Source organism: Micromonospora echinospora (assembly GCF_014203425.1).
Taxonomy (GTDB): Bacteria; Actinomycetota; Actinomycetes; order Mycobacteriales; family Micromonosporaceae; genus Micromonospora; species Micromonospora echinospora_A.
Map to the genome: position 1 here is coordinate 5772914 of NZ_JACHJC010000001.1, position 115343 is coordinate 5888256.

Below are 115343 nucleotides of genomic sequence, written 5' to 3' on the forward strand. Positions count from 1 at the left end.
CGCTCCACCGGCCAGCCGGAGCGCAGCAGCCCGGAGAGCATCAGCTCACCGATCTTGCCGGCGCCGATCACCGCGACCGTGTGCACCTCGCGTGCCATCAGCCGTACCCCTTCCCGGGTCGCGTGGGCGTGGCGTGGCGGGCCGGATCACCGGCCCGCCACGCCGTACGCCGTCGGTCAGCTGCCGAAGAAGACCTCGGCCTCGGCGTACCGCTCCAGCGGCACGGTCTTCAGCTCGCGGGTGGCGTCGGCCAGCGGGACGCGGACGATGTCCGTGCTCTGCATCGCGACCATCTTGCCCCAGTCGCCCTCGTGCACCGCGTCGATGGCCTGCAGGCCGAGCCGGGTGGCGAGCACCCGGTCGAACGCGGTCGGGGTGCCGCCGCGCTGGATGTGGCCGAGCACCACGGTGCGGGCCTCCTTGCCGGTCTTGGCCTCCAGCTGCTCGGCGAGCCACTGGCCGATGCCGCCCAGGCGGACGTGGCCGAACGCGTCCAGCTCCTGGTTGTGCAGCACCATCTGGCCGTCCAGCGGCTGGGCGCCCTCGGCGACCACGACGATCGGGGCGTACTGGTGCTGGAAGCGCTTCTCGACGTAGCCGGCGACCTGCTCGACGTCGAACTGCCGCTCCGGCAGCAGGATCACGTTGGCGCCGCCGGCGAGGCCGGCGTGCAGCGCGATCCAGCCGGCGTGCCGGCCCATGACCTCGACCACGAGCGTGCGGTGGTGGCTCTCCGCGGTGGTGTGCAGCCGGTCGATCGCCTCCATCGCGATGTTCACGGCGGTGTCGAAGCCGAACGTGTAGTCGGTGGCACCCAGGTCGTTGTCGATCGTCTTGGGCACGCCGATGACGTGGACGCCCAGCTCGTGCAGCTTCGTGGCGACGCCGAGGGTGTCCTCGCCGCCGATCGCGATCAGCGCGTCCACGCCCTGGGCGGCGAGGTTCTCCTTGATCCGCTCCACGCCGTTCTCGATCTTGAACGGGTTGGTGCGGGACGAGCCGAGGATGGTGCCGCCGCGGGGCAGGATGCCGCGCACCTCGGGGATACCCAGGGGCTTGGTCAGGCCCTCGAGCGGGCCCTTCCAGCCGTCCCGGAAGCCCACGAACTCGTGACCGTAGGTGGCGACGCCCTTGCGGACCACCGCCCGAATCACCGCGTTGAGACCTGGGCAGTCGCCGCCGCCGGTGAGCACGCCGATACGCATGATCTGCTCATCCTCCTGGAGCATCAGGTGAAGCCCGGATAAGCCCCAGGATATGTGTCAGATCAGACCATCGGCGCCGTTGCCGGCCCGGGGCGGGCCGTCACTGCGCACTGTAGTCGCCACAGGTGTACGCCGACACCGCGCCCCGGGCCGTTCCGGACGACGGACGGCCCTACCCGTCAGTAGCTGACCTCGCGGTTCTCCCCCGCCTTCGGCGGCTTGCCGGTCACCGCCGCCTTGGCGAAGCCGAGCAGGTTGACCACGGTGCTGCCGGGCGAGTCCCAGTACTCCGCCGAACCGGCGTGCACCTTGATCAACCTGATCCCCGGCGTCTCCAGGCCGTCCGGGAACCACACCTTGAGCAGCGGGTTCCACAACTCCTTCGCCCGGCCGGCGTCCCACTCCTCGGTGGCGGTGCCGGCCACCGACACCCAGGCGTGGTGGCGTTGGTCGGAGAAACCGACGTTGACCTGGGGGTTGACCCGGATCTGCCGGATCTTGGCGGAGTCGGCGTACGCGAAGAACCACAGATCCCCGTCGAACTCCGCCTCCTGCAGCCCCATCGGCCGGCTGACCAGCCGCCCGTCCACGCCGGTGGTGGTGAGCAGGCAGATCCGGGCGTCCCGGATCAGCTCGGTGACCCGGCGGCGGGCGTCCGCTGCGGTGGTCGGCTCGTTGCTCATGGGCACTCCTGTCTCCGATCGGCGTGATGCCGCTGCGGTGCCCAGGGCGGAACCGGTCAAACCTCCCGCGCGATCATCGCCCGCCACCGCGCCAGGTTGTGCCTCGCGTCGACGAGCGCGTCGTGCCGGTCGGCCTCGGCGTCCGGCAGCCGGGGACGGCCCCTGTCGTCCCAGAGCTGGCGCAGCTCCTTGGTGAACCGGGGGATCTCCCGGGGCAGCGCCGGCATCGCACCCCAGAGCTGGGCCAGCACGACGTGGTCGTACGCGGCGTACCAGGCCCACAACTCCAGCTGCTCGCCCGGCCGGTCCCGCACCGGCTCCAGCAGGAAGTCGTACAGGTCGTCGCGGATGCGCTCACGCGAGCGCCAGGCCCGGTCGGCCGGCGAGGGGAGCTTGTCCAGCACGTTGCGCCGCACCCAGGGCACCGCCCGGGAGTCGTCGAACTCGGTGGAGACCGCGTAGAACTCGCGGCCGTACTCGTCGACGACGCCGATCGACACCAGGTCGACGATGCGGCCGTCCTCGATGAATTCGCAGTCGTAGAAATAGCGGTAAACCATCGCCCTCATCCTCGCCCATCACCGGCACGGGCCGGTCGCCGGGGCGTCCACCGAGGTCGGCGGCGGTGCCGACGGCGGCCGGGCATGGTCACGGAAGTGTTTCCGGGGGTGTACAGCACGCGACGAGAGCGTCATGATCTGATGTGTACCGCCGTCGGGCGCCAAACCGGTTGAGCTGCCTCGTACCGGGACTGACAGCTTCACCCGGTGTGCGAGTTGTGACTTCTGACCGGGGAGGGGTTGGGCCGTGGAGTCTCGCCTGCCGGAGCCAGGTGACGCGCTCACGGGCGTGGAGATGTTCGCCGGGCTGGAGCCGGAGGTGCGGCAGCGGGTCATCGCCGCGGCCGTACCGCGCACCTACCGCAAGGGCCAGCTGCTCTTCGTCGAGAACGACCCCGGCGAGTCGCTGATCGTGCTGCGCCGCGGCGCGGTGGCGGTGTTCCGCACCGCACCGACCGGCGAGCGCGCGGTGCTGTCGGTGATCCGACCCCCGGACGTGCTCGGCGAGGTGTCCCTGTTGGACGCCTCCACCCGCTCGGCGTCGGCCGAGGCGATCGAGGACTCCGCCGCGCTGGCGCTGTCCCGGCCCGCCTTCATGGAGCTGGTCCACTCCAACCCGCGCATCCTGGACGCGGTGATGCGCTCGCTCGGCCAGCTGATCCGGCGGCTCACCGAGCAGAACGCCGACCACGTCTTCCTCGACCTGCCGGGCCGGGTGGCCAAGACGCTGGTCCGGCTGGCCGGCGAGAGCCAGGCCCCGATGATCACGATCGAGCTGAACCAGAGCCAGCTCGCCGAGATGGCCGGCGGCTCGCGGCAGAGCGTCAACCAGGCCATCGGTTCCTTCGCCAGCCGAGGCTGGCTGCGTACCGAGGGACGCCGCATCGTGGTCACCGACGTGGCCGCGCTGCGACGGCGGGCCGGCATGAACGACCGCTGACGCACCGCCTCCGCATCGCGACGGCAGCGCCGGCCACCTCTCGGGGTGGCCGGCGCTGCCGTTCGCGTCCTCAGCGGGTCGGACCGATCCAGCCCGCGTTCGACGTGGCGGCGAAGCCCGGGCCCGCCCAGAAGGTGGGGCCGACCCATGCTCGCCACCATCGGCCTCGGTCCCACGCTGGTGGTCGACGCGGCCACGTTCGTCGTGTCCGCGCTGCTGATCCGTGGCGTACGAGGGCTGTCGGCGCCCGCCGCGCCGGCCGCCGCGCGCGAGCCGTTCCACCAGGTGCTCGGCGCCGGCATGCGCGTGGTCCGGCACAGCCGGGTGGTCCGGGCGGTCTCGGTCGGCTTCCTGGTGCTGGTGACGTTCGCGGCGCTGGACAACCTGGCGCTGGTGCCCCTCGGGCGCACCGCGCTGGCCGCCGACGAGGTGATGATCGGCCTGCTCGCCACCGCCTACGGTGTCGGCATGGTGCTCGGGCCGGTGCTGCTGACCCGGGCCGGCGGGCGTACCCGAATGCAGTTCGTGCTCTACGGCGCGGTGCTCGCGCTCGGCCTGGGGACGCTGGTCACCGGCGTGAGCCCGGTGATCGGTGTGGCGCTGCTCGGGCAGGCGCTGGCCGGAGCCGGCGCGGGCTGGCACCACGTCGCGGCCGACACGCTCATCCAGCAGCACGTGCCCGCCGAACGACTCGGCGTGGTCTTCGGGACCGTCTACATGTTCCCGTACGCGGCGGAAGTGCTCGCCTATCTCGCCGGGGCGTCCCTGCTCGGCCTGATCGGGCCCCGGTGGCTGCTCGTCGTCTCGGGCATCGGCATCCTGGCCACGCTGGCGCTCGTCGTACCGCTGCTCACCCGCGCGCTCGGCGAGCGCGCCAGGCGGCGGACGGAGGTGGCGGCGGTGGCCTGAGCCGCCCGGCAGGGTGGAGCCGGCGGTCGTCCCGCCGGCTCCACCGCCGCGTCAGTCGCTCTTGGTGTCGGCCGGGGGCGCGCTCGGACCCGGGCCGATCTTCGACGGGTCGGTCTTCTTCGGCGGGGTCGTCGTGGTGGTCGTGGTCTCGGTCGATCCGCTACCCGCGGGCTGCTCCACCATGCCTTTTTCCTCCAGTTCGGCGAGGGTTACGGCGTCCACGTCGACCGTGTCACCGACGGCCCACACCGTCCCCCGTGGATCGGTCCATGAGGCGGACAGCCGGACGTGCACGGCAATCTCCCTGTCGACGGGACTTCCTGCTAGGGGAGACTAGACCCGGCCGAACAGCCGTGACGTCCCGCCGACCCGTCGGGTAGCCGACTGCGACGGCCACGCGGGACACTGGGGACCTCACGCGTACGGAGCCGGACATCGACCTCACCTGTGGACAGTGCGCCCGGACCGCCGGGCCGGACGACCGTTTCTGCGGTGGGTGCGGCCGTCCGCTGGCGGCGGCCTGCCCATCCTGCGGCCACGCCAACGACGCCAGCGCCAACTTCTGCACCAACTGCGGCCAGCCGCTGCGCGACCACGCGGTCACGGTGCAGGAGGACCGCCGCCAGGTGAGCGTGCTCTTCATCGACATCGTCGACTTCACGACATACGCCGAACGGGCCGACCCGGAGCAGGCCCGCGGCCTGCAACAGGCCTACTTCGCCACGGTGCGCCGGCTGGTGCACCAGTACGGCGGCGTGGTGGAGAAGTACATCGGCGACGCCGTCATGGCGTTGTTCGGCGCGCCGGTGGCCACCGACAACGACGCGCTGCGCTGCGTACGCGCCGGACTGGAGCTGCAACGCAGCCTGGCCCGGCAGCCGGCCGGACCGCATCCGCCGCTCGGGTTCCGGGTCGGCATCGCCACCGGCGAGGCCCTTGTCGACCTGGCCGCGGCGCGCGACGGCGGCCAGGCGTTCGTCACCGGCGACGTGGTGAACACCGCCAGCCGGTTGCAGGGGCTCGCCCCGGTCGGCGGCGTGGTGGTCGACGAGAGCACCTGGGCGGCCACCCGGCGCGAGATGGAGTACGACGACCAGCCGCCGGTGACGTTGCGCGGCCGGTCCGCGGTGAGCCGGATCTGGCTGGCCGTACGGGCGCGGCCCCGGCGCGACGGGCAGACCGCCGAGCTGACCCCGATGGTCGACCGGGACCACGAGCGGGGCCTGCTGGTCAGCGCGTTGCACCGCACGCTGACCGAGCGCACCTCGCAGCTGCTCACCGTCTTCGGCCCGGCCGGGGTCGGCAAGAGCCGGCTGCTGCGTGAGCTGGCCCGGCACGCAGCCAGCCTGCCCGGCACCCGGGTCACCTGGCTGACCGGCCAGTGCCCGCCGTTCGGCGAGAACGTCACCTACGCCGCGCTGGCCGACATCGTCCGGAGCTGGACCGGGCTGACCGGCGCCGACGACCCGGCCACCATCCGGGACCGGCTGCGCGAGCGGCTGGGCCATCTCGCCGACCCGCACGCGGTACGGCTGGCCGAGGCGCTGGGCCCGCTCGTCGGTGTCTCCGGCGAACGGCTCACCTCGGCCGAGACCGAGGCGGCGTGGCGGCGCTTCCTGCTCGCCCTGGCCGCGACCGGTCCCACGGTGCTCGTCTTCGAGGACATGCACTGGGCCGACGAGGCGATGCTGTCCTTCGTCGAGCAGCTCGGCGCGGCGGCCCGCAACGTGCCGCTGCTCGTCGTCGCGACCGCCCGGCCGGAGCTGCGCGAGCAGCACCCGGCCTGGACCGGCACGATCAGCGGGGCGATGTCCATCTCGGTGCCGCCGATGCACGACGGCGACATCGACACGCTCTACTCACTGCTGCTCGGCCAGGCCACGCTGCCGCAGGACGCGCGGGCGCCGCTGATCGAGTTCGCCGACGGCAACCCGCTCTACGCCCAGGAGTACGCGCGGATGCTGCTCGACGGCGGGCTGGCCGAGCGGACCGCCGCGCTCGCGCTCGTCGACCCGGTCGGGGGCGCCGGGATGCCGCGTACCGTGCAGGCGGTCATCGCCAACCGGCTGGACCTGCTCGACCCGGCCGACCGCGCGGTGCTCCAGGCCGCCTCGGTGGTCGGCGTGCAGTTCTGGGCGGCGCCGGTGGCGCTGGCGCTCGGCCGTCCGACGGAGTGGGTCGAACGGGCGCTGCACCACCTCCAGCGCCGTGACCTCGTCTACGAGCTGCCCGTCTCGACGATGCCCGGCCAGGCGGAGTACCGGTTCCGGCACGTGCTGGTCCGCGACGTCTGCTATCAGCGGCTGCCCCGGGCCGAGCGGGTCGCCCGGCACCAGCGCACCGCCGACTGGCTGGAGCAGCTCGCCGACGGCCGGCAGCACGACCGGGCCGAGGTGCTGGCCAACCACAGGTGGGCGGCGCACGAGATCGCCCGTACGGTCGGCCTGGACCAGGCCCCGCACGCCGCCGCGACCCGGTCCGCGCTGCACCGGGCCGCACGCCGGGCGTACGACCTGCACGCGCTGGAGACCGCTGCCACGCTGGTGGACCGCGCGTTGAGCGTGGAGTGCGGTCCGGACCCGGCGCTCGAGCTGTTCCAGGCCGAGCTGGCGTTCTACCGGGACCGGGACGGCTTCCTCGACGGCGGCGGGACGGCGCTGCTCACCACGCTGGCCGGCCGGCTGGCCGACGCCGGTGACCGGCCCGGCGCGGCGAAGGCGTGGCGGCTGCTGGCCACGGCGGCCTTCGCCCGGGCCGACCGCTCGGAGCTGATGCGCTGCCTCGATCAGGCGATCGGGCTGCACGCCACGCTGCCGGACAGCGAGGACAAGGTCGGCGTGCTGCTGGAGCTGGCCCGGGCGCACATGCTCGACGCGGAGACCGAGCCGGCGTGCGTGGCCGCGCGCACCGCCGCCGAGCTGGCCGAGCGGCTGGGGCTGCGCGAGGCGCGGGCGAACGCGCGCATCACGCTCGCCGTGGTCCGCTACCAGGCCGGCGCCGAGGAGGCGTACGCCGAGCTGGCCGAGGCGACCGAGGAGTGCCGGGTGGAGCGGCTGACCAGCCGCCGCCGCGCGGTGCACAACCTGGCCTGGGTGCTGCAGGAGGAGGGCGACCTGGCCGGCTCGGCCCGGCTGATCGACGAGCAGCGCTCGCTGGACCTGGCCGGCGAGCACGCGCTGACGGTGAGCTTCAGCGACCAGTGGGCCCGGTCGTACTACAGCGGGGACTGGACGGCGGCGCTGCGGATGGCCGAGGGCTCGACGCGGCGCCCGACCGACGAGTGGGACCTGCACATCGTCGCCGTGTCCGGCTGGATCCGGGCGCTCGGCGACGACCCGGCCGGCCCGGACGGCGGCGAGGACCTGGTGGACCAGGCGCTCGTCGCGGCCCGGCGCAGCGGCTTTCAGCGCGTGCTGCGCTCCACGCTGGCGCACGCCGCGCTCTGCCGCGCCGTGCAGGGCCGCCGGGACGAGGCGGTGGCGCTGCTGACCGAGCTGGACGAGGACTGGCGCCAGACCCGGATGATCCCGTTCGCCGAGTGGGTGCCGGCGATCGGCCACGTCGCGGCGCTGCTCGGCGGCGACGCCGCGGTGCTGGTGCGCGACCTGCTGGCCCACGCGCCCCGGGTGACCCGCTGGGCGCGGGCGGCCGGGCGGTCGGCCGAGGCGGCGCTGGCCCGGGGCGACGGGGACGCCGCGCGGGCGGGCCGGCTGCTCACCAGCGCGGCCGAGGGGTACGCGGAGATGACCGACGTCACCGACCAGATGATCGCGTCCGCGCTGGCTGTCGTGCCGCTGACCGAGGCGGACCCACCGGCCGCGGCGGCGACTCTGGCCCGGGTACGCGCGTTCGCCGGCCGGCACGCCGCCACCGGGCTGCTGCGGGTCGCCGGGGCGGGCTGAGGGTCAGGCCGGGAGCGGCTGCCGTGCCGCGACGCCCTTGGCCTTCTGGGCGTACGTGTCGACGTACTCGCGGCCGGACAACTCCATCAGCTCGTACATGATCTCGTCGGTGACCGCCCGCTCGACGAACCGGTCGCCGGCCATCCCGGCGTAGCGGGAGAAGTCCAGCGGCGGCCCGAAGCGGATCCGCACCCGGCCCAGGTTGGGGATGATCTGGCCGGTCGGCTGGATGGCGTCGGAGTTGAGCATGGCCATCGGGACCACCGGGGCGCCGCTCTCCAGCGCCAGCCGCGCCACCCCGGTCTTGCCCCGGTAGAGCCGGCCGTCCGGCGACCGGGTGCCCTCGGGGTAGATGCCGGCGATGCCACCGGCCCGCAGCACCGAGAGCTGGGTGTCGAGGGCGGCCCGGGCGGCGCGGCCGCCGGAGCGGTCGACCGGGATGGTGCCGGAGCCGACGAAGAACATCCTGGTGAGCCAGCCCTTGAGGCCCCTACCCGTGAAGTATTCGGCTTTGGCGATGAATGTGACTTTTCGCTTGACGATCAGCGGGGTGAAGATCGAATCCGAGAAGGAGAGGTGATTGCTGGCGAGGATCACCGGCCCGGTCTCCGGCACGTGCTCCAGTCCCTCGACCTGCGGGCGGAAGATCAGCCTCAGCAGCGGGCCGAGGACGACGTACTTCAGCAGCCAGTACAGCACCGGCGTCCTTCCCGTTCGGTGGCGGCGGGCGGGTCGCCGCGTGGCCCCGGAGGCGCCGGCGGCGCCCGGAGGAGTCCGGGAAGAGGGTACGAACGACGAGCGGCACGCCACAACGCACTCCCGGAACCGGGCTCCGGCGTGTCACGATTCAGGGCACGGGCAGCGAACGGCGAAGGGGGTGTCCGGTGTCAGGGGGCGGGCCCCGTCGGGGACGACGGGACAACGGGCTCGACGCGGCCGAGTACGCGGTCGCGGGCGACGTCGATCCACGCGTCGGCGAGCACCTGCTCGACGTGCTCGCCGCCGGTGGCATCGCGGCCTACCTCCAGCCCTCGGCCGACCTGAACCCGGTGACCCGCACCACCACCGTCCCGGCCCGCCCGGTCGACCGGCTCTACGTCGACAGGTCGCACCTGACCACCGCCCGGGACTACCTCACCCAGCTCGCCGACGAGGACGGCGGCGACCAGCCGCGCGCCGACGAGCCGGACATCGAGGCCGAGTGGGCGAAGATCGTGGCCGGGTTCCACACCGCGCCGAGCGCCGGCACTCACCCCTGGCCCGCGGCCGAGGACGTGGACGACCCGCCCGCGCCGGGCGCCGCCGCCGGCAGCCGCGCCGAGGAGCCGGCCGGCCCGACCGCCACCGACGTGCGCCGGCTGCCGTACGCGGCCGACATCTCCGGCGTCTCGCTGAGCCGGGACCGGCACGACGAGCCCTCGCTGCTGGACGGCCTGGACACGTTCGGCAACAACCTGCCCGACGAGGCGTCGGACGAGGAGCACTACACCCCGCCCCCGCCGCCCCCGCTGCCCCGCTTCTCCAAGTACGCGGTGCTCGGCGTGGCCTGCATAGTGCTCGGCTTCCTGCTGTTCCTGTCCCCCACCGTGGTGTCGCTCGTCGACCCGTCGGTGGTCACGCTGCTCGGCTTCTCCGGCATTCTGGCCGGTTTCGTGATGCTGATCTGGCGGCTGCGCCCGGGCGACCGGGACGACCACGACCCGGACGACGGCGCGGTCGTCTGACGCCGCGCCGACCGGCTCCGCCCGGATGGCGGGACGCCGCTCGCCCTGGGCCGAGGCGAAACAAGCGTGTAACTTACAGTCAGTAGGAATAGGCCGAACGTCACGTCCCGCACCGGCTGTCCGGCTTGCGTATCTTCCGGGTCGCCGGTCCCCTGCTGAGCGGAATGCCCGATGCGACAGAGCCCTCTCGTGGTGGTGGCGAACCGCCTCCCCATCGACGACAGTGTGGCGCCCGACGGCGCCTTCGAGTGGCGCCGCAGCCCCGGCGGCCTGGTGAGCGCCCTGCACCCGCTGCTGCGGCAGACGCCAGCAACCTGGGTCGGCTGGGCCGGCGGCACCGGTCCCGCGCCCGCGCTGCCGGACGTGGACGGCGTCCGCATGCACAGCGTGCCGCTGAGCGCCGAGGACTTCCGCGACCACTACGAGGGCTTCGCCAACGCCACCCTCTGGCCGCTGTACCACGACGCCGTCGAGCAGCCGGAATACCACCGCCGGTGGTGGGAGGCGTACCAGCGGGTCAACCAGCGCTTCGCCGAGGCCGCAGCCGAGGTGGCCGAGCCGGGCGGCCTGGTCTGGGTGCAGGACTACCACCTCCAGCTGGTGCCCGGCCTGCTCCGCGACCTGCGCCCGGACCTGCGCATCGGCTTCTTCCTGCACGTGCCGTTCCCGCCGCCGGAGCTGTTCATGCAGTTGCCGCGCCGGGCCGAGCTGCTGCGCGGTATGCTCGGCGCCGACCTGATCGGCTTCCAGCGGGCCCAGGCCGCGCACAACTTCGCCCAGCTCGCCACCAAGGTGCTCGGCCTGCCCGCGACCGACCGGCGGATCGGCGTGGACGGCCGAGTGGTGCGCATCGGCGCCTTCCCGGTCGCCATCGACACCGCCGAGATGTCCGCGCTCGCGGCGCGCCCGGAGGTCGCCGAACGGGCCCGCCGGCTACGGCAGGACCTCGGCCAGCCGGAGCAGGTGATCCTCAGCGTCGACCGGATGGACTACACGAAGGGCATCGAGCAGCGCCTCAAGGCGTACCGCGAACTGCTCGCCAGCGGCGACATCAAGGTCCGCGACACCGTGCTGGTCCAGGTGGCGGTGCCCAGCCGCGACCGGGTGGCGCAGTACCAGATCCTGCGGGACCGGGTGGAGCACCAGGTCGGGCGGATCAACGGCGAGTTCGGCCGGGTCGGCGAGCCGGCGATCCACTACCTCTCCCAGCCGTTCGACCGGGCCGAGCTGGTCGCGCTCTACCGCGTCGCGGACGTGATGGCGGTGACGCCGCTGCGCGACGGGATGAACCTGGTGGCGAAGGAGTACGTGGCGGCCCGGGTCGACGGCACCGGCGCGCTGCTGCTCAGCGAGTTCGCCGGCGCCGCCTCCGAGCTGGAGCAGGCGTACCTGGTAAACCCGCACGACCTCGACGGCCTCAAGCAGGGGCTGCTGGCCGCGCTGCGCGCCGGCCCGGAGGACGTGGCGGCCCGGATGGGCGCCATGCGCGAACACCTGGCGCGCAACGACATCCACGCCTGGGCGGCGTCCTACCTGAGCGCGCTGGAGGAGAGCGGGTCGCTCGCCGGCCGCCGCGCCGCCACCCGCTGAGCCGGCGCCCCGGCGCTCACCCCGCCGTGGACTCCGGGTCCTTGTCCAGCCAGTCCAGGATCGCGTCGATCGGCTCCCGCCAGCGGGCGTCGAGCATCAGGTCGTGCCCCATGCCGGGGAAGAGCAGCGGCGCGGAGGCGTACCGCTGGGCGGCCCGGACCAGCGCGGACGCCGGCACCACCCGGTCGTCCGGGCTGCCGAGCACCAGCACCGGCGGCCGGCCCACCGCCGGCTCCGGACCCCGGCCGGTCAGCAGCTGCCACTGCGCCCGCCGACCGGCCCGGCCCAGCCGGGCCAGGTGCCGCCGGGCGTCGGCGTCGGGCAGCTCCCGGCTGAACAGCTGCCGCCGGTTGAGCCGCAGCCCGGCGCCGAAGACCGCCGGCACGGTCCCGGCCGGATTGCGCCGCAACGCCGTGCCGAACGTCGCCCAGCCGCCGAGCACCGGCGCCACCAGCACCGCCGCCCGCGCCGGATAGCGGGCCAGCGCGTGCGCCACGACCCGGGCGCCGGCGCCGTGCCCCACCAGCACCGCCTGCCGCGGCAGGCTCGCCGCCACCTGCGTCACGTCATGGGTGTACGAGCGCAGCGTCGCCTCCGGCGCCGGCTCGCTGCCGCCGTGCCCGCGCAGGCTCAGCGCGTACGCCGGGAAGCCGCGACCGGCGGCGTGCCCCAGCCAGTGCTCGGCGAACGCCCACGCGCCGTGGCCGAACCCGGGCACGAACAGCAGCGGCGGCTTCGCCTCCTCCCGCTCCGGCACCGCGGCGAGGACCTCGCGGCGGGCGGGCCGCTCCGGCCGGGCCCACTCCCAGGACCGGACCACCCGCATCCGCTCAGTCGTCACCGTGCCTGCCCTTCGTTCGCGACTGCGGGACTCCGCTGCGCTGCGTTCCTCGCCCTCACCGGGCCTGCCTTTCGTTCGCGACTGCGGGACTCCGCTGCGCTGCGTTCCTCGCCCTCACCGGGCCTGCCTTTCGTTCGCGACTGCGGGACTCCGCTGCGCTGCGTTCCTCGCCCTCACCGTGTGCCCTCCAGCTCGTGCAGCGCCCGCTGGAGCGCGCGCAGGTAGTCGGCGTGCCCGACCTCGAACCAGTGCCGGGTGCTGTCCTTGACCTTGGCCGAGTACCGCTCGCCGAGGCCCGCGCGGACCTTGCGGTCGAACGCGGCGGCCCGCTCCGGCCGGGTGGCGCGCAGCGTGAGCAGCCGGGCGAACAGCACGCTCTGCCAGTGCGAGATGGGGAAGATGCCGGAGTCCGGCTGCACCAGGCCGACCACGGCGAGCGTGGGATGCCCGGCGGTGAACGCGTTGAGCCACAGCCGGGGCCGCCCGGAGTCGTCCTCGTCGCCGAGCACCTGTCCCTTGAGGAACTCGAAGCGCGGCAGGTATCCGGTGGCGAAGACGACGAGCTCGGGGTCGATGCGCCGGCCGTCGGTCAGCTCCACCGCGCGGTCGTCGAACCGGGCCACGTCCGGCACCGGCGTGACCTCGCCGTGCCCGACGTAGTAGACGAGCTGGCTGTTGGCGATCGGGTGCGTCTCGTAGACGCGGTGGTCCGGCTTGGGCATGCCGAACCGGGTCAGGTCGCCGACGGTCAGCCGCAGCGTCCAGTGGTAGAGCCACTGCCGTACCCGCAGCGGCACCCGCAGCGCCAGCAGCGTGTCGTTCACCTGGTCGGCGGGGCGGCCGAGGACGTACTTCGGGGCGTACCAGTAGCCGCGCCGGGTGGAGTGCCAGCAGTGCGACGCCTGCTGGGCCGCCTCGACAGCGATGTCGCAGCCGGTGTTGCCCGCACCCACCACCAGCACCCGCTTGCCGCGCAACTGCGCCGGGTCCTTGTAGGACGAGGCGTGCATGACCTCGCCGCGGAACTGCTCCAGCCCTTCGTAGCGGGGCAGCTTCGGCGACCAGTTGTGCCCGTTGGCGAGCACCACCGCGGCGTACCGGGAGGTGCGCTCGGGACCGTAGCCGCCGGTGCTGCGCGTGGTGACGTCCCACCGGTCCCCCTCGACCGGCTCGACCCGTACCACCTCGGTGCCGAACCAGACGTGCTGGCGCAGGTCGAAGTGGTCGGCGTACCGCTCGAAGTAGGACAGGAGCTGGCTGTGGTGCGGGTAGTCCGGCCAGTCGTCAGGCATCGGGAAGTCGGGGAACTGGGTGAACGGCCGGGACGAGATCAGGTGCGTGCTGGCGTACACCGGACTGCGGTCGTGCCGCCAGTTCCAGGCGCCGCCGACGCCTGTCTCCCGCTCGTAGCAGTCCACGCCGAAGCCGGCCTCGCGGAGGTTCTTGACGGCGGTCAGGCCGCTGGCGCCGGCGCCGATGACGCAGACCGTGTCACCCCGGTCGGAGACCGGGCGTTCGGCACGGCTCGGTACGGCCGTCTGGTCCGGATCGGGGTGGCCGAGCTCGGTGGAGGAGGACACCGCGAAATCCTGCCGAGAATGCCAGCCGTTGTCCAGCCACCGATTTCCGGGGACGGTCAGGCGGTCGGCAGCAGCAGGTCGACCAGCACCGGGAAGTGGTCGCTGGCGCGGCGGGTCAGCGGCGTGTCCACCACGTCGTAGTCGACCACGGTGATCCGGGGGTCGACGAAGAGCGCGTCGATGCGGCGGCGCGGGTCGGCGCAGGAGAACGTGTGCCGGTCGGCCCGGTCGGCGGCCAGCGCCGCGTCGGTGAGCCCTTCGGCGACCGTCTGCCAGGCCGGCCCGTCCGGGCCCTCGTTGAGGTCCGCGCCGGCCACCACGGGCAGCGTGGACGCGGCCAGCTCCCGCTTGAACGCCGCCGCCTGCGCCGGCCGCTCGGCCGGGTCGGTGGACAGGTGCGAGCCGGCCAGCAGCAGGTCGACACCGCCGACCCGGCACCGCGCGTACGCGGCGCCGCGCATGTGCCGACCCGGCGTCAGCGGATACCGCTGGCAGCTGGTGTCGGTGACCCGCACCCGCAGGCTGGTCAGCAGCACGTTGCCCAGCGACGGCAGGCCACCGGCCGCCACCACCATGCCGAACGACTCGGCGAGCGCGGCGCACTTCTGCCGCCACCGGAACCGGCGCGGTCCCTCCTGGACGATCACCACGTCCGGGTCCGCGCCCCGGACCACCTCGGCCAGCGCGGCGGTGTCGTCCCGCTGTCCGTGGACGTTGTACGACACCACCCGCAGCGGCACACCCGAGTCCGTCATGTCAGATCCGCCGGGCCAGGTCGGCGGCGCCGATCACGCCGGCGGTGTTGCCGAGCTCGGCCGGGCGTACCTCGGCGACGGGCAGGCGGCTGCGCTGGGCCAGCGCCTCGGCGAACGACCGGCGGGTCGGGCCGAGCAGCAGGTCACCGGCGTCGATCACGCCGCCGCCCACCACGAGCACCTGCGGGTCGAGGATCTGCGCCATGTCGGCGAGGCTGGTGCCGAGCCAGCGGCCGACCTGGGCGAACGCCTCGGTGGAGACCGGGTCGCCGCCCTTGGCCGCGGCGGTCACCATCGGGCCGGTGATCAACTCGGCCTCGCCGTCGGCCAGCTCCAGCAGCGCTGCGGCCCGGTGCGGCTCCTGCCGGGCGGCGGCGCGGGCGAAGCGGACCAGGGCGCTGCCGCTGGCGTACTGCTCGATGCAGCCCAGCCGGCCGCAGCCGCACTGGTGGCCGTCCGGCACGGTGAGCATGTGCCCCAGCTCGGCGGCGATGCCGTTGGCGCCGCGGACCAGGTCGCCGCCGAGCACGATGCCGCCGCCGACGCCGGTGCCGATGGTGAACATGACCATCGAGTCGTCGGCGTCGCGGGCCGCGCCGTAGCGGAACTCCGCCCAGGCGGCCACGTTCCCGTCGTTCTCCACGATCACCGGCAGGCCGGTGGCGTCCCCGACGTACGTGCGCAGCGGCTCGTCCCGCCAGGCCAGGTTCGGGGCGAACAGCACGGTGGAGCGGGAGGCGTCGATCCAGCCGGCGGCGCCGATGCCGACCGCCTCGACGGCGTGACCGGCGGCCAGCTCGGTGACGACCTCGATGATGACGTCGCGGGTCTTGGCCACGTCGTCGGCGGGGGTGTCCCGTCGCGTCTGCACGAGTACCGCGCCGGCGTCGTCCACGACACCGCCGGCCACCTTCGTGCCACCGACGTCGACTCCGATGGTCAGCGTCACCGCTGCCACTCCCCTCTGCTGTGCTGCCCGGGAACCGGCCGAACCGGCCGTACGGTCCCGGGATGTCCGGTGGTCAGGCCCCGTCGCCTGGTGCGTCCGCGCCCACCTCGCCGGACGCCCGCGAGGCGGGCACCACGGGACGGCCGGCCGGTGGCCGGCTCGTCGCCGGTTCCTGCGGCCCGGCGGCGTCGGCGGCACCCGCATCGGCCGCGCCCTCCCCCCGGGTGGCGGCGGACCACACGTCCTGCTCGGGTGCCGGCTGAGAATCATGCCCGGTACGGGTCGCCTCGCGCCACACGTGGTCCCCCGATCCGCCCGGCGCGGCGCCGCCGGTGTCGGCCGGCTGCTCCGGCTCGGCCGGGGTGAACGCGCGGAGCATGCTGGCGACACCGGCCGCAAGGTCCCCGGCGCCGGTGGCGAGCCGCTCGGCGAACTCGGGACTCGGGTCACGCAACGCGGCGATACCGCGACAGACGGGGCAGACACAGCATTCCGGGGAGCCGGTGGCGAAACCGGCGGGGCCGGACGCCCGCGGACCGGAACCGGTGTCCGAGCCGGTGTGACCGAGGACACCGGAGAGGATCCCACCGAGCGGACCCCAGGGGCCGGAGCCCGGCGTGGCGGCGGCCAGCTTCGCGGTGGCCAGCAGTGTGGCGACGAGGCGCTCGGCCTCTTCCCGGGCCGAACCCGGATCAGTGGTGCCCATGGTTCGGCTCCTCCAGCGTGACTACCGGGACGACGGTCGGGTCTCCTGCGCCGCACCGGGTGCTTCTACCCGGCGCTTGAGCTGCTTCAACGCCGTATCCATGATCATTTTCTCGGCCTTGCGGCGGAACATGCCGAGCATCGCCACGGACAGCTCCACCTCCAGGGTGTAGGTCACCGTGGTCGTCCCGTCCGGGTTGCCCACCAGGTCGTACGACCCGCGCTGGGACCGCTGCATCTTCGACGGGGCGACCAGGTGCCACTCGATCCGGGAGATGTCCTCGGCGTACTCGTAGGCCAGCACGTACTCGTCGGCCAGCACGCCCGCGTCGAGCGTGAACCGGACCTGACTGGCGTAGCCGTCCTCGTACTCCTCGATCACCTCGGCCTCGCGGACCGCCTCGGTCCACTCGGGGTAACTGGGGAAGTCGCAGATGACGGCCGCCACCCGATCCGGTGACGCGCCGATGATGATCGACTGGGTGGAGGAGTCCGCCATGGGGGGAGGCTACCCGGCCGCGTCCCGGCCGGCGCCGCTCCACCCGCCGACGGCGTCCCACCAGCCGGTCAGGCAACCTCCCTGGCCGACCCCCCGGGGTGTGCGGGTAGGTTTCGACAGAGCTGACCAGGCCGGCCCCCGCCGGTAGAGCACGAGGGAGTGCAGGTGCGCGAGTTCTCCGTCCCGCCGATCGTCACCGTCGGCGACTCGGCCAACCTGACCGACCCGGTCTGGGAAAACGCCGAGGTCGCCCCGGACACCGTGCAGTTCGTCCGTCCCGGCGCGGGGACGGCGGCGCGCGAGGAGGTGACCTGCCGGCAGTTCCGCGACGAGGTGGTCGCGGTGGCCCGGGGCCTGATCGCGGCCGGCGTCTCCCCCGGCGACCGGGTCGGCCTGATGAGCCGCACCCGCTACGAGTGGACCCTGTTCGACTACGCGATCTGGGCCGCCGGCGCGGTCACCGTGCCGATCTACGAGACCTCCAGCGCCGAGCAGGCCGCCTGGATCCTCGGCGACTCCGGCGCCGTCGCCGTGGTGGTGGAGAGCACCGCGCACGCCACCCTGGTCGCCGGTGTCCGGGACCGGCTGCCCGAGCTGCGCGAGGTCTGGCAGATCGACCTGGGCGTGGTGGACGAGCTGGTCGCCGCCGGCGAGGCGGTGGACCCGGCCGAGGTCGACACGCGCCGCTCCATGCTCAAGGCCGGCGACGTCGCCACGATCATCTACACCAGCGGCACCACCGGCCGGCCGAAGGGCTGCGTGCTGACGCACCGCAACATCTACACCGACATCGCCAACGCGGTGCCGGTGCTGCCGAACCTGTTCCGCCCGGGCGCCTCGACGCTGCTGTTCCTGCCGCTCGCGCACGCCTTCGCCCGGCTCATCCAGGTCGGCGTGGTGCACGCCCGGGCCACCATGGCGCACTGCGCGGACACCACGAACCTGGTCGCCGAGCTGCAGGACTTCCGGCCCACGTTCGTGCTCTCCGTACCCCGGGTCTTCGAGAAGGTCTACAACGGCGCGCGGCAGAAGGCCGAGGCCGAGGGCAAGGGCAAGATCTTCGACCGGGCGGAGAAGGTCGCCATCGCCTGGAGCGAGGCGCAGGAGCTGCCGGGCGGTCCGGGCCTGGCGCTGCGCGCGCAGCACACCCTCTTCGACAAGCTGGTCTACCGCAAGCTGCGGGCGGCGATGGGCGGCCGGTGCCGCGACGCCATCTCCGGCGGCGCGCCGCTGGGCGCGCGGCTCGGGCACTTCTTCCGCGGCGTCGGGGTGACCATCTGCGAGGGGTACGGCCTGACCGAGACCTCCCCGGCCGCCGCCGCCAACCTGCCCACCGGCACCCGGATCGGCACCGTCGGCCGCCCCCTGCCCGGCGTCACCATCCGCATCGACGACGACGGCGAGGTCCTCATCGCCGGCGACATCGTCTTCCAGGGCTACTGGCACAACGAGGCGGCCACCGACGAGGCGATCAGCGCCGACGGCTGGTTCCGCACCGGCGACCTCGGGCACCTCGACGACGACGGCTACCTGAGCATCACCGGCCGCAAGAAGGAGATCATCGTGACCGCCGGCGGCAAGAACGTCGCCCCGGCGGTGCTGGAGGACCAGGTCCGGGCGCACCCGCTGATCAGCCAGTGCGTGGTGGTCGGCGACCGGCAGCCGTTCATCGCCGCGCTCGTCACCATCGACGAGGAGGCGCTGCCGAAGTGGCTGGCCGCGCAGGGCCGCCCGGAGACCACGAGCATCGCCGAGCTGCGCGAGGACGCGGCGCTGCGCGCCGAGGTGCAGGGCGCGATCGACCAGGCCAACCAGGCGGTCTCCAAGGCCGAGGCGATCAAGGTGTTCCGGATCCTGCCGCAGGACTTCACCGAGACCACAGGTGAGCTGACCCCGTCGCTGAAGGTCAAGCGGCAGGTCGTGCACAAGACGTACGCCTCGGAGATCGCCGAGATCTACCAACGCTGACTACGATCCGTCACGTGCCCGCCTCCACATCCGGCCAGCCGCAGACGCAGCCCCTCGCGGTCGCGGCCCGCGCGGTTCTCCTCGCGCTGGTCGCCGCCCTGACCCTGTTCGCCACCCGCGACGCCGCCCAGCTCTGGTGGATCGCCCTGCTGGGCGTCGCGGGGCTGCCCGCCGTGCTCGCCCCGCAGCACCGGCTGCTCACCTCGATCAGCCGGTTCGCCGAGGTGGTGGTGCTCGGGCTGGCCGCCAGCCAGGTCGCCGCCGACACCCATCTCACCGGTGTCACCGGCGGGGTGGGCGCCTCGGCGGTGCTGCCGTACCTCGCCGTGCCGGTCACCGTGACCGCGCTGAGCCGCCGCTTCCGCGAGGGCGCCGCGCTGCTCGTGGTGGCGGCGGCGACGCTCGTGGCCAGCGCCGCGTTCACCCAGGTCGACGGTGGCGCGCAGCTCGGTCAGGTCGGCTACCTGGCGGTCTGCGCCCAGTGGCTGATCCTGGCCGGTCTCGGCCTCTACACCGCCGGCACGCTCCAGCGCGTGATGCGGGTCCGCGGCGAGGGCAAACCCCAGCCGTACGCCGAGGCGACCCGGCTGCTCACCCAGCTGCGTACGGTCGCCCGGCAGCTGCCCGGCGCCACGCTGGACCCGGGCGGCATCTCCGAGCACCTGCTGGAGGAGCTGCGGGTGGTGGCGAAGACCGACCGGGGCGCGGTGCTCTCCGCCAGCGGCGGCGGCCGGCTGGTCGTGCTGGCCCAGATCGGCGCGGACCGGGTCGACTGGGAGACCACGCTCGACGCCGACTCGGCCATCGCCGACGCCTGGGCCAGCCAGCAGCCGACCGTCTCGTCCCGCTCGCAGGGCCGCTCCCGGCGCTCCGGGGAGGTCTCCGCGCTGATCGTGCCGCTGGTGGCCGGCGTGCGCACGGTCGGCCTGGTGGTGATCGAGGCGGACACCGCTGCCGCGTACCCGCCGCCTGTGGTGTCCCGGGTGACGGCGCTGACCGGCCCGGCGGCGCTGCGGCTGGAGGCGGCGCTGCTCTTCGACGAGGTGCGCTCGCTGGCGACGAACGAGGAGCGGCAGCGGCTGGCCCGGGAGATCCACGACGGGGTCGCCCAGGAGCTGGTCATGGTCGGGTACGGCATCGACAACGCCCTGGCCACCGTGCACGAGGACGCGGAGGAGACCGCCGACTCGCTGCGCACGCTGCGCCAGGAGGTGACCCGGGTGATCACCGAGCTGCGGCTGAGCCTGTTCGAGCTGCGCAGCGAGGTGGACCGGCACGGTGGCCTGGCCGCCGCCATCGCCGAGTACGCCCGTACCGTCGGCGCCTCCGGCGGCCTGCGGGTGCACCTGTCGCTCGACGAGTCCACCGCGCGGCTGCCGGCCGCGACCGAGGCCGAGTTGCTGCGCATCGCGCAGGAGGCGGTGACGAACGCCCGCAAGCACGCCGGCGCCTCGAACCTCTGGGTCACGTGCGAGGTGGATCCCCCGTACACCCGAATTGAAGTGTCGGATGACGGTCACGGCATCGGTGACCAGCGCCCGGACGGGCACTATGGCCTTGCGATCATGGCGGAGAGGGCGGAACGTATCCGAGGCCGGTTGGAGATCAGGCCACGTCAACCCAGTGGGACGACAGTGGCCGTGGTGCTCGGCTCGTCGCCCCGGCGCGATAAGGTGCGCGGCAGCGCCGCAGCAGCAGAAGGGGAGTAACCCGAGGATGACCAGCAGTCCGACACCGGCCACCCGTACCAAGGTTCTCCTAGTCGACGACCACGACCTCATCCGCAAGGGCCTGCGGCACGCCTTCGAGCGTGACCGCCAGTTCGAGGTCGTGGGCGAGGCCGCCACCGCCGCGGAGGGCGTGCGCCAGGCCGGCGCGCTCCAGCCCGACGTGGTGATCATGGACCTTCGCCTGCCCGACGGCAGCGGCCTGGAGGCCACCCGCGCCCTGCGCAAGTCCAGCGCGTCGATGGGCATCGTCGTGCTGACCATGTACGCCGGCGACGACCAGCTCTTCGGTGCCCTGGAGGCCGGCGCGAGCGCGTTCGTGCCGAAGACCGCGCCGGCCGACGAGGTGGTCGCCGCGGCCCGGCACGCCGCCTCCTCCCCCAGCGCGTTCACCGCCGCCGACCTGGCCGAGGCGATGAAGCGCCGGCTGGCGCCGTCCGGCCCGCAGCTGTCCCCCCGCGAGGGCCAGGTGCTGCGGCTGCTCGCCGACGGCATGAGCGTGGCCGGCATCGCCAAGCAGCTGTTCGTCAGCGAGTCGACCGCCAAGACCCACATCTCCAAGCTCTACGAGAAGCTGGGCGCGGCCAACCGGGCCCAGGCGCTGATGACCGCGCTGCGGCTGGGCCTGCTCGAGGCCCCGGACGCGCCCAAGTTCTGAGGCACACCGCCGGAAGAGGCCCCGTCCGCCACGGACGCGGGCCTCTTCGGCGTCACGGGTGCGGCTGACCGCGCACGGTGAACGGCCGGACGCATAGCGACGACGGTCTTTGCACCACGACGGCGGAGGGGCAGAATACGCGGGTGATCCGCGCGGCGGTGACGGCCGCGCGTCGTCGACACCCGAGGGGCAGGACATGCAGCGGCCGGACTGGGCACCCGAGACGATCGACATCGAACGCCCCAGCGTCGCCCGCATGTACGACTACTACCTCGGCGGCTCGCACAACTTCGCCGCCGACCGGGCCGCCGCCCGGGCGATGGTGGAGGCGGTGCCGGAGGCCCCGCTGATGGCCCAGGCCAACCGCGCGTTCCTGCGCCGGGCGGTGCAGTACCTCGCCGGGACCGGCGTCCGCCAGTTCCTGGACATCGGCTCCGGCATCCCCACCGTCGGCAACGTCCACGAGATCGCCCAGGGCATCGACCCGGAGTCGCGCGTCGTCTACGTCGACGTGGACCCGGTGGCGGTGGCACACAGCCAGGAGATCCTGGCCGGCAACGATCGCGCCACGGTGCTCCAGGAGGACCTGCGCAACCCGGAGGCGATCCTGGCCCACCCGGAGGTCACCCGGCTGCTGGACTTCACACAGCCGGTCGCGGTGATGGTCGTGGCGGTGCTGCACTTCATCCCGGACACCGACCGCCCCGAGGAGATCCTGCGGACGCTGCGCGCGGCGCTGGCGCCCGGCAGCCACCTGGTGCTCTCCCAGGCCAGCGAGGACGGCCGCGCGGGCACCGGCGAACGGGCCGAGGCGGAGCGGGTCTACCGGCGCACCGACAACCAGCTCTGGATCCGCAGCCGGGCCGAGCTGACCGCGCTCTTCGACGGCTTCGAGCTGGTCGACCCGGGCGTGGTGTGGGTGCCGCAGTGGCGGCCGGACTCCCCCGACCAGGCCGAGAACGCCGAGCGGGCGGTCTTCATGGGCGGCGTCGGGCGGCTCGGTGGGTGACGACGCGACCCGCTGCCGGCCCGGCGTGTTCGCCCGGGCCTGGGCGAAGGCCGTCTCCGGGACCAGCTACCTGCCGATGGCGCAGACGCAGCTGGAGGAGATGTTGCAGCGGCTCACCGAACGGCTGGCCCAGGCGCTGCGGGCCGAGCCGTTCGACATGCGGATCGGCCAGCAGGTCGGCGCGGAACTGGTGCAGGCGCACATCGCCTCCGCCGAAGGGCTGGGCCGCACCGTCGAGGTGATCCAGCTGCGCCTGGTCCGCGACCTCGACCTGGTCGTCGACGACGTCGAGGACCGGATGGCGCGGCTGCTCGCCACCGTCGCCACCGGCTACGCCCGCGCGCTGCGCGACCGCACGCTCGACGAGCAGGAGTCCATCCGCCGCGCCGCCATGATCGCCCGGGCGCACGCGGAACGGGCGCTGCGCGACAGCGAGGCCCGGTTCCGGCACCAGGCCACCCACGACCCGCTCACCGGCCTGCCCAACCGCACGCTGTTCACCGAGCGGCTGGCCGCCGCGATCACCCGGGGCGCCGACCGGGTCGGCGTCTGCTTCCTCGACCTGGACCGGTTCAAGATCGTCAACGACTCCCTCGGCCACCAGGTCGGCGACTCGTTGCTGGTGGCGGTGGCACAGCGGCTGCACGAGGCGCTCGGCGAGCATCTGGTGGCCCGGCTCGGTGGCGACGAGTTCGTGATCCTGATCGAGCGCACGACCGGCACCGACGACGCGGTGAAGGTCGCCGAGGCGGCGCTCGCAGCGGTTGGCGAGCCGGCGCTCGTCGACGGCCACGAGCTGACCGTCTCGGCGAGCATCGGCATCGTGGAACGCCCGGTCGCGGGCACCTCCCCGATGGAGCTGATGCGCGCGGCCGACAGCACGCTGCACTGGGCCAAGGCCGCGGGCGGGGCCCGCTGGTCGCTGTTCGACGCCGACCGCAACCGCCGCGACCTGGCCCGGTACGCGCTGTCCGCGGCGATCCCGGCCGCGCTGGACCGGGGCGAGTTCTACCTCGACTACCAGCCGCTGACGTCCCTGCGCGACGGGCGGGTGCTCGGCATGGAGGCGCTGGTGCGCTGGCGCCACCCCGAGCTGGGTGTGCTGCGGCCGGACAGCTTCATCCCGCTGGCCGAGGAGACCGGGCTGATCGTCCCGCTCGGCAGCTGGGTGCTGGCCGAGGCGTGCCGCGAGGCGGGCACCTGGCCGGCGGTCGACGGCGACGCGCCGTTCGTCAGCGTCAACCTCGCCGTACGCCAGTTGCACCGGGCCGACCTGGTGCCCGAGGTACGCGGCGTGCTCGGCCGCACCGGCCTGCCGCCGCGCCGGCTGCAACTGGAGATCACCGAGAGCACCATGATGAGCACCGTGGTCGAGCCGGTGCGGGCGCTGCGGGTGCTCGGCGACCTGGGCGTCCGGGTCGCCATCGACGACTTCGGCACCGGCTACTGCAACCTCGCGTACCTGCGGGACCTGCCGGTCGACGAGCTGAAGGTGGCCGGCGAGTTCGTCACCGGCCTGCGCGCGCCGGACAGCGGCACCGACGAGCGGATCCTCGCCTCGCTCGTCTCGCTGGCGCACGCGCTGGACCTGACCGTCACCGCCGAGGGCGTGGAGACGGCCGACCAGGCGGACCGGCTGCGCGCGATCGGCTGCGACGCCGGGCAGGGCTGGCACTTCGGCCGCCCCGGCCCGGCCGCGCCGCACCTGGGCCGGGTGCCCGTGCACGTCGAAGCCGTCTCCTGAGGCGGACCGGCCGCCGGGCCGGAGCCGCTGTCCGGGGCGGCGGTCAGCCGGCCAGCAGCGCGGCCATCCGCTGCGCCTGCGTCTCCCAGCGCCACTCCCGCTCCACCCAGGCCCGGCCGGCCGCGCCGAACTGCCGGGCCAGGTCCCGGTCGGCGAGCAGCGTGGCCACCCCGTCGGCGAGCTGGGCCACGTCCCGGCCGGAAACCACGAACCCGGTCTCGCCGTCGCGGACCGCATCCGGCGCGCCCCCGGAGTCGCCGGCCACCACCGGCAGCCCGGTGGCCCCCGCCTCCAGGTAGACGATCCCGAGTCCCTCCACGTCCAGGCCCCGGTTACGGGTGCGGCAGGGCATCGCGTAGACGTCACCGGCCGCGTAGTGGGCGGGCAGCGCGTCCGACGGCACGGAGCCGGTGAACACCACGTCGTGTTCCAGCCCGGTCTGCCGGGCCAGCTTCTCCAGCGTCGAGCGGTACGGCCCGCCGCCGACCACCAGCAGCGCGGCGCCGGGCACCCGGCGGCGGATCTCGGGCAGCGCGCGGATCAGCATGTCCTGGCCCTTGCGGGGCACCAGCCGCGACACGCACACCACCACCGGCCGGTCGGCCAGCCCGAGCCGCTTGCGGACCTCCTTGCCGTCGACGTCCGGGTGGTAGGTCTCCACGTCCACGCCGGGCGCGAGCCGGCGCAGCTCGGTCAGCCCGTCCAGCACGCGCGCCAGCCGCGTCCGGGTGTACTCGCCGAGGTAGGTGGTCACGTCCACGCCCCGGCCGATGCGGCGCAGCGCCGAGCGGGCGCCGGGCAGCGCCGCCCAACCGACCTCGTGCCCGTGGGTCAGCGCCACCGCCCGGCGGATCCCGGCCCGCCGCCGCAGGCCCGTCGCGAGCAGCCCCAGCGGGGCCGCCGCGCCGAACCAGACCGTGTCGCAGTCGTACGCGCGGGCCAGCCGCGCCGCCCGCCGGGCGATCAGCGGCGTGGGCAGCAGCACCCGGGTACGTTCCCGGACGACCTCGAACGGCTGGTCGGCGTCGAACTTCTCCGCCCCGCGCCAGCTCGACGCGTAGACCACCACCGAGCCGGGCGGCTGGCGTACCGCGAGGTTGTGCACGAACGACTGGATGCCGCCGGGGCGCGGCGGGAAGTCGTTGGTGATCAGCAAGGTGCGGCTCATCGGCCGGACTCCCTGGCGTAGGCGCGGGCGGCGGCCATCCGCTCCACGGTGGACGGGTGGGTAGCCGACCAGAGGTGCTCCCAGCGCGGCGGGTCGGGGTCGGCCAGGTTGACCCCGGCCAGCCGGCGCTGCATCGCCTCGAACGTCGCCGGGTCGCCGGTGAGCGCCAGCGCGTGGGCGTCGGCGCGGGCCTCGATCCGGCGGGAGACCAGCGCCTGCACCGGCGTGGTGAGCAGGCCGGCCACCGTGACCAGCGCGATCAGCAGCGGGAACGCCCGCGGCTGGGCGATCGAGTCGACGCCGGCGAGCCGCAGCAGTGGCGTCCAGGAGCCGATCAGGTAGAGCGACACCACCGCCGCGGCGGCGCCGAGCGCGCCGAGCAGCGTGCCGGTCCACACGTCCCGGTCCTTGGCGTGCCCCAGCTCGTGGGCCACCACGCTCGTCACCTCCGCCGGCTCCGCCTCGCGCAGCAGCGTGTCGTAGACCACCACCCGCCGCGTCGGCCCGAGCCCGGAGACGTACGCGTTCACCGCGCTGGTACGCCGGGACGCGTCGGCGACGAGCACGTCGCGCACCGGTACGCCGTCCCGGGCCGCCATCGCGGTCAGCTCGCTGCGCAGCGGGCCCGGCTCCATCGGGGTGAACCGGTTGAACACCGGCTCGACGAGCACCGGCAGCACGAACGACAGCACCACCACCAGGGCTGCCGCGCCGGCCGCGCCGAACGCCCACCACCAGCGCGGGGCCAGCCGGATCACTGTGTAGAAGCCGAGCAGCACCAGCGCGCCGATCACCGCGCTCACCGCGTACGACTTGAGCAGGTCGACCGCCCAGCCGCCCCAGCTCTGGGTGCTCAGCCCGTAGCGGACCAGCACTGTGCGCCGCCAGGCCGCGAAGGGCAGGGTGAGCAGGTCGGCGAGGAACATGACGGCCAGCCCGCCGAGCACGGCCTGCGCGATCCAGTGCCCGCCGAAGGGCCGGCCGGCCAGTTCGACCAGGCGCCCGCCCAGCGGGGTGAGGCCGAGCAGCAGTGCCACCACCAGCCCGACCGCCAGCGCCGACCAGGCCGCCGGGCGCAGCGCGCCGTGGAACGCGCGGCCCCGGGCCACCTGCTCGGCCGGTAGCTCCCGCAGCGCCGCGAGCTGGTCGGCTCGCGGCGCGGGCGGCCGGCTCCACGGCACCAGCAGCGCCACCGCCACGAGCAGCGCCACCGCCAGGCCGGCCAGGGTCAGCAGGGCCCACCCGCGCGGGGTCACCGCCGCACCTCGCCGTCGTGCCCGGTCCGCGTCATGCCGCCCCCTCCCACCGTGACCGCTCATCCTATTGCCCGGCCCGCGCTCGGACCGCCGTGCCCGACGACCGTCCCGACCGCGCGGCCCGGCATCTGCTCAGGCCCAGCGACCGGCATCCGCTCGGGCCCGGCGACCGGCATCTGCTCAGGCCCGGCGAAAGGCCGACAGCAGCCGGCAGGCGGGTCAGGCGATCCGGCGACGGCCGGTACGGCGGGGCGCCGGCGCCCGTCTCGCGGCCGGCGCCACGGCGGGCGCGGGTGGCAGCACCTCGACCTCGAACCCGGCCCGCGCGAACACCTCGATCGCCCGGTGCTCGGCCGGGCCCAGGTCGGCCGGGTCGGAGTCGAGCAGAGCGGTCACCAGGCAGCCGGAGCAGCCGGCGCCGCGGTTGCCGCAGGTGTCGCAGTCGATGAGCATCAACGCCTCCTGACGGGTCGCCGGTGGCGCTCGGAGAAGGGACCACCACCGTCGGTCACCACGACGCTAACGCCCGGGTATGACAGAACCGGACAACGAGGCAGCACCCGCCGCGAACCCCAACCAGTACGCCGAAGTGGCGCGATCAGCACGCGCCCGACCCCGCCACTCCCCCGATCTGGAGTCGATCAAGCAGGGCGGCGGTCAAGCGGGGACGGCTGTGCGGTCAGGAGCGGGCCAGGCGCCGCAGCAGCGAGTCGGCGCCCAGCGGGTACGCGCCGTGCCGGCGGACCCCGTCGGCGACCTCGCGGTCGGAGGAGACCACCACCACCGGCCGCCCGGCCGGCTCGGCGCGGACCAGCCGGCGGATCAGCTCGTCCGCGGTCTCGCCCTTGCGGGAGAACAGCACCCGCACGCCGCGCGGCGCGGGCGGCAGCCCGTGGATCCGCTCGGCGCCGTCGAAGACCACGGTGACCTCGTCCCCGGTCTGCGCGGCGATCCCGCCCAGCCCGGTGATCAGCCGCTTGCGCTGCTGCTCCAGCGACATCTCACCGAAGCCGCGCTTGGTGACGTTGTAGCCGTCCACCACCAGGTGTGCCCGGGGCAGCGCGAGGAGCTGGTCGAGGCGGGCCGGGTCGTCGGTGTCGCGGGCCCTGGTCGCCGGTCCGGCCGGCGCGGCGCCCGGCTGGTCGGCGAACGCGTCGGCGACGAAGTCGGCGGGCAGCTTGTCCACCGGGTCGAGCGCCAGCTCGCGGCGCAGCCCGACGGCCGCCTGGCCGATCGTCTCCAGCAGCAGCCACAGCCGGGCGTCGTCAACCGAGCGGGCCTCCTTGGCGCTGGCCCGGGCCACGCCGGCGGCGGCCTCCGCCTCGGCCAGCCGGGCCCGGGCGCGGCGCAGCTCGGCGTCCGCGTCGGCCGCCGCGCGGGCCGCCCGGCCCCGCTCGGTGGCGAGCAGTTCGGTGGCCTTGCGCTCGCGGCCCTGGGTCTCCCGCAGGGTACGGGCCAACTGGCGCGCCTCCTCGCGGAGCTGACCCAGCTCCTCCCGGACCCGGGCCAGCTCGTCGCGCAGCTTCTCCGCCTCCACCCGGGCCACCGCCCGGTCGTGCTCGGCACGGGCGGCCCGCTGCTCGGCCTCGCGGACCAGTTCGGCCACGACCGCACTGTCGGCCTCGGCGCGTACCGCCTCGCCGCTGGCCTCGATCAGTTCCCGCCAGCCGCGGGGCCGGGCCAGGTAGGCCAGGGCGGCCACCTCGACCGGGTCGGCGGCGGCCGGGGCGGTGCCCTCCACCACCGCCGCGCCGAGGTCGCCGGCGTCGGCCAGCACCCGGGCGGTGATCCGCTGCCGGAACAGCGGGTCGGCGGTGAGCTGGGCGGCGATCACGGGCGCGCCGAGGCGGGCGCGGCGGTTCGGGGCGAACTTGGCGACCCGCCGCAGTGGCACCGGCACCTCGTCGGCGGGCAGGCCGGGCAGCACGGCGGCGGTGAGCGTCACGATCCGCTGCCGGACCGGCTCGGGCAGGGTGGGCTCAGGCTCGACCGGGATCGGCGCGTCCTCACCGGCACCGGGCACACCGACCACCGGCTCCTCCGCGGAGGAGTGGTCGTCGTACGGCTCGGTGAGGGGCATGAGGCAAGTCTCCCACCCCGAACGGGCCCACCGCCCAGTGGTGAGCCGATCTCTCATCGTACCCCCGTGGTAACTCCTGGGACCGCAGTGACGCGAGTGTCGGACCGTGCCGCTAGCGTCCCGCGGGTGACACGAGCGGAGTACGTCCAGGAGTCGCTGGCCGGCCTGGACACTGCGGCGGGCAGCGCTGTGGACCCGGCGCTGCCGCTCTACGCGACCACCTTCGTGGTGGTCGACCTGGAGACCACGGGCGGCGCGCCCGACGGCGGCGGGATCACCGAGATCGGCGCGGTGAAGGTGCGCGGCGGCGAGGAGCTGGGCGTGCTCGCCACGCTGGTCAACCCGGGCGTGCCGATCCCGCCGTTCATCACCGTGCTGACCGGCATCACGCAGGCCATGCTGCTGCCCGCCCCGCCGGTCGAGCAGGTGCTGCCGAGTTTCCTGGAGTTCATCAGCGACGCCGTGCTGGTCGCCCACAACGCGCCGTACGACGTGGGGTTCCTCAAGGCCGCCTGCGCCAGGCACGGCTACCGCTGGCCCAACCCCCGGGTGCTGGACACGGCCGCGCTGGCCCGGCGGGTGCTCACCCGCGACGAGGTGCCCAACCGCAAGCTGGGCACGCTCGCCGCCTACTTCCGCACCGCGACCCAGCCCACCCACCGGGCGCTGGACGACGCCAAGGCCACCGTCGACGTGCTGCACGGGCTGATCGGCCGGCTCGGCGGGCACCGGGTCGACACCGTCGGCGAGGCCATCGAGTTCGCCCGCGCGGTCACCCCCACCCAGCGCCGCAAGCGGCACCTCGCCGACGGGCTGCCCAAGGTGCCGGGCGTCTACATCTTCCGGGCCGCCGACGACCGGCCGCTCTACGTCGGCACCTCCGGCGACGTCGCCACCCGGGTCCGCAGCTACTTCACCGCCGCGGAGAAGCGGGCCCGGATCTCCGAGATGCTCGCCGCCGCCGAGCGCGTGGAGGCGGTCGAGTGCGCCCACTCGCTGGAGGCGGAGGTCCGCGAGCTGCGGCTGATCGCGGCGCACGCGCCGCCGTACAACCGCCGGTCGAAGTATCCGGAGCGCCAGGTGTGGCTGAAACTCACCGACGAGGCGTACCCCCGGTTGTCGATCGTGCGCGACATCGCGCCGACCGACACGGCCTACCTGGGGCCGTTCCGGTCCCGGCAGGCGGCCGAGCTGGCCGCCGCCGGTTTCCACGACGCGGTGCCGCTGCGCCAGTGCACCCACCGGCTGTCCCGGCGCACGACCATGCCGGCCTGCGCGCTGGCCGAGCTGGGGCGCTGCCCGGCGCCCTGCGAGCACCGGATCACCCCCGAGGAGTACGACGACCGCGCGGCGACGCCGTTCCGCACCGCCACCCGCGACGACCCCGGTGTGGTGGTGGACGCGCTGCTCGACCGCATCGAGGTGCTGTCGGCCGCCCAGCGCTACGAGGAGGCGGCTGTGGTACGCGGCCGGCTCGTAGCGGTGCTGCGCGCGGCGGTCCGGATGCAGCGGCTGGCCGCGCTGACCGGCATCGCCGAGCTGGCCGCCGCCCGCCCGGCGGCCCGGGGCGGCTGGGAGCTGGCGCTGGTCCGGCACGGCCGGCTGGCGGGGGCCGGGGTGTCCCCGCCGGGTGTCCACCCGCGACCGACGATCGCCGCGATCCGGGCCACCGCCGAGACGGTGCTGCCCGGGCACGGGCCGGTGCCGTCCGCGACCGCCGAGGAGACCGAACGGATCCTGTCCTGGTTGGAGCGACCGGAGACCCGCCTGGTCGAGGCGACCTCCGGATGGGCCTCGCCGGTGGCCGGGGCGGGGCGTTTCCGTGACCTGCTGGCGAAGGCGGAGAGCGGCGGATCGCACAAAGTCTCGACCGAACGCTCATGACCAACTGACCGATCGGACTACCTCGACTCCCTTAGTCTGTTAAAGGAGTGCAGACCTGCCCGATTCGCGGGCTCTGCTCCCGGCCGCCGGTTTCCGGCGGCCGAGGGCCGGGGTGAGGAGGTGTCCCAGGTGGACGTCGACGCCGGACACGGCGCCGCCCTGGGTGGCGCGCTTCCAGCCCAGGGCGAACTACCGCTCACCCGCCGCCTGCGTTCCCTGCTCACCTGGCCGACCTCCGACGGCGACCCGGTCACCACACTGGTCCGCGCCCACCGGGGCATCCACGCGAGCGCCGACGCCTCGATGCTGCGTCGCGCCTACACGATCGCCGAGAACATGCACCGCGGTCAGTTCCGCAAGAGCGGTGAGCCGTACATCACCCACCCGCTGGCGGTGGCGCAGATCTGCGCCGACCTCGGCATGGACACCATCACGCTGGTCGCCGCGCTGCTGCACGACACGGTGGAGGACACCCGCTACACGCTCCAGGCGCTCCAGGAGGACTTCGGCCGCGAGGTCGCCCACCTGGTCGACGGGGTGACGAAGTTCGACAAGGCGTTCTACGGCAAGGCCGCCGAGGCGGAGACCGTCCGCAAGATGATCGTGGCGGCCGGCAAGGACGTCCGGGTGCTGGTGATCAAGCTGGCCGACCGGCTGCACAACATGCGCACGCTCGGGGTCCGCTCGGCCGCCTCCCGGGAGCGGATCGCCCGCAAGACCCAGGAGGTCCTGGTCCCGCTCTGCGACCGGCTCGGCATCCAGACGCTCAAACGCGAACTGGACGACGTGGTCCTGCTGCACCTGCGGCCGGAGGAGCACGCCCGGCTCGCCCGCTTCGTGCACGACCGGCCCGGCTGGGACGCCTACCTCGCCGACGTGGTGGCCCGCACCCGGGTGGCGCTGCGCCGCAACCGGGTGGACGCCGACGTCTCTCCCCGTCCCCGCCACCTCTACTCGATCTGGAAGGACACCGTCGCCGGCGGTCACGCGGCTCCGTACGACCTGCCGCGTATCGCGATCGTGGTGGACGGCCCGGCGACCGACTGTTACGCCGCGCTGGGGGCCGTGCACGGGCTCTGGCGGCCGGTGCCGGGCCGGTTCAAGGACTTCATCGCCTCCCCGAAGAACAACCTCTACCGTTCCCTGCACACGAGCGTCTGCGGCCCGCAGGACCGCACGGTCGAGGTGCTGATCCGCACCAACGAGATGCACCGCTCCGCTGAGTACGGCGTGGCCGCCCACTACCGCTTCCCCCGGGCCGCGGGCCGGGGGGTCGACCGGGCGGACGAGCTGGCCTGGCTGCGCCGGGTGCTCGACTGGGAGCAGGAGACCGTCGACCCGACCCAGTTCATGGAGTCGCTGCGCTGCGACCTGTCGGAGGCGCAGATCCAGGTCGTCGCCGACGGGCGGCAGGTGGTGCTGCCGGCCGGGGCCACCCCGGTCGACCTCGCGTACGAGCTGGGCACCGAGCGCGGTGACCACTGCCTGGCGGCCCGGATCAACGGCCGGCTCGCCCCGCTCTCCTCCGAACTGGAGGAGGGCGACGTGGTGGAGATCTACACCGAGCGCGACACGGAGAACGGCTGCGAGGCCGACGCGCCCCCGCGCGGGCCGCGCCGGGAGTGGCTGGGCTTCGTCAAGTCCCCGCACGCCCAGATGCAGATCAACCGCTGGTTCGCCGAGCACACCGAGCCGGGCATCTCGATCGCCGACAAGGTACGCCTCGGCCGGGCCTCCATCGGCTTGGCGCTGCGCAAGCACAGCCGGGGTCTGGCCAGCGACCTGCCGCTGCTGCGGCTGTCCGAGGAACTGGGCTACCCCGACCTGGAGACGCTGCTGGTGGCGGTCTTCGACCGCGTTGTCGAGCCGGACACCGTGGTCGAGCAGTTGATCGACCTGGTCGACCACCGGCAGTAGGCGAAGCCGGTTCGCCCGCGTCCGCTCCGGGGCCACTAGCCTGGACGACATGATCCCCCGCGCGCGTGCCACCGGACGGGCCATCGGCTACCAGATCTTCTACCGGCTTCCGGTCCCGCTGCGGCGGCGGCTGGTGCGGCTGGTGGTGCCGAAGTACGTCGTCGGCGCGGTCACGCTGGTCCGGGACGCGGAGGCCACCGGCGCGGGCCGGATCCTGCTGCTGCGCCAGCCGCCCGGCTACAGCTGGACGCTGCCCGCCGGGCTGCTGCAACGCGGCGAGGCCCCGGTGGTCGGCGCCGCCCGGGAGCTGTACGAGGAGTCCGGCGTCCGTCTGTCCCCGGACGCGCTGCGCCCGGCGGTGCCGAACGCGGTGGTGCACGCCAAGGGCTGGGTCGACGTGGTGTTCGAGGCGGAGGTGCCGGCGTCGCGCACCGAGCTGAAGGTGGACGGGGCCGAGGTCTTCGAGGCCGCCTTCCATCCGCTGGACGACCTGCCCCGGCTCAGTCGCGCCACCGCCAACCTGCTGGGCTACTACGGCATCGGCCCGCGCGCCGGCGAGGTCCCGCCGGTCGCGCCACCGGCCGCGTGAACACCCCGGTCCCCGGCGCGCCCGACCCGGCGTCCCGCGGCGCGGTGACGCCCGGCCCGGCGGCGGGCGGCCCGGCAGTGAACGGCCCGGTGGCGGGGGTCGAGGTGTGCGCGGTGGTGCTGGCCGCCGGCGAGGGCACCCGGCTGCGCCCGCTCACCGAGCGGGTGCCGAAGGCGCTCTGCCCGGTCGGCAACGTCCCGCTGCTGGACCGGGCGCTGGCCCGGCTGGCCGGGCTCGGCCTGACCGGTCCGGAACGGGTCGCGGTGAACGCCTGCTACCTGGGTGACCAGGTCGTCGCGCGGGTGGGCGACCGGGCCCACCTGTCGGTCGAGCCGGACGCCCCGCTGGGGACCGCCGGTGGTGTGGGCCGGCTGCGCGACTGGATCGCCGGCCGGGGCGTGCTGGTCGGCAACGCCGACGCGTACCTGGTCGATCCGCTGGCCCCGCCCGGGCCGGACATCGCCGCGCTGCTCGACGGCTGGGACGGGCACGGCGTACGCCTGCTCGGCCGGCCCGCCGACGACCCGGACGCCCTCGGGACCTTCGACGGCCACGAGTTCGTGGGTTTCTCGCTGCTGCCCTGGCGGCTGGTCCGCGACCTGCCGGCCACGTTCGGCGACCTGGTCCGGACGGTGTGGCGGCCGGCGGAGGCGGCCGGCGCGCTCACCGTGGTGCCCTACCGGGGCACGTTCTACGACACCGGCACCCCGGCCGACTACCTGGACGCCAACCTGCACGCCGCCGGCCCGGACGGGCTGGTGGACCCGTCCGCAGCCGTGACCGGCCGGGTCACGGCCTCGGTGGTGGGCGCGGGCGCGCGCGTGCACGGCGACGCCGACCGGTCCGTGGTGTGGCCGGGCGCGCGCGTCGCGGCCGGGGAACGCCTCCACCGGGTGATCCGGGCCGGGGACGACCTGACCGTCCCGGCGGCGCGCTGAGGGCCGCTGGCTCTAGCATGGGCCTCGTCGCCGACGAACGGAGAACCGTCCCGTGATCACCGCGATCGTGCTGATCGACTGCGCCACCGACTCCATCCCCGAGGTGGCCGAGACCCTGGCCAACCTGCCCGGCGTCAGCGAGGTCTACTCGGTGGCCGGGCACGTCGACCTGATCGCCATGGTCCGCGTCCGGGAGTTCGAGCAGATCGCGCAGGTCATCGCCGGCAGCATCTCGAAGGTGCCGGGCGTGCTGAACACGGAGTCGCACATCGCCTTCCGTGCCTACTCCCAGCACGACCTGGAGGAGGCGTTCGCGATCGGGCTCGCGAGCGCCGACTGACACGAGCCGGTGACCGGCCCGCCCTCGTGGGCGGGCCGGTCACCGTCGACCGTGCGGTACGTCAGCTCTGGCTGGGCACCGGGGTTTCCGTGGTGCCCGGAGCGGGCTCCTCGGTCACGGTGCCGCCCGGAGCCGGCGACTCGGTGCCACCCGGGGACGTGGTGCCGCCCGGGCTGGGCGTGCCGCTGGCACTGGTCTGCGGAACCGGGACACCCAGCGTCTGGGCCAGGGCCACCAGCGCGTCGTAGTGCGCCTGCAGGACCGGCAGCGCGTCCTGCGCGATCTGCACCACCGACTGCTCCGAGCCCTGCGAGATCTCGGTCTGGGTGGCCTGGATTGCCTGGACGTGGCCGGCGAGCTGCGCGGTCACCCAGGCCTTGTCGAACTCGGGCCCGTTGAGGTTGTTCAACTTGTCGAGGACCTTCTGCTGGTCGGCGGTCGGGTCGGCCGGCAGCTGCACGTTGAGCTGCTGGGCGGTCGACTGCACCGTCTGGTCCAGCTGGGTGTGGTCCGTGACGAACATCTTGCCCAGGTCCTTGACCTGCTGGTTCTGGCCCTTCTGCTCGGCCAGGTTACCGGCGGTGATCTCGAACAGGTTGACCTGGTGCACCGCCTGCAGGTACTGCGTGTCCTGCGTCGACGGCTGCGCCGCGGCCTGCGCCGCGGCGGCGGGCGCCAGCCCCACGACCACCAGCGCGGCCATCAGGCCCAGGCGTTTGATTCCCAGCATTCTTCCTCCCCCATGAGACGTCGGACCGCACGGATACCCGGCTGACCGGGGTTATTCCTGCGATTCCACCCGTCCGTGTCGGGGGCGGCGGGGACCGGTGCACCGCACGCCGGACGCCGGGCGGGCACAACCGGACGACAGGTGCGTAAACGGCAGTGGCGCCCGCCGGATGATCCGGCGGGCGCCACTGTCAGTCGTACCGGGAAGGTCAGCGACGGCTCTCGCCGCTGCCGATCTCCTCCCGCTCCGGCCGGTCCTCGACCGGCGGGTGCCCCGGCGAGACCGGCGCCTCGGCCGGCTTCTCGATCGGGTAGAAGAAGCCCCGGATCGCCGGGCCGAGGGCACCGAGCCGGTTCATCTTCTTCGGCACCACCCAGCCGACGTAGTCCAGCGCCGGCGGGTGACCGTCGTGTCCCTCGGCCGAGGTGAGCGGCTGGTGGACCTCGACGAACCGGCCGTCGGGCAGCCGCTTGATGATGCCGGTCTCCACGCCGTGGGCCAGCACCTCCCGGTCGTGCTGCTGCAGACCCAGGCAGATCCGGTACGTGACGTAGTACGCGATCGGCGGCAGGATCAGCAGGCCGATCCGGCCGGCCCAGGTCATCGCGTTCAGGCTGATGTGGAACTTGTCGGCGATGACGTCGTTGGCGCCGGAGAGCGTCAGCACGATGTAGAAGGCCAGCGCCATGGCGCCCACGGCGGTCCGGGCCGGAACGTCCCGGGGCCGCTGGAGCAGGTTGTGGTGCTTGTAGTCCTTGAGGCGGCGCGCCTCCAGGAACGGGTACATCGTCGACAGGCCCACCAGGATTCCGGGTAGGACCACAGTCGGCCAGAACAACGGTGGAATGACGTACCCGTTGCCGATCGGAATGTGGATCTCCCAGCCCGGCATGAGTCGGGTCGAGCCGTCGAGGAACATGACGTACCAGTCGGGCTGGCTGGCCGCCGAGACCACCCACGCCTCGTACGGGCCGAACAGCCAGATCGGGTTGATCTGGAACATGCCGCCCATCAGCGCGATCACGCCGAAGACGACCATGAAGAAGCCGCCCTGCTTGAGCGCGTAGCGCGGGAACATCCGCTCGCCGACCACGTTGTCGTTGGTCCGGCCGGGGCCGGGCCACTGGGTGTGCTTCTGCTTGAACACCAGGCCGAGGTGCACGCTGATCAGCGCGACCAGCAGGCCCGGGACGAGCAGCACGTGGGCGATGAAGAAGCGGCTGATGATGATCGTGCCGGGGAACTCCCCGCCGAAGATCGACGAGCTGACCCAGGAACCGATCACCGGGATCGACAGGATGATCGCGGAGGCGATCCGCAGACCGGTGCCGGACAGACCGTCGTCCGGCAGCGAGTAACCGGTGAAGCCGGCCAGGAAGCCGACCCAGAACAGCAGCGAACCGATGATCCAGTTGGTCTCACGCGGCTTGCGGAACGCGCCGGTGAAGAACACCCGCAGCATGTGCACCACGATCGCGGCCATGAACAGCAGCGCCGCCCAGTGGTGCATCTGCCGCATGATCAGGCCACCCCGGACATCGAACGAGATGTCCAGGCTGGAGGCGTACGCGGCCGACATCGGGGTACCCCGCAACGGCGCGTAGCTGCCGTTGTAGATGACCTCGGTCATCGTCGGCTCGAAGAAGAACGTCAGGAAGACGCCGGTCAGCAGCAGGACGATGAACGAGAAGAGCGCGATCTCGCCCAGCAGGAACGACCAGTGGTCGGGGAAGACCTTGTTCAGCAGCTTGCGCAGGGGCGTGGCCACCTGGAAGCGGTCGTCCACCGCCCGCGCGCTCTTGGCCGGCAGCGCGGCGGCATCAAACTTTCGGCGCTTCATGGCCGCTCCCAGAAGTCGGGACCGATGGTCTCGGTGTAGTCGGACTTCGCCACGAAGAAGCCCTCCTCGTCCACCTCGATCGGCAGCTGCGGCAGCGGCCGGTTCGCCGGGCCGAAGATCGGCTTGGCGTTGTCGGTGATGAGGAACTGGGACTGGTGGCAGGGGCAGAGCAGGCGGTTGGTCTGCTGCTCGTAGAGGCTGGCCGGGCAGCCGGCGTGCGTACAGATCTTGGAGTACGCGACGTAGTTGCCCCACATGTAGTCGCCGTGGCCCTTGCGCTCGTTCGCGGCGCGCGACTTCTGCGCGTCGTCCTCCCGCAGGTGGATGAGCAGGGTGGGCGAGTCGGCGTGCTTGTTGCTGACGCCGCCGTCGATGCCCGGGAACACGGTGAGCTGGCCACCGACGCTGACGTCGGCGGGGCGGATCGGACGGCCGTCCTCACGGATCAGCCGGATCTTCTTGCCGCCCTCGCCCGGCTGGAAGCCGGTGGTGAACATCTGGTTGTTCTTGTGCGGCTGCTCGATCAGGCCACCGATCAGCGGCGCGGCGGCCACCGCGCCCACCGGCGCCAGACCGGCGAGCAGCGAGATGCCGAGCAGCGGCCGGCGGCGTACGCCCATCTCGTCGGCCAGGTAGAGCATGGTCTCACCGGTGATCTTGCGACTCTCCGGGTTGTCGACCTGGTCGTGCCGGTCCTGGATCGACACCTCCTTGGGCAGCAGCTTCTTGCCCCAGGTCAGGATGCCGAAACCGATGCCGAGCAGCGCCAGGCCCAGCGTCACGCCGAGCAGCGGCGTGTAGAGCTTGTCGCCGCCGCGACCCGGCTCCCACTGCCACGGCCACCAGATGTAGACCACCAGGAAGGCGGTCGCGAAGACGCCGGTCAGCAGGAACATCAGGGCGACGGTACGGGTCAGCCGGCGCTCGGCCTTGCTGCCCGGGACCACCTGCGGCTCGTAGTGGACGATCTCGATGTCGTCCCGCCGGGCGCCCTCCTGAACGACCTCGAACCGGGAGAGCCGGGGGTCGTTCACGTCGAGCGGCTCCGGGCCCCGCTGGGCCTGGTGCTCGGTGTGGGTGCTCATGCCGTCACCTCGCTACGGGTGACGCCGGGGGTCGGCGCCACAGCACTGGAAGCATTGATCCGTCCGGTCACGACTTGCCCGCAATCCACAGGCTCGCGAAGACCAGCGCGACGATGCCGACCAGGAAGATCGCGACACCCTCGGTCGACGGGCCGTACCGGCCCAGGTTGAAACCGCCCGGGTCGCCGTCGTGCTTCAGCGTCTCCTGGATGTAGGCGATGATGTCCGCCTTCTCCTCGGGCGTGATCTGGTTGTCGCCGAACACCGGCATGTTCTGCGGGCCGCTCAGCATCGCGGCGTAGATCTGCCGGTCGCTGGCCGGCGCGAGGCTCGGCGCGTACTTGCCGGAGGACAGCGCGCCGCCGCCACCGCCGAAGGCGTGGCACTGCGAGCAGTTGATCCGGAACAGCTCGCCACCGGTGGCCAGGTTGGCGCCCTCACGCAGGTCGCCGTTGGGCACCTCCGGACCGCCACCGAGCTCCTGGATGTACTGCCCGAGCTGGCGCACCTGCTCGTCGGTGAACTGCGGCGGCTTGCGCATGGCCTGGGCCTCCTGCCGGGCCATCGGCATGCGACCGCTGCTCACCTGGAACTCCACCGAGGAGGACCCGACGCCGATCAGGCTCGGACCACGGCCCTCGACGCCCTGGGCGTTGCGACCGTGACAGGTCACACAGCTCACGTCGAACAGCGCCTTACCCTCGTTGCCTGCGGCGGTCAACGGCGGGTTGTCCTGCGCCTGCACGCCGGGGGCGAAGACGGTGTAGGCACCGCCGGCCAGCATCAGCGCGGCGAACAGCCGGACCGCGGCGCCCAGCCGGCGGCGGCCCCTGCTGCGCGCTACGGGCCGCCCGCGCAGCCGCGCGAGCAGACCGCGGCGGCGGTCGTTGTCAGAAGTCATGACCTGTGTCCTTAACCGGTTGGACCTTGTCTCAGGGGACGGAGCAGCGGCGCGGTTCGTGACGCGCCAAGATCACTGGAGCCAGTAGATCATGGCGTAGAGCCCGATCCACACGACGTCCACGAAGTGCCAGTAGTAGGACACGACGATCGCCGAGGTCGCCTGGGCTGGAGTGAACCGGCCCATGGTGGTGCGGATCATGAAGATGATGAAGGCGACCAGACCGCCGGTCACGTGCAGACCGTGGAATCCGGTGGTGAGGTAGAACATCGACCCGTAGCCGTCTTCGTTGATCTTCACGCCCTCGTGCACCAGGGTCCGGTACTCGTTCAGCTGACCGAGTACGAAGATCAGACCCATGATGAACGTGATCGTGAACCACCGGCGCAGGGCGTGGACGTCGCCGCGCTCGGCCGCGAACACGCCGATCTGACAGGTGATCGAGGAGAGCACCAGGATCACCGTGAACGTGGTCGCGTACGGGATGTTCAGCACCTCGGTGTGCTTCTCCCACTGCTCCGGCGCAGCCGCGCGGATGGAGAAGTACATCGCGAACAGCGCCGCGAAGAACATGAGTTCGCTGGAGAGCCACACGATCGTCCCGACGCTGACCATGTTGGGTCGGGTCAGGGAGTGGATCCGGCTCTTGTCAATGGCTGGGGCCGCAGTCACGCGGTCATTATTGCCCCTGACCGGGACCGACGATCAGCGGGGTGCCAAACCCGCCCCCTCCGTGGCCCGATCGTGGTGGTCCACTTCGCCTGACCTACCCTGAAAAGCGTGCTGCACGTCGATCAGATCCTCGCCGTCACCTCGGCCGTTCCGGCGACGCTGGCGGCGGGAGGCGAGAGCGCCCCGCCGCCGTTCACCGTGGCCCGGGTGTTCACCGAGACCCGGCTGGACAGCTGGCTCACGCTGGGCATCGTGCTGGCCGCCGGTCTCTACCTCTACGGGGTGCACCGGCTGCGGCTGCGCGGCGACCGCTGGCCGGTCATCCGTACCGTGTCGTTCCTCGGCCCCGGCCTCGGCGGCATCGCGCTGGTCACGCTCACCGGGCTCGGCGCGTACGACACCGCCCTGCTCTCGGTGCACATGGTCCAGCACATGGTGCTGTCGATGATCGCGCCGATCTTCCTGGCGCTCGGCGCGCCGGTCACGCTGGCGCTGCGCACGCTGCCGGTACGCCCGCGCAAGCGCCTGCTCGCGATCGTGCACAGCCGGATCGCGCGGATCTACAGCTTCCCGCTCGTGGCGTTCACCATCTTCGTGGTGAACCCGTTCGCGCTCTACTTCACCGACCTCTACGAGTTCACCCTGCGTCACGAGTGGGCACACGAGCTGGTCCACGCGCACTTCATCGCCACCGGCTGCGTCTTCTTCTGGCCGCTGCTCGGCCTCGACCCGCTGCCCGGACGCTGGCCGTACCCGGCGCGCGCGCTGCTCATGCTGCTCTCGGTGCCGTTCCACACCGTGCTCGGGCTCACCATCATGCAGAGCACCACGCTGTTCGGCGGCGACTGGTACCCGTCGCTCAACCTGTCCTGGTCCGACCCCTGGAACGACCAGGTGGTGGCCGGGGGCGTCCTCTGGGCCGGCGGCGAGTTCGTCAGCGTCACCATGCTCGCCGTCCTGGTCGTCCAGTGGGTCAGACAGTCCGAGCGCGAGGCCCGCCGGCTGGACCGCGAACTGGACCGCCAGGAGGCCCGCGAGCGCGCCGCGGAAGCCAGCGCCTGAGGCCCCTGCAGGGGTACGCCCCAAGCCCGCCCGGGCGGGGCGACAGGCCGAACGTTACGCCCGCTACGATCAGCGGGCAGCTACGAGGTGGGAGCCACGTCACGATGAGCGATCGTCTTTGCACCGTCCTGCTCTACAGCGACGACCCGAAGGTCCGCGACCGGATGCGGCTGGCCGTGGGCACCCGGCCGGCGCCCGGCATCGAGATCGAGTTCGTCGAGGCCGACGAGTACGCCGCCTGCGTCCGGCTGGTCGACGACTACGAGATCGACCTGCTGCTGCTCGACGGCGAGGCGAGCCCGGGCGGCGGCATCGGCATCGCCCGCCAGATCAAGGACGACCGGGACGACGCGCCGCCGACCTGCGTGGTGCTGGCCCGCGCCGCCGACCGCTGGCTGGCCGCGTACGCCGAGGTCGACGCCACGCTGACCCACCCGCTGGACCCGGTGATCGCCGGCAGCACCGTCGCGGAGCTGCTGCGCCGCACCCCCGCCGCCGCCTGATCCCCCGGCCTTCGCGCGCCACGGCGACGCGGCCGTGGCGCGCCCCAACCGCTTTCCTCACGCCGCTCGGGAGGCCCGTCATGGGCGAACGGACCTGGCCGCTCTTGCTGAACGCGCTGCTGCGCGGCGAGGAGCTTTCCACCGCCGACACCGCGTGGGCGATGGGCGAGATCATGGCCGGCTCGGCCACCCCGGCGCAGATCGCCGGGTTCGCCGTGGCGCTGCGCACCAAGGGCGAGACGCCCGCCGAGCTGGGCGGCCTGGTCGAGGCCATGCTGACCCGCGCGGTGCCGGTGCGCCTGCCCGACGAGGTACGCGAAACCGCGCTGGACGTGGTCGGCACCGGCGGTGACCTCGCGCACACGGTGAACATCTCCACCATGGCAGCGCTCGTGGTCGCCGGGGCCGGCGTCCGCGTGGTCAAGCACGGCAACCGGGCCGCCTCCTCCTCGTGCGGCACGGCGGACGTGCTGGAGGAACTCGGCGTACCGCTGGACCTGGCGCCCGAGCAGGTGGCCCGCTGCGTCACCGAGGCCGGCATCGGCTTCTGCTTCGCCGCCCGCTTCCACCCCGGCATGCGCCACACCGGCCCGGTCCGGCGCGAGATCGGCGTACCCACCGCCTTCAACTTCCTCGGCCCGCTGACCAACCCGGCGCGGCCCCGCGCGGGCGCGGTGGGCTGCTTCGACCGGCGGATGGCCCCGGTGATGGCGGCCGTCTTCGCGGCCCGCGGCGACTCCGCGATCGTGGTACGCGGCGAGGACGGCCTGGACGAGTTCAGCACCGGCGCGCCCACCCGGGTCTGGGTGGCGCAGCAGGGCACCGTCACGGAGGCGCTGCTGGACGCGGCGCAGCTCGGGGTACCCCGGGCCACCCTGGCCGACCTGCGCGGCGGAGACGCGGCCTACAACGCCGACGTGGTCCGCCGCCTGCTGGCCGGCGAGACCGGCCCGGTGCGGGACGCGGTGCTGGTCAACGCCGCTGTCGCGCTGTCCACCCAGGGCCCGCTCGACGGTGATCTGCACGAGGCGCTGCGGGCCAACCTGGACCGCGCCGCCGAGGCCGTCGACTCGGGCGCCGCCGCGGCCGCGCTGGAACGCTGGCTGGCGGTCGCGCGCGCCGCCTGACGCGGGCCTGACGCGGGTGTTGTCGTACCCGCGTGCCAAACTACACGGGAGTTATTTTCCGTTTTCGGTCTTTGGTCCACCGGCCGGCGCCCCACCGCCCCGGCCGGTGCCCGGAGCGAGAGGAGCCCCCGTGTCTGACCGCGAGCTGCACTGCGACACCTGCGAGGACGTCGTGCTGTTCGAGGCGCCGCCCTGCGGCGACGGGCACGGCGTCGACTGCCCGGAGCTGATCTGCACCGGCTGCGGCGCGGCAGTGGTGATCGCCACGTTCACCTTCCGCCCGACGCGCCTGTCCGGCCGCCGCCCTCGCCGCCCGTCCCACGCCCAGGCCGCCTGACCGCCGCTCCCCTCCCCGCCCTTCCCGCGCCTTCCGCGCGCAGAGGCACCCTTCCACGCCGCGCCCTTCCGCGCGCAGAGCGCCCTTCCCGCGCCACACCCTTCCCGCGCCCTTCCCGCGCCGAGCCATTCCTGCGCCCCTTCCGCGCCCTTCCGCGCACAGAGCACCCCTTCCGCGCCGAGCCATTCCTGCGCTCTTTCCCCTGTACCGCACCCTCTTCTGCACCCTGTCCGCGCCGCGCGTGTCCGTGCCTCTTTGCGCCTCCGCGCCGCGCGCGGCCGCCCACCCCTCCCCTCCCCTCCCCGCCACGTCGCGTCGCGCCACGCCGCGCCGCGCCGCGCCGCGCCCGACAGCCCACCCGTCCGCCGCTCGTGATCAAGGAGTTTGTGTCCCCCGCGGTCGCCCAGGCGGACACAAACTCCTTGATCACCGCCGCCTGGTGGCTGGCAAGTGGTGGGTGCGCCCCCGTCCGAGGCCGTGATCAAGGGGTTTGTGTCACCGACGGTGCGCGAAATTGCCTCAAACTCCTTGATCACCGAGGCCCGGCCGGGCACGGGAGCGCAGGGTGGCCGGCGCGCTGGGCGGTGGGCGGTCGGCGTAAGGCGTCGGGCGTGGAGGGCGAGCGCTGGGGCTTGGGGTGAATGTCGGCGGTGACCCGTGACGGCACCGGTCTTGGGAGCGGACTGCGGTTCCGCCCATGTGGACAAGCCGCGCGATGGGAGAGAGATCTTGGTAGGAAATGGCCCCCATGAGGGCGCTTTCCTACCAAGATCTCTTGTGGTCCTGGGAAGTGGAACGGTGCTCTCGGTGAATGGAACAGCCGGGAGGGCGTGAGCCCGGGTGGTGCGCGTCGGCGGCGGAGCGGGAGAGCGCCAGGCCGACCGCACGGGGCGGTGATCATGAGGTTGGCGGGGACAAAAGGGACCGCCGGTGCCGCCAACTTCATGATCAACGCGCGCGGGGCGAGGGCGGTGCCGGGGGCAGGCGGGAGGGGGAAAAGCGGCAGGCCCGCTACCCCGGGAGGGGTGCGGGCCTGCGGTGGTGCTTCGGGTCAGTGCTCGGCGGTGCGGCGGGTGCCGGAGTAGTACTCGAAGAGCAGCCCGCAGGTGGCGAAGACCACCGCCACCATGCCCAGTCCCAGCAGCCAGAACTGCCAGAACACCAGACCGAGACCGGCGATCGCGGCGGCCAGCGCCAGACCGAACGGCCAGTAGCTGCCCGGGCTGAAGAAGCCGACCTCACCGGCGCCGTCGGCGATCTCGCCGTCCGGCCGGTCCTCGGGGCGCAGGTCGATACGGCGGGAGACGAACCAGAAGAAGCCGCCGCACATGGCGCAGAGCAGGAAGGAGAGCAGCAGCGCCACGGTGCCGATCCACTCGATGTGGCCGTTGCTGTCGGCGTACGTCCAGGCGCCGTAGAGGATGGCCGCGCCGAGGAGGAACGTGGCGATGGTGAGGAAGATCTTCCACTCGGTCTTCATGCCGGACCTCTCAGCTTCCCGCGCCGGCCTGGGCGTCGGACGGGTTGAAGTTGTTCACGTCGCGCCGGGTGTCGAACGGCTTCGTCTCGGTGGCGTACTCGGGCTCACCGATCGCGCCGAGCGCCTCCTGGGTCGACTTGCCGGCCTTCTTGGCCGCCAGGAACTGGTCGTACTTCTCCGGCGAGACGACCCGCAGCTCGAAGTTCATGAAGGCGTGGTAGCTGCCGCACAGCTCGGCGCAGCGGCCGACGAACGCGCCCTCCTGGTCGATGCTGGAGACCTCGAACGTGTTGCGCACGTTGCCCGGCATGACGTCGCGCTTGAACAGCAGCTCCGGCACCCAGAACGAGTGGATGACGTCGCGGCTGGTCTCCTCGAACCGGATCGAGCGGCCGCTGGGCAGCACCAGCACCGGGATGACCTCGCTGGTGCCCAGCACCGAGGCGACGGTGTTGGCGTCGCGGCCCTCGCCGTCGCGGTAGTTGAACTGCCAGTTCCACTTGAACGCCACGACCTCGACTGTGACGTCCGGGTTCTTCGACTCCTTGATCACGTCGGTCTGCACGACCGCCGTGTAGTAGAAGAGCACGGAGACCACGAGGATCGGCGCGATGGTGTAGAGGAACTCCATCGGCAGGTTGTAGCGGGTCTGCACCGGCAGCTCGTTGCCGCGCTTTCGGTAGCGGACCACGCACCAGAAGATCAGGCCCCAGACGAACACACCGACGGCCAGCGCCGCGATGCAGGAGGCGATCCACAGGTCGTACATGCGCTGCGACTCGGGCGTGATGCCGCCCTGCGGCCAGCCGAACCCGCCGAACGCCTTGCCGACGTCACAGCCGGTGAGCGAGACCAGCAGCGCCGCCGCGCCGAGACCGAGCCCGGCGATTCGACCAGCACCACGCCGCCGGCGTCCACCGGCCCCCGGGGAAGCGCTGTCCCGTACGGCCGAGCGCCGTACCTCCGAACTCCTTGCGACCACCTGGTCCTGCCTCCCTAGCGCGCCGCGGCGGTTGTTCTCCTTGACACCGACGGCAAAGGCGTCACCGACGGTCGCAGATTACTCGACCATGACCGGCCAGGCCGTCTTGGGGTCGCTGTCCACCCCCATCGGGGGGATCTTGGGCGTAACCGGGCGATAGCGTGGACCGTCATGAGCGCCTCCCCGGTCTACCTGGACGCCGCCACAGCGGCCCCGCTGCATCCGGTCGCGCGGCAGGCGATGCTGGCCGCCCTGGACGACGGCTGGGCCGACCCGGCCCGGCTCTACTCGGCGGCCCGCCGGGCCCGCCAGCTCCTCGACGCCGCGCGGGAGGCCGCCGCGCAGACGCTCGGCGTCCGCGCCGACGAACTGTCCTTCACCCCCAGCGGTACGGCGGCAGCACACGCCGCCGTACTCGGTGGCCTGGCCGGGCGGCGGCGGGCCGGGGCGACGCTGGTGCACTCGGCGATCGAGCACTCGGCGGTGCTGCACGCCGCGCAGCGGCACACCGCCGGTGGCGGCGCGGCGGTGTCCGTACCGGTGAACCGGCTGGGCCGGGTGGACCTGGACGCCTGGGCGGCGGCGGTGGCCGCGCCCGGCGTGGCCCTGGCCGCGCTGATCGGGGCCAGTCACGAGGTGGGCACGGTGCAGCCGGTGCCCGCCGCGGCCGAGTTGTGCGCCGAGGCGGGCGTGCCGCTGTACGTGGACGCGGCGCAGCTCGTCGGCCGGGCGCCGCTGCCGCCGGGTTGGTCGGTGCTGACCGCCAGCGCGCACAAGTGGGGCGGACCGCCTGGCGTCGGGCTGCTCGTGGTGCGCAAGGGTGCCCGCTGGGAGTCGCCGTACCCGGCCGACGAGCGGGAGTCGGGGCGTACCCCCGGGGTGGTGAACCTGCCGGCGGTGGTGGCGGCGGCGGCGAGCCTGCGCGCGGCGGCTGCCGACGCGGCGGCCGAGGCGGCGCGGCTGGGTCCGCTGGTGGACCGGATCCGGGCGCGGGTGGCGGCCGAGGTGCCGGACGTGGAGGTGGTCGGCGACCCGGTGGACCGGTTGCCGCACCTGGTGACGTTCTCCTGCCTGTACGTCGACGGCGAGGCGCTGCTGCACGCGTTGGACCGGCGCGGGTTCGCGGTGTCGTCCGGCTCGTCGTGCACGTCCTCCACGGTGCGCCCGTCGCACGTGCTGGAGGCGATGGGGGTGCTGTCGCACGGCAACGTGCGGGTGTCGCTGCACCGGGAGACCACCGAGGCGGACGTCGAGCGGTTCCTGACCGAGCTGCCCGGGATCGTCGCGGGCCTGCGGGCGGAGGCGGGGGTGACGGACCTGTGAGCGAGCCGGACGAGGTGCTGGACTGCCGGGGGCAGCGCTGTCCCCTGCCGGTGATCAATCTCGCCCGGCTGGTGCCGGGGCTGCCGGCGGGCGCGGTGGTGCGGGTGCTGGCCGACGACCCGGCGGCGGCGGTGGACATCCCGGCGTGGTGCCGGATGCGCGGGCACGAGTTCCTCGCCGCGCACGAGGGGCCCGCCTACGACGTCCGGGTGTAAGGAAGGGCCCCTTCTTAACGCCTCCGGTAGAGGAAGGGGCCCTTCTTAACACCCAACGTTCAGCTCAGGTAGGCGAGGATGCCCGGCAGCGGGTCGGCCGCCACGGCGGTGTCGACCACCAGGCGCGGGCCGATCAGCGGCTCGTACTCGGCACGGCGGCGCAGCGTCAGCTCCCAGGTGCCGTCCTCGGGCGGGCGCGCGTCGACCCGGCGCCGGTGCTCCTCCTCGTCGCCGCAGTGCACCTCGATCACCCGCAGCGGCACGCCGGCCCGTTCGGCCACGTCGTGCCAGAGGCCCCGGGCGCTGGCGACCGGGTTCACCGCGTCGACCACCACGCTGAGCCCCAGGCCGAGCTGCACCTCGGCCAGCCCGGCAACCGCGCCGTACGCGGCCATGCCCGGCACGTCGCCGGTGAGGCCGTAGCGGTGCAGGGCCCGCTCGACCGGGTCGACCGGCAGGACCGGGGCGCGCAGGGCGACGCCGACCCGGGCGGCCAGGGTGGTCTTGCCCACGCCGGGCAGCCCGGCGAAGGCGACGAGAACCGGGCCGCCGGAGCCGGGGCGGACCGCCTCCGGGTCCACCCCGCCCGCCGGGACGGCCGCGCCGGTCACAGCAGGTGCGGCCGGACGTCCTCGGCGGCCGCGTCACCGTACGACTCGGCGAGTCGCTTCACGAACAGGTCGCGGCGGACCTCGTACTCCTGGCCGCCGAAGTTCTCCAGCACGAGCGTGGCGAGCAGGCAGCCGACCTGGGCGGCGCGCTCCAGGCCGACGCCCCAGTCGAGCGCGGCGAAGAATCCGGCCCGGAAGCCGTCGCCGACGCCGGTCGGGTCGACCGCCTGGATCTCCCGGGCGATCGGCACCCGGATCGTGCCGACCTCCCGGCCGACGATCTCCACACCCTGCTTGCCCAGCGTGGTGACCCGGACCTTGACCCGGTCGAGCAGCTGCTCGTCGGTCAGTCCGGCCTTGCTCTGCAGCAGCGACTTCTCGTACTCGTTGGTCATCAGGTAGTCGGCGCCCTCGACCAGGCCGAGCACGTCCTCGCCGTCCATCCGGGCGAGCTGCTGGGACGGGTCGGCGACGAAGGCGTAGCCCCGGTCCCGGCACTCGCCGGAGTGGCGGATCATCGCGGCCGGGTCGTTGGCGCTGACCAGCACCAGGTCGAGGCCGCCGAGGCGCTGCGCCACCGGGTGCAGCTCGATGTTGCGGGCCTCGCTCATCGCTCCGGCGTAGAAGGAGGCGATCTGGCACATGTCGGTGTCGGTGGTGCAGACGAAGCGGGCGGTGTGCGCCACCTCGCTGACGTGCACCGAGTCGCAGTCGACGCCGTGGCGCTCCAGCCAGGAACGGTAGTCGGCGAAGTCGGCGCCGACCGCGCCGAGCAGCACCGGGCGCAGCCCGAGCTGGGCCATGCCGAAGGCGATGTTGGCGGCGGTGCCGCCGCGCCGCAGGACCAGCTCGTCGACGAGGAAGGAGAGCGAGACCTTGTCGAGCTGGTCGGCGATGAGCTGGTCGGCGAACCGGCCGGGGAAGCTCATCAGGTGGTCGGTCGCGATCGAGCCGGTTACGGCGATCTTCATGTCAACCCTCGTGGTCGGGAGCACGGCGCGGTCAGCCTACCGGCCCCCGGACCGGCCGGACGGCGGTCGGTCACCAACCGGTCGATCAGCGCACACCCGGACGTCACGCACGGGGTACGACGAAGCGGCGGGCCGCCCCACTCGGGGACGGCCCGCCGCTTTTCGGTCGGTGCGTCGACTCAGCTGAAGGAGTCGCCGCAGGCGCAGGAGCTGCCCGCGTTCGGGTTGTCGATGGTGAAGCCCTGGGCGTCGATCCGGTCGGCGAAGTCGATGGTGGCGCCGGTCAGGTAGGGGGCGCTCATCCGGTCGACGACGACCTCGACACCGTCGAAGTCGGTGACGATGTCACCGTCGAGCGAACGCTCGTCGAAGAACAGCTGGTACCGCAGGCCGGAACAGCCACCCGGCTGCACGGCGACCCGGAGCCGCAGGTCGTCGCGGCCCTCCTGCTCGATCAGGGCCTTGACCTTCTGCGCCGCGACGTCGGTGAGGACGACGGTGCTGGGGGCCTTGGCCTCGGTCGACTCGGTCTGCGCTGGCGTGGTCACGTGGAAGTCTCCCTGCGCGGTATTAGGTCCGGACGTCCTGGCCAACGCCGCACGTCCGCCAGTGATTCCCGGTGTGGTCCGTCTTTCGATCGTACGCCGCCGTCGGCGTCACCACCCGGCGGCGTGACCAGCGGAACCGGTCAGCGGCTCCACTGCCCGGCCAGCCGCGCGCCGAGCGCGCGCAGCCCCTCGGCCGGGCGGGTCATCGCCGCGTCCACCCCCCCGTGCTCCTCGCCGCCGAAGTGCTCCACCAGGCTGTACGCGTCGGTCACGCCCGCCGCGGCCGCCTCCCGCCGTCCGGTGCTCACCCGTCCCGCCAGCACCACGCAGGGCACGCCCCGGTCCCGGGCGGCTCCGGCCACGCCGGCGACCACCTTGCCGCGCAGCGACTGGTGGTCGAAGGAGCCCTCGCCGGTGATCACCAGGTCGGCGGTGTCGAGCGCGGCGTCCAGCCGCACCGCGCGGGTGACCAGCCCGATGCCGGATTCGCATCGGCCGCCCAGCGCCAGCGCTGCCGCGCCGAGGCCGCCGGCCGCGCCGCCGCCGGGCAGCGTGCCCAGCCCGGGCGGGCAGCCCGGAAGCCGTTCGGTCAGCACCTCCGCCCAACGCTGCAACGCGGCGTCGAGCAGCAGCACGTCGGCCCGGTCGGCGCCCTTCTGCGGGCCGAAGACGCTGCTCGCGCCGTGCAGCCCGAGCAGCGGGTTGTCCACGTCGGTGGCGGCGACGAGCGTCGCGCCGCGCAGCCGGGGCTCCCCGTCGAGCGCGGCCACCTCGGTCAGCGCCGCGCCGCCGTACGGCAGGGCCCGGCCGGCGGCGTCGAGCGGGGTGACGCCGAGCGGTACGAGCATCCCGGCGCCGCCGTCGTTGGTGGCCGAGCCGCCCAGTCCCACCACCACTGTGCGCGCGCCCGCCTCGACCGCGGCGGTGACCAGCAGCCCCAGCCCGTACGAGGTGGTGGCCTTCGGGTCGCGTTCGGCGTCGGCGAGCAGGTGCAGGCCGCACGCCTGGGCGCTCTCCAGGTACGCCGTGCCGTCGTCGGTGAGCAGAATCTCACCGGTGGCCGGGCGGCCCAGCGGGTCGACGGTGGGCACCGGCAGCCGGCGTCCGCCGAGCGCCTCGGCGAGCACCTCGACGAACCCCGGTCCGCCGTCGGCCAGCGGCCGGACCAGCAGTTCGTCGCCGAGGGCGGCGTCCCGCCAGCCCTCGGCCACCGCGGCGGCCACCTCGGGGGCCGACAGCGTGCCGGCGAACTTGTCCGGGCAGAGCAGCACGCGCATGCGCAGCAGTGTGGCAGGCCACATCCGAGGCGGCTGCGGCGCGGGCGCGCTGTGGGACCATGGGGGCGTGACTTCGACCTGGGTTGAGCCGTCCAACACCGCCACGGCGCTGCTGCTCCTCGGCCGCGGCAGCGACCCCGCCACCGAACGTGGCGTGGAGTGTCCGGGTGATCTCCCCGCGCCGAGCGACCCCGATCTGGTGGCGCGCGCCGCCTCCGCGAAGGCCGCGCTCGGCACGAAGGTGTTCGTGCTGGGGCACCACTACCAGCGCGACGAGGTGATCCAGTTCGCCGACGTGACGGGCGACTCGTTCAAGCTGGCCCGGGAGGCGGCGGCCCGGCCGGACGCGGAGTACATCGTCTTCTGCGGCGTGCACTTCATGGCCGAGAGCGCCGACATCCTCACCTCGGACGCGCAGAAGGTGATCCTGCCCGACCTCGCGGCCGGCTGCTCGATGGCCGACATGGCGGTGCTGTCGCAGGTCGAGGCCGCGTGGGACACGCTCACCGACCTGGGCGTCGCGGCCGACACCGTTCCGGTGACGTACATGAACTCCTCGGCCGACATCAAGGGCTTCGTCGGCCGCAACGACGGCGTGGTCTGCACCTCGTCCAACGCCAAGCGCGCGCTGGACTGGGCGTTCGAGCAGGGCAGCAAGGTGCTGTTCCTGCCCGACCAGCACCTGGGCCGCAACACCGCGGTGCTGGAGATGGGCTTCTCGCTCGACGACTGCGTGCTCTACGACCCGCACAAGCCCAACGGCGGGCTGACCGCCGAGCAGCTGCGGGACGCGAAGATGATCCTGTGGCGCGGTCACTGCTCCGTGCACGGCCGCTTCACGCTCGAAAGCGTCAACGACGTACGTGAGCGGGTGCCGGGCGTGAACGTGCTGGTGCACCCGGAGTGCCGGCACGAGGTGGTGAACGCCGCCGACCTGGTGGGCTCGACCGAGTTCATCATCAGGACGATCGAGGCGGCGCCGGCCGGCTCGGCGTGGGCGGTCGGCACGGAGCTGAACCTGGTCCGCCGGCTCGCGCTGGCCCACCCGGACAAGCAGATCATGTTCCTCGACCGGGCCGTCTGCTACTGCTCGACGATGAACCGGATCGACCTGCCGCACCTGGTGTGGGCGCTGGAGGAGCTTGTCGCCGGCCGCGTGGTCAACCAGATCACAGTCGATCCGGAGACCGCCCGACACGCCCGGTCGGCGCTGGACCAGATGCTCGCACTTCCGGGAGCCTGATCACCCTCGGTCACCTCACTGGCACGGAAACGCACCGGACACCCCGGTTCGTGCCCTCGCTGGTGATGTGACCGATTCCATTTTCGTCACGGAGGGCTATGCTGCCGGGGCGATGACACATGCGGCCCGTTTTCCCATGGCCGCGTTCCGGGTAGCGATGAACTTCGTGCACCCATCACTAGACACAGCAGTACCCAACGCGCTGGAGGTTGCGTTGACCGACGACGTCCTGGTCGTACACGGAGGCACTCCGCTTGAAGGGCGGATCCGCGTGCGCGGCGCGAAGAACCTGGTGTCCAAGGCGATGGTGGCCGCCCTGCTCGGCGACACACCCAGCCGGCTGTTCGACGTGCCGCGTATCCGTGACGTCGAGGTGGTCCGCGGTCTGCTCGGCCTGCACGGCGTCAAGGTCAGCGACGGCGACGAGGAGGGCGAGCTGGTCTTCGACCCCTCGAACGTCGAGAGCGCCAGCACCGACCAGATCAACGTGCACGCCGGTTCCAGCCGGATTCCGATCCTGTTCTGCGGCCCGCTGCTGCACCGGCTCGGCCACGCGTTCATCCCCGACCTGGGCGGCTGCCACATCGGCCCGCGCCCGATCGACTTCCACCTCCAGGCGCTGCGCGAGTTCGGCGCCACAGTCGACAAGACGCCGGAGGGCCTGCACCTGTCCGCGCCCAACGGGCTGCACGGCACGAAGTTCGCACTGCCGTACCCGAGCGTGGGCGCCACCGAGCAGGTGCTGCTCACCGCGGTGATGGCCGAGGGCGTCACCGAGCTGCGCAACGCGGCGGTCGAGCCGGAGATCATCGACCTCATCTGCGTGCTGCAGAAGATGGGCGCGATCATCAAGGTGCACACCGACCGGGTGATCGAGATCCAGGGCGTCAAGAAGCTGCACGGCTACACCCACCGGCCGATCCCGGACCGGATCGAGGCGGCCAGCTGGGCGGCGGCGGCGCTGGCGACCCGCGGGCACGTCGAGGTGCTGGGCGCCCAGCAGGCCGACATGATGACCTTCCTGAACATCTTCCGCTCGGTCGGCGGCGAGTACGAGGTCACCGACCTGCGCCCGCCGCGCGGCGGCAGCTCGGGCCAGGAGGGCGGCATCCGCTTCTGGCACCCGGGCGGCGAGCTGAACGCGGTGGCGCTGGAGACCGACGTACACCCGGGTTTCATGACCGACTGGCAGCAGCCGCTTGTGGTCGCGCTCACCCAGGCCCGCGGCCTGTCGATCGTCCACGAGACGGTCTACGAGCAGCGGCTCGGCTACACCGAGGCGCTGAACACGATGGGCGCCAACATCCAGGTCTACCGGGACTGCCTGGGCGGCACCCCGTGCCGCTTCGGCCGGCGCAACTTCAAGCACTCCGCGGTGATCGCCGGGCCGAGCAAGCTGCACGCGGCCGACCTGGTCATCCCGGACCTGCGGGCCGGGTTCAGCCACCTCATCGCGGCGCTCGCCGCCGAGGGCACCTCCCGGGTGTACGGCGTGGACCTGATCAACCGCGGCTACGAGGACTTCGAGGCCAAGCTGGCCGACCTCGGCGCGCACGTCGAACGTCCCTGACCGTCCCGTTTCCCGCGCCCGGCGCCGCCCCGCGACGCCGGTCCGCCGGCCCGGTGCACCCGTGATGTGCACCGGGCGCGGACGGTTGGCTACCCTTGCCGCGTGCCGTCGCTGTTTCGCCGCAAGTCCGCCGACCTCGTCGAGGAGTCCGTCACCACTGTGACGACCGACGAGGAGTCCTCCGCCGCCCGCCCCCGGGGCTACACGCCCAGCAAGAAGGAACTCGGGCAGGTCACGCCGAAGCGTCCGGTCGCCGGGCGTCGGCCGACCGCGCCGGCCAAGCCGCTGACCAAGGAGGAGGCCCGCGCGCAGCGCCGCGCCGCCCGCGCCGAGGCCGCCGCCGAGTTCCGTCGCGAGGGCGGTCCGCGTGACCGGGGCCCCGAGCGGCTGCTGGCCCGCAACGTGGTCGACTCCCGGCGTACGGTCGGCACCTGGTTCTTCGGCGGCGCGCTGATCGTGCTGGTCGGCTCCAACCAGGCCATGCCGCCGATCGTGCGGCTGCTGTCGAACCTGCTGTGGGGCGCGCTCGCGCTCGGCGTGCTGATCGACTCGGTGCTCATCTCCCGGAAGATCAAGCGGCTGATCCGCGAGCGCTTCCCGAAGAGCACCGAGAAGCTCGGCTCGATCTACTTCTACGCGATCATGCGGTCGATCACGTTCCGCCGGATGCGCGCTCCCGCGCCCCGGGTGAACATCGGCGACAAGGTCTGACCGGACGAAACCGGAACCGGCCCCTTCCCGCTCCGGCGGTGAGGGGCCGTTCTCGTGCGGGAATCGACCGACGTCTTGCGGGAAGCGGCCGCGCTCAGGCCACGCCGAGCAGGCGCAGGAGCGCGGTGGTGGCCGCCGCCCCGACCACTACCAGCACGAACGGCGCCCGGCGCCAGGCGAGCACCAGGCCGACCAGCACACCGGCGGGCCGGGCGTACCCGGCGAAGCCACCGGCCTCGGTCAGCGCCGCGGTGGCGGCGAGCGCGGCCAGCAGCGTGGCGGCGCCGACCGGCAGCAGGTGCCGGGCCCATTCGGGCAGGTCCAGCCGGTCCCGCAGCAGCACTCCGGCGACGCGGAAGCCGTAGGTGCCGGCGGCCAGGGCGAGGATCACGGCGATCAGCACGAGCCCTCCCCGGCACGCACCTGGCGCCTCGCCCCACCGGCGTCCATCGGTCCGCCGATCCCGTCCGGCGCGGCGCCGGAACCGGCCGGCACGGCGACCGGGCCGCCGTCGCGCACGCGGCCGGGGTCATCACCCGGCGCGGTGTCCGGGTCGCCCGGCGCGGTGGGCGAGCGGCGGCGGGCCAGCATCGGCAGGGCCAGCGCGGCGAGCGCGAGCAGCACCGGCAGCCCGGCCGGCAGCAGCGGGGTCGCCAGCACGGCCAGGCCGGCGCCGAGGAGCGCCACCCGGCGCGTCTCCCGGTCGCGCAGGCTGGGCAGCAGCAGGGCGGCCAGCCCGGCCGGGAAGGCGGCGTCGAGTCCCAGCGCGGCCGGGTCGCCGGCCGCGCCCCCGGCGAGCACGCCGAGCGCGGTGCCGGCGTTCCAGGCCAGGAAGAGCAGCACCCCGGCGAGCCAGAACGCCCGGCGCCGCCCCGGTCCGGCCGGGCGGGCCAGCGCGAACGCGGTCGCCTCGTCGGTCATCAGGTGGCTGCCGAGCAGCCGCTGCCAGCGCCGGGAGCCGAGTGCGCCGCCGAGGGCCAAGCCGAACGGCAGGTGCCGGGCGTTGAGGAGCAGGCCGGCGAGGACCGCCGCGAGCGGGCTGCCGGCCACGACGAGGCCCACTGCCATGAACTGGGCGCCACCGGCGTAGACGATCGCCGACATGGCCAGTGCGGCCCAGGCGGGCAGGCCGGCGGCCACCGCCACGGCGCCGAACGACGCGCCCACGGCGAGCATCGCCGCGCCGATGGCGGCGACGTCGCGGAGCACCCGGGCGTCGCCCGTTCGGTATGCCGTACGCATGTCCATTATCCTGAACGCGAGAACGCTTGTTCGTCAAACCGAACAAACCGACCGCTGGAGCGAACACATGGCGATCGACCCCGCTCCCCCACTCGCCACCATCGCGGCAGCGCTGCGCCGCGAGCGCGAACGGGCGGGCCTGTCGCTGACCGAGCTGGCCCGCCGCGCCGGCATCGCCAAGTCCACGCTGTCCCAACTGGAGTCGGGCGCCGGAAACCCCAGCGTGGAGACGCTCTGGGCGCTCGGCGTGGCGCTGGACGTGCCGTTCAGCCGCCTGGTCGAACCGCCGGTCGCCGCCGTCCGGGTGGTACGGGCCGGTGAGGGCCCCCGGATCCGCTCCGAGCACGCCGACTTCTCCGCCACCCTGCTCGCCGCCGGGTCACCGCACATCCGGCGGGACGTCTACGTGATGGAGCTGGAACCCGGGGCGGTACGCCTCGCCGAGGCGCACACCCCGCGCAGCGTCGAACACGTCGTCGTGGCCGCCGGGCGGATGCGCGTCGGTCCGGAGACCGACCCGGTCGAGCTGGGACCCGGTGACTACGCCACGTTCCCCGGTGACACCCCGCACCGGTACGAGGCGCTGGCCCCCGGCACCTTCGCCGTACTCGTCATGGAGCACCCGTGACCGCGGCCGGCGCCCGGTAGAGCCGGGTCACGACCTCCTCGATGTCGGGCTCCACGATCGAGATGTCCCGCAGCGTGGCCAGGCCGGCCAGGCCGGCCACCACCTCGGCGACGGTCGCCTGTTCCAGCGCGAAGACCAGCCGCCGCCCGTCCGCCTCCACCCGCTGCACCGGCGCGCCGGGCAGCACCGGCGGCTCGGTCAGCGCCGCGTCCAGCTCGGCGACCACCATCCGGCGTGAGCCGTACCGGCGGTGCAGCTCGGCGATCGACCCGTCGTGCACCACCCGCCCGTGGTCGATCACCACAAGTCGCCGGCACAGCCGCTCGATGTCGGCCAGGTCGTGCGTGGTGAGCACGAGCGTGGTGTCGCCGGCCCGGCCCAGCTCGGCCAGGAAGCCCCGCACCGCCTGCTTGCTCACCACGTCCAGACCGATGGTCGGCTCGTCCAGGAACAGCACCTCCGGGCCGTGCAGCAACGCCGCGGTCAGCTCGCCACGCATCCGCTGACCGAGCGAGAGCTGCCGGACCGGGGTGTCCAGGAACCCGTCCAGGTCGAGCAGTCCCCGGCAGCGGGCCAGCCGGGCCGCGTGCGCGCCGGCCGGCACCCGGTAGACGTGCCGCAGCAGGTCGAACGAGTCCCGCAGCGGCAGGTCCCACCACAGCTGCGAGCGCTGCCCGAACACCACACCGATCCGCAGCGCCAGGCGCGTCCGGTCGGCCACCGGCCGCAGCCCGCACACCCGGGCCCGGCCCGCCGACGGCGTCAGCACGCCGGTGAGCATCTTCAGCGTTGTCGACTTCCCGGCGCCGTTCGGGCCGATGTAGCCGAGCATCTCGCCGCGCTCCACCCGCAGGTCGACCCCGTCGACGGCGGTCACCGTCCGCTTCTCGCGGCGCAACCGCCCGGCCCGGACCCGGACCGTGAACTCCTTGCGCAGCCCGTCCATCTCGATGACGCTCATGACCCCGTACTCCGGTAGTGACGGACCCCGACGCGCCAGGCCAGGGCGGCCGACGTCGCCGCGACCACCGCGACGCCCGGCGCGGCCCAGCCCGCCCAGGGCGGCAGGCCGAGCGGGTCGGCGCGGCCCAGCAGCGCCAGCGCCGGGTGGTAGCTGACGAAGGCGAACCCCATCCCGTACGCGAACAGCGCGCGGAACCAGCCGCCGTACACGGTGACCGGGTACGAGGTGAAGTCGCGCCCGCCGTAGGTGACCGAGTTGGCCAGCTCGCCCGAGTCGACCCAGTAGAACGACACCGTGGCGGTCAGCACGAAGACCGAGGCGAAGAAGACCACGGCGGCCAGCGGCGCGACGACTGCCAGCGCCACCCGGCCCGGTGTCCAGTCGATCCCCGCCGAGCCGAGCGCGAACAGCAGCACGGCCAGTCCGAACACGGCCCGGGACAGCTTGCGCAGCGGCAGGTCCATCAGCAGCAACTGCGGCAGCGCGCCGAGCGGACGGACAAGCACGGCGTCGAAGAGGCCGGTGCGCACGTACCGGGGAAGCCGTTCGATGTTCCCGACCAGCAGGTCGGCGGTGGCGAAGCCGCACGACGACAGGCCGACCACGACGAGCGTCTCGCGCAGCGTGAAGCCGCCCAGCTCCCGCGTCACGCCGAAGATCACCAGGACGGTGACCACGTCGAACACCGTCGCGCCCACGTTGCCGACCAGGTCCACCACGAACGAGGTGCGGTACGCCGCCTGCGAGCGCGCCTGCGCGCCGAGCAGCGCCCGGTACGCCCGCAGCGCGCCGCCGCCCTCAGCCACCGCGGGCGCGCTGCCGCCCTCAGCCACCCTGCACCACCAGGCGGCGCTCGGCACGACGCTGGACCAGCCGGCACAGCGCCAGCAGCACCACCACCCAGCCGGCCTGCATCCCGACCAGGGCGAGACCGGTGGACATCGGCTCCCGCTCCACGAGCACGTCGAGCGGCACCTGGAGGATGCTCGGGAACGGGGTGGCGTACCGCAGGACCGCCTCCAGCGGACCCGGCAGGAACCCGAGCGGGAAGTAGAGCCCGGCCAGCACGCCCGAGCCGAGCGTCCACAGGATCATCGGGCCCCGGACGTCCTGCAACCAGTACGCGGTGGCGTTGACCAGATAGCGGCAGCCGAAGCAGACCACCACCGCGAGCAGCGCGGAGAGCAGGAACAGCGGCACCGTGGCCCAGTGCCGGGGCACGTACACCGCGAAGAAGAACGGCCCGATCACCAGCGGCGGCACCAGCCGGGCCAGCGCCGCGAACCCCGCCCGGCCCAGGTCGGTGGCGAGGTAACTGGTCACCGGATGCACCGGCCGCAGCAGGTCGGCGGCCACCTCGCCGGTGCGGATCCGGTCGGCCAGATCGGTCCAGCCCCAGATGGCGATCACCGCCAGCAGCCCCTGGCCGGCCCAGACGAACGTGGCGAGCTGCGCCCGGTCGTAGCCGGCCACAGTGCCTGCCGCGCCGGCCGCGGCGAGGAAGATGTAGCAGCGCAGAAAACCGAACACGGTGTTGGTGCACAGCCCCGCCACGGCGGCCTGGCGGTAGGTGGCGTGCCGCCGGAACCCGGCCGCCGCGATCGCGCCGAATGTCCGAAACCATGGGGTAACGTGTGCGCCGGTGGGTGGTGCCACAGTGGCGGTGACCGAGCCCACGCCGCTACCCTCCTTCCGCAGCCACGACGTGCTGGACCGGGCGACTGTACCGGCACGTCCGGCGCCCCAGCGCGAGAATTTCCAATGAGGTGACACCGCCGTGAGCGAGCGACGCGAGCCGGCCCCGGGGCCGTCCCGCGCGAGCGGCGGGAGGGGTTGCCGATGAGTGGCTGGGGCAGCTGGCGCGAGCCGGCCGAACCGGCCTGGGCCGCCGAGCCCACCCACGAATGGCAGCCGCAGTTCCCCGGGCAGCGCTACCCCGGTGACATCGGCATCGAGAACCTGACGCCGCGCCGCCGCGCCGTGGTCGGCCGGGCCGAGGTACGCCCGGTCAGCCCCACGCCCGACGCCGACCCGTACCCGGTCAGCCCGGCCGGCGCGAACCCGGTCAGTCCGGCCGGGTTCCATCCGGTCCGTCCGGCGCCCGACGCCGATCCGTATCCGGTCAGCCCCGCGGGGGCGCACCCGATCAGTCCCGCCGGATTCCATCCGGTCAGCCCCGCGTCCGGCGACGCCTACCCGGTCAGTCCCGCCGGTCCCCGGCCGGGCCGTACGGCGCACGGCGGGAGCGGGCACCCGGTCCGCCCGGCGGGTTCACGCGACGCGCATCCGATCAGCCCGGCCGGGCCCCGCCGGGCCGATCCGGTGAGTCCCGCGGGTCCGCGCGACGCGTACCCCGTCAGTCCGGCCGGCCCACGCGACGCATACCCGACCAGTCCCGCCGGCCCAGGCAGCACGTACCCGGCCGGTCCGGCCAGTCCAGGCGGCACGTACCCCACCAGTCCGGCCGGCCCACGCGGCACGCACCCGGCCGGTCCACACGGCACGTACCCGAACGGTCCCGCCGGTCCGCGCGGGGCCGAGCCGGCGGGGTCCGGCGGTCCGCGCGGTGGCGGCCCGGCCGGTCCGGCCGCTTCCCGCGGCGCATACCCGGTCGGGCCCGCGGGTCACGGCGGCCAGCGCCCCGCCGGCAGCACTCCGGACGATCGTCGCGGGCACCCCACGGACGGGCGGCGGCCCTGGCCGGAGGATCGGCACCGCACCGGCCCGCCCACGCCGCCCGAGCAGCGGCTCGACCAACGCTGGGTACGTCCCGACGCCGCACCGCGCCGGCCGTCCCAGCCGGGCTGGATGCCGGAGCCGAACGAGTTCCCGCACGATGCCGAGCGCCGGGCCGACCGCCCGCACCAGGCCGACGGACGCCGCGCCCCGGTCGAGGGCCCGCCTGCCGCGTCGGAACAGCGGTGGGGCCCGGCGTCCGACGCGCGGCGGGACCACTCCCCCGCCGGGCGCCGCGAGTCCACGCCCGACGGACGCCGTGACCGCTTCCCGGACGAGCGCCGGGAGCCGCCGTTCGACGGGCGGCGCGACCACGGCGCCGGGCGTCCGGCCGATCGGCGCGACGACGCCGTGTCGCCGCTGGAGCGAGGCGCGGCCGGGTGGGGCCAGCCGGGCCGGGACGGTTGGCGCGGCACCGACGGTGACGGCTGGCGTGACCCGAGCCGGCGTCCCCCGGTGGAGCGGCGTGAGCCGGTGGACGGCCGCGCCCCGGCAGATCACCGCTCGCCGACGGACGGCCGGGCGCCGACGGGTGGCCGTTCCCCGGCGGATGGCCGTGCGCCGGGCCGGGAGGCCGCCGCGTACCCGGAGACCCAGCGCCGCGCGCCCGAGAACGGGCATCCGCAGACCGAGCCCGACCGGTACGGCGCACCGCGTCCCGCCGCCGACCAGCGGTGGCAGGGTCAGCGCCCGCCGGCCGACCGGTCCCGCCCGCACCAGGGCGAGTGGCCGATCGTCGAGCCGAGGTCCCGTCCCGAGCCGGACACGCGCCGGCCGGACGAACGGCAGCGCCCGCAGGAGGAACGGCCGGCGCCGCAGCGGTACCCGGTGCCGCCGTCCGACGCCGCCCGCCCCGACGCACGCCACCCGGAGCAGGGCAGTTCCGTCCGCCCAGGCTCGCGGGACACCCGGCCGACCGGTCCGGGCAATCAGTCCGACCTCGCCGGTCACCGCGACGAGGCGCGCTCCCAGCCCTCCGCCACCCGGCCGCCCACCGCCATGCCCCGCCCCGAGCCCGGTCGGTCGCAGCCCGACGCTGCCGCCCGCCCCGAGGCCCCTGCCCCGCAGTGGCCGACGCGGCCGGACTCCCCCCGGCCGGGATCGCCCGACCGGAGTCCCGCGCAGCCGGACGACCGCCGGTCGTCGCCGGATGCACGCAGGCCGGCCCCGCCGGACGAGCGCAGGTCGACGCCGCCGGTGCAGTGGCCGGTGCGGCCTGCCGGTCACCCGCCGCCCCGAGTCGCCGACGGCCGGGAGACGGGACCTGTCGAACCGGCCGCACACACCCGCCCCGACGACCGTCCCCGGGTCGCCCCGGGACGCCCTGATCCGGTGCCGCCGTCGGCCGCGCCCGGCCGTTCCGGGGAAGGCTCGGCCACGCCTCGGACCGGCGACACCCCGCGTCCGGCATCTCCTGAGCCGCAGGCCGGCGTGTCCGTCGCGGGCACTCCCGCTTCCGGCGCGGTCACCCCCGCCGCGTCGCCTTCCGACGCGCCCATTTCCCGTGCGCCCGCTTCGGGTGTACCAGTTGCCGGAGACCGGCCTTCCGGGGTGCGCGATTCCGGTCCGGCTGTTTCCGATCTACCCGTCTCCGGTCCGGCTGTTTCCGGTCCACCCGTCTCCGGTCCGGCTGTTTCCCGTGTGCCCGCTTCGGGCGCACCCACATCCGCAGCGCCCGCGTCCGGCGCGTCCACTACCAGCGCACCCACGTCCAGAGTGCCCACGTTCGACGCCCCCGCTTCTGACGCACCCGCGCCTGGCGCGTCCACCTCCGACGCACCCAACTCCGGCGCGCCCAAGTCCGCCGCACCCACGACCAGCGCGTCCACGTCGGGAGCGTCCGCTTTCGGCGCGTCCGCTGCCGGAGTACAGGGTCCGGGTGGCCCGGGAGCAACGGGCCGTAGCGAGGGGGCGACTCGGCCCACGCCGCCGCAGGACCGGACCGGCGAGCGTCCCGGCTCGCCTTCTACCGACCGGGTGAGCCCGGCCCAGGCCGCGACGGCTCGCCCGGCACCACCCGCTTACCCGGGTTCCGTGCCCGCACAGCAGACCGCCGACAGGCCGGCCGTACCCACGTCGGCCGGACCGGTCGAGCAGCGAACCGACGCCAGGCCCGCCGACTCGGTGGAGCACCCCGCCCCGACCGCGCCCCGGCCCGGCGACGAGCCCGTCGCCACCGGCGAGCCCGAAGCCGGACCGGACGCCGGAGCCACGCCGGGGGCGGATGCCGGTCGTCGCGAGTCCGAGCTGAGCGCTCCGTCCACGTCGGCCACTGAGACCAACCGGCCCGACGCCACAGTCACCCCCCAGCCCACGCCCGGAACAGGGCAAACGGCAACCGGCCCGGCCATCGACCGGACCCACGAGCCGTCGGAGCAAGCCAAGCACCCCCATGCGGAGACGACGACCACTCCGTCCTCCCCCGCCACGGACTCCGGCCCCGAGGCATGGTTCCGCCCCAGCCAGCCCACCACCCCGGTCGCCGCCGAGGCTCCGAAACCGCCGGAGATCTTGGAAGATTTCGGCCCCCCTGGGGGCCATTTCGTACCAAGATCTTCGGCGGACCGAGCTGAGCCGGCGACGCCCCACCCAGGGGCGCCAGCGGGAGATGCCGCCGCAATGTCGGCCCGTGTCTCCGGGGCGGGTGCGGACGGGGTGGGCACGGCCTCGACGCTGCCCGGGACCGGCGTCACCACCCCGTCCGACGCCGCAACCAGCAACGACACACCGGCTGCACCGGCCGCCACCAGCACCAGCACCAGCACCAGCACCAGCACCAGCACATCCACAAGCACCGCCGACGCGCCGACCCGCCCCACACCGAGCGCCGACGTGCCAGCCGGTGGCACACCGGCGGAGCGAGGAACGACCACCGACCCGGCGGCCGGACGCCTGGACACGTCGGCCGGGCCCGCCTCCGGCGGCGAGAACGCGGGCAATCGCATGTCCGCCGACACCGCAAGCGGCGGGCCGGTCACCGACGCCGAACCGCCGGTCACTGTGGAGGCGGCACCCGGCGCGACCGCGCCCACATCGGATTCCGCGCCGAACGGCACCACTCCCTCCGTCGACGCCGGAGCCACGCGGGGCGCAGCGGCATCAGAGGCCATCGGTGGGGCACCGACGGAACCGACGGCAACCGACGACCCGCACGGGTCCGCTCACACCGAGGACAGGGCCGCCGCGCCGGAGCCGGTCGGCACCCCGGTCCACAGCGACCGCACCGACCTCCCAGCCGCGCAACCGGAGCCCGTCGGCATCCCCGCCGCCGCCGAGCGCACCGGCATCACAACCTCGCAGCCGGAACCCGCCGACACCGACCACACCACCGACATCGCAGCGCCGCAACAGGAGCCCGCCGGCACCCCTTCCGCCGGGCCGGGCGACGACTCCGGCAACGAGACCACGCCGACCGACGCGACCGGTGACCCGGACCCCGCACCCGCCGAACCCGCGACCGGCGGCGAGCCCGCAGCCCACACCGACGCCGCAGCCGTCGACCCGGAGCACGACCGCGAGCCCACACCACCCGAGCCGACCGACGCGCCGACCGGTCAGACCGACAACGCGCCGACTCCCCGTACACAAGAACCGGACGCCGAAGCGGACGCCGAGCCGCCGGTACCGCCGCCGGCGGACCCGGAGCAGGCCCTCGCCGCGGTCGGTTGGCGGCTGGATCCGCGTACGCTGCGCGAGGAGGCGCCCGATCCGGCGCAGTTGCGGCTGATCCGGGACGGCCTGACCGGCAAGCTCGACACCACACTGGACAACCGTGGCCGGGCCCGGCTGCTGAGCCTGCGGGCGGTGGCGTCGCGGATCCTCGGCGACCTGGACGACGCGCTCGGGGACGCGCGGCTGGCCGTCACGTACGCGGAATCGACAGGTGAGCTGCGGCGTAGCGCACTGGCCCGCGCCCGCCTGGCCGAGGCGCTGCGGTGGCGGGGTGACCACGCGGAGGCCGACCGGCTCTTCGCCGAGGCGAACTCGCCGGAGCTGCCGGACCCGCTGCGCGCGCTGCTGCACGAGCACGCCGGGCGGAGCTGCTACGACCAGGGCCGGCTAACCGAGGCGTGCCTGCACTTCGAGCGGGCGCTGGACCTGCGTCACGGCGAGGACGCGCCGATGAACGCGCGCGTCGAGGTGGCGCTGGACGCGGTCGCGGAGCGGGCCGCCGCCGACGGTTTCGGTCCCGCGCCGCGCCGGCCCGAGGAGGTGCTCGGCGCCCCGCGTCTCCCGGTGGCGACGTTCGACGAGGAGCAGCAGCTCTGGGGGTACGCGAACGCCGACGGCGAGATGGTGATCACGCACCGGTACGCCGAGGCGCAGCCGTTCCACGAAGGGCTGGCCTGGGTACGGCGTCCGGAGGCGTCCCGCTGGGCGCTGATCGACACGTCCGGCGCGGCGCTGATCGAGGCGAACAACGGCTACCGGGCGGTGGGCGCCTTCTCCGAAGGGCTGTCCTGGGTGTCGATGGACGGCAAGGGCCGCTGGATGGCCGTCGACCGGATGAACATCGTGCGGATCCCGCCCGGGTACGAGGAGGTCAGGCCGTTCCGCAACGGCCTGGCTGCGGTACGGCAGAACGGCGGCTGGGGCGCGGTGGACCTCACCGGCGAGGTGGTGGTGCCGACCCGGTACCACGGTCTCGGTACGCCGCTGGCCGACGGGCGGAGGGTGGACGGGTTCACCGCCGACGGCCTGGCAGTAATCGAGCTGGCCGGTCGCCGGGGCGTGGTGGACCGCAGCGGCCGGGTGGTGGTCACGCCGGCGTACCCGACCGTGGTGGTGCATCCGGTGGCGTTCCTGGTCGCCACGGAGTCGGGCCGATGGGGCGCGCTGGACCGGCGCGGCGAGCCGCTCATCGACCCGGTGCACCCCGGCCGCGCGGCGGTGGTCGCGGAGATCGACCGGCTGCTCGCCGACGCCAGCCCGGTGCTCTGACCCGCACCTCACGCCGACGGCGGAGGGCCCAGCAGTTCGATGCCGTTGCGGGCGGCGGCGTGCCCGAGCGCGGCCGGGTCGATCGGGGCGGGGTCGGGCAGCCGGCGTTCGAGCGCCGGTACGCCCGCCTCGGCGGCGAACCGCTCGAACCCGGCCGGGGTGGTGATCTGGAGCGCGCGCAACGGCTCGTCCGGGCCGACCACGAAGGTGTGCGCCAGCCCGACCGGCAGCAGGACGAAGTCACCGGGCCCGGCGGTGAGCATATGGCCGTCGCAGAGGAACCGGGCGGTGCCGGAGAGCAGGTAGAACATCTCGTCCTCGACCTGGTGGCGGTGCAGCGGCGGGGCGAAGCCGGGCGGGTTCACGAACTCGGCGACGGTGAGCCGGTCCCGGGTGTGCCGGCCGCCGGCCTTCAGGGTGCACAGGTTGCCGAGGAACCAGTACGCCTCGCCGTCGTGGGGCCCGAGCAGGTAGGGGCGGATGGACATGACGGCCTCCCGATTTGGATGAACGGAGCGATATTCGATAGTCAGCAGTCTGCTGAATACGTTGTTAGTATCGCGAGGTCATGGCTGGAGTCAAGGACGGCAAGGCGACCCGCCCCTACCGCTCGACGGTGCGCGTGGAGAACGCGCGGCGTACCCGTCAGGCGGTCGTGCGGGCGGCGACCCACCTGTTCGTCACACACGGCTACGCGGCGACGTCGCTGGCCGACGTGGCCGCTGCGGCCGGCGTCGCCCGGCCCACCGTGTTCGCCGCGTTCGGCTCCAAGGCCGCCCTGCTGCACCAGGTGCTCGACGAGGCGCTCGCCGGTGACGACGAGCCGGTGCCGGTGGCGCGTCGCCCGTGGTTCCAGCCGGTCTGGGAGGCGACCGACCAGGGTGCGGTGCTCGACGCGTACGCCGGGGTCTGCTCGTTGATCGGTCACCGCGCAGCCGGCGCGTTCGAGGCGGTGCGTCGCGCGGCGGACGAGGCGCCCGAGGTGGCCGAGCTGTGGGAGACGCTGCTGCGCAACCGTCGCGCGGGCGCCACCATGGTGGTCGACCACCTGCTCACCCTGGACGGTCCGCTACGGGCGGGCGCGGGCACCGAACGCGCGGTCGACACGCTGTGGTTCTACAACGACCCGGCGCACTACGCGGCGTTGGTGCAGCGGTGCGGGTGGACGGAGGAGAGCTTCCGGGAGTGGCTCGGCGCCCGGATGCGGGACGCGCTGCTGCCGGGGTGAGCCGCACGGCGGGGATGACCCGCCAGGACTAGGGTCGGGCCATGGAATTCCGTCACCTGGGCCGCTCCGGCCTGATGGTCAGCGAGATCTCGTACGGCAACTGGATCACCCACGGCTCGCAGGTCGAGGAGGACGCCGCGCTCGCGTGCGTCCGCGCCGCCCTCGACAGCGGCATCACCACGTTCGACACCGCCGACGTGTACGCCGGCACCCGGGCCGAGTCGGTGCTCGGGCGGGCGCTCAAGGGTGAGCGCCGCGAAGGGCTGGAGATCTTCACCAAGGTCTACTGGCCGACCGGGCCGGGCCGCAACGACCGGGGCCTGTCCCGCAAGCACATCATGGAGTCGATCGACGGCTCGCTGCGTCGCCTGCAGACCGACCACGTCGACCTCTACCAGGCCCACCGCTACGACTACAGCACGCCGCTGGAGGAGACGATGGAGGCCTTCGCCGACGTCGTGCGTTCCGGCAAGGCGCACTACATCGGCGTCTCCGAGTGGAAGGCGTCGCAGCTGCGCGAGGCGCACGCGCTCGCCCGCGAGCTGCGCATCCCGCTGATCTCCAACCAGCCGCAGTACTCGATGCTGTGGCGGGTCATCGAGACCGAGGTGATCCCGGCCAGCGAGGAGCTGGGCATCGGTCAGATCGTCTGGTCGCCGATGGCGCAGGGCGTGCTGTCCGGCAAGTACCTGCCGGGGCAGCCGCCGCCCGCCGGCTCCCGCGCCACCGACGAGAAGTCCGGCGCGAACTTCATCGCGCGGTTCCTGAACGACGACGTGCTCACCCGGGTGCAGCGGCTCAAGCCGCTGGCCGAGCAGGCCGGGCTGACCATGCCGCAGCTCGCCGTCGCGTGGGTGCTGCAGAACCCGAACGTCGCCTCGGCGATCGTCGGCGCGTCCCGGCCCGAGCAGGTGCACGACAACGTGAAGGCGGCGGGCGTGAAGCTCGACGCCGACCTGCTCAAGGCGATCGACGAGATCGTCGAGCCGGTCACCGAGCGGGACCCGGCGAAGACCGAGAGCCCGGCGCAGCGTCCGTGACGCCCCTCCCCGGGCCGGCGCGACCGCCGGCCCGGGGACGCACGACGCTCAGCCCTGCCAGAAGCGGATCAGGGCGAACCCGATCTGGTACAGCTCGCGCGGCAGCCCGAGCGCGTCGCCGACCGCGAACACGGCACCGAAGAACGCCCGGTTGATCTGCGGGCTCCACAGCAGCGCGAACAGCAGGATGAAGCCGTACGGGGCGAACAGGTCGTACATCCGCCGGTAGGCGGGGCTGAGCCAGGGCTGGAGCATGTTGCCGCCGTCCAGGCCCGGCACCGGCAGCAGGTTGAGCACGCTGGCGGTGAGCTGGAGGAACGCGAGCAGCCCGACGCCGGCCCAGAACTCCAGCGGCCCGCCCAGCTCGGGGCCCCACGCCACGGCCGCCACCAGCACCAGCGTGAACAGCACGTTGGTGGCCGGCCCGGCCAGGCTGACGAGCGTGTGCCGCAGCCGGCCGGGGATGGCGTGCCGGTCCACCCAGACCGCGCCGCCGGGCAGGCCGATGCCGCCGAGCAGTACCACGACCACCGGCAGCACGATCGACAGCAGTGGGCTGGTGTACTTCAGCGGGTTGAGCGTCAGGTAGCCCCGGTGGGCGATGTCCCGGTCACCGGCCCGGTACGCGACCACGGCGTGGGCGTACTCGTGCAGACAGAGTGAGACCAGCCAGCCGGAGACCACGAAGAGGAACACGTCGAACCGGACGTTGCCGTACCGGTTCCAGGTCATCACCCCGCTGGCGACGAAGAGCGCGACCAGGGCCAGGAAGATCGGGCTCGGCCGGAACGCCGCCCGGGGCACGCCGAGGACCAGCGGCTCGCCCGGGCGGTCGTAGCCGGTCATTCGGCCGGGGGTTGCAGGCTCATCCGGTAGTCCACCCGGTCGTCCTCGACCAGCACGACTGTGGTGACGCCGGATGCCGCGAGCTCCCGCCAGGTCTGGCCGATCCACGACTCGGCGTCCGCCTGGCTCGGGAACGACTCACCCGGTCCGTCGACCGCGTCGCCGTTCGTGCCCTCGTACCGCCAGCTCCACGCCATGCCGCGTCTCCCCTCGCCGCCGTCGTCCCGCAGGACGCCAAACCTCCGCAAGCCTAGTCGCCCGCCCACGACGCTTCACCCCTCGACCGGCGCGGGCCGACGCGCGGGTGCCCGCAAGGTTCGGCCGTCACCAGCGGGGTATCCACGCCGGGACGTCGCCAGCGAGGGAGGACACCATGCGGCCGTTGCGGGAGATGGACACCGAGGAGGTACGGGCGATGGCGGTACGCGGCGGCATCGAGGCGGCCCACGAGATGGACCGGGAGGAGCTGCTCGACGCGCTCCTCGCCCGCCCCGGCGAGGGAGCCTGGCAGGAGGATCCGAAGCCGGTTGACGTGAATCCCAACGACTATCGCTTCGGGGCCCCCGAGCGCCGACCGCGATGAGCCACCTCTCACTGCCCCGCCCGGGCGGCGGCATCTAAGGTACGGGGCATGTCCGTTGACGGGTGGCACACCCTCCTGGTGCTCGGCGGTATCCGCTCCGGCAAGTCCGAGTTCGCCGAGTCGCTGGTCGCCGACGCGCCCACGGTCCGGTACGTGGCCACCGCCCCCGCCGGGGACCCGGAGGACACCGAGTGGGCGACCCGCCTCGCGGCGCACCGCGCCCGCCGGCCGGGGAGCTGGACCACCGAGGAGACCGCTGCGGACCCGGGCCGGCTCGCCGAGGTGATCACCACCGCCGGGCCCAACGAGACGCTGATCGTGGACGACCTGGGCGGCTGGGTGACGGTGCTGCTCGACCCGGCCCACCAGCCCGCCGACGACACCGCCACCATCGCCGAGCTGGCCACGGCGGTCCGGTCCAGCGAGGCCCGGCTGGTGCTGGTCAGCCCGGAGGTGGGCCTGTCCCTGGTGCCCTCCACGCCGCTGGGCCGCGCGTTCACCGACGCGCTGGGCGCGACGAACCGCGCGGTGGCCGACGCCTGCGACGCGGTCGCGCTCGTGGTGGCCGGCCAGGCCGCGTGGCTCAAGCCGGCCGCCCCCGCGCACGCGGCGCACACCGTGCCGCCCGCCGGCACGTCGCCCGAGGCGGAGCCGAGCCGCGCCGCGACGCCCGGGACCGATCCAGGCGCCGCCGCGGGGCTCGGGGCAGCCAGGGCGCCCGAGGCCATGCCCGCCGAGGCCACGTCCGGCCGGGCCGTACCGGCCGACTTCGGCGCCGGGGACGTGACGCTGCCCGAGGTGCTCACCCCGGCCGCCGCCCCGGTGCCCGGCCCGGCCACGCCGGAAGCGCCCGGTACTGGTGACTGGGCCGCCCCCACCATGGCGCTGCCGATGATCGCCACCGGTCTGGTGATCCAGCCGGGCATGGAACTGCCGATGCCCGACGACTACACCGGTCCGCAGGCGGTCGACCGGCTCGCCACGCTCGACGTACCCGGCGCCGGCCTCGGCGTGCTGGAGCAGGTGGTCGGCTTCGCCGCCGCCACCCAGGGCACCTCGATCCCGCGTCCGTGGGACGCCGTGCGGGTGCTGCTGATCCACGGCGACCACGCCGGCGGCGCCTCGGCCGGCGCGGTGCCCGGCGAGTCCGCCCGCCGAGCCCGGCAGGCCCGCGCCGGCCGGGGCGCGCTGGCCCGGCTCGCCGCCGAGAACCGCGCCGATCTCCAGATCGTCGAGGCGCCCACGTCCGCGCCGATCGAGTACGGCCCGGCCCTGCCCGCCGACGAGGTCGAGGCGGCGCTGCGCTACGGCTGGCGGCTCGCTGAGCAGGCCGCCGACGCGGGGGTACGGCTGCTGGTGCTGGCCGCCTGCGGAGCCGGCGCCGAGGCGGCCGCCGCGGCGGTGCTCGCGGCCACCGCGGGCGCGGAGCCGCCCACTGTGCTCGGCCGGGTGGTCACCGAGCAGGGCGAGATCGACGACGCCGCCTGGATGGTCCGCTGCGCGGCGGTACGCGACGCGCTGCACCGCACCCGCCGCTCCCCGCGCGAGGCCAAGGACATCCTGGCCGAGCTGGGCGGCGGCGACATCGCGCTGGCCACCGGCGTGCTGCTCGGCGCCACCGCGCGGCGGCTGCCGGTGCTGCTGGACGGTCCGGTCGGCACCGCCGCCGCGATGGTCAGCCGCGACCTGGCCGGCCAGGCCCGGCACTGGTGCCTGCTGCCCGACCACGGCGGCCGTCCGGGCGTGCGCCTGGCCGCCGACGTGCTCGGCCTGACGCCGCTGGTGGACCTGCGGCTCGACCTGGGCGAGGGGGCGACCGCGCTGGCCGCGCTGCCGCTGCTGCGCTCCGCGCTGACGCTCGCCGCCACGCTGCCGGTACACCCGTCACTCGGCGGCGACGACAGCGACAGCGGAGACCGCAACAGCGACGGCACCGGCGGCGACGACAGCGGCAACAGCGACCGCACCGGTTACGGCACCGGACCGGACGAGCCGGACTTCACAGAGCCGGACTTCACCGAGCCGGAACCGGCCGGGCCGGGGCCGACCACGATCGGGTCCGACGAGCCGGTCTCCCCCGGCCGACGTGCCGACTGAGGCGCGGCTCGCCGACGGCATCCGGCTGGCGCTCACCACGTTCACCACTGCCCCGGTACGCGCCGGCCGGGTCGACCGGGCCGCCGCCGGCACCGCGATGGCGCTCGCCCCGCTGGTCGGCGCGCTGCTCGGCGCCGTACTCGGCGGGGTGCTGCTGCTCACCGGCGCGCTCGCGCCCCCGCTCGTCGCCGCGGTGGTCACTGTGGGGCTGGGCGCGCTGCTCACCCGCGGGCTGCACCTAGACGGGCTGGCCGACACCATGGACGCGCTCGGCTCGTACCGGCGTGGTCCGGCCGCGCTGGAGATCATGAAGCAGCCGGACGTCGGCCCGTTCGGGGTGGTCGCGCTCGTGGTCGTACTCCTGCTTCAGAGCGCGGTGCTCGCGGAGCTGGCCGGGCGGGACACGCTCGCCGCGTTCGCCGCCGTGGTCGCGGCGAGCGCGGCCGGACGGCTCGCCGTCGGCCTGGCCTGCCGCCGCGGGGTGCCGGCGGCCCGGCCCGAGGGCCTGGGCGCGCTCGTGGCCGGCACGGTCGGGTGGTGCGCGCTGGCGCTCGGCGCGGTCGCCGTCGCGCTGGCGGCCGTGCCCGCCGTCCCGGACCGTCCGTGGCAGGGGCCGCTCGCCGTGCTCGGCGCGCTCGCCGTCGCGGCCGGGCTGCTCCGGCACCTGGTACGCCGCTTCGGCGGCATCACCGGCGACGTGCTCGGGGCGCTCGTGGAGGTCGTCACCACGCTGTCCTACCTGGGACTGGTGCTGACCGGCTGAACGCCACCGGTCCGGGCGGGTAGCGTTCGGGGCGAGTGCACCGGCGCGGTCGAGGGGGACGGCATGCTCATCACGGACGACTTCCTGCCGGTACCGGTGCCCGAGTCGCTCGACGCGACCTATCTGGTGCCGATCACCGGGCTGCCCAAGGTGAGCCCGAAGACCGCCGTCGAAGGGCTGGCCGGCCGGCTCGCCGAGCCGGTGCACGGGCTGGCCAAGCAGATGCTCGACAGCCCGCTGATGACCGTGGACACCCGGACCGTGGACGAGTTCCCCGAGCTGCCGCCGGACCTGCTCACCGCGTTCGGCGCCACCGAGGAGCAGCTGGCCCGGCTGGCCGCCGCCACCCACCTGGTGGTGGTGCAGGCCGAGTACCGGCCGGGCTGGCCGCCCGCGCACGAGTGGGCCGCCCGCGCGGTGGCCGCGGCGGTCGCCGAGACGGTCGGCGGGGACGTGGTGGACGTCTTCGGGCTCCAGTTCCTCGACCCGGCGGCCGCGCTGCGCTCCCTGCCGGACGACAACGGCCGGATCCGGCTCGTCGACTGGGTGCTGGTGCCCTACTCGTCGGACGCCGACGGGCTCTGGTTCACCACCAAGGGGCTGCGCCGGTTCGGGCTGCTGGAGTTGCAGGCCCAGGGCGTGCCGGACCACCTGACCCGGGCCTGGGGCGCGGTGATGACCGGCGCGGCCCGACGGCTGCTGCGGGACTGGACCGACGGCCTGTCCGGCGAGGAGGTGCCGGCGTTCGTGCAGCTGCCGGTGCTGGCCACGGTGACCGGGCACGACATCGCCGTCGCGTACGGCAATCCGGAGCAGCACGGCGCGACCGCGCCGGTGCTGCTGCGACTGGAGCTGGACCCGGCCACCGACCCGGACGCCGACTCGTTCCTGAGCCTGGGCCCGCCGCCCGGCCATCCGGGGCCGCCCGGCCGCTACTTCGCCGCCGCCTGCGCGACGCTGTTCAACGGCATCCAGCCGGACGTGCGCTACACCCGCACCGGTGACGCGATGAGCCGCGCGGTGGAGACGGCCCGAGCCGCGCTCGGCGACATCCGGGCCCGCTTCCTGGCCGGGCGGCTGCCCGAGGAGAGCCAGCTCGTGGTCAAGTACGGGCTGCCCGGCGACGACGGCCCCGAGTACGTCTGGGCCGGGGTGACCTCGTGGGACACGCCGGAACGGATCGTCGCGGCCAGCGCCAGCGACGCCAACACCGACCCGAGCGTGCGGATCGGCTCGCCCGTGGTGGTGGAGGCGTCGGACGTGGTCGACTGGGCGGTGCTGGACGGCACCGGCGTGCTGGAGGGCGGCTGGACGCAGGCAGTCCTCGACGCCGGGGAGCGCGGCGAGGACTGACCCGCGCGGCTCAGCGCACCGAGGGCTGGACGAACGGCGGCCTGGTCAGGCGCATCCGGGCACGACGGCCACGGATGTCCACCTCCAGCACCTCGCCGTCGGGCAGCTTCGGGTCGGTGTCGACCAGCGCCAGCGCGATGCCGTGCTTGAGCGTCGGGCTGAACGTGCCGCTGGTGACGGTGCCGACCTGCTTGTCGCCCGCGTACACGGCCATGCCGGGGCGTGGGATGGCCCGGTCGACGGCGGTGAGGCCGCGCAGCGTACGGGCCGGGCCCGCGGCCTTCTCGGCGCGCAGCGCGTCGCGGCCCCAGAACGCCGGCTTGTCCCAGCCCACCGCCCAGCCGGAGCGGCCCTGCACCGGGGTGATCTCCGGGGAGAGGTCCTGCCCGTGCAGCGGGTACCCCATCTCGGTGCGCAGCGTGTCCCGGGCGGCCAGGCCGCAGGCGCGCACGTCGTCGGCCGCCGCGAAGATCGCGTCCCAGACGGCGACCGCGTGCTCGGACGCCACGACCAGCTCGTAGCCCAGCTCGCCGGTGTAGCCGGTGCGGCACACGGTCAGCTCCACCCCGGCCAGCGTGGCGGTCGAGAAGCTCATGTAGTCGTGCCCGGTGGGCAGGCCGAGCGCGCCGAGCAGGTCCGCCGAGCGCGGGCCCTGGACCGCGAGCACCGCGTACGCCTCGTGCTCGTCGGTGACGGTGACGCCCTCGGGGGCGGCGGCGCGCAGCCGGCGGGCCACCTCGGCGGTGTTCGCGGCGTTGGGCACCAGGAAGACGTGGTCGTCGGCGTACAGGTAGGCGATGATGTCGTCCACCACGCCGCCGGTGGCGTCGTCGCAGCAGAGCGTGTACTGCGCCTGGCCGGGGGCGATCCGGCCGAGGTCGTTGGTGAGGCAGGCGTTGACGAAGTCCGCCGCGCCGGGCCCGGCGACCCGGATCTTGCCCAGGTGCGAGACGTCGAACACGCCGACGCCGTCGCGGACGGCCGTGTGTTCCTTGAGCACGCCGCCACCGGCGTATTCCAGCGGCATCTGCCAGCCGCCGAAGGGGGCGAACTTCGCGCCGAGCGCGGTGTGCCGCTCGTGCAGCGGGGAACGGCGCAGCCGGGTCTCGGCGGCGTCGGAGGTCACCTCGGTCATGGGTGGCAACTTACCGGCCGCGACGACTGTGGTTAGCATCGGCGGGATCCCGTCGGCGCGCATCGGCGGGACAGCCACGCCTCCCGGCGGGTAGGTTGCCGCCGGAGAGAACTTCATCGCCGGTACGCGACGTCGCGACCGGCCCGGCCCGCCCGGAGTAGCTTTCGTGACATCGCCCCGTACCACCCTCAGCCTGGTCGACACCGACCCCGCCGAACTCGCCGTCGACGCGATCGTGATCGGCGTGCACAGCCAGACCACCGAGCCGGGCAGCGGCGCACCCGCCCACGCCCTGCTGCTGGCCAGCGGCGCGGAGAGCATCGCCGCCGCGTTCGACGGAAAGCTGACCGAGACGCTGGCTCTGCTCGGCGCGACAGGTGGCCCGGGCGAGGTGATCAAGCTGGCCACGCTGGGCACGGTGACCGCGCCGCTGGTCGTCGCCGTCGGGCTCGGCCCGGAGCCCTCGGGCGCCGCCCCGGCTCCGGAGTCGCTGCGCCGGGCCGCCGGCGCGGCCGTACGGGCGCTGGCCGGCGCCCCGCGCGTCGCCCTCACCCTGCCGCTGCCCGACGACGCCGACGCCCCGGCCGCGCTGCGCGCGGTCGCCGAGGGCGCGCTGCTGGGCGGTTACCGGTTCGCCGGCTACAAGACCAAGCCGCAGCCGGCCCGGCGCGAGCCGGTGGCCGAGGTGCTGGTGGCGGTGCCGGACGCGGCCGACGCGACCGCGCAGGCCGAGGTCGCCCGGGCGCAGGCGGTGGCCGGCGCGGTGCGGACCAGCCGGGACTGGGTGAACACCGCGCCGAACGAGCTGCGTCCCCCGGCGTTCGCCGACGTCGTCTCCGCCGCCGCCCGCGAGGCCGGGCTGGAGGTCGAGGTGCTGGACGAGGCGGCGCTGAAGGCCGGCGGCTACGGCGGCATCCTCGCCGTCGGCCAGGGCTCCGAGGCCCCGCCCCGGCTGGTGAAGATCACCTACACGCCCGCAGGCGGCGGCAACGGCAAGCGGGTCGCGCTGGTCGGCAAGGGCATCACGTTCGACACCGGCGGCATCTCGATCAAGCCGGCCCAGGGCATGTGGGAGATGAAGTCGGACATGGCCGGCGCGGCGGCGGTCGGCGCGGCCATGCTGGCGGTCGCAGCGCTCAAGCCGTCGGTCACCGTCACCGGCTACCTGCCGATGGCGGAGAACATGCCGTCGGGCACCAGCTACCGCCCCGGCGACGTGATCAGCATGTACAACGGCAAGAAGGTGGAGGTGCTCAACACCGACGCCGAGGGCCGGATGGTGCTGGCCGACGCGATGGCGCGGGCCTGCGCGGACGGCGCGGACTACCTGTTCGAGACCTCGACGCTGACCGGCGGGCAGGTGATCGCGCTGGGCAAGCGGATCGCCGGTGTGATGGGCACCCCCGAGCTGTGCGAGCGGGTGCGGGTGGCCGGCGACGAGACCGGCGAGCCGGCCTGGCCGATGCCGCTGCCGGACGACGTGCGCAAGGGCATGGAGTCCGACGTCGCGGACATCTCGCAGGTCAACGCCGGGATGGACCGGGCCGGGCACATGCTCCAGGGCGGGGTGTTCCTGCGCGAGTTCGTCACCGACGACGTGGCGTGGGCGCACATCGACATCGCCGGCCCGGGCTACCACTCGGGTGAGGCGACCGGCTACTGGACCAAGGGCGGCACCGGCGTGCCGGTGCGTACGCTGCTGCACCTCGTCGAGGACGTCGCCGCCAACGGCTGACGTGTAAGGAAGGGCCCCTTCTTAACGCCTGGCGTTGTAGAAGGGGCCCTTTTTAACACCTGGGTTCAGGTAGCTCAGAACAGCTCGGGACGGCGCTTGCGGCGCTCGTTGTAGTCGCGCATGCGCTGCGGGTACCCCATCAGCCGCACGTCGTAGATCGGGATGGCGATCCGGTGCGCCCAGCGGCGGGCCTCGTCCGGCCCGCCCACACGCCGCCGGGTCCACTCGCCGTCGTCGGCGATCAGCATGATCGTGGTCTCGGTGACCGTCGTACGGGGTTCGATGTACGCCTCGACGCCCTTACGGGTCCGGACGAAGTTCTCCAAGTGGTCCAGATCGGCGCGGTCGGCGGCACGGTCGCGGCTCGCCGGGGCGGCCCGCTTTCGTCGTCGGAACAACCCCACCGAATCCACTCCTCCCCCAGCGCCGTCATCGTGGACGGTGCCAAGGGTACGTGTCACCGACGTGTCGTTGGGCACCTCGGTACGCGCCCGGTCCGTGGTGGTGACAAGATGACCGAGGTGGGGTGTGCCTGTTACTCCGCCGTAACCCCCGATGCAGTGACGCGACCTGGGAGTTGGATGTGAGCGAGCCGAACGACACGACCTTCGACATCGTCATCCTCGGAGGTGGTAGCGGCGGCTACGCGGCGGCGCTGCGTGCCGCCCAGCTGGACCTCTCCGTCGCCCTCATCGAGAAGAGCAAGCTGGGCGGGACCTGCCTGCACAACGGGTGCATCCCGACCAAGGCGCTGCTGCACGCCGCCGAGATCGCCGACCAGACCCGCGAGTCCGAGCAGTTCGGCGTGAAGGCCGAGCTGGTGGGCATCGACATGAAGGCGGTCAACTCGTACAAGGACGGCGTGATCTCCCGCCTGTACAAGGGCCTGCAGGGCCTTGTCGGCAGCAGCAAGATGATCACCTTCGTGGCGGGCGCCGGCAAGCTGGTCGGCAAGAACGTCGTCGAGGTCGACGGCAAGCGCTACACCGGCCGTAACGTCGTGCTGGCCTCCGGCTCGTACGCGAAGAGCCTGCCCGGCCTGGACGTCGACGGCGAGCGGATCATCACCAGCGACCACGCCCTGACCCTGGACCGGGTGCCGTCCTCGGCGATCGTGCTCGGCGGCGGCGTGATCGGCGTCGAGTTCGCGAGCGTCTGGAAGTCCTTCGGCGTGGACGTGACCATCGTCGAGGCGCTGCCCCGCCTGGTCGCCGCCGAGGACGAGGAGTCGTCGAAGGCGCTGGAGCGGGCGTTCCGCAAGCGGAAGATCAACTTCAAGGTCGGCAAGCCGTTCGAGAAGGTCGAGAAGACCGACAAGGGCGTGAAGCTGACCATTCAGGGCGGCGACACGGTCGAGGCCGAGCTGCTGCTGGTCGCCGTGGGCCGTGGCCCGAACACCGCCGGCCTCGGCTACGAGGAGCAGGGCGTGAAGATGGACCGCGGCTACGTGCTGACCGACGAGCGGCTGCGCACCAGCGTGCCGAACGTCTACGCGGTCGGCGACATCGTGCCCGGCCTGCAGCTCGCGCACCGCGGCTTCCAGCAGGGCATCTTCGTCGCCGAGGAGATCGCCGGAAAGAGCCCGGCCGTGATCGACGAGGCCGGCATCCCGCGCGTGACCTACTGCGACCCGGAGCTGGCCTCGGTCGGCCTGACCGAGGCGAAGGCCAAGGAGCAGTACGGCGCCGACAAGGTCAAGACGTACAACTACAACCTGGGCGGCAACGGCAAGAGCCAGATCCTCAAGACCGCGGGCCACGTGAAGCTGGTCCGGGTGGACGACGGCCCGGTGGTCGGCGTGCACATGGTCGGCGCCCGGGTCGGTGAGCTGATCGGCGAGGCGCAGCTCATCTACAACTGGGAGGCGTACCCGGCCGAGGTGGCGCAGCTCGTGCACGCCCACCCGACGCAGAACGAGGCTCTGGGCGAGGCGCACCTGGCCCTGGCCGGCAAGCCGCTGCACGCGCACGCCTGACACGACAACCGCGGCGTCCGGCGACGGGCGAGAATCCCACCAGGGAATGAAGGAGTCTGGAGAACATGCCGGTATCGGTCACCATGCCCCGGCTCGGCGAGAGCGTCACCGAGGGCACCGTCACGCGCTGGCTCAAGCAGGAGGGTGACACCGTCGAAGTCGACGAGCCCCTGCTCGAGGTGTCGACCGACAAGGTCGACACCGAGATCCCGTCCCCGGCTGCGGGCGTGCTGAGCCGGATCGTGGTCGGCGAGGACGAGACCGCCGAGGTCGGCAGCGAGCTGGCGGTCATCGCCGGCGAGGGCGAGGACGCGGGCGCGGCTCCCACCGAGGAGGCCGAGCCGGCCACCGAGCCGACGGCCGCCGCCGAGGGCACCGGCCCCGAGCCGGAGCAGGCCGAGCAGGCCGCGGCCGAGCCGGGCGCCGAGGCCGAGCAGCCGGCCGTCGAGGAGCCGGCCCAGCCCGCCGCGTCGTCGGGCGAGGGTACGCCGGTGACCATGCCGGCCCTGGGCGAGAGCGTCACCGAGGGCACTGTCACCCGCTGGCTCAAGCAGGTCGGCGAGACCGTCGAGGTGGACGAGCCACTGCTGGAGGTCTCCACCGACAAGGTCGACACCGAGATCCCGTCCCCGGTCGCCGGCACGCTGCAGGAGATCAAGGTCGCCGAGGACGAGACCGCCGACGTCGGCGCCGTGCTGGCGATCGTCGGGGTGGCCGGCGCCGCGCCCGCGAAGGCGGAGCCGAAGCCTGAGCCCAAGCCGGAGCCCAAGGCCGAGGCGAAGCCCGAGCCCAAGCCGGAGCCGAAGCCGAAGCCGAAGGTCGAGGAGCCCACGCCGGGCGCGTCCTACAACGAGCCGGCCGCCGAGGCGGAGCAGGCCGCGCAGCCGGCCAAGGCCGAGGCGGCGGCGCAGCCGTCCGCTCCGGCCGCCACGCAGCGCCCGAGCGTTCCGGCCGAGTTCGGCGAGGACGCCGCCGGGTACGTGACGCCGCTGGTGCGCAAGCTCGCCGCCGAGCACGGCGTGGACCTGGGCTCGGTCAAGGGCACTGGCGTGGGTGGCCGCATCCGCAAGCAGGACGTGCTGGAGGCGGCCGAGAAGGCGAAGGCCGCCAAGCCCGCTCCGGCCGCCGCCGCTCCGGCCGCGAAGGCGGAGGCGCCGGCCCAGCCGGCCGCCAAGCCGCAGCCGAGCGCCAAGCGGGGTACGACCGAGAAGCTGCCGCGTATCCGGGCCACCATCGCCAAGCGGATGCAGCAGTCGCTGCACGAGACGGCCCAGCTGACCACAGTGGTCGAGGTGGACGTCACCCGGGTCGCCAAGCTGCGGGCGCGGGCGAAGGAGTCGTTCCAGGCCAAGCACGGCGTGAAGCTGTCGTTCCTGCCGTTCTTCGCGCTGGCCGCGATCGAGGCGCTCCAGACGTACCCGATCGTCCAGGCCAGCATGGACCTGGAGGGCGGGACGATCACCTACCCGGCCGCGGAGCACCTGGGTATCGCCGTGGACACCGAGCGCGGGCTGCTCGTGCCGGTCATCCACAACGCCGGTGACCTGAACATGGGCGGCATCGCCAAGCGGATCGCCGACCTGGCCGAGCGCACCCGGGCCAACAAGATCACCCCGGACGAGATGGCCGGGGCGACCTTCACGGTGACCAACACCGGCAGCCGGGGCGCGCTGTTCGACACCCCGATCGTGCCGTCGCCGCAGTCGGCGATGCTCGGTACGGGCGCTGTGGTGAAGCGCCCGGTCGTGGTGAACGACCCGGAGCTGGGCGAGGTCGTCGCGATCCGGTCGATGGTCTACCTGGCCATGTCGTACGACCACCGCCTGATCGACGGTGCCGACGCGGCCCGCTTCCTCACCGCGGTGAAGGAGCGGCTGGAGGCCGGCAACTTCGAGGCCGAGCTGGGTCTGTAGATCCGAGACGGCGAGGGGGCGCGCGGCGACATGCCGCGCGCCCTCTTCGTCGTTTGCGGCCTCAGCCCTTCAGGTGCTCCTCGGATACCGTCCAGAGCTGCTCGGCGGCCTCCGGGTCCCGGGCGTACGGGGCCCAGCCGGTCCGCGTGCCGGGCTGGTTCGGTCCGGCCTCCTGGCAGTCCTCGAGGTACCGGCCGCCGACGCCGTCGAGCAGCGGTGAGGTGGCGACCAGCACCGAGGTCGCCGCGCCCTGCTCGGGGGTCTTGAAGGCGGCCGCGTTGCCGCTGCGCATCCGCGCCAGTTCCTCCTCGCTGATGTAGCGCTGCAGGTTGGTCCGGATCGCGCCGGGCATCAGCGCGTTGGTGTAGATGCCGTCGTCGGCCCAGCGCCGGGTCGCCTCGACCGCGAAGAGCACGTTCGCGGTCTTGGACTGCCCGTACGCCAGCCACGGGTCGTACGGCCGCTGCCGGAAGTGGATGTCGGAGAACACCACCGGTGAGCGCAGATGGGCGCCCGAGCTGACCGAGACGACACGCGCGCCCCCGGCCGCGGCGAGTGCCGGGCGCAGTCCGGTGGCCAGCGCGAAGTGCCCGAGGTGGTTGGTCGCGAACTGCATCTCCCAGCCCTGCTCGGTGCGCATCTCCGGGGAGGCCATGATGCCGGCGTTGTTGACGAGCATGTGCAGCGGGCCGTCCCAGTTCCGGACGAACGCGGCCACCGACGCGAGATCGTCCAGGTCGAGCGGGGCGACCAGGATCCCGTCGTTGCCGGTGGCGGCGGTGATGTCGGCGGCGGCGCGCTGACCGGCCTCGGTGTTGCGGACCGCGAGGGTGACGTCCGCTCCGGCGGAGGCGAGCGCGCGGGCGGTCTCCACGCCGATCCCGGAGGCGCCGCCGGTGACGACGGCCCGCCGGCCGGTCAGGTCCAGATCGCGGACCACTTCCAGGGCGGTGGTCTCGGAGCCGAACGGGGTCGTGACTGGTGTCGGGGTTGTCATGGTCCATCCTTGTCGACGGCGACGCGGACCGATGTCCGCCCGCTACGATGAGAAGCGGAGGATCCTCCGTTACTTGCTCAGCATAACCGGAGGGGACTCCGGTTACCATCGACCCGGGCCTGCGACCCGGTCGAGCCGAGGAGGAACCGTGCCCGACCGTCCGCTGCGCGCCGACGCGCTGCGCAACCGGCAGCGCCTGCTGGACGCCGCGGTGCAGGCGTTTTCCCGGGCGGGCGCGGAGGTAACGCTTGATCGCGTCGCCAAGGAGGCCGGCGTCGGGATCGGCACGCTCTACCGCCACTTCCCCAGCCGGGAGGCGCTCATCGAGGCGGCGTACCGCAACGAGCTGGAGAAGCTCTGCGACGCCGCGCCGTCGCTGCTCGCCACCCGGCCCGCCGACGTGGCGCTGCGGGCGTGGATGGACCGGTTCGTCGACTACCTCGCCACCAAGCGGGGCATGGCCGACGCGCTGCGGCTGGTCATCGCCTCCGGCGCCAACCCGTACGCGCAGAGCCGCGACCTGCTGCGGGCCGCGCTCGGCGAATTGCTCGCGGCCGGCGCGGCAGCCGGTGTCCTGCGCGCCGACGTGGCCGCCGCCGACGTGCTCGCCAGCCTCAGCGGGGTCTCCCTGGTGGCCGGCGAGCCGGCCCAGCGCGCCCAGGCCGGACGCCTGCTCGACCTGCTCATGGACGGCCTGCGCCACCGGCCGGGCTGACCGAATCGGCCACCCGGGCCACCCTGCGCTGACAGACTCGGCCGGTGGGCTCGTACCGCTGGCGGGGACGCCTGGGGCCGGCGGTGCCGGTGGCCCCCGGCGCCCGCGTCGACCGGTTCGAGATCTTCTTCGACCTGGTCTTCGTCTTCTCGTTCTTCATCATCACCCGGGCCACCGCCCTGCAGGTGACCGGCGGGGCGCTGCTGCACGCGCTGCTGGTCCTCGCCGTGCTCTGGTGGTCGTGGGTCGTGCACAGCGTGGTCGCCACCCGGGTACGCCTCGGCGAAGGCTTCGTCCCGGTGCTCATGACCGTCGGCATGGCCGCGCTGTTCACGTTCGCGCTGTCCCTGCCGCAGGCGTTCCGGGACCCCACCGGCAACGCGGCCGGGCCGATGGTCGCGGCGCTCAGCTACACCGTCCTGCGGTTGATCCACCTGCTGCTGTACCGGCACGCCATCCGGGACAGCCCGAACGAGCGCCGGCAACTCCTCCGGTTCGCCCCGGAGCTGATCGGCAGCACCGCGCTGCTGCTGGTCGCCGCGCTGCTGCCGCCGAGGATCGACGACCTGTTCTCCGCGGCGGTGCTCCGGGACGTGCTGTGGGCGGTGGTCATCCTGCTCCAGTACGGCACCGGCATACTCGCCGGCACCTGGGGCTGGGGCGTCGCGTCCGCCGAACACTGGACCGAGCGGTACGACCTGATCCTGATCATCGCGCTGGGCGAGTCCGTGATCTCGGTCGGCGTCGGCAGCAATCTGCTCGGCCAGCCGCCCACCTGGCCGGCCGTGGCCGCCGCCGTGCTCGGCATCTTCTTCACCGCCGCGCTCTGGTGGGCGCACTACGACATGATCGGGCCGGCCGCCCGGATCGCGTTGCACGTCGCGCAGGACGGCCCCCGGGTGGCGATGGCCCGGGACGCGTACGCGTACCTGTTCCTGCCGATGATCGCGGGCATCATCCTGTTCGCGCTCGGCGCCGAGACGATCGTGCACGGGATCGCCGACCCGAACGTGCCACCGAGCGAGCCGGCGCACGGTCCCGGCGTGCCGCTGCTGTTCGGCGGCGTGATCTGCTACCTCTGCGGCAACATGCTGTTCCAGCTGCGTACCCTGCGCACGCTGAGCTGGACGCGGGTCGCGACGGCGTTGCTGCTCGGCCTGAGCATCCCGGTCGCGGAGCGGGTCCCGGGGCTGGCCGCGCTGGGCATACTCACCGCCATCACCGTCGGCATGGTGGCCGTCGAGGTGATCGTCTTCGCCGAGGGCCGGCAGGCTCTGCGCAAGCTGGTCTTCGAGGAACGCGCCAGCCACGAGGCGCACGAGGCGGCCTGGCGGGCCCGCTGGCACGACCGGCCCGACGAAGGCGAGTGAACAAGCGTCCCGCCGCCTCCGTGGAACCTGCCGGTTCGCGCCGCCGCGCCGCGGCTCTCCCCCGCCGGCCTGGCCCGCCTCGACGCGGCGTGACGTGTGTTGTTAAGAAGGGGCCCTTTCACCTCCTCAGGCGTTAAGAAGGGGCCCTTCCTTACGGTTCGGCCGTTGGCAGAATCGGCGGGTGCGGGGTGGCCGGCGACGCGGCGCGCGCCGATGCTGAGGCGATGGCGACCTTCTCCGTACAGGCCCATCCCACCGGCGCGGCGAGCTGGACCGAGCTGGCCCGCACCGTCGAGGCGGCCGGTTTCGACGCGCTGTTCGCCGCCGACCATCCCGGCGACTGCGCGTCGCCGTTCGTCGCGCTGGCCGCCGCGGGAGCCGTGACCAGCACGCTGGGCCTCGGCTCGTACGTCTCCAACGCCGCCGTCCGGGAGCCGATCCTGCTCGCCGCCGACGTGGCCACGCTGGACGTGGTCTCCGGCGGGCGGGCCCGGCTCGGCCTCGGCGCCGGGCACACCCCGGCCGAGTGGCGGGCCGTCGGGCGCGAGCGCCCGGACGTGGCCGGCCGGGTCCGCCGCTGCGTCGCGGTGACCGAGGCGGTACGGGCACTGCTGGCCGGTGAGGAGGTCACTGTGGACACCGAAGAGCTGGCCGTGTACGCCGCCCACCTCAAGGAGCCCCGACCGGTCCAGGACCGGATCCCGCTCACCGTCGGCACCGCGAACTCGGCGCTGCTGCGCTGGGCCGGGGCGCACGCCGACGTGGTGGGGCTGACCGGCTTCGGGCGTACCCTCTCCGACGGCCACCGGCACGAGGTCAGGTGGCGGACCGACCAGATCGAGGCGCAGCTCGCCCACGTCGCGGCCGGCGCCGCCGGCCGGGACACGCCGCCGGTCCTGGAGGCGCTGGTCCAGCACGTCGCGGTCACCGACGACGCGGAGGCGGTCGCGGCGCCGCTCGCCACGAAGCTCGACCTCACCGTCGACGAGCTGCTCGCCACCCCGTTCGCGCTGGTCGGCACCGCCGACGAGATCGCCGCGGCGGTCGCCGGGCACGAGCGCCGCTGGGGCGTCACCCACTTCGCGGTACGCGCCGGCGCGGTGGCGCCGCTCGCGCCGCTGCTGCCCCGGCTGGCCGGAAAAGCGCTGGACTTCGAGCACCCTCGAAAGTGAACACTGTGCCCATGACGACGACACGACGGCTGGGTCGCAGCGGCATCGAGGTCAGCGCGATCGGCGTGGGCTGCTGGGCGATCGGCGGTCCGCTCTGGGACGGCACGCAGCCGCTCGGCTGGGGCGAGGTGGACGACGACGAGTCGGTGCGTACCGTCCACCGGGCCCTGGAGCTGGGCGCGACGCTGTTCGACACGTCCAGCAACTACGGCGCCGGGCACAGCGAGCGGGTGCTCGGCCGCGCGCTCGCCGGCCGCCGGGACCGCGCGGTCATCGCCACCAAGTTCGGCTACCCCACCGACGAGGCGACCCGGCAGGCCCTGGGCGAGGACGCCACGGCGGACTACGCCCGGCGCAGCCTGGAGGGTTCGCTGCGCCGGCTGGGCACCGACCACGTCGACCTCTACCAGCTCCACCTGGGCGGCCTGCCGGTGCCGCAGGCACTGGACCTCGTCGGCACCCTGGAGGACCTGGTCGCCCAGGGGAAGATCCGGGCGTACGGCTGGAGCACCGACGACCCCGCCTCGGCGCGTGCGTTCGCCGAGGCGGGACCGCACTGCGCGGCGATCCAGCACGACCAGTCGGTGCTGCGGGACAACGCGGCCATGCTCGCGGTCTGCGCGGACTTCGACCTGGCCGCCCTGAACCGGGGGCCGCTGGCGATGGGCCTGCTCACCGCGAAGTACCAGGACACGCCGGCCGCCCGGGGCGACGACGACGTCCGCGGCGTGGCCCCCGAATGGCTGCCCTGGTTCACCGGAGGTGTCCCGCGCGCCGAGTGGGCGCAGCGGGTGGCCCGGGTCCGCGAGGCGCTGACCGCCGACGGCCGCACCCTCGCCCAGGGCGCGCTGGGCTGGCTGCTCGCCCGCAGCCCGCAGACGCTGCCCATCCCCGGCTGCCGGACCGTCGCGCAGGCCGAGGAGAACCTCGGCGCGCTCGCGTACGGGCCGCTGCCGCAGGACGCGTTCGCGGAGGTGGAAAGGCTGCTCGCCGACCTGCGCACCGTTCCGCCAGCCCCGTGAACGCCGTCTCGACATGACTGCGACACATCGCTGTGCAGGTGTGGCGGTCGTGGCCTCAGCCGCGACCGCCACACCTGCGTTCGGGTTCAGATGCATCGCTCGTTCCCGCGACTAAGCTCTGACCATGCTGACTCGGCTGGAGGTGCAGGGGTTCAAGAACCTCTTGGACGTCACCATCGACTTCGGCCCCTTCACGTGCATCGCCGGCGCGAACGGCATGGGGAAGTCGAACATTTTCGACGCCATCGAGTTTCTCTCCTACCTGGCGACCGATTCCTTGACCCGGGCCGCGCAGAAGGTGCGGGGAACGTCCGACGCCGTCGGCAGCGACCCCCGCGACCTCTTCTGGGACGGCTATCGGCAAAACGAGCACCGCATCCGGATCGCCGCGGAAATGATCGTGCCGAACGAGGTGGAAGATGAACTCGGCGAGCGGGCCCGTCCAGAGGCGACGTTCCTGCGCTACGAGGTCACACTCGGTTACGGACCGACGCGTGGCGAGCATGGCGGGGGACGACTCCATCTGCTCCGTGAGGACCTGCGACAGGTCGAGGACCCGAAGACCCGACTCCGTTTCGCGGCCGGCGACCCGTTCCTCGACTCGCTCATTCTGAGCAGCGGGCGGGACCCGGTCTATCTGTCCACCGATCGGCGCGGTGCGCAGGCTGCCTTCATCAATAGCCACGAGGGCGGGCACACCGTGGAGAAGTCGCGGTCTCCCGGCCGCGCCGCCAGGACCGTGCTCAGCACCACGATCACCGCCGAGAATCCGACCATCCTCGCCGCCCGCCACGAGATGCAGCGATGGCGCCGGCTGGCACTGGAACCGTCCGCGTTGCGATCACCTGACGACGAGACCGGTCCGGAAAGGATGAGTCCGCGCGGGCGTCACCTCCCGAGCACGTTGTATCGGGTGGCGCACGCTCCCGACTGGTCGGGCGACCCGGAGCGGGTCTATGCCCGAGTCGCGGGGCGCCTGTCGGACCTCACAGGTCTCGCTGTCGAGGCGCTCGATGTCGAATTCGACGATGTGCGCCAGACGTTCACTCTGTTCCTGCAGGAGCGAGGGGGTCTGCGTCTTCCGGCTCGAGCCCTCTCCGAGGGCACCCTTCGCTTCCTGGCGCTCTGCGTACTGCTGGAGGATTCCGAGTTCAACGGACTCGTCTGTATGGAGGAGCCGGAGAATGGAATTCATCCGGCGAACTTGCCCGCCATGGTGCAACTCGTCCGCGACCTCGTCGTGGATCCGACGGAGTCGCCGGGCACGGCCAACCCCTTCCGGCAGGTGATCATCAATACGCACTCGCCGGGCGTCGTCCAACTCTGCGACCCGAGCGACCTCCTGCTGGCACAACTCCGGCCACGGTCGTCGGCCGGGCGGGGCATCGTGCGCTCGCTGGCAGTTCTGCCGTACCGAAGCTCCTGGCGTGCCCAGCCCGGACAGCCGACCTTCTCGGAGGCCGACGTGGTGGCCTACCTGACCAACCCTCCGGCGACTCAGCTGCACATTCCGCCGGGTCTGTCGGCATGAGTAGCCGAACATACTCGGGGCTGTTCATCGCCGAAGGCAGCTCCGACCAACCGTTGGCAGAGCACATCCAGTTGCTGTTCTACGAGCGTGGGGTGGAGCTGATGCTCAGCTCCCCGGAGTTCGAACGGCTGTCCTCCAAGGTCACCAAGGATGTCGAATCCCGGATCGCCGCCGGCCTGGCGTTGAACCACGATCCGGTCGACCTGATCGTGGTCCACCGGGACGCCGACAACGCCGGCTACCAGACGCGTCTGCACGAGATCACCACGGCATACGCCGCCACCCCGAGCCAGGCGGCACTGATCCCGGTGATCCCCGTGCGGATGACGGAGGCGTGGCTGCTGCTCGACGAGACCGCGATCCGACAGGTTGCCGGAAATCCCCGAGGGCGAACGAATCTAGGCCTGCCGAAGGTGCACGAGGTGGAGTCGATCAGCGACCCCAAGGCGCGACTGGCGGACTGCATACTCCGGGCGGCGGACGAGACCGGACGACGCCGCGATGTCGTCAAGGCCCGGTTCAACGAGCATCGCCGGCAGCTCCTGGATCGCCTGGAGCCGTCCGGCCCGCTCGGCCGGTTGGAGAGCTGGAAACGGCTCACGCACGCCGTCGACCAGGTCGTGAAGGGCTGGAAGTAGTTGCGTGACGAGTGATTGATTTCGCTCAACGCATCCGGATCGGGATCCGTGTCCGAAGATGTGAGCATGCGGATCCTCATGGCCGGCGTGTCCGGCTTCCTCGGCACCCGACTGGTCGACTGCCTCACCGCGGACGGCCACCAGGTCACCCGACTGGTCCGCCGCCCACCCCGCACACCCGCCGAACGGCAGTGGAACCCGTCCGCCGCGCAACTGGACCCGCAGTGCGTCGCCGACGCCGACGCGGTGGTGAACCTGGCCGGGGCCGGGGTTGGCGACAAGCGCTGGACCGACGAGTACCGCAAGCTGATCCGGACCAGCCGGGTGGACAGCACCACCACGCTCGCCATCACGATCGCGGGCCTGCCCGCCGCCGACCGGCCCGCGGTGCTGCTGAACTCCTCGGCTGTCGGCTGGTACGGCAACACCGGTGACCGCGCGGTCACCGAGGAGGCGCCGCCCGGTGAGGGGTTCCTCGCCGACGTCTGCCGGGTGTGGGAGGCCGCGACCCGGCCGGCCGAGGACGCGGGCGTACGGGTGGTGCGGCTGCGCACCGGGCTGCCGCTGCACCGCGACGGCGGCCTGCTCAAGCCGCAACTCCTGCCGTTCCGGCTCGGCGTCGGCGGCAAGCTGGGCAACGGGCGGCAGTGGCTGCCGTGGATCTCGATGCGGGACTGGCTGAACGCGGCGAAGTTCCTGCTGGACCGCGACGACGTGGCGGGCCCGGTCAACGTGGTCGGCCCGGCGCCGGTCACCAACGCCGAGTTCACCCGGGAACTCGCCCGTCAGCTGCACCGCCCCGCGATCATGCCGATCCCGGCGGTGGCGCTGAAGGTGGTGCTCGGCGGCTTCTCGCAGGAGGCGCTCACCAGCACCCGGGTGCTGCCGGGCGTGCTCGACAAGTCCGGCTTCCCCTGGACGCATCCGGACCTGCCGGGCGCGCTGCACGCCGCCCTCACGGAGTGAGCCCGCGAGGGCGGCGCGGCGTTGCGGTTCAGCAGCCGATCACCCAGTACGCGGGCCCGGTCTGCTTGAGCGTGCTCGTGTAGAACGTGTTGTAGAGGCCCATCCGCTGCCCGCTGCCCAGCGCGTAGGCGTACCCGCCGGACTGGTAGGCCCGCCCGGCCACCACGTGCGCGTAGTTGCTGGCGGTGACGCAGACCGGCGCGCTGGTCGGCGAGGGTGACGGCGACGCGGTCGGGGTGGGCGACGCGGTCGCCGTCGGGGTCGGGCTCGGCGAGGCGCCGCCATCGCCGAGGCCGAAGAAGAGCGCGTCCCGGTACGTCGAGCAGATGGTGTCCAGGAAGTACGCCCCGGCGGTGCCGCACTGGTCCGCGCCCGTACCCGGGTCGACGGGGGTGCCGTGGCCCATGCCGGAGACCCGGTAGAGGCGGACCTGGTCGTTGCCGTAGACCTCCAGGCTCGTGCCGGACGGCAGCGTGGAGGTGCTGGTCGGGGTGGTGGACACGCCCAGCACGTTCGTCCACTGGTCCCGCGACTCGACGGCGTTGGCGGTCGCCACTGTGGTGTCGCTGGTGCCGTGCCAGATCGCCACCCGGGGCCGCTTGCCGGTGTAGCCGGCGTACGCGCCGCGGGCCAGGTCGCCCCACTGCGCCGGGGTCTTGTCCACGCCCGGGTTCATACAGCTGAACGCGGTGACGGTGCTCGTGGCGCAGCGGTACGGAATGCCGGCGATGATCGAACCGGCGGCGAAGACGTCGGGGTAGGCGGCGAGCATGGCCGCGCTCATCGCGCCACCGGCGGAGAGGCCGCTGACGTACACGCGTGCGGCGGCGGTGCCGTAGTTGCTCTTGGCGTAGTCGACCATCTGCTTGATCGACAGCGCCTCGCCCTGACCGCGGGCGGTGTCTCCGGTCTCGAACCAGTTGAAGCAGGAGTTGGCGTTGTTGCCGCTGGGCTGCTGCGGCGCGATGAGCGTGAACTTCCACTGGTCGGCGTACTTCTGCCAGCCCGAGTTGGTGACGTAGGTCGAGGCGTTCTGCACGCACCCGTGCAGCAGCACCACGGCGGGCGCGCCGGCCGGCAGGCCGTCCGGGCGGTACGCGTACATGGCCAGGTTGCCGGGGTTGGAGCCGAAGCCGGTGACCTGGGTGAGCGAGGCGGCCTGGGCGGGGAGGGCGGCGACCAGCGCGGTGGCCGCGGCCAGCACGACCCCGGCCGCCGCTCCGGCGACGCGGGCGATGAGGGATGAGGAGCGGGGCACGGGGACCTCCCGATCGTGGAATGTGAACTGAGTCACTTCCGGGTTGCCGCGACGTTACGGCCGCGTTTCGTCACACCGGAATGGCCGCCGCTCACACATTCACGACCGGCGAAGTGTGCGGGCGAGTTTCGTGTCCGGGCGGTCTGCCCAGGTCAGGTTGGTAACGTCCGCTGCGTGCCGTCCTCCCCGTTCCTGGCCACCGGGCCGTCGACGACCCACGTCCGTGACCGGCGGGCCGACCTGCTGGTGACGCTCGCCGCGCTGGCCCTGGCCTTCTGGGTCACCAGCGGCATGTGGCGTGACCCCAACAGCCGCGCCATCACCGTCAACTCCAGTGATCAGGCGTTGTTCGAGTGGCTGCTGGCGTTCGGCGGGCACGCGCTCACCCACGGGGAGAACCCGCTGTACACCACGCTGATCAACGTCCCGGACGGGGTGAACCTCGCGGTGAACACGTCGATCACCGTGTACGCGGCGGTCTTCGCGCCGCTGACGTACCTCATCGGGCCGCCCGCGACGTTCCTGGTGATCCTCACGCTCAACCTCGCCGCCACCGCGGTGGCCTGGTACTGGCTGCTGAGCCGGTACCTGGTGCGCAGCCGGCTGGCCGCCGGCGTGGGGGCGCTGTTCATCGCCTTCTGCCCGGCGATGGTGTCGCACGCCAACGCGCACCTGAACTGGACCGCCGGCTGGCTGGTGCCGCTGCTGATCTGGGGCGTGTTCCGGCTGCGCCGCCCCGGCCGCGCGGTCACCGGCGGGATCGTGCTCGGCCTGCTGGTGGCGGCCGCGTTCTCGATCGCCGCCGAAGGGCTGTTCTTCACCGCGCTGGCGCTCGGCGTGTTCCTCGCCGTCTGGGCGCTGCACCCGGCCCGGTGGCCGGAGGTACGCGCCGCGCTGCCCCGGATGGCGGCCGGGCTGGGCGTCACAGCGCTGGTCGCCGGGGCGTTGCTGGCGTACCCGCTCTGGCTGCACTTCCTCGGGCCGCAGCGGTTCCACGGCACCGGCTTCGACCCGCTGATCCACTCCGAGGACATCGCGGCGTACGGGTCGTACCCGCGCCGATCGCTCGCCGGTTGGGCCGGGTGGGGCACCTCGCTGGCGCCCAACCCGACGGAGGAGAACTCGTTCTTCGGCGTACCGCTGCTCCTGCTCGCGGTCGCCTGCTTCGCGCTGCTGTGGTGGCGCGCGGACCGGGCGTTCCGGGCCACGCTCGCGGCGCTCGGGGTGACCGCGGTGGTCTTCGCGGTGCTGTCGTGGGGGCCGACCGTAAAGTGGAACGGCCGCCGGTTCGACCAGATGCTGCCGTTCGGGGTGCTGGACAACCTGCCGGTGATCAACGCGGCGTTGCCGTCTCGGCTGGCGCTCGTCGTCGCGCCGGTGATCGGCCTGCTGCTGGCGTACGCGATCGACGCGCTGCGCGCCCGGCCGCCCCGGCGCCGCGCCACCGGCGTGGCCTGGGCGCTCGGGTTCGTGGTCGCGCTGCTGCCGCTGGTGCCCACCCCGCTGCTCACCAGCGTCCGCGAGCCGATTCCCCAGTTCATCACCACTGGCGCCTGGCAGCGCTACGTCCCGCCCGACGGGGTGCTGACCCCGCTGCCACTGACCGTGGACGTGTATCCGGACGGGCAGCGCTGGCAGGCGTACGCGCTGGCCCACCGGCAGGGTGAGTTCCGCATTCCGGCCGGGTTCTTCCTCGGGCCGGGCGGCCCGGAGGGCCGGGGCCGGATCGGGCCGGTGCCGCGCACCTTCGACTCGCTGATGGACCAGGCCGGCCGGACCGGCCTCGTACCGATCGTCACCGACGGCAGCATCCGCGAGTCCCGGGCGGACCTCCGCCACTGGGGGGTGCGGGCGGTGGTGCTGCCGGACCGGGTGCACGGCGCCAAGTACGACGTCGACGAGGAGGCGCTGCGGCGCACCGCCACCGCGCTGCTGGGTCCGCCGGAGCGGGTGGAGGACGTCTGGCTGTGGCGGGTGCCGGACTGACGCGACGAGGTTCACGGGTCCGATTCCCGGACGGCGGGACTAGGCTGGACGGGTGAGCGTGACGACTTCCGGGCTGACCGCCGTCCGCGCCGGCCTGCTCGACTACCAGGCCGCCTGGGACGAGCAGCGCCGACTGCACGAGGCGGTGGTGGCCGGCGAGCAGGGCGACACGGTGCTGCTGCTGGAGCACCCCAGCGTCTACACCGCCGGCAAGCGCACCGAACCGTGGGACCGGCCGATGGACGGCACCCCGGTGGTGGACGTGGACCGCGGCGGGAAGATCACCTGGCACGGCCCGGGGCAGCTCGTCGGCTACCCGATCGTCCGGCTGCCCGACCCGGTCGACGTAGTCGCGTACGTTCGGCGCACCGAGCAACTGCTGATCGACGTGTGCGCCGAGTTCGGGCTGGCCGCCGGCCGGGTCGAAGGGCGCTCCGGCGTGTGGGTGCCGGAGGACGACAGGGGCCCGGCCCGCAAGGTGGCAGCGATCGGCATCCGGGTCGCCCGTGGCGTCACGCTGCACGGCTTCTCCATCAACTGCGACTGCGATCTCGGCTTCTTCGACCGGATCGTGCCCTGCGGCATCCGCGACGCCGGGGTCACCTCGCTGACCGCCGAGCTGGGCCGGCCGATCACCGTCGCCGACGTGCTGCCGGTGGTCGAGCGGCACCTGCCGACACTGACGCAGGTCTGAGCCCGGTGCGGCTCGACCTGGTCACGCTCGTCGTCACCGAGTACGACCCGGCGATCGCGTTCTTCACCGAGGTGCTCGGCTTCGAGCTGGCCGAGGACAAGCCGTCCCTGACCAACGACGGCCGGCCCAAGCGCTGGGTGGTGGTACGCCCACCGGGCGGCGGCACCGGCCTGCTGCTGGCCCGCGCCGACGGCGAGCACCAGGCCGGCGCGGTCGGCGACCAGACCCACGGCCGGGTGGGCTTCTTCCTCCAGGTCGACGACTTCGACGCGGCCTACCGCCGGATGCTCGACGCGGACGTCGAGTTCGTCCGGCCGCCCCGCACCGAGCCGTACGGCCGGGTCGCGGTCTTCCGCGACATCGTCGGCAACCACTGGGACCTGCTCGGTCCGGCCTGACCGCTCCCCTAGCCCTCCGCGCCCCCCGAGCCGTCCGCGGCCCACCCACGTGGGTCCCGCGCTCGGCCGTGGTCCCGGCTTGTGGTCCCCCTCCCCCCGCTGTGGCCCGGCTCTCGGCCACCGCGCATCCGCTCGGCACGCGGTGGCCGACGGGTCCGGATCGCCGCCGACCCGGCCCCGCCCACCAGCAGTCACCGTGAGTGACATCCCAGAGTCCGAGGCCTACACCCCTCCGCGGACTTTGCTCTGCAGCCGCCTACGCGGCGGTAACTCCTGGTCGATCGCTGCGTCAGTGGCTGCAGAGCAAAGGGCGCAGAGACCCATACCTCCCTCCCGGAGACCGTTCGCCACAACCCCTGCTCAGGGCACTCCCCCAGCGACGAGGGCACCCCCGCGAGCCCGAACGCACCATCACCCAGCGTCACCCCAGTGCGACACAGCCCCTCCTCACTCTCGGTGGTCAGCCTCAGCAGGCCAGGGCACTGACGAGGACACCGACGAGCACGGGCCGCGCCGCAGCCTCCGACCGGCACGGAGCACGGGCCGCGCCGCAGCCGTCAGGGCGTGAGGCGGTGCAGGTCGCGCGGGAAGGCGGTCACCTCTCGGACGTTCGCCGCGCCCGTCAGCCGCGCGACGAACCGCTCCAGCCCGATCGCGAACCCGCCGTGCGGCGGCATGCCGTGCCGGAACGCGTCCACGTACCCGGCGTACGGCTCGACCGGCTCGCCCCGCGCCGCCAGCGCGGCCAGGTAGTCGGCGTGCCGGTGCAGCCGCTGCCCGCCGGTGACCAGCTCCACACCCCGGAACAACAGGTCGAAACCGTTCGAGTACGCGGGCCGCGCCGGGTCCGGGTGCGTGTAGAAGGGACGCTTCGCCATCGGGTAGCCGGTGACGAAGAGGAAGTCGCTGCCGTGCTCGCGAAGCGCCCACTCCCCCAGCGCCCGCTCGTGCGCCGGCGCCAGGTCGGGTTCGTCAGCCGGCGCTCCGGCGATCTTCAGCGCCTCGGTGAAGTGCACCGCCGGGATCTCGGCAGGCACCTCCGGCACCGTCACGCCGAGCGTGGCCAGCGCCCCGCCGGCCCGGTCGGCGACTGTCGCCACCATCCCGGCCAGCGTGTCCCGCAGCACCGCCATCACGCCCCGGTGGTCGGCCACGAACCCCAGCTCGACGTCGAGCGACGTGTACTGGGCCAGGTGCCGCGCGGTGTCGTGCGGCTCGGCGCGGAACACCGGCCCGACCTCGTACACCCGCTCGAAGACGCCCACCATGAGCTGCTTGTAGAACTGCGGCGACTGGGCCAGGTAGGCCGGGCGGCCGAACCAGTCCAGCGCGAACACGTTCGCCCCGCTCTCGGTGGACGAGGCGACCACCTTCGGCGTGTGCACCTCCACGAAGCCCTGCCCGTCGAGCGTGGCCCGGAAGCCGGACACGGCCGCCGCCGAGATCCGCAGCGCGGCGGACCGGGTCGGGTGCCGCAACGCGACCGGCGCGTGGTCGAGCTGGGTGGACAGACCGGCGGTGAGCACCGGCCGGTACAGGTCGAACGGCGGCGGGACGGCGGGTGGCCCGAGCGGACGTACCGTCGGGTCGACGACCTCGACCCCGGCGGGCGCGGCCGGGTTCGCGACCACGGTGCCGACCACCTCGACGACCGTCTCCTCGGTGAGCGCCTCGACCTGTGCGCGCACGGCGGGCGCGGCGACCACCACCTGGGCGAGCCCGCCGCCGTCGCGGAGGACCAGGAAGGCCACCGACTTGAGCAGCCGGCGGCGGTGGACCCAGCCGGCGAGTCGCACGGTCGAGCCCACCTGGGCGGGAAGTTGAGAGGACAGGATGCGTTGCACGACGACTACCTCCTTGACCAATCGCAACGCGATCCCCAGGGAGGTGTGGGCGAGCGGGAACCTCGCGGTGCCACCACACCTTCGCCCCCGCCTGGGCGGGAGCCTCGTTCGTCGCCTTTTCACCGGGGCCGGCCGGGCGGGCTCTACTGGGCGCGAAGGCGCTGTTCTTCCCGCAGCTCGGGAGGGTCTTCGCGGCCCGGCGCCAGACCGCCTCGCAGCAACCGGCGGCTCTCTCGACTGGCGGATCGGTCCGTTACTCGGCTCCGTCACAGCTCTGCCCGGCACGCTAGCACCGGACGCCTCGCGGTGTGACCGGGATTTTTGGCCCTTCGTGTCCGGTGTCACAGCGATTCCGGGGTGACGGCGGTCGCCCGCCGTTCATCGACCGGCGCCGACCGGCGTACGCTCGGTTTTGTGACGATCGAGCAATCCGCGCCGACGACTGAGCAGCCCGCGCGCCCCGCGACGGTCGCCCCGGAGGGGCGGCGCATGCTGCGGATCGAGGCGCGCAACGCCGAGACGCCGATCGAGCGCAAGCCGCCGTGGATCAAGGTCAAGGCCAAGATGGGCCCGGAGTACACCCAGTTGCGCGGGCTCGTCTCGCGCGAAGGGCTGCACACCGTGTGCCAGGAGGCCGGCTGCCCCAACATCTACGAGTGCTGGGAGGACCGCGAGGCCACCTTCCTCATCGGTGGCGACCAGTGCACCCGCCGCTGCGACTTCTGTCAGATCGACACCGGAAAGCCGGCCGAGTTCGACGCCGACGAGCCGCGGCGCGTCGCCGAGTCGGTCGCCGCGATGGGTCTGCGCTACGCGACCATCACCGGCGTCGCCCGCGACGACCTGCCCGACGGTGGCGCCTGGCTCTACGCGGAGACGGTCCGGCAGATCCACGCGCTGCAGTCCGGCTGCGGTGTCGAGCTGCTGATCCCCGACTTCAACGCGGTGCCGGAGCAGCTTGCCGAGGTGTTCGGCTCGCGCCCGGAGGTGCTGGCGCACAACGTGGAGACGGTGCCGCGCATCTTCAAGCGGATCCGCCCGGCGTTCCGCTACGAGCGTTCGCTCGACGTGATCCGCCAGGCCCGCGCCGACGGCCTGGTCACCAAGAGCAACCTGATCCTGGGCATGGGCGAGGAACGCGCCGAGGTGTCTCAGGCGCTGCGCGACCTGCACGAGGCCGGCTGCGAGCTGATCACCATCACGCAGTACCTGCGCCCCTCCCCCCGGCACCACCCGGTGACCCGCTGGGTCAAGCCGGAGGAGTTCGTCGAGCTGCGTGAGGAGGCCGAGGAGATCGGCTTGGCGGGCGTGATGAGCGGTCCGCTGGTCCGTTCGTCGTACCGCGCGGGCCGCCTCTACCAGCAGGCGCTCGCCGCCCGCCAGGAGGTCGTCGTCGCCGGCTGAGGCCGGCCGTCGACCGCGTCACCCGCCGCCGGCCGCCCGCCGGATGCCATGATCACAGGCATGACCGCCGGGGTACGCGAGGAGCCACGCGAAGCCGTGCGCCCTCGTACGCCCCGGCGGCTGCCGTTGCCGACGGTGCTCGCCCTGCTCGTCGGGTTCGCTGCTGTGGGCTACCGGCTGGCGCTGCTGTTCGCCGACGTGCCGCCCACAAACAGCGACGAGGCGACGATGGGGCTGGCCGCCCTGCACATCGCCCGCGGTGACGGCTTCCCGGTCTGGTTCTACGGCCAGGCGTACATGGGCACGCTGGAGGCGTACCTGGCCGCGCCGCTCGTCGCGCTGGCCGGGCCGTCGGTGCTCGTGCTGCGGCTGCCCACGCTGGCGCTGTACGCGTTGTTCCTGCTGCTGTCCTGGCGGCTGACCCGGCGGCTCGGCGGTGACCGCTGGTACGCCCTGCTGGTCGTCGCCGTGCTGGCGCTCGGCGCGGACCGGGTGGTGAAGAACCAGCTCATCGCCGGTGGCGGCTATCCGGAGCTGAACCCGGCCGGCGCCGCGCTGGCGCTGCTCACCGTCGGGCTCTGCGTGGCCGGGCCGGGCGCGCGGTTGCCCCGCTGGGCGGCCTGGGGACTGATCGCCGGGGTGCTGCTCTGGGTGGACCCGCTGATCCTGCCGTACGTGCTGACGCTCGGCGCGCTGCTGGTGGCGTGGCGATGGCGGGAACTGGCCGGACGGGCCGGGGTGGTGCTGGCCGGGGCGCTGCTGCTGGGCGCGGCGCCGATGATCGTGGACAGCATCCGGCACGGCCGCAACCCGGTGGCCGCGGTGCTGGCGGCCGGTGGCACGGGCGCGCCGGCGGACTGGGCGGACCGGCTGCACGGCGGCCTGGTGCTCGGGCCGCCGCTGGCGATGGGCTTCTGCTCACCCGGCCGGTGCGCCACCTGGCAGCTCTGGTGGGCCGTCGCGTTCCCGGTGCTGCTGACGCTCGCCGCGCTCACCGCGTGGCACACCCTGCGCCGTGCCTCCGGCGGTCCGCGCTCGGCGGAGCGGGTGTCGGCCGGGGTGCGGCTGGCGCTGCTCGGCGGCGCGGCCGGTGTCCTCGCCGCGTACGCGGTGAGCAACGCGGCCGGGCGGACGCCGATCGAGAGCAGCCGGTACCTGTCGTGCCTGGCGGTCGCCGTGCCCGCCCTGCTCTGGCCACTGTGGCAGGCCGCCCGCCCGCTCGCCGCCCGCCGGCTGACGTGGCGGCGCCAGTTCGCCGAGGTGGCGGCCTCGGACCGGCCCGCCGAACGCCAGCTCGCCGAGGTGGCGGCATCGGAGGGGGGTGGATACCGCTATCTCCCCGAGGTGGAGTCGATCAAGGCGATCGGCGAGCGGGTGGCCGGGGCGAGAGCCCGGGTGGCTGGTGTCGGGGCGCTGGCGGTGCTCGCGGGTGTGCTCGGGACCGGCGCGGCGGCCACAGTGGAGGTGATCCGGGCGGCGCCCGCCGTGCACGCCGAGGCCGACCGGCACCGCTCGCTCGTGGACACGCTCGGCGCGCTCGGCGTCCGGCACGTACGCGGCGGCTACTGGACGTGCAACCGGCTCGCCTACGCCACCGGCGAGAACGTGCTCTGCGCCGTGGTCGAGGACGACCTGCGCCCCGGATTCGACCGGCTGCCCGCGTACCGGCGGGAGGTGGCCGCCGACCCGGACGCTGCCTGGGTGGCGCCCGCCGGCTCGCCGCTGGCGGCCCGGCTGGACGCGCGCCTCGGCCCCGAAGCGGGCGCGCTCGACGTCGTCGCCGTTGCCGGCTGGCGGATCTACCTGCCGCGCCGCTGACACAGGCCCGGAGCGGTCACCGAGCCGACGCGACGCGCTACCGGGCGCGGCGCTGCGCCGGGGCGGGTGGCGGTACGTCGAGCAGGCCGAGGCGGTGGGCCAGCGCGGCTGCCTCCACCCGGTTGGTCACGTCGAGCTTGGCGATGATCCGGGACACGTGCACGCTCGCCGTCTTCGGCGAGATGAACAGCCGCTCGGCGATGCGGCTGTTGCTGTGCCCCTCGGCGACCAGCCGCAGCACCTCCCGTTCCCGGCTGGTCAGCAGGTCCGGCCCGGGTCGCCCGGTGCCGCGCAGCCCGACCCGGCGGGCCAGCGTCGCCGCCTGCTCGCCCAGCGGGGTCGCGCCCAGCCGGGCGGCCACCTCGACGGTCTCCCGTACCGCTGCGGCCACCTCGTCCCGCTCGCCCGCCGCCGCGGCCGCCTCGGCCAGCCCGAGCAGCGCCCGGCCCAGCGGGTACGGCTGCCCGGCCGTCCGCCACGCCGCCACCGCCGCCCGCCAATCGGCGAGCGCCCCGGCGGGACCGGTGGACGCGAGCCCGGCCAGGACGGCGGCGACGTCGGCCGCGTACGCCTGCTCGGCCGGGTGCCGGGCGGGCAGCGCGGCGGCCGTCGTGGACACGTCGGCGGCAAGCGTCGCGTCACCGGTCAACGCGGCGGTACGCGCCACCGCGCTGAGCACCGGCCAGCCCTCGCGCGGCAGGTCGGCCAGGTGCGGATCGGCCAGGGCGGCGCGCGCCGCGCGTACCGCTTCCAGCTTGTCGTCGGCGGCGAGCGCGGCCTCGACGCGCAGCTCGTGCAGCGGCAGCCGGTGGTTCGGCCACAGGTAGGGGCGGCTGAGGAACGCCAGCGCCCGCCCGACGACCTCGTCGGCGGCGGGATGGGCGCGGGCCAGGTGGAGCCCGGCGCGCAGTTGCAGCCAGTGCAGCCCGGAGACGCCGGGCGGGTCGATGCGGGCCGCCTCGGCGCAGGTGCTGTCCGCCTCGTCCCAGCGGCCCAACGCGATCAGCGCCTCGGCCCGGTTCGACAGCAGGTACGCCCCGATCGAGCGGCTGATGCCGACCCGGCGCGCCTCGGTCACCCCGGCCGCGGCTGCCTGTTCGGACTCGTCGTAGCGGCCCAGCTCGTAGAGCACGTCGGAGAGGAAGACCAGCGCGCTGACCAGGGCCCACGAGTCACCTGCGGCGCGGGCCCGCGCCTCGACCCGGCGCAGCTCGGCCAGCCCGCGCTCCGGAGTGCCGTCGAGGCGGTGCAGCAGGGCGATCCGGGTGGGCAGCAGCACCAGGTCGGTGCCGACCTCGGACGCGCCGGCCGCCGCCTCGGCGGCGACCGAGGCGGCCTCGCGCGGGTCGACCTTCATCAGGTGCGACGCGATGTCGGCCAGCACGGCGAACCGTTCCGCGCCGTCGGGGGCGCCGGCCGCCAGCCGGTACGCCTCGCGCAGCTCGGCCGCGCCGTCGCTCTTGCCGAGCAGCGCGAACAGCCGGCCCCGGTGGTCGAGCAGGCGGGCGGCGCGCAGCGGCTCGGCATCGGGGTCGACCTCGGCCAGCGCGGCCCGGGTGAGCGTGAGCGCCCGGCTGAGGTCACCGGCGGTGACCGCCGCGGTGAGCGTCTCCTCCAGCACCCGCAGGTGGTCCATGTCGAGCCGGTCGGCGGCGTCGGGCACCTGCTCCCACAGTTCGAGGACGCGCTCCAGCAGCCGGCTCTGCTCGGCGTACGCGTACCGGTCGGCCGCCGCCTCGGCGGCGAGCCGGGCGGCGGTGAGCGCGCGCGGGTGGTCGTGCGCCGCGTACCAGTGGTGGGCGATCTCGGCCGGGGCGCGACCGGCGGCGACGAGGTGGGGTTGGGCCTCGATCGCGGCGGCGTACCGGGCGTGCAGCCGCGCGTGCTCGCCGGGCAGCAGGTCGTCGTGCACGGCCTCGCGGACCAGCGCGTGCCGGAACTCGTAGTCGCCGTCCGGGTCGGCCACCACGAGCTGCCCGGCGACGGCGGCGCGCAGCGCGTCCTCCAGCTCGGCCTCGGGCAGACCGGCCACCCCGGCGAGCAGCTGGTGGGCGAAGCGGGTGCCTCCGGCGGCGGCGATCCGCAGCACCCGCTGGGCCGGCTCGGGCAGCCGGTCGACGCGGGCCAGCAGCAGGTCGCGCAGCGTCTCCGGGATGGCGGCGCAGCCGACCGGGCCACCGGCGGCGGCCAGCTCCTCGATGAAGAACGGGTTGCCCTGGGTGCGTTCGTGCACGTCGTCCACGGTCCGGGCGTACTGCTCGATGCCGAGCAGGTCGGCGAGCACGGCGGCGGTGCCGTCACGGTCGAGGCGGCCCAGTTCGATCCGGTCCACGCCGCGGACCCGGTCGAGCTCGGCGAGGAACGGCCGTAGCGGGTGCCCGCGGTGCAGCTCGTCGGTGCGGTACGTGCAGACCACCAGCAGGCGGGTGGCGCGGGCGGCCCGCACCAGGAAACCGATCAGATCGCGGGTGGAGCGGTCGGCCCAGTGCAGGTCCTCGATCACCAGCACCAGCGGGCGTTCCTCGGCGATCCGCCGGAACAGGTCGGCGACCAGGTCGAACAGGTAGCCGCGCGGGGTGTCGGCGAGGGCCGGCCCGGCGGGCGCGGCGGCTGCGGCGGGCATCCGGGCCAGCTCCGGCAGCAGCCGGGCGAACTCCGCCTCGTAGCCGGCGAAGACGGCCGGCCCGTCGTGGCGCAGCACGTCGCGCAGCGCGGCCGCGAACGGGGCGAACGGCAGGCCGGCCTCGCCCAGCTCCAGGCACTGGCCGACCAGCAGCCGCGCCCCGGCCGTGTGGACGTGCGTGCCGAACTCCTCCAGCAGCCGGGTCTTGCCGACGCCGGCCTCGCCGCCCACGAGCACCGTCGTCGGGTCGCCGGACCGGGCCCGGGCCAGCGCGTCGCCGAGCACTGTCAGCTCGCGCCGGCGGCCGACGAGGACGGTGCTGGCGGAACGTACTGTCACGCCGTCGAGCATGCCACGGCCCCCCGACGGCCCGGCCTGGCCGATCGGGCGGTGGACGGCCGCCGGCCCGGCCGCCCCCGTGACGGCCGGACCGGCGACGGCCGCCGGTGCGGTCACCGGCGGGCGTCGGTGGTGCGGGCGTGGTGCTGCCGGCGGCTCAGCCAGCCGCGCGGGTGCCGGCGGGGCAGCGACCGGGCCAGCCGGTCCTGCGCCGCGTCGGCCTGCAGTTCGGAGGCGTGGCTGCGGTGGATGCTGAGAATGAACTCCGCGTCGTTGCCGAACATGTCGGATCTCCCTGTCGTGCGTCTGTCGTCCCTGTCGAGATCCACTTTTCGCGCGAAGGTGCCCCCGGCGCATGGGTACGCAGCCTGATCTTTCCCCCCGCCGCCTCCTTACCTGAGGGCCGGCAGGGGCCGGCGCGGCCGTAAGGTACTCAGCCCGCGCCGGAAGGGGCGGCCACGGATCAACGTGACGTGCGCCGACCACTAGACTCTGCGGCATGGCAAAGCCCCAGGAGAAGGTCTCGTTCGGCCAGCGGCTGAAGCAGATCGGGATGGTGTTCCGGTTCACCGCCAAGCAGGACAAGTGGTTCGCGCCGCTGACGGCGGCGGCGGTGCTGATCCCGCTCGCGCTCACCGTGGTCGCGGTGATCGCCTGGGGCTGGATCTGGCTGCCGATCGGCATCCTGCTGGCCATGCTGGCCGTGCTGATCGTGCTCAACCTCCGCTCGAACAAGGCGATGATGAACGCCGCCGAGGGGCAGCCGGGCGCGGCGGCGCAGATCATGGAGAGCATGCGCGGCGACTGGCGGGTCACCCCGGCGGTCAGCTCCACCACCCAGATGGACATGGTGCACCTGGTGGTGGGCCGGCAGGGCGTGATCCTGCTGGCCGAGGGGCACCCGCAGCGCGTGCGTGGCCTGCTCGGCCAGGAGAAGCGCCGGCTGGCGAAGGTGATCGGCACGGCTCCGCTGCACGACTACGTGATCGGGCAGGGCGAGGGTGAGCTGCCGGTCCGCAAGCTGCGGATGACGCTGATGCGGCTGCCCCGCGCCCTGTCCCCGAAGGACGTCAACGCCCTCGACAAGCGGCTCAAGGCGCTGACGGCGCGGCCGCAGATGCCCAAGGGCGCGGTCCCGAAGAACATGCGGCCGCCGCGCGGCGCGTTCCGGCAGACCCGGGGTCGCTGACCTCCGGCGTACGCGAAAAGGAGCCGGTCCCGTGCGGGGCCGGCTCCTTTCTCGTGCGGGTCAGCGGCGCGGGGCGTCGGTGACGACGGAGCCGGCGAGCCGGTCGTGCAGGCCGCGCCGGTGCTCGTCCATGAGCAGGGCCGGCACGACGAGGGCCAACAGGAGTCCGCGCAGCAGCCCGCGGAGCAGCCCGATCCGGCCGCCGTCGGCCCAGGCGACGCAGCGCAGCCGGGTCAGGTACATGCCGGGGGTCTGGGCGAACAGGCCGATGAAGAAGCCGTACTCCAGGATCAGCACCAGGACCGGCGGCCAGCCGTCGCGGACCGGGTCGGAGAAGGCCCGGGCGACCATCAGGCACAGCACCCAGTCGATGATCAGGGCGCCGAAGCGGCGGCCGAGGCTGGGCGGGGTGAAGTTGGCGTCGGCCGCGGGCGGCACCGGTGTGGCGGCGGTATCGGTCACAGCGGCCAGGGTAGCGCCGCCGCCACCCCTGACGAAAAATCCGACATTCGGCACCAGAGGCGTGCTGGGATGACGCTCCGCAAGCGACGTAACACGGCGGAAACAGACGAGACACGGCAGGGCAACCCCCCGGCCATAGCGTCGCCAGTAGTTAGCTACCGGAGTGAACCTGCCAGGAGGACGTGTGTTCGCCAATTCCGAGGAACTCCTGCGATACCTCGCCAATGAGGACGTGAAGTTCGTCGACGTACGTTTCTGTGACCTGCCCGGCGTGATGCAGCACTTCAACCTGCCGGTCGAGTCGTTCGACGACAGCGTGTTCACCGACGGCCTCGCCTTCGACGGCTCCTCGATCCGCGGGTTCCAGGCCATCCACGAGTCCGACATGCTCCTGCTGCCGGACGTCGCCACCGCCTTCATCGACCCGTTCCGGGCCCAGAAGACCCTCGCGCTGAACTTCTTCATCCACGACCCGTTCACCCGCGAGGCCTACTCCCGCGACCCCCGCAACGTCGCCAAGAAGGCCGAGGCCTACCTCGCCGCCAGCGGCATCGCCGACACCGCCTACTTCGGCGCCGAGGCGGAGTTCTACATCTTCGACTCCATCCGCCACGAAACCTCGGCGCACCAGTCGTTCTACTACATCGACTCGATCGAAGGCGCCTGGAACAGCGGCCGCATCGAAGAGGGCGGCAACCGCGGCTACAAGACCGCGTACAAGGGCGGCTACTTCCCGGTGCCGCCGGTCGACCACTACGCCGACCTGCGCGACCGGATCGTGCGGCGCCTCGTCGACGGTGGCTTCACCGTCGAGCGCTCGCACCACGAGGTGGGCACCGCCGGCCAGTCGGAGATCAACTACAAGTTCTCCACGCTGCTGCACGCTGCCGACCAGCTCCAGATGTTCAAGTACATCGTCAAGAACGAGACCTGGGCCGCCGGCAAGACCGCGACGTTCATGCCCAAGCCGCTGTTCGGTGACAACGGCTCCGGCATGCACACCCACCAGAGCCTCTGGCGCGGCGGCGAACCCCTGTTCTACGACGAGACCGGCTACGCCGGCCTGTCCGACACCGCCCGCTGGTACATCGGCGGCCTCCTGCACCACGCCCCGTCACTGCTGGCCTTCACCAACCCGACGATCAACTCCTACCGTCGTCTGGTGCCGGGCTTCGAGGCGCCGGTGAACCTGGTCTACTCGCAGCGCAACCGCTCCGCGTGCACCCGCATCCCGGTCACCGGCAGCAACCCGAAGGCCAAGCGCGTCGAGTTCCGGGTGCCGGACCCGTCGAGCAACCCGTACCTGGCGTTCTCGGCCATGATGATGGCCGGCCTGGACGGCATCAAGAGCAAGATCGAGCCGCCGGCGCCGATCGACAAGGACCTCTACGACCTCCCGCCGGAGGAGTGGGGCGACGTCAAGCAGGTCCCGGGCTCGCTGCCGGAGGTGCTCGACGCGCTCGAGGCCGACCACGACTACCTGCTCGACGGCGGCGTGTTCACGCCGGACCTGATCTCCACCTGGGTCGACTGGAAGCGGGCCAACGAGGTCGACCCGGTGCGTCTGCGCCCGACCCCGCACGAGTTCGCCATGTACTTCGACTGCTGAGCACGCTCGTCAGCACCGGCCGGGCCGGCTCCGCGATCGCGGAGCCGGCCCGGCCGTTTCACGCGGCTCGGCGGCGCAGCGCGGCCCGGACGCCGGTCACCGCGACGACCACCACCAGCACCGTCATCAGCACCGCGCCGGGCGCTTTGGTGAACCGGGCCAGGTTGGTCCCGTCGGGCAGGGTGAGCAGCGAGACCACCGCGCAGGGGGCCACGAACCAGACCTCCCGGGCCAGCGGCACCGCCGCGACCGCGAGCAGGGTCAGCGGCCAGATCGCGTACCAGGGGTGGAAGACCGGCGCGAGCAACACCGTGGCGGCCAGCGCCAGCCCCGCGCCGAGCAGCGCCACCCGGGGCCGGGCCAGCGTCAGCCGGGCGACCCGCTGCCGGGCGTCGTTGAGCCGTCGCAGCGTCGTCCACGCCCGCCACCAGAGCGCCACCAGCGCTCCGGCCAGCAGCGCCAGCGCGACCGTCCGGGCCACCGGCACCGCCGCCTGCGGCCGCCCGGCCAGCTCACCGGCGTAGTCGATGACGAAGCCGACAGCCGTCGGCGGTGAGGTCCACTGCTGCGAGTCGCCGCTGTGGCCGAGTCCTCCGATCCAGCCCAGCCCGAGGCCGGTGGCGAGCGAGACGACCAGCAGCGTGCCGAGCACCGACGCGGCCAGTTGCCCGCCGTCGCGCAGCAGCGCCCGCCAGGTGTAGCGGCCGAGCACGGCGGCGAGCGCCGCGAACGGCAGCGCCACCACCGCCATCGCCTTCACCGCCACGGCCAGGCCCAGCAGCACCCCGGCCACCAGCAGCGCGCGCGGCTTGCCGGGCCGGCGGACCAGCACCAGCAGGCCGAGCAGGAGCAGTCCGAGCGCGAGCGCGTCGTTGTGCGCACCGGCCACCAGGTGGATCCCGACCAGCGGGCAGGCGAGCACCAGCCACGCGGCCCGGCGGGTGGGCACCCCGGCCGCCCGGGCCAGGCCGGGCAGGCAGAGCGCGGTCAGCAGCACCCCGGCCACCGCGACCAGCCGCAGCAGCACCACCGTCCCGATCAGGCCGCCTCCGGCGAGCACGGCGAGCCCGGCCAGCAGCACGAAGAACGGCCCGTACGGCGCCGGGGTGTCCCGCCAGATCGACGACACCGAGTCGGTCCACGGGCAGCCGGCCGCCGCGACCCCCACCCGGTACGGGCTGAGCCCTTGCGTCCACGTCCAGCCCTGGCAGGCGTACGAATAGACGTCGCGGCTGCCGAGCGGCGGCGCGGCGAGCAGCGGCAGCGACCAGAGCCCGGCGGTCAGGTACGCCCACCGGCCGGACGGCGCGCCCCACCGCAGCGACCACCAGGCGCCGACCAGCAGCAGCGTCCCGGCCAGCCAGCAGCCGAGCGTCAGCGGCCCGTTCGGGGCCGCCCAGATCGCGGCGAGCGTGCTGCGCGGGGGCGGACCGGGCAGCGCGCCACCGAGCCACCCGGCGGCGGTGAGCAGCACCGCCCCGGCGAGACCGGCGTAGCGGGCGACGGCGGCGGCGATCGGCCGGACCGGTCCGTCGACCTCGCTCACCGGCACACTCCTCAGTCCGCGGGAACCGGCTGCCGGCCCTTGCGAGCCGACCGTACCAACCACACGACCACCCCGATCACGAACAGCGTCATCAGCGGCGCACCGGGCATCTTGCTGAACCGGGCCAGCCCGGTGCCGTCGGCGAGCACCAGGAACGACGACACCACAGTGACGATCGAGAACCAGAGCGTGCGGTGCGCGGTCGCGGCGAGCACCGCCAGCGGCCACAGCCAGTACCAGGGGTGGAACAGCGGGGATAGCGCGACGGTGGCGGTGAGCGCCAGCGCGGCGTGCCAGAACGGCTCACCGCGACGGAACGACCGGAACCAGAGCCAGATCAGCACCCCGATCAGCGCGACCATGCCGATCGCCCGGGTCACCGGCAGCGCGTCGACGTGCACCCCGAACGGCACCAGCAGATAGCCGACGGTCTGCCCCACCGCCGTCGGCGGCGACGTCCAGGCCACCACCAGACTGCCCTGCTCCAGCCCGCTGATGAAGCCAAGACCCAGACCGGAGACGACAGTCACCCCGGCCAGCGCCACGAGCGACCCGCCGACCACCCACCCGCCGTCGCGGACCAGCGACCTGATCCGGTACGCCCCGACGATGGCGGCGAGCGCGGCGAACGGCATCACGACCAGCGCGGTGACCTTGACGGCGGCGGCGAGTCCGAGCAGCGCCCCACCGGCGAGCAACGGCCAGGGCCGCCCCTGCCGGGCCGCCACCACCGCCAGCCCGGCCACGAGCAGGCCGATCATCAGCGCGTCGTTGTGCGCGCCGGATATCAGGTGCACCGGCACCAGCGGGCTGGCCAACGCCAGCCACAGCGCCCGCCGCGGCGGCACCCCGCAGCGGCGGGCCAGCACCGGCAGGGCCCACGCGGTGAGCGCCACCCCGGCCACGGCGAGCAGCCGGAACAGCGCGACCGCGCCGAGCAGCGAGCCGGTGGCCTCCACCACCGCGCCGGCGAGTAGCACGAACAGCGGCCCGTACGGCGCCGGGGTGTCCCGCCAGATGTAGGAGATGGTGTCCAGCCAGGGGCAGGGCAGCGATGACACGCCCTGCTCGTAGGGGTTGATCCCGGCCGAGAAACTGGCGCCCTGGCAGGCGTACGCGTACACGTCCCGGCTGCCCAGCGGCGGCGCGACCAACATCGGCAGCAGCCACAGCGCGACGGTCACCAGCACCCAGCGCGACGACGGCACCCGGTCCCGCAGCGACCACCAGGCCCACGCCAGCAGCCCGGTGCCGACCAGCCACAACCCGATGGTCAGCGGCCCGTTCGGGCCCTGCCAGATGCCGACCGGAGTGGGACGCAACTCGCCGTCGGGCAGGGCGCCGCCGAGGAACGCGGCCACGGCGAGCAGCACCGAACCCGCCAGGCCGATCCAACGCGAGAGGTGGTGAGACACGCCCGACATGCTGCCAGTACGGTGGTTCGCGATCAGGAGGTGGGCATGCGGGGCGGTCGGGTGGTGGCGGTGTCCGCCGCGTCGGCGCTCGTCCTGGCCGTGCTGTACCTCACCCTGCCGGTCACCGGCTCGGACCTGTCCGCCCAGGTCGCCCGCGCCGACTTCTTCGCCGCGCACCCCTCCGCCCTGGTCGACCTGCGCTGGTACGGCGGCGTGCACCCATGGGGCTACAGCCTGGTCTCGCCGCCACTGATGGCGCTGCTCGGCGTACGCGTCACCGGCGCGCTCGCGCTGCTCGCCTCCGCCACCGCGTTCGCGGCCCTGCTGGTGCGTACCCGGATGCCCCGCCCGCTGCTGGGCAGCCTGGTCGGCGTGCTGACGATCGCCGGCAACCTGGTGTCCGGCCGGGTCACCTACGCCCTCGGCGTCGCGTTCGGCCTGGCCGCGCTGCTCGCGCTCACAGCACCCGCCCGCCGCGCTGCCGCCGGTGCCAGTGCCGACCCGGCCGGTGCTGGGGGTGGCGGCAGCAGCGTCTGGGCGGCCGCCGCCGTTGTCGCCGCGCTGCTCGCCTCAGCGGCCAGCCCGGTGGCCGGGCTGTTCGTCGGGCTCGTCGGCGTCGCGCTGCTGCTGACCCGCCGTTACGCCGATGGCCTGCTGCTCGCCGTACCCGCGGCCGGGCCGCTCGCCGTGACCGGGCTGCTGTTCGGCGAGGGCGGCTGGATGAACATCAGCCGCACCGACACCGTGCACGCCGTGGTGACGAGCCTGCTGGTCGCGGCGCTCGTGGCGTACCGGCCGGTGCGGGTGGGCGCGCTGCTGTCCGCGGCCGGGGTGCTGGCGTCGGCGTTGCTGCCCACCCCGGTCGGGCTGAACGCCACCCGCCTGGTGGTGATGTTCGCGCTGCCGCTGCTGGCCGCCGCAGCGACGCCACCCGCATGGCTCACCGCGAGCCGCCTCGGCGGTCGACTCGGCGCGGCTCGACTCGGGGCGGGCCGGGGTGGCGTGGGCCCGGACAGCGCGGACCGGGGCGGAGTGGACCCGGACAGCGAGGGCCGTTCCGACAGCGGCCCGGCTGGCACGGGCCGACTCGGCGAGGGTCGGTCCCGCCGGGCGGTCGGCGCGGCCGGGCTGGCGGCCCTGCTCGCCGTCGTCTGCTGGTGGCAGCCGCCGGTGGTCACCGCCGACCTGCGCAGCGCCGACGATCCGACGGCAGACCCGGCGTACTTCGCTCCGCTGCGCGCGGAACTGGCCCGGCGCGGGCTCACCGGGCGGGTGGAGGTGCCGCCGACCCGCAACTACTGGGAGGCCGCTCGCATGGGCGAGGTGCCGCTGGCCCGGGGCTGGCTGCGTCAGGCCGACATCGACCGCAACCCGCTGTTCTTCACCACTGTGCCCGGCGCGGACGGCACCGGCATTCCGCTGACGCCCGTCACCTACCGGGACTGGCTGGCCGACAACGCGGTGCAGTACGTGGCAGTGCCCGACGCCGAGTTCTCCTGGGTGGGGCGGTCCGAGGCGAAGCTGGTGGAGTTGGGTCAGCCGTACCTGACCGAGGTCTGGTCGGACCGGCACTGGAAGCTGTACGCGGTCGCCGACCCCACCCCGCTGGTCGGCGCGCCGGGCGAACTGGTCCGCCAGGACGGCGCCTCGATCACGTTCCGCACCCCCGCCGCCGGCCCCATCCCGATCCGGGTACGCCACGACCGCTGGCTGACCGCCTCGGACGGCGCCACGGTAACCCGGGACGGCGAGTGGACCACCGTGACGGTCCCCCGAGCGGGCACCTACACCCTCACAAGCTGACCCCGGCTAGAGATCTTGGTACGAAATGGCCCCCATAGGGGCCCCATAGGGGCCGTTCTCTACCAAGATCTCTCGGCACTCCCGGGATGCGGAACGCAAGTCTCGTGTTTCGGGACCAGCGTCAGCAGCGGGAAGCGAGGGCGGTCACCGAGGCCCCACCACGCCGCGGCACCGGGCTGGACCGCCTCGCTCTGTGACCGCCTCCCCGCCGCCGACGACAGACGGCGCAGCTAGGGCCGCAAGTGCAAGATCGACGCCGAGGGCCGGGCGGGGGGCAAGGCCGAGGGTCGGGCGGCGGGGCAAGGCCGCGGGCCGGGCAGGGGCAAGACCGAGGGCCGAGCCGGGCGAGGGCAGGGCGGGGGCGGGCAGGCCGGGCAGCCAAGAGGCGTGGGCGGGGCAGGGTCTAGAGGGGTGACTCCAGGATGCGCTGGACGACGGTGCGGGAGTGGCGGCCGGTGCGCAGGTACTCGTCGAGGAACTCGCCCTGGTCCTCGCGCCCCAGCAGCCGCACCACCCCGGCCAGCTCCACCCCGTGCCGGGGCAGCTGGTCACCGGCCCGGCCGCGTACCAGCATCAGCGCGTCGCGCACCTCGGCGGCGAGCGTCCAGCCGGCGGCCAGCTCGGCCGCGTCGGTGGCGTCGAGCAGGCCGGCGTCGCGGGCGGCGGTCAGCGCGTCGAGCGTACGGGTGCCGCGCAGCTCGGGCATCCGGCCGGCGTACCGGAGCTGGAGCAGCTGCACGGCCCACTCGACGTCGGCGAGCCCGCCCCGGCCCAGCTTGGTGTGCGTGGCCGGGTCGGCGCCCCGGGGCAGCCGCTCGGTCTCGACCCGCGCCTTGATCCGGCGGATCTCGATGACCTGCTCGCGGGTCAGCCCGTCGGCCGGGTAGCGCACCGGCTCGATCATCGCCTCGAACTCGGCGCCCAGGTCGGCGTCGCCGCAGACGAACCGGGCCCGCAGCAGCGCCTGCGCCTCCCACACCCGCGACCAGCGCGCGTAGTACTGCGCGTACGCGGCGAGGCTGCGGACCAGCGGGCCCTGCCGCCCTTCGGGGCGCAGGTCGGCGTCGACGCCGAGCGGCGGGTCGGGAGCGGGCGCGGACAGCAGCCGGCGCAGTTCCTCGGCGACGGCGTGCGCCGCCGCGCTCGCGGTGCTCTCGTCCACGCCGGGCGGCGGGTCGTAGACGAACAGCACGTCGGCGTCGGAAAGGTAGTTGGACTCGTACCCGCCGAGCCGGCCCATGCCGATCACCGCGAAGCGCAGCCCGGGCGGTCCGGGGTGGACGGTACGGGCGGCGCGCAGCGCGGCGGCGAGCGTGGCATCGGCGACGTGGGACAGCGCGGTGCCCACTGCCGTCACGTCCACCACTGTGGGCCGGCGTTCCCCGCCGCCGACCGGGCGGGGGGTGAGCGGGGCGAGCGAGCCGGCGCGGCTGAGCACGTCGGCGGCGGCGATCCGGACCAGCTCCCGGCGGCGCAGGGCGCGGACCGCCCGGATCGCCTCGACCGGGTCGTCGTGCCGGGCGGCGGCCGCGGCGAACCCGTCGACGAGCGTCTCGCGCGGGCGCGGGGTCAGTTCGCTGTCCTCGGCGAGCAGCCGCAGCGCCTCCGGCTCGCGGGACAGCATGTCGGCCGCGTACCGGGACGAGGAGAGCACCCGGGCCAGGCGGCGCGCGACAGGGCCGGAGTCGCGCAGCAGGCGCAGGTACCACGGGGTGCTGCCGAGCTTGTCGGACACCTGCCGGTAGTTGAGCAGCCCGCGGTCCGGCTCGGGGGCGTCGGCGAACTCGTCGAGCAGCACCGGCAGCAGCGTGCGCTGGATCGCGGCGGTACGGCTGACCCCGCCGGTGAGCGCCTGGAGGTGCCGCAGCGCGCCGGCCGGGTCGGCGAAGCCGAGCACCTCCAGCCGGTGCCGGGCCGCCTCGGGCGTGAGGCGCAGCCCTTCGGCCGGCACCCTGGCCACGGATTCCAGCAGCGGCCGGTAGAGCAGTTTGGCGTGCAGCCGGCGTACCTCGGTGGCGTGGGTGACCCACTCGGCGCGGAACTCCTCGACGGCGCTGCGGCCCGGCGTGGCCGCGTAGCCGAGCGCGGCGGCGAGCCAGCGCAGCGCGGCCGGCTCGGTCGGCACGGTGTGGGTGCGGCGCAGCGCCTGGAGCTGGAGCCGGTGCTCGATGGCACGCAGGAAGCGGTAGCCGCGCAGTAGCGCCTCCCCGTCGGCGCGCCCGACGTATCCGCCGGCGACGAGCGCGCGCAGCGCCGGCACGGTGCCCGGCACCCGCAGCGACTCGTCGCCGCGGCCGTGCACGAGCTGCAGCAGCTGGACGGCGAACTCGATGTCGCGCAGCCCGCCCGGACCGCGCTTGATCTCGCGTTCCAGCTCCTTCGGCGGCACGTTGTCGAGGATCTTGCGGCGCATGGACCGGACGTCCTCGACCGCCTCGGGGCGCTCGGCGGCGGTCCACACGAGCGGGGCCAGCGCCTCGATCCACTCCCGGGCCAGCTCCAGGTCGCCGGCGGCCGGGCGGGCCTTGAGCAGCGCCTGGAACTCCCACGTGCGGGCCCAGCGCTTGTAGTAGGCGAGGTGGCTGGCGAGCGTGCGGACCAGCGGCCCCCGGTTGCCCTCAGGTCGCAGCGCCGCGTCGACCGGCCAGGCCACCAGGCCGCAGATCTGGATCAGCCGGGTGGCGACCTGGGTGGCGGCGGGCAGGTCGTCGTCGGTCGCGGAGACGAAGATGACGTCGACGTCGGAGACGTAGTTCAGCTCGTCGCCGCCGCACTTGCCCATCGCCACCACTGCGAGGCGAGGGCGCGGCGTGCCCTCGGGCAGCTCGGCGGCGGCGATGTCGTAGGCGGCGGCCAGCGTGGCGTCGGCCAGCCCGGACAGCGCCGCCATGGTCTGCTCCAGGCCGCGCCCGCCGGTCAGGTCGGCCGCCGCGATCCGCAGCAGCGCGAGACGGTACGCCTGCCGCAGCAGCGGGACGGCGCCGGTGAGAGTGGTGAGCCGGGCGGCCACGCTCAGGTCGAGCCGGCCGTCCGCGGTGGGGGCGAGCCCGTCCGGCTCGGTGGCCAGCACGGCCCACTGCCCCGGGTTGGCCACCAGGTGGTCGCCGAGCGCGGAGGAGGCGCCGAGCACCGCGATCAGCCGGCGGCGCAGCCCGGGGTCGGCGGCCAGCGCGTCGCGTACGGCCACCTCGTCGCCGGAGCGCCGCTCGGATTCGACCATCCGGTGCAACTGACGCAGGGCCAGGTCCGGGTCGGCGGCGCGGGACAGCGCGGCGAGCAGCTCGGCGGCGCGTTCGTCGGCCGGCTCCTGCGTGTCGGGCCGCCACAGGGCGAGCCCGTCCGGGCCGAGCAGGTCGGCGGCGCGCGTCACGCCGTCACCCTCGGCGAATCCGTAGCGGGCCAGGCGCCCGCGGGCCGGCCGGGTCACCCTCAGGCCCCGAGCAGCGGCAGGCTGCGGCGCGGGTTGTCGTCGCCGAGCTCGCCGAGCGCGAGCGCGGCGAACCGGATCGCGAACGGCTGCCACGCTTCCTCGACGTCGGCCATCACCCGGTCGCAGGCGGCCACCACCAGCTCCGGGTCGTAGTCCAGCTCGGCCAGCACCGCCGAGTCGCGGGACCACTCGGCGATCATCGCGGTGTCGCACTCGATGTGGAACTGCAGGCCCCAGGCCCGGTCGCCGAGGCGGAACGCCTGATGCGGGTAGCGGGTGGACGCGGCCAGCAGCGTCGCGCCGTGTGGCAGTTCGGTGATCTCGTCGGCGTGCCACTGGAGCACGTCGGGCATCAGCGGCACGTACCGGAACAGCGGATCGTCCTCGGCGGCGTCGCGCCGGCCCACCAGCGCCGGGCCGATCTCCGGCCCGGACGGGCTGCGCTCGACCAGGCCGGCGTGCGCGGTGGCGAGCAGTTGCGCGCCGAGGCAGATCGCGAGCGTGGGCACCCGCTGGCGGACCGCCTTGCGCAGCAGCCCTTCCACCGCCGGGAACCAGGGCGCGCCGGGGGCGCCGTCGGGCCCCGGGTACGCCTGCTGGTCGCCGCCGAGCACCACCAGGGCGGCGTACCCCTCCAGGTCGGCGGGGAGCGCGTCACCGGCGTGCGGACGCAGGACGCGCAGCTCCAGGCCCCCTTCGGTGAGCCACTCCCCCAGGCGGCGGAGGTCGTCGGTCGGGTCGTTCTCGATCACCAGCGCGGTCGCCACGACGTCGAGGCTAACCGGTGCGCCCGACAGGGCACGGTCCGGCAGGCCCTAGGCTCGCGATCGTGCCCGACGACTGCCTGCGTCCACCGGCCCTGCGTCCCGGCGACGCGGTGATGCTGGTGTCCCCGTCCGGACCGACCCGCCCCGAGCGGGTGGCCCGTGGCATCGAGCTGCTGACCGGTTGGGGGCTGCGGCCGGTGCCCGCGCCGAACGCGTACGCCAGGCGGGGTTACCTGGCCGGCGACGACGCGCTGCGGGCCGCGGACCTGAACGCCGCGTTCGCCGACCCGGAGATCCGCGGCGTGATCTGCACCCGGGGCGGCTACGGCGCGCAGCGGGTGGTCGACCTGATCGACATGGCTGCGGTACGCCGGGACCCGAAGGTGGTGGCCGGGTTCTCCGACATCACCGCGTTGCAGTTCGCGCTCTGGCGGGGCGCCCGGCTGGCCGGCGTGCACGGCCCGGGGGCCGCGTGGCGGGACGAGCGCACCCCGCTCCGCTCGGCGGAGTCGCTGCACGCCGCGCTGACCAGCGCCGAGCCGGTGACGGTGGCGGCTGTCGAGGCGGAGGAGACGTACCCGGTGCGGGTGCCCGGCCGGGCCGAGGGCCGGCTGCTCGGCGGCAACCTGTGTCTGATCACCGCGTCGATCGGCACGCCGGACATGCCCGACCTGACCGGGGCGATCCTGCTGGTCGAGGAGGTGCAGGAGCCGCCGTACAAGATCGACCGGATGCTCACGCACCTGCGTCGCTGCGGCGCGCTGGACGGCATCGCCGCTGTGGCTGTGGGCCAGTTCACCGAGTGCGCGGACGGCTGGGACACCACAGTCGTGGACGTGCTCACCGACCGCCTGGGCGACCTGGGCGTACCGGTCCTGGGCGGCCTGCCGATCGGCCACGGCCCCGGCCAGCTGACCGTCCCGGTCGGTACCCCCGCGGTTCTGGACGCCACCACCGGCACCCTCACCGTGACGTCCGCCGTCCGCTGAGGCCGAGCCCTGGCGATCATGAGGTTGGCGGCAGTTCAGAGATCCACAACTGCCGCCAACCTCATGATCAGCGCTGAGACGGGGCGAGGTGGGCGACCGCGCCGATCTCCAGTGCGGCCCAGACCGTGCCGTCGGGGGTGACCGTCAGGCCGTGGGGCTCGGACGCGGGGGTGGGCAGGGCGTGGGCGGTGTGGTTGCCGTCGGGGTCGATGTGGGCGATGCGGTTGGCGCTCCACTCGGTGAGCCAGCAGCCACCGGCCGGGTCCGCGACGATCGCGTGCGGGCGCGCCGCGCGGTCCGGCAGCGGGAACTCGCCGATCCGCCCGTCCGGCGTGATCCGCCCGACCTGCCCGGCGGCGATCTCGACGAACCAGAGCGCGCCGTCGCCGCCCCGGGTGATGCCGACCGGCCCGGCCGCCTCGGTGGGCAGCGGATGCAGCGTCACCGACCCGTCCAGGCCCACCCGGGCGATCGCGTTCGCCTGGTTGAGCGTGAGCCAGAGCGCGTCGTCCGGCCCGGCCGCGAGCATCGACGGGAAACCCTTGGCCACCGGCAGCCCGAAGGTGGTCACCTCCCCGTCGACGCTCACCCGGCCGACCGTGTCGTCGTTCATGCCGGCGTACCAGAGCGCGCCGTCCGGGCCCACCGCCAGCCCGCACGGGCCGCAGCCGGGCGGCAGCGCCACCGAGCCGGTCTCGCCGTCGACGGTGATCCGGCCGAGCCGGTCGTCGCCCGAGCGGGTGTACCAGAGCGCACCGTCCGGGCCGCCGACGATGATCAGCGGGCGGCTGCCCGGCCGGTCGTCGCGGTAGGCCCGCACCTCACCGTCGAGACCGAGCCGGGCGACGCCGCCGGAGCCGGCCAGCGTCAGCCAGAGCGCGCCGTCGGACCCGACCGTGATCGAGTACGGGCCGGAGCCCGGCCCGGTGAGCGGGATCTCGCGGATGGCAGGCTGTGTCATCGAGTGGCCCTTTCGTCGGGTTTGGTCCAGCCTTGCGGGCGCTCCCGCACCCGGCAACACGAATAATCCGGACCATCCGGGCGGGATTGCCAGCCCGCTGACAGGTTCGCCACGGGTTGCCCTCAGTTCCGGGGATCACTGTCGGTGACGTCATCGCACCACCACCGGACAGGAGAATCGCATGATCCGCACGATGTCGAAGAAGCGTCTGCTGGTCGGCCTGGCCGCCGCCGGAGTGCTCGGCGTCGGGATCGCCGCCCCGACGGTGGCGCTCGCCGACGACAAGAGCCCGAACCCGTCCTCGAGCGCCAGCAGCACCGACCAGGGTGACGACCGCCGCCAGAAGCACGCCGACCGGCAGGCCGAGTTCGCCGAGGCGCTCGCCAAGGAGCTGGGCGTCCCGGCCGACAAGGTCACCGCAGCGCTGGAGAAGCTGCACGAGCAGCGGCAGGGCGACCGCCCGGAGCGGCCGGAGCGGCCCTCGACCGAGGACCGGCAGGCCGCGTTGAAGGAGCGGCTGGACCAGGCCGTCACCGACGGCAAGCTGACCCAGGAGCAGGCCGACGCGGTGCTCAAGGCCGCCGAGGCGGGCGTGTTCCCGGGCGGCCCCGGCCACGACGGCAAGGGCGGCCCGCACGGCGAGCGCGGCGGACACGGCAAGGGCGGCCCGGACGGCAAGTGACCGCACGGCCACGCCGTATCCCGCCGGCCGGACCTGCTCGTGACCGGCGGCGGCGAGGCCCCCGCCCCGCACCAGGCGGCGGGACAGAGGCGCCGCACCGGGACTCCCCGGTGCGGCGCCTGTCGCGCCGTCCCCGTGACACCGCAGCCGGCGACACGGGTACGGCAGTGGGTCAGCGAGCGGTCGCGTACGCGGCGCAGCCGATCAGTTCGAGGGAGACCTGGAGTCGCTCGAGGCTGATGTTCTTGGCGATGGTGTCCTCCGGGGTGTGGTACGGCGGCTCCAGGAGTGCCGGGCTCGTCTCCCCGCGCCAGGAGAAGTTGGCGCTGGCGATGCCGACCTCCTGGAAGGACTGGTGGTCGCTGGAGCCGCGCTGCGTCACCGGCGACATCCGCGGGTCGTAGCCGAGGCGTACACCGGCGGCGGCCACCTCGTCGGTGGCCCGGTTGGACTGGCCGGTGAAGGACAGCAGCCAGTAGAGGGTGGCCGGGTCCCAGCTCGTGGCGACCATGTCGTTCTGGTACACCGCCAGGATGCGGTCCCGCTCGGCCTGCGGGAGCTGTCGCACGTGGTGACGCGAGCCGAGCAGGCCCTGCTCCTCCGAGCCCCACAGCGCGAACCGCAGGGTGGCGTCGACCGGGATCGCCTTCATCACCCGGGCCAGTTCGAGGCAGAGCACCGTGCCGGAACCGTCGTCGTTGGCACCGGGGGCGCCGACGACCGTGTCGTAGTGGGCGCTGACCATGACGACCGGCCCGTTCGCGCCGGACCGCCCGACCCGCTCCGCGATGACGTTGTGGGACGTCAGGTTGCGGTGTGCGGCAGTGGAGACGGTGAGCGTGAGTCGCCCGGTGGCGAGCAGAGCACGCAGCCGCTCCTTTTGCGCCTGGGCGACGCCGACCACCGGGATCGGCACCGGGGCGCCGGCCGAGCCCGGCAGGGTCGGTGAGAACGTGCTGCTGCGCCGGGGCGGCACCCCGTCGGCGGCGAGGAACACCACGGCGGCCGCGCCGCGCTCCAGCGCGGTGGCGACCAGCTGCTCGCGCCGGGCCGCCACGTAGTCGACGAGCACGATCTGGCCGGTGACGCTCGCCGGGTAGTTCTCGGGAGCGCCCGCGCCCACGTCCACCACGTCACCCTGGACGGTGGTGTCCAGCGCGGCCTGCGGGGAGGCGCCGGCCTGCCAGTTCAGGTCGGTGGGCAGGCCGGCCGGCGAGGCGAGCTGAGC

Annotated in this window: 101 protein-coding genes (2 of these 101 running past the window's edge); 52 read left to right on the forward strand and 49 right to left on the reverse strand. The window is 73.8% G+C overall.

What is annotated here, in order from left to right; translation table 11 throughout:
- The 4 genes from proC to FHU28_RS25780 all read right to left on the reverse strand — a co-directional run.
- Positions 1 to 98: the start of a pyrroline-5-carboxylate reductase gene (gene proC, locus FHU28_RS25765; protein WP_184686954.1), read on the reverse strand. The gene continues 721 nt to the left of window position 1, outside the view; the window shows 98 of its 819 coding nt (coding positions 1-98); the start codon lies at positions 96 to 98; the stop codon falls past the left edge of the window.
- A gap of 78 nt (positions 99 to 176) precedes the next feature.
- Positions 177 to 1205: a 6-phosphofructokinase gene (locus FHU28_RS25770; protein WP_073831551.1), complete on the reverse strand. Its 1029-nt coding sequence runs from the start codon at positions 1203 to 1205 to the stop codon at positions 177 to 179.
- 179 nt (positions 1206 to 1384) lie between these two features.
- The gene (locus tag FHU28_RS25775; RefSeq protein WP_184686955.1) at positions 1385 to 1888 is read right to left on the reverse strand and encodes a pyridoxamine 5'-phosphate oxidase family protein; all 504 of its coding nucleotides are present in this window, start codon (positions 1886 to 1888) and stop codon (positions 1385 to 1387) included.
- A gap of 56 nt (positions 1889 to 1944) precedes the next feature.
- On the reverse strand, positions 1945 to 2448 hold the full coding sequence (locus FHU28_RS25780) for a polyadenylate-specific 3'-exoribonuclease AS (RefSeq protein ID WP_184686956.1): 504 nt from the start codon (positions 2446 to 2448) through the stop codon (positions 1945 to 1947).
- Positions 2449 to 2695: 247 nt separating this feature from the next.
- Here FHU28_RS25780 and FHU28_RS25785 point away from each other — a divergent pair, with 247 nt between their 5' ends.
- Entirely contained in the window at positions 2696 to 3388 is a 693-nt protein-coding gene (locus FHU28_RS25785; RefSeq protein WP_184686957.1) for a Crp/Fnr family transcriptional regulator, read from the forward strand.
- 147 nt (positions 3389 to 3535) lie between these two features.
- Positions 3536 to 4297 carry an MFS transporter gene (locus FHU28_RS25790; RefSeq protein ID WP_184686958.1) on the forward strand — a complete coding sequence of 254 codons (762 nt, stop codon included), beginning with the start codon at positions 3536 to 3538 and terminating at the stop codon, positions 4295 to 4297.
- Between the two features lie 51 nt (positions 4298 to 4348).
- On the opposite strand, the gene FHU28_RS25795 is transcribed toward FHU28_RS25790, so the two are convergent.
- Positions 4349 to 4591, reverse strand: coding sequence for a hypothetical protein (locus tag FHU28_RS25795; protein WP_073831519.1), 243 nt, complete (start codon positions 4589 to 4591; stop codon positions 4349 to 4351).
- Positions 4592 to 4731: 140 nt separating this feature from the next.
- On the opposite strand from FHU28_RS25795, the gene FHU28_RS25800 reads away from it, so the two are divergent.
- Positions 4732 to 8199, forward strand: a complete 3468-nt coding sequence (locus FHU28_RS25800) for an ATP-binding protein (protein ID WP_184689911.1) — start codon at positions 4732 to 4734, stop codon at positions 8197 to 8199.
- A gap of 3 nt (positions 8200 to 8202) precedes the next feature.
- Here the strand turns inward: FHU28_RS25800 and FHU28_RS25805 are convergent, their stop codons facing one another.
- Positions 8203 to 8898, reverse strand: coding sequence for a lysophospholipid acyltransferase family protein (locus FHU28_RS25805; protein WP_184686959.1), 696 nt, complete (start codon positions 8896 to 8898; stop codon positions 8203 to 8205).
- A gap of 185 nt (positions 8899 to 9083) precedes the next feature.
- Between FHU28_RS25805 and FHU28_RS25810 the strand changes: the two genes are divergently transcribed.
- On the forward strand, positions 9084 to 9923 hold the full coding sequence (locus FHU28_RS25810; RefSeq protein WP_184686960.1) for a DUF308 domain-containing protein: 840 nt from the start codon (positions 9084 to 9086) through the stop codon (positions 9921 to 9923).
- Between the two features lie 171 nt (positions 9924 to 10094).
- A complete protein-coding gene (locus tag FHU28_RS25815; RefSeq protein WP_184686961.1) occupies positions 10095 to 11513 on the forward strand; it encodes an alpha,alpha-trehalose-phosphate synthase (UDP-forming) in 1419 nt (472 codons plus the stop codon).
- Positions 11514 to 11529: 16 nt separating this feature from the next.
- On the opposite strand, the gene FHU28_RS25820 is transcribed toward FHU28_RS25815, so the two are convergent.
- From FHU28_RS25820 to FHU28_RS25845, 6 genes are all read right to left on the reverse strand, one after another.
- Entirely contained in the window at positions 11530 to 12339 is an 810-nt protein-coding gene (locus tag FHU28_RS25820; protein ID WP_184689912.1) for an alpha/beta hydrolase, read from the reverse strand.
- Between the two features lie 188 nt (positions 12340 to 12527).
- Positions 12528 to 13934: a flavin-containing monooxygenase gene (locus FHU28_RS25825; RefSeq protein ID WP_184686962.1), complete on the reverse strand. Its 1407-nt coding sequence runs from the start codon at positions 13932 to 13934 to the stop codon at positions 12528 to 12530.
- A gap of 56 nt (positions 13935 to 13990) precedes the next feature.
- Positions 13991 to 14689 (reverse strand): endonuclease/exonuclease/phosphatase family protein, encoded by a 699-nt coding sequence (locus FHU28_RS25830; RefSeq protein ID WP_184686963.1) that lies wholly within the window; start codon positions 14687 to 14689, stop codon positions 13991 to 13993.
- Between the two features lies 1 nt (position 14690).
- Positions 14691 to 15647 (reverse strand): ROK family glucokinase, encoded by a 957-nt coding sequence (locus FHU28_RS25835; RefSeq protein WP_184686964.1) that lies wholly within the window; start codon positions 15645 to 15647, stop codon positions 14691 to 14693.
- 64 nt (positions 15648 to 15711) lie between these two features.
- Positions 15712 to 16344, reverse strand: coding sequence for a hypothetical protein (locus FHU28_RS25840; RefSeq protein WP_184686965.1), 633 nt, complete (start codon positions 16342 to 16344; stop codon positions 15712 to 15714).
- Positions 16345 to 16365: 21 nt separating this feature from the next.
- Positions 16366 to 16842, reverse strand: a complete 477-nt coding sequence (locus tag FHU28_RS25845) for an SRPBCC family protein (RefSeq protein WP_184686966.1) — start codon at positions 16840 to 16842, stop codon at positions 16366 to 16368.
- A gap of 165 nt (positions 16843 to 17007) precedes the next feature.
- Between FHU28_RS25845 and FHU28_RS25850 the strand changes: the two genes are divergently transcribed.
- The 5 genes from FHU28_RS25850 (at position 17008) to FHU28_RS25870 (ending at position 23948) form a co-directional block, all read left to right on the forward strand.
- Positions 17008 to 18810 carry an AMP-dependent synthetase/ligase gene (locus tag FHU28_RS25850; RefSeq protein ID WP_184686967.1) on the forward strand — a complete coding sequence of 601 codons (1803 nt, stop codon included), beginning with the start codon at positions 17008 to 17010 and terminating at the stop codon, positions 18808 to 18810.
- A gap of 14 nt (positions 18811 to 18824) precedes the next feature.
- On the forward strand, positions 18825 to 20519 hold the full coding sequence (locus FHU28_RS25855) for a sensor histidine kinase (RefSeq protein WP_184686968.1): 1695 nt from the start codon (positions 18825 to 18827) through the stop codon (positions 20517 to 20519).
- A 7-nt stretch (positions 20520 to 20526) separates the two neighbouring features.
- Positions 20527 to 21195: a response regulator transcription factor gene (locus tag FHU28_RS25860; RefSeq protein WP_013287678.1), complete on the forward strand. Its 669-nt coding sequence runs from the start codon at positions 20527 to 20529 to the stop codon at positions 21193 to 21195.
- Between the two features lie 196 nt (positions 21196 to 21391).
- Positions 21392 to 22204 carry an SAM-dependent methyltransferase gene (locus FHU28_RS25865; RefSeq protein ID WP_184686969.1) on the forward strand — a complete coding sequence of 271 codons (813 nt, stop codon included), beginning with the start codon at positions 21392 to 21394 and terminating at the stop codon, positions 22202 to 22204.
- Positions 22197 to 23948: a putative bifunctional diguanylate cyclase/phosphodiesterase gene (locus FHU28_RS25870; protein WP_184686970.1), complete on the forward strand. Its 1752-nt coding sequence runs from the start codon at positions 22197 to 22199 to the stop codon at positions 23946 to 23948. The genes FHU28_RS25865 and FHU28_RS25870 overlap by 8 nt, the downstream gene beginning before the upstream one ends.
- A gap of 43 nt (positions 23949 to 23991) precedes the next feature.
- Here the strand turns inward: FHU28_RS25870 and FHU28_RS25875 are convergent, their stop codons facing one another.
- From FHU28_RS25875 to FHU28_RS25890, 4 genes are all read right to left on the reverse strand, one after another.
- Positions 23992 to 25116, reverse strand: coding sequence for a glycosyltransferase family 4 protein (locus tag FHU28_RS25875; protein ID WP_184686971.1), 1125 nt, complete (start codon positions 25114 to 25116; stop codon positions 23992 to 23994).
- Positions 25113 to 26372, reverse strand: a complete 1260-nt coding sequence (locus FHU28_RS25880; protein ID WP_184686972.1) for a M48 family metallopeptidase — start codon at positions 26370 to 26372, stop codon at positions 25113 to 25115. The genes FHU28_RS25875 and FHU28_RS25880 overlap by 4 nt, the downstream gene beginning before the upstream one ends.
- A 219-nt stretch (positions 26373 to 26591) precedes the next feature.
- On the reverse strand, positions 26592 to 26825 hold the full coding sequence (locus tag FHU28_RS25885; RefSeq protein WP_260413097.1) for a hypothetical protein: 234 nt from the start codon (positions 26823 to 26825) through the stop codon (positions 26592 to 26594).
- Positions 26826 to 27051: 226 nt separating this feature from the next.
- The gene (locus FHU28_RS25890; protein ID WP_184686973.1) at positions 27052 to 28452 is read right to left on the reverse strand and encodes an NYN domain-containing protein; all 1401 of its coding nucleotides are present in this window, start codon (positions 28450 to 28452) and stop codon (positions 27052 to 27054) included.
- 126 nt (positions 28453 to 28578) lie between these two features.
- On the opposite strand from FHU28_RS25890, the gene FHU28_RS25895 reads away from it, so the two are divergent.
- From FHU28_RS25895 to FHU28_RS25915, 5 genes are all read left to right on the forward strand, one after another.
- Complete coding sequence (locus FHU28_RS25895; protein WP_184686974.1) at positions 28579 to 30336, forward strand: DEDD exonuclease domain-containing protein; 1758 nt, start codon at positions 28579 to 28581, stop codon at positions 30334 to 30336.
- 129 nt (positions 30337 to 30465) lie between these two features.
- Positions 30466 to 32253, forward strand: coding sequence for a RelA/SpoT family protein (locus tag FHU28_RS25900; RefSeq protein ID WP_184689913.1), 1788 nt, complete (start codon positions 30466 to 30468; stop codon positions 32251 to 32253).
- A gap of 49 nt (positions 32254 to 32302) precedes the next feature.
- Positions 32303 to 32842 (forward strand): NUDIX domain-containing protein, encoded by a 540-nt coding sequence (locus FHU28_RS25905; protein WP_184686975.1) that lies wholly within the window; start codon positions 32303 to 32305, stop codon positions 32840 to 32842.
- An 89-nt stretch (positions 32843 to 32931) separates the two neighbouring features.
- On the forward strand, positions 32932 to 33780 hold the full coding sequence (locus FHU28_RS25910) for a nucleotidyltransferase family protein (RefSeq protein ID WP_184689914.1): 849 nt from the start codon (positions 32932 to 32934) through the stop codon (positions 33778 to 33780).
- Between the two features lie 52 nt (positions 33781 to 33832).
- The gene (locus FHU28_RS25915) at positions 33833 to 34120 is read left to right on the forward strand and encodes an Lrp/AsnC family transcriptional regulator (RefSeq protein WP_043329379.1); all 288 of its coding nucleotides are present in this window, start codon (positions 33833 to 33835) and stop codon (positions 34118 to 34120) included.
- Between the two features lie 61 nt (positions 34121 to 34181).
- On the opposite strand, the gene FHU28_RS25920 is transcribed toward FHU28_RS25915, so the two are convergent.
- From FHU28_RS25920 to ctaE, 5 genes are all read right to left on the reverse strand, one after another.
- The gene (locus tag FHU28_RS25920) at positions 34182 to 34850 is read right to left on the reverse strand and encodes a DUF4142 domain-containing protein (RefSeq protein WP_184686976.1); all 669 of its coding nucleotides are present in this window, start codon (positions 34848 to 34850) and stop codon (positions 34182 to 34184) included.
- Between the two features lie 208 nt (positions 34851 to 35058).
- Complete coding sequence (gene qcrB, locus FHU28_RS25925) at positions 35059 to 36690, reverse strand: cytochrome bc1 complex cytochrome b subunit (protein WP_184686977.1); 1632 nt, start codon at positions 36688 to 36690, stop codon at positions 35059 to 35061.
- Positions 36687 to 37775: a cytochrome bc1 complex Rieske iron-sulfur subunit gene (gene qcrA / locus FHU28_RS25930; RefSeq protein ID WP_073831497.1), complete on the reverse strand. Its 1089-nt coding sequence runs from the start codon at positions 37773 to 37775 to the stop codon at positions 36687 to 36689. Before qcrA ends, qcrB begins: the two co-directional genes overlap by 4 nt.
- A gap of 67 nt (positions 37776 to 37842) precedes the next feature.
- Positions 37843 to 38676 carry a cytochrome bc1 complex diheme cytochrome c subunit gene (gene qcrC, locus FHU28_RS25935; RefSeq protein ID WP_184686978.1) on the reverse strand — a complete coding sequence of 278 codons (834 nt, stop codon included), beginning with the start codon at positions 38674 to 38676 and terminating at the stop codon, positions 37843 to 37845.
- A 72-nt stretch (positions 38677 to 38748) separates the two neighbouring features.
- Positions 38749 to 39348, reverse strand: a complete 600-nt coding sequence (gene ctaE, locus FHU28_RS25940; RefSeq protein ID WP_030500142.1) for an aa3-type cytochrome oxidase subunit III — start codon at positions 39346 to 39348, stop codon at positions 38749 to 38751.
- Between the two features lie 108 nt (positions 39349 to 39456).
- Here ctaE and FHU28_RS25945 point away from each other — a divergent pair, with 108 nt between their 5' ends.
- The 4 genes from FHU28_RS25945 to FHU28_RS25960 all read left to right on the forward strand — a co-directional run bounded on the left by FHU28_RS25945 (position 39457) and on the right by FHU28_RS25960 (position 42377).
- Positions 39457 to 40410: a cytochrome c oxidase assembly protein gene (locus FHU28_RS25945; protein ID WP_030500141.1), complete on the forward strand. Its 954-nt coding sequence runs from the start codon at positions 39457 to 39459 to the stop codon at positions 40408 to 40410.
- Between the two features lie 104 nt (positions 40411 to 40514).
- Positions 40515 to 40913, forward strand: coding sequence for a response regulator (locus tag FHU28_RS25950; protein WP_116507591.1), 399 nt, complete (start codon positions 40515 to 40517; stop codon positions 40911 to 40913).
- Positions 40914 to 40993: 80 nt separating this feature from the next.
- Positions 40994 to 42040, forward strand: coding sequence for an anthranilate phosphoribosyltransferase (trpD, locus tag FHU28_RS25955; protein WP_184686979.1), 1047 nt, complete (start codon positions 40994 to 40996; stop codon positions 42038 to 42040).
- 130 nt (positions 42041 to 42170) lie between these two features.
- Positions 42171 to 42377, forward strand: coding sequence for a hypothetical protein (locus FHU28_RS25960; protein WP_184686980.1), 207 nt, complete (start codon positions 42171 to 42173; stop codon positions 42375 to 42377).
- A gap of 1051 nt (positions 42378 to 43428) precedes the next feature.
- Here the strand turns inward: FHU28_RS25960 and FHU28_RS25965 are convergent.
- Both FHU28_RS25965 and ctaC read right to left on the reverse strand, forming a co-directional pair.
- Positions 43429 to 43857 (reverse strand): cytochrome c oxidase subunit 4, encoded by a 429-nt coding sequence (locus FHU28_RS25965; protein WP_184686981.1) that lies wholly within the window; start codon positions 43855 to 43857, stop codon positions 43429 to 43431.
- 10 nt (positions 43858 to 43867) lie between these two features.
- A complete protein-coding gene (ctaC, locus tag FHU28_RS25970; RefSeq protein ID WP_030500135.1) occupies positions 43868 to 44839 on the reverse strand; it encodes an aa3-type cytochrome oxidase subunit II in 972 nt (323 codons plus the stop codon).
- Between the two features lie 171 nt (positions 44840 to 45010).
- Between ctaC and FHU28_RS25975 the strand changes: the two genes are divergently transcribed.
- Complete coding sequence (locus FHU28_RS25975) at positions 45011 to 46162, forward strand: cysteine desulfurase family protein (RefSeq protein WP_184686982.1); 1152 nt, start codon at positions 45011 to 45013, stop codon at positions 46160 to 46162.
- Positions 46159 to 46377 (forward strand): sulfurtransferase TusA family protein, encoded by a 219-nt coding sequence (locus tag FHU28_RS25980; RefSeq protein ID WP_073831489.1) that lies wholly within the window; start codon positions 46159 to 46161, stop codon positions 46375 to 46377. The genes FHU28_RS25975 and FHU28_RS25980 overlap by 4 nt, the downstream gene beginning before the upstream one ends.
- A 59-nt stretch (positions 46378 to 46436) precedes the next feature.
- On the opposite strand, the gene FHU28_RS25985 is transcribed toward FHU28_RS25980, so the two are convergent.
- The 4 genes from FHU28_RS25985 to FHU28_RS26000 form a co-directional block, all read right to left on the reverse strand.
- On the reverse strand, positions 46437 to 46988 hold the full coding sequence (locus FHU28_RS25985; protein ID WP_184686983.1) for a P-loop nucleotide/nucleoside kinase family protein: 552 nt from the start codon (positions 46986 to 46988) through the stop codon (positions 46437 to 46439).
- Entirely contained in the window at positions 46985 to 47959 is a 975-nt protein-coding gene (locus FHU28_RS25990; RefSeq protein WP_184686984.1) for a carbohydrate kinase family protein, read from the reverse strand. The genes FHU28_RS25985 and FHU28_RS25990 overlap by 4 nt, the downstream gene beginning before the upstream one ends.
- A 179-nt stretch (positions 47960 to 48138) precedes the next feature.
- Positions 48139 to 48507, reverse strand: coding sequence for an iron-sulfur cluster insertion protein ErpA (erpA, locus tag FHU28_RS25995; protein ID WP_184686985.1), 369 nt, complete (start codon positions 48505 to 48507; stop codon positions 48139 to 48141).
- A gap of 140 nt (positions 48508 to 48647) precedes the next feature.
- Entirely contained in the window at positions 48648 to 49808 is a 1161-nt protein-coding gene (locus tag FHU28_RS26000) for a glycerate kinase family protein (protein ID WP_184686986.1), read from the reverse strand.
- Positions 49809 to 49851: 43 nt separating this feature from the next.
- Here FHU28_RS26000 and nadA point away from each other — a divergent pair, with 43 nt between their 5' ends.
- The 3 genes from nadA to FHU28_RS26015 all read left to right on the forward strand — a co-directional run bounded on the left by nadA (position 49852) and on the right by FHU28_RS26015 (position 53308).
- The gene (nadA, locus tag FHU28_RS26005; RefSeq protein WP_184686987.1) at positions 49852 to 51027 is read left to right on the forward strand and encodes a quinolinate synthase NadA; all 1176 of its coding nucleotides are present in this window, start codon (positions 49852 to 49854) and stop codon (positions 51025 to 51027) included.
- A 214-nt stretch (positions 51028 to 51241) separates the two neighbouring features.
- Positions 51242 to 52597: a UDP-N-acetylglucosamine 1-carboxyvinyltransferase gene (gene murA / locus FHU28_RS26010; RefSeq protein ID WP_184686988.1), complete on the forward strand. Its 1356-nt coding sequence runs from the start codon at positions 51242 to 51244 to the stop codon at positions 52595 to 52597.
- 102 nt (positions 52598 to 52699) lie between these two features.
- Entirely contained in the window at positions 52700 to 53308 is a 609-nt protein-coding gene (locus tag FHU28_RS26015) for a DUF3043 domain-containing protein (RefSeq protein ID WP_073831484.1), read from the forward strand.
- Between the two features lie 94 nt (positions 53309 to 53402).
- On the opposite strand, the gene FHU28_RS26020 is transcribed toward FHU28_RS26015, so the two are convergent.
- Positions 53403 to 53711 carry an AzlD domain-containing protein gene (locus tag FHU28_RS26020; protein ID WP_116507604.1) on the reverse strand — a complete coding sequence of 103 codons (309 nt, stop codon included), beginning with the start codon at positions 53709 to 53711 and terminating at the stop codon, positions 53403 to 53405.
- The gene (locus tag FHU28_RS26025) at positions 53705 to 54550 is read right to left on the reverse strand and encodes an AzlC family ABC transporter permease (protein WP_260413100.1); all 846 of its coding nucleotides are present in this window, start codon (positions 54548 to 54550) and stop codon (positions 53705 to 53707) included. Before FHU28_RS26025 ends, FHU28_RS26020 begins: the two co-directional genes overlap by 7 nt.
- Positions 54551 to 54617: 67 nt before the next feature.
- On the opposite strand from FHU28_RS26025, the gene FHU28_RS26030 reads away from it, so the two are divergent.
- A complete protein-coding gene (locus FHU28_RS26030) occupies positions 54618 to 55178 on the forward strand; it encodes a helix-turn-helix domain-containing protein (protein WP_184686989.1) in 561 nt (186 codons plus the stop codon).
- Here the strand turns inward: FHU28_RS26030 and FHU28_RS26035 are convergent.
- The 3 genes from FHU28_RS26035 to FHU28_RS26045 are packed head-to-tail and all read right to left on the reverse strand — an operon-like array spanning position 55162 to position 57819.
- The gene (locus FHU28_RS26035) at positions 55162 to 56139 is read right to left on the reverse strand and encodes an ABC transporter ATP-binding protein (RefSeq protein ID WP_184686990.1); all 978 of its coding nucleotides are present in this window, start codon (positions 56137 to 56139) and stop codon (positions 55162 to 55164) included. The genes FHU28_RS26030 and FHU28_RS26035 overlap by 17 nt on opposite strands.
- Entirely contained in the window at positions 56136 to 56975 is an 840-nt protein-coding gene (locus tag FHU28_RS26040) for an ABC transporter permease (protein WP_311773654.1), read from the reverse strand. Before FHU28_RS26040 ends, FHU28_RS26035 begins: the two co-directional genes overlap by 4 nt.
- Complete coding sequence (locus tag FHU28_RS26045) at positions 56968 to 57819, reverse strand: ABC transporter permease (protein ID WP_184686991.1); 852 nt, start codon at positions 57817 to 57819, stop codon at positions 56968 to 56970. Before FHU28_RS26045 ends, FHU28_RS26040 begins: the two co-directional genes overlap by 8 nt.
- Positions 57820 to 61497: 3678 nt before the next feature.
- On the opposite strand from FHU28_RS26045, the gene FHU28_RS26050 reads away from it, so the two are divergent.
- On the forward strand, positions 61498 to 63819 hold the full coding sequence (locus FHU28_RS26050; RefSeq protein WP_260413648.1) for a WG repeat-containing protein: 2322 nt from the start codon (positions 61498 to 61500) through the stop codon (positions 63817 to 63819).
- An 8-nt stretch (positions 63820 to 63827) separates the two neighbouring features.
- Here the strand turns inward: FHU28_RS26050 and FHU28_RS26055 are convergent, their stop codons facing one another.
- Positions 63828 to 64307, reverse strand: a complete 480-nt coding sequence (locus FHU28_RS26055; RefSeq protein WP_184686992.1) for a cupin domain-containing protein — start codon at positions 64305 to 64307, stop codon at positions 63828 to 63830.
- Positions 64308 to 64387: 80 nt separating this feature from the next.
- Between FHU28_RS26055 and FHU28_RS26060 the strand changes: the two genes are divergently transcribed.
- Together FHU28_RS26060 and FHU28_RS26065 are read left to right on the forward strand one after the other, a co-directional pair.
- Entirely contained in the window at positions 64388 to 65047 is a 660-nt protein-coding gene (locus FHU28_RS26060) for a TetR/AcrR family transcriptional regulator (RefSeq protein ID WP_184686993.1), read from the forward strand.
- A gap of 41 nt (positions 65048 to 65088) precedes the next feature.
- A complete protein-coding gene (locus FHU28_RS26065; RefSeq protein WP_116507616.1) occupies positions 65089 to 66087 on the forward strand; it encodes an aldo/keto reductase family protein in 999 nt (332 codons plus the stop codon).
- 48 nt (positions 66088 to 66135) lie between these two features.
- Here FHU28_RS26065 and FHU28_RS26070 read toward each other — a convergent pair whose 3' ends face one another.
- Positions 66136 to 66933 (reverse strand): site-2 protease family protein, encoded by a 798-nt coding sequence (locus FHU28_RS26070; RefSeq protein WP_184686994.1) that lies wholly within the window; start codon positions 66931 to 66933, stop codon positions 66136 to 66138.
- On the reverse strand, positions 66930 to 67130 hold the full coding sequence (locus FHU28_RS26075; RefSeq protein ID WP_184686995.1) for a hypothetical protein: 201 nt from the start codon (positions 67128 to 67130) through the stop codon (positions 66930 to 66932). Before FHU28_RS26075 ends, FHU28_RS26070 begins: the two co-directional genes overlap by 4 nt.
- Before the next feature lie 176 nt (positions 67131 to 67306).
- Between FHU28_RS26075 and FHU28_RS26080 the strand changes: the two genes are divergently transcribed.
- The 4 genes from FHU28_RS26080 to FHU28_RS26095 all read left to right on the forward strand — a co-directional run bounded on the left by FHU28_RS26080 (position 67307) and on the right by FHU28_RS26095 (position 71729).
- Positions 67307 to 67516, forward strand: a complete 210-nt coding sequence (locus FHU28_RS26080) for a hypothetical protein (RefSeq protein WP_184686996.1) — start codon at positions 67307 to 67309, stop codon at positions 67514 to 67516.
- Between the two features lie 48 nt (positions 67517 to 67564).
- Positions 67565 to 69613: a bifunctional adenosylcobinamide kinase/adenosylcobinamide-phosphate guanylyltransferase gene (locus FHU28_RS26085; RefSeq protein ID WP_184686997.1), complete on the forward strand. Its 2049-nt coding sequence runs from the start codon at positions 67565 to 67567 to the stop codon at positions 69611 to 69613.
- Entirely contained in the window at positions 69603 to 70376 is a 774-nt protein-coding gene (cobS, locus tag FHU28_RS26090) for an adenosylcobinamide-GDP ribazoletransferase (RefSeq protein WP_184686998.1), read from the forward strand. Before FHU28_RS26085 ends, cobS begins: the two co-directional genes overlap by 11 nt.
- A gap of 63 nt (positions 70377 to 70439) precedes the next feature.
- On the forward strand, positions 70440 to 71729 hold the full coding sequence (locus FHU28_RS26095; RefSeq protein WP_184686999.1) for a DUF2314 domain-containing protein: 1290 nt from the start codon (positions 70440 to 70442) through the stop codon (positions 71727 to 71729).
- Positions 71730 to 71739: 10 nt separating this feature from the next.
- Here the strand turns inward: FHU28_RS26095 and gcvT are convergent, their stop codons facing one another.
- The gene (gcvT, locus tag FHU28_RS26100; RefSeq protein WP_184687000.1) at positions 71740 to 72864 is read right to left on the reverse strand and encodes a glycine cleavage system aminomethyltransferase GcvT; all 1125 of its coding nucleotides are present in this window, start codon (positions 72862 to 72864) and stop codon (positions 71740 to 71742) included.
- A gap of 166 nt (positions 72865 to 73030) precedes the next feature.
- On the opposite strand from gcvT, the gene FHU28_RS26105 reads away from it, so the two are divergent.
- Entirely contained in the window at positions 73031 to 74599 is a 1569-nt protein-coding gene (locus tag FHU28_RS26105) for a leucyl aminopeptidase (protein WP_184687001.1), read from the forward strand.
- A gap of 74 nt (positions 74600 to 74673) precedes the next feature.
- On the opposite strand, the gene FHU28_RS26110 is transcribed toward FHU28_RS26105, so the two are convergent.
- The gene (locus FHU28_RS26110; RefSeq protein ID WP_013287729.1) at positions 74674 to 75003 is read right to left on the reverse strand and encodes a hypothetical protein; all 330 of its coding nucleotides are present in this window, start codon (positions 75001 to 75003) and stop codon (positions 74674 to 74676) included.
- Between the two features lie 179 nt (positions 75004 to 75182).
- Here FHU28_RS26110 and lpdA point away from each other — a divergent pair, with 179 nt between their 5' ends.
- Both lpdA and sucB read left to right on the forward strand, forming a co-directional pair.
- Positions 75183 to 76574: a dihydrolipoyl dehydrogenase gene (gene lpdA, locus FHU28_RS26115; protein ID WP_184687002.1), complete on the forward strand. Its 1392-nt coding sequence runs from the start codon at positions 75183 to 75185 to the stop codon at positions 76572 to 76574.
- A 65-nt stretch (positions 76575 to 76639) separates the two neighbouring features.
- The gene (gene sucB, locus FHU28_RS26120) at positions 76640 to 78487 is read left to right on the forward strand and encodes a 2-oxoglutarate dehydrogenase, E2 component, dihydrolipoamide succinyltransferase (RefSeq protein ID WP_184687003.1); all 1848 of its coding nucleotides are present in this window, start codon (positions 76640 to 76642) and stop codon (positions 78485 to 78487) included.
- A 61-nt stretch (positions 78488 to 78548) separates the two neighbouring features.
- Here sucB and FHU28_RS26125 read toward each other — a convergent pair whose 3' ends face one another.
- Positions 78549 to 79484, reverse strand: a complete 936-nt coding sequence (locus FHU28_RS26125; protein WP_184687004.1) for an SDR family NAD(P)-dependent oxidoreductase — start codon at positions 79482 to 79484, stop codon at positions 78549 to 78551.
- Positions 79485 to 79632: 148 nt separating this feature from the next.
- Between FHU28_RS26125 and FHU28_RS26130 the strand changes: the two genes are divergently transcribed.
- The 7 genes from FHU28_RS26130 (at position 79633) to FHU28_RS26160 (ending at position 86898) form a co-directional block, all read left to right on the forward strand.
- A complete protein-coding gene (locus FHU28_RS26130; RefSeq protein WP_184687005.1) occupies positions 79633 to 80199 on the forward strand; it encodes a TetR/AcrR family transcriptional regulator in 567 nt (188 codons plus the stop codon).
- A 44-nt stretch (positions 80200 to 80243) separates the two neighbouring features.
- Positions 80244 to 81569 (forward strand): low temperature requirement protein A, encoded by a 1326-nt coding sequence (locus FHU28_RS26135; RefSeq protein ID WP_184687006.1) that lies wholly within the window; start codon positions 80244 to 80246, stop codon positions 81567 to 81569.
- 224 nt (positions 81570 to 81793) lie between these two features.
- Positions 81794 to 82741 carry an LLM class flavin-dependent oxidoreductase gene (locus FHU28_RS26140; protein WP_184687007.1) on the forward strand — a complete coding sequence of 316 codons (948 nt, stop codon included), beginning with the start codon at positions 81794 to 81796 and terminating at the stop codon, positions 82739 to 82741.
- An 11-nt stretch (positions 82742 to 82752) separates the two neighbouring features.
- On the forward strand, positions 82753 to 83763 hold the full coding sequence (locus FHU28_RS26145) for an aldo/keto reductase (RefSeq protein WP_184687008.1): 1011 nt from the start codon (positions 82753 to 82755) through the stop codon (positions 83761 to 83763).
- Between the two features lie 124 nt (positions 83764 to 83887).
- Positions 83888 to 85294 (forward strand): AAA family ATPase, encoded by a 1407-nt coding sequence (locus tag FHU28_RS26150; protein ID WP_184687009.1) that lies wholly within the window; start codon positions 83888 to 83890, stop codon positions 85292 to 85294.
- The gene (locus FHU28_RS26155; protein ID WP_184687010.1) at positions 85291 to 85932 is read left to right on the forward strand and encodes a DUF4276 family protein; all 642 of its coding nucleotides are present in this window, start codon (positions 85291 to 85293) and stop codon (positions 85930 to 85932) included. The genes FHU28_RS26150 and FHU28_RS26155 overlap by 4 nt, the downstream gene beginning before the upstream one ends.
- A gap of 66 nt (positions 85933 to 85998) precedes the next feature.
- Entirely contained in the window at positions 85999 to 86898 is a 900-nt protein-coding gene (locus FHU28_RS26160) for a TIGR01777 family oxidoreductase (RefSeq protein WP_184687011.1), read from the forward strand.
- Positions 86899 to 86926: 28 nt separating this feature from the next.
- Here the strand turns inward: FHU28_RS26160 and FHU28_RS26165 are convergent, their stop codons facing one another.
- On the reverse strand, positions 86927 to 88156 hold the full coding sequence (locus FHU28_RS26165) for an extracellular catalytic domain type 1 short-chain-length polyhydroxyalkanoate depolymerase (RefSeq protein WP_184687012.1): 1230 nt from the start codon (positions 88154 to 88156) through the stop codon (positions 86927 to 86929).
- 174 nt (positions 88157 to 88330) lie between these two features.
- On the opposite strand from FHU28_RS26165, the gene FHU28_RS26170 reads away from it, so the two are divergent.
- From FHU28_RS26170 to FHU28_RS26180, 3 genes are read left to right on the forward strand one after another with little or no spacing between them, the layout of a single operon-like run.
- Positions 88331 to 90142 (forward strand): DUF6311 domain-containing protein, encoded by a 1812-nt coding sequence (locus tag FHU28_RS26170; RefSeq protein WP_184687014.1) that lies wholly within the window; start codon positions 88331 to 88333, stop codon positions 90140 to 90142.
- Between the two features lie 52 nt (positions 90143 to 90194).
- Positions 90195 to 90836, forward strand: coding sequence for a lipoyl(octanoyl) transferase LipB (gene lipB, locus FHU28_RS26175; protein WP_030500098.1), 642 nt, complete (start codon positions 90195 to 90197; stop codon positions 90834 to 90836).
- 5 nt (positions 90837 to 90841) lie between these two features.
- A complete protein-coding gene (locus tag FHU28_RS26180; protein WP_184687016.1) occupies positions 90842 to 91234 on the forward strand; it encodes a VOC family protein in 393 nt (130 codons plus the stop codon).
- A gap of 557 nt (positions 91235 to 91791) precedes the next feature.
- On the opposite strand, the gene aspS is transcribed toward FHU28_RS26180, so the two are convergent.
- Entirely contained in the window at positions 91792 to 93078 is a 1287-nt protein-coding gene (aspS, locus tag FHU28_RS26185) for an aspartate--tRNA(Asn) ligase (protein WP_184687018.1), read from the reverse strand.
- A gap of 357 nt (positions 93079 to 93435) precedes the next feature.
- Between aspS and lipA the strand changes: the two genes are divergently transcribed.
- Both lipA and FHU28_RS26195 read left to right on the forward strand, forming a co-directional pair.
- Positions 93436 to 94482: a lipoyl synthase gene (lipA, locus tag FHU28_RS26190; protein ID WP_184687020.1), complete on the forward strand. Its 1047-nt coding sequence runs from the start codon at positions 93436 to 93438 to the stop codon at positions 94480 to 94482.
- Positions 94483 to 94542: 60 nt separating this feature from the next.
- On the forward strand, positions 94543 to 96300 hold the full coding sequence (locus tag FHU28_RS26195; protein ID WP_260413104.1) for a DUF423 domain-containing protein: 1758 nt from the start codon (positions 94543 to 94545) through the stop codon (positions 96298 to 96300).
- A gap of 37 nt (positions 96301 to 96337) precedes the next feature.
- Here the strand turns inward: FHU28_RS26195 and FHU28_RS26200 are convergent, their stop codons facing one another.
- Positions 96338 to 99262, reverse strand: coding sequence for an ATP-binding protein (locus FHU28_RS26200; RefSeq protein WP_311773655.1), 2925 nt, complete (start codon positions 99260 to 99262; stop codon positions 96338 to 96340).
- Positions 99263 to 99375: 113 nt separating this feature from the next.
- Complete coding sequence (locus FHU28_RS26205; protein ID WP_174537813.1) at positions 99376 to 99546, reverse strand: hypothetical protein; 171 nt, start codon at positions 99544 to 99546, stop codon at positions 99376 to 99378.
- Between the two features lie 215 nt (positions 99547 to 99761).
- Between FHU28_RS26205 and FHU28_RS26210 the strand changes: the two genes are divergently transcribed.
- Positions 99762 to 100451 carry a DUF4191 domain-containing protein gene (locus FHU28_RS26210; protein ID WP_184687024.1) on the forward strand — a complete coding sequence of 230 codons (690 nt, stop codon included), beginning with the start codon at positions 99762 to 99764 and terminating at the stop codon, positions 100449 to 100451.
- A 60-nt stretch (positions 100452 to 100511) separates the two neighbouring features.
- Here the strand turns inward: FHU28_RS26210 and FHU28_RS26215 are convergent, their stop codons facing one another.
- A complete protein-coding gene (locus FHU28_RS26215) occupies positions 100512 to 100913 on the reverse strand; it encodes an RDD family protein (RefSeq protein ID WP_376700831.1) in 402 nt (133 codons plus the stop codon).
- Positions 100914 to 101097: 184 nt separating this feature from the next.
- On the opposite strand from FHU28_RS26215, the gene glnA reads away from it, so the two are divergent.
- Positions 101098 to 102522, forward strand: coding sequence for a type I glutamate--ammonia ligase (gene glnA / locus FHU28_RS26220; RefSeq protein ID WP_184687026.1), 1425 nt, complete (start codon positions 101098 to 101100; stop codon positions 102520 to 102522).
- Between the two features lie 58 nt (positions 102523 to 102580).
- Here glnA and mptB (FHU28_RS26225) read toward each other — a convergent pair whose 3' ends face one another.
- Complete coding sequence (gene mptB, locus FHU28_RS26225) at positions 102581 to 104068, reverse strand: polyprenol phosphomannose-dependent alpha 1,6 mannosyltransferase MptB (RefSeq protein WP_184687028.1); 1488 nt, start codon at positions 104066 to 104068, stop codon at positions 102581 to 102583.
- 11 nt (positions 104069 to 104079) lie between these two features.
- Positions 104080 to 105492 (reverse strand): polyprenol phosphomannose-dependent alpha 1,6 mannosyltransferase MptB, encoded by a 1413-nt coding sequence (gene mptB, locus FHU28_RS26230; RefSeq protein WP_184687030.1) that lies wholly within the window; start codon positions 105490 to 105492, stop codon positions 104080 to 104082.
- A gap of 36 nt (positions 105493 to 105528) precedes the next feature.
- Here mptB (FHU28_RS26230) and FHU28_RS26235 point away from each other — a divergent pair, with 36 nt between their 5' ends.
- A complete protein-coding gene (locus tag FHU28_RS26235) occupies positions 105529 to 107286 on the forward strand; it encodes a hypothetical protein (RefSeq protein ID WP_184687032.1) in 1758 nt (585 codons plus the stop codon).
- 403 nt (positions 107287 to 107689) lie between these two features.
- On the opposite strand, the gene FHU28_RS26240 is transcribed toward FHU28_RS26235, so the two are convergent.
- Together FHU28_RS26240 and FHU28_RS26245 are read right to left on the reverse strand one after the other, a co-directional pair.
- A complete protein-coding gene (locus tag FHU28_RS26240; protein WP_184687034.1) occupies positions 107690 to 110713 on the reverse strand; it encodes a bifunctional [glutamine synthetase] adenylyltransferase/[glutamine synthetase]-adenylyl-L-tyrosine phosphorylase in 3024 nt (1007 codons plus the stop codon).
- A 2-nt stretch (positions 110714 to 110715) separates the two neighbouring features.
- Positions 110716 to 111483: a type 1 glutamine amidotransferase gene (locus tag FHU28_RS26245; protein WP_184687036.1), complete on the reverse strand. Its 768-nt coding sequence runs from the start codon at positions 111481 to 111483 to the stop codon at positions 110716 to 110718.
- Positions 111484 to 111596: 113 nt separating this feature from the next.
- On the opposite strand from FHU28_RS26245, the gene FHU28_RS26250 reads away from it, so the two are divergent.
- Positions 111597 to 112472, forward strand: a complete 876-nt coding sequence (locus FHU28_RS26250) for a S66 peptidase family protein (RefSeq protein WP_221454532.1) — start codon at positions 111597 to 111599, stop codon at positions 112470 to 112472.
- Between the two features lie 67 nt (positions 112473 to 112539).
- On the opposite strand, the gene FHU28_RS26255 is transcribed toward FHU28_RS26250, so the two are convergent.
- A complete protein-coding gene (locus FHU28_RS26255; protein ID WP_184687038.1) occupies positions 112540 to 113433 on the reverse strand; it encodes a Vgb family protein in 894 nt (297 codons plus the stop codon).
- A gap of 181 nt (positions 113434 to 113614) precedes the next feature.
- Between FHU28_RS26255 and FHU28_RS26260 the strand changes: the two genes are divergently transcribed.
- A complete protein-coding gene (locus FHU28_RS26260; RefSeq protein ID WP_184687040.1) occupies positions 113615 to 114115 on the forward strand; it encodes a hypothetical protein in 501 nt (166 codons plus the stop codon).
- A gap of 172 nt (positions 114116 to 114287) precedes the next feature.
- On the opposite strand, the gene FHU28_RS26265 is transcribed toward FHU28_RS26260, so the two are convergent.
- Positions 114288 to 115343: the 3' portion of a M28 family peptidase gene (locus tag FHU28_RS26265; protein ID WP_260413105.1), read on the reverse strand. 303 nt of this gene lie beyond the right edge of the window; only the last 1056 of its 1359 coding nucleotides appear in the window; its start codon lies beyond the right edge, outside the window; it ends in the stop codon at positions 114288 to 114290.

Bases quoted from the DNA above. Each gene is read 5' to 3' on its own strand.
- FHU28_RS25770 (WP_073831551.1), bottom strand. From the start codon at position 1,205: ATGCGTATCGGCGTGCTCACCGGCGGCGGCGACTGCCCAGGTCTCAAC.
- FHU28_RS25775 (WP_184686955.1), bottom strand. From the start codon at position 1,888: ATGAGCAACGAGCCGACCACCGCAGCGGACGCCCGCCGCCGGGTCACC.
- FHU28_RS25780 (WP_184686956.1), bottom strand. From the start codon at position 2,448: ATGGTTTACCGCTATTTCTACGACTGCGAATTCATCGAGGACGGCCGC.
- FHU28_RS25790 (WP_184686958.1), top strand. From the start codon at position 3,536: ATGCTCGCCACCATCGGCCTCGGTCCCACGCTGGTGGTCGACGCGGCC.
- FHU28_RS25815 (WP_184686961.1), top strand. From the start codon at position 10,095: ATGCGACAGAGCCCTCTCGTGGTGGTGGCGAACCGCCTCCCCATCGAC.
- FHU28_RS25820 (WP_184689912.1), bottom strand. From the start codon at position 12,339: ATGCGGGTGGTCCGGTCCTGGGAGTGGGCCCGGCCGGAGCGGCCCGCC.
- FHU28_RS25830 (WP_184686963.1), bottom strand. From the start codon at position 14,689: ATGACGGACTCGGGTGTGCCGCTGCGGGTGGTGTCGTACAACGTCCAC.
- FHU28_RS25840 (WP_184686965.1), bottom strand. From the start codon at position 16,344: ATGGGCACCACTGATCCGGGTTCGGCCCGGGAAGAGGCCGAGCGCCTC.
- FHU28_RS25845 (WP_184686966.1), bottom strand. From the start codon at position 16,842: ATGGCGGACTCCTCCACCCAGTCGATCATCATCGGCGCGTCACCGGAT.
- FHU28_RS25860 (WP_013287678.1), top strand. From the start codon at position 20,527: ATGACCAGCAGTCCGACACCGGCCACCCGTACCAAGGTTCTCCTAGTC.
- FHU28_RS25865 (WP_184686969.1), top strand. From the start codon at position 21,392: ATGCAGCGGCCGGACTGGGCACCCGAGACGATCGACATCGAACGCCCC.
- FHU28_RS25875 (WP_184686971.1), bottom strand. From the start codon at position 25,116: ATGAGCCGCACCTTGCTGATCACCAACGACTTCCCGCCGCGCCCCGGC.
- FHU28_RS25885 (WP_260413097.1), bottom strand. From the start codon at position 26,825: ATGCTCATCGACTGCGACACCTGCGGCAACCGCGGCGCCGGCTGCTCC.
- FHU28_RS25890 (WP_184686973.1), bottom strand. From the start codon at position 28,452: ATGCCCCTCACCGAGCCGTACGACGACCACTCCTCCGCGGAGGAGCCG.
- FHU28_RS25905 (WP_184686975.1), top strand. From the start codon at position 32,303: ATGATCCCCCGCGCGCGTGCCACCGGACGGGCCATCGGCTACCAGATC.
- FHU28_RS25920 (WP_184686976.1), bottom strand. From the start codon at position 34,850: ATGCTGGGAATCAAACGCCTGGGCCTGATGGCCGCGCTGGTGGTCGTG.
- qcrB (WP_184686977.1), bottom strand. From the start codon at position 36,690: ATGAAGCGCCGAAAGTTTGATGCCGCCGCGCTGCCGGCCAAGAGCGCG.
- qcrA (WP_073831497.1), bottom strand. From the start codon at position 37,775: ATGAGCACCCACACCGAGCACCAGGCCCAGCGGGGCCCGGAGCCGCTC.
- qcrC (WP_184686978.1), bottom strand. From the start codon at position 38,676: ATGACTTCTGACAACGACCGCCGCCGCGGTCTGCTCGCGCGGCTGCGC.
- FHU28_RS25950 (WP_116507591.1), top strand. From the start codon at position 40,515: ATGAGCGATCGTCTTTGCACCGTCCTGCTCTACAGCGACGACCCGAAG.
- trpD (WP_184686979.1), top strand. From the start codon at position 40,994: ATGGGCGAACGGACCTGGCCGCTCTTGCTGAACGCGCTGCTGCGCGGC.
- FHU28_RS25965 (WP_184686981.1), bottom strand. From the start codon at position 43,857: ATGAAGACCGAGTGGAAGATCTTCCTCACCATCGCCACGTTCCTCCTC.
- FHU28_RS25975 (WP_184686982.1), top strand. From the start codon at position 45,011: ATGAGCGCCTCCCCGGTCTACCTGGACGCCGCCACAGCGGCCCCGCTG.
- FHU28_RS25990 (WP_184686984.1), bottom strand. From the start codon at position 47,959: ATGAAGATCGCCGTAACCGGCTCGATCGCGACCGACCACCTGATGAGC.
- FHU28_RS26000 (WP_184686986.1), bottom strand. From the start codon at position 49,808: ATGTGGCCTGCCACACTGCTGCGCATGCGCGTGCTGCTCTGCCCGGAC.
- FHU28_RS26025 (WP_260413100.1), bottom strand. From the start codon at position 54,550: ATGCGTACGGCATACCGAACGGGCGACGCCCGGGTGCTCCGCGACGTC.
- FHU28_RS26030 (WP_184686989.1), top strand. From the start codon at position 54,618: ATGGCGATCGACCCCGCTCCCCCACTCGCCACCATCGCGGCAGCGCTG.
- FHU28_RS26035 (WP_184686990.1), bottom strand. From the start codon at position 56,139: ATGAGCGTCATCGAGATGGACGGGCTGCGCAAGGAGTTCACGGTCCGG.
- FHU28_RS26050 (WP_260413648.1), top strand. From the start codon at position 61,498: ATGTCGGCCCGTGTCTCCGGGGCGGGTGCGGACGGGGTGGGCACGGCC.
- FHU28_RS26055 (WP_184686992.1), bottom strand. From the start codon at position 64,307: ATGTCCATCCGCCCCTACCTGCTCGGGCCCCACGACGGCGAGGCGTAC.
- FHU28_RS26060 (WP_184686993.1), top strand. From the start codon at position 64,388: ATGGCTGGAGTCAAGGACGGCAAGGCGACCCGCCCCTACCGCTCGACG.
- FHU28_RS26065 (WP_116507616.1), top strand. From the start codon at position 65,089: ATGGAATTCCGTCACCTGGGCCGCTCCGGCCTGATGGTCAGCGAGATC.
- FHU28_RS26070 (WP_184686994.1), bottom strand. From the start codon at position 66,933: ATGACCGGCTACGACCGCCCGGGCGAGCCGCTGGTCCTCGGCGTGCCC.
- FHU28_RS26075 (WP_184686995.1), bottom strand. From the start codon at position 67,130: ATGGCGTGGAGCTGGCGGTACGAGGGCACGAACGGCGACGCGGTCGAC.
- FHU28_RS26080 (WP_184686996.1), top strand. From the start codon at position 67,307: ATGCGGCCGTTGCGGGAGATGGACACCGAGGAGGTACGGGCGATGGCG.
- FHU28_RS26085 (WP_184686997.1), top strand. From the start codon at position 67,565: ATGTCCGTTGACGGGTGGCACACCCTCCTGGTGCTCGGCGGTATCCGC.
- FHU28_RS26095 (WP_184686999.1), top strand. From the start codon at position 70,440: ATGCTCATCACGGACGACTTCCTGCCGGTACCGGTGCCCGAGTCGCTC.
- gcvT (WP_184687000.1), bottom strand. From the start codon at position 72,864: ATGACCGAGGTGACCTCCGACGCCGCCGAGACCCGGCTGCGCCGTTCC.
- sucB (WP_184687003.1), top strand. From the start codon at position 76,640: ATGCCGGTATCGGTCACCATGCCCCGGCTCGGCGAGAGCGTCACCGAG.
- FHU28_RS26125 (WP_184687004.1), bottom strand. From the start codon at position 79,484: ATGACAACCCCGACACCAGTCACGACCCCGTTCGGCTCCGAGACCACC.
- FHU28_RS26140 (WP_184687007.1), top strand. From the start codon at position 81,794: ATGGCGACCTTCTCCGTACAGGCCCATCCCACCGGCGCGGCGAGCTGG.
- FHU28_RS26145 (WP_184687008.1), top strand. From the start codon at position 82,753: ATGACGACGACACGACGGCTGGGTCGCAGCGGCATCGAGGTCAGCGCG.
- FHU28_RS26150 (WP_184687009.1), top strand. From the start codon at position 83,888: ATGCTGACTCGGCTGGAGGTGCAGGGGTTCAAGAACCTCTTGGACGTC.
- FHU28_RS26155 (WP_184687010.1), top strand. From the start codon at position 85,291: ATGAGTAGCCGAACATACTCGGGGCTGTTCATCGCCGAAGGCAGCTCC.
- FHU28_RS26160 (WP_184687011.1), top strand. From the start codon at position 85,999: ATGCGGATCCTCATGGCCGGCGTGTCCGGCTTCCTCGGCACCCGACTG.
- FHU28_RS26195 (WP_260413104.1), top strand. From the start codon at position 94,543: ATGACCGCCGGGGTACGCGAGGAGCCACGCGAAGCCGTGCGCCCTCGT.
- FHU28_RS26205 (WP_174537813.1), bottom strand. From the start codon at position 99,546: ATGTTCGGCAACGACGCGGAGTTCATTCTCAGCATCCACCGCAGCCAC.
- FHU28_RS26210 (WP_184687024.1), top strand. From the start codon at position 99,762: ATGGCAAAGCCCCAGGAGAAGGTCTCGTTCGGCCAGCGGCTGAAGCAG.
- mptB (WP_184687030.1), bottom strand. From the start codon at position 105,492: ATGTCGGGCGTGTCTCACCACCTCTCGCGTTGGATCGGCCTGGCGGGT.
- FHU28_RS26235 (WP_184687032.1), top strand. From the start codon at position 105,529: ATGCGGGGCGGTCGGGTGGTGGCGGTGTCCGCCGCGTCGGCGCTCGTC.
- FHU28_RS26250 (WP_221454532.1), top strand. From the start codon at position 111,597: ATGCTGGTGTCCCCGTCCGGACCGACCCGCCCCGAGCGGGTGGCCCGT.
- FHU28_RS26255 (WP_184687038.1), bottom strand. From the start codon at position 113,433: ATGACACAGCCTGCCATCCGCGAGATCCCGCTCACCGGGCCGGGCTCC.
- FHU28_RS26260 (WP_184687040.1), top strand. From the start codon at position 113,615: ATGATCCGCACGATGTCGAAGAAGCGTCTGCTGGTCGGCCTGGCCGCC.